This window comes from Rhodovulum sp. BSW8, from assembly GCF_003314725.1.
Lineage (GTDB): Bacteria > Pseudomonadota > Alphaproteobacteria > Rhodobacterales > Rhodobacteraceae > Rhodovulum > Rhodovulum visakhapatnamense.
In genome coordinates, this window is the sequence record NZ_QNVX01000003.1 from 1 (window position 1) to 112,539 (window position 112,539).

General features: G+C 68.1%; 103 protein-coding genes and 1 pseudogene (1 of these 104 only partly in view). 39 read left to right on the forward strand and 65 right to left on the reverse strand.

What is annotated here, in order from left to right; genetic code table 11:
- Positions 1–73: 73 nt before the first annotated feature.
- On the reverse strand, positions 74–1,384 hold the full coding sequence (locus DSD19_RS00550; RefSeq protein ID WP_113668162.1) for an ATPase: 1,311 nt from the start codon (positions 1,382–1,384) through the stop codon (positions 74–76).
- 157 nt (positions 1,385–1,541) lie between these two features.
- Here DSD19_RS00550 and DSD19_RS00555 point away from each other — a divergent pair, with 157 nt between their 5' ends.
- A complete protein-coding gene (locus DSD19_RS00555; RefSeq protein ID WP_113668163.1) occupies positions 1,542–3,149 on the forward strand; it encodes a hypothetical protein in 1,608 nt (535 codons plus the stop codon).
- Here the strand turns inward: DSD19_RS00555 and DSD19_RS00560 are convergent.
- The 11 genes from DSD19_RS00560 to DSD19_RS00610 all read right to left on the reverse strand — a co-directional run bounded on the left by DSD19_RS00560 (position 3,104) and on the right by DSD19_RS00610 (position 13,609).
- A complete protein-coding gene (locus DSD19_RS00560) occupies positions 3,104–3,598 on the reverse strand; it encodes a prepilin peptidase (protein ID WP_113668164.1) in 495 nt (164 codons plus the stop codon). The genes DSD19_RS00555 and DSD19_RS00560 overlap by 46 nt on opposite strands.
- 9 nt (positions 3,599–3,607) lie before the next feature.
- On the reverse strand, positions 3,608–4,459 hold the full coding sequence (locus DSD19_RS00565) for a lipopolysaccharide assembly protein LapB (protein ID WP_113668165.1): 852 nt from the start codon (positions 4,457–4,459) through the stop codon (positions 3,608–3,610).
- A 27-nt stretch (positions 4,460–4,486) separates the two neighbouring features.
- Positions 4,487–5,092, reverse strand: a complete 606-nt coding sequence (locus DSD19_RS00570) for a tetratricopeptide repeat protein (protein ID WP_113668166.1) — start codon at positions 5,090–5,092, stop codon at positions 4,487–4,489.
- Positions 5,055–6,044, reverse strand: a complete 990-nt coding sequence (locus DSD19_RS00575; RefSeq protein ID WP_113668167.1) for a type II secretion system F family protein — start codon at positions 6,042–6,044, stop codon at positions 5,055–5,057. Before DSD19_RS00575 ends, DSD19_RS00570 begins: the two co-directional genes overlap by 38 nt.
- 10 nt (positions 6,045–6,054) lie before the next feature.
- A complete protein-coding gene (locus DSD19_RS00580) occupies positions 6,055–7,023 on the reverse strand; it encodes a type II secretion system F family protein (RefSeq protein ID WP_075786244.1) in 969 nt (322 codons plus the stop codon).
- A 3-nt stretch (positions 7,024–7,026) separates the two neighbouring features.
- Positions 7,027–8,448 (reverse strand): CpaF family protein, encoded by a 1,422-nt coding sequence (locus tag DSD19_RS00585; protein ID WP_113668168.1) that lies wholly within the window; start codon positions 8,446–8,448, stop codon positions 7,027–7,029.
- Positions 8,449–8,459: 11 nt separating this feature from the next.
- Entirely contained in the window at positions 8,460–9,713 is a 1,254-nt protein-coding gene (locus DSD19_RS00590) for an AAA family ATPase (RefSeq protein ID WP_075786242.1), read from the reverse strand.
- Between the two features lie 240 nt (positions 9,714–9,953).
- Positions 9,954–10,604 carry an OmpA family protein gene (locus DSD19_RS00595; RefSeq protein WP_113668169.1) on the reverse strand — a complete coding sequence of 217 codons (651 nt, stop codon included), beginning with the start codon at positions 10,602–10,604 and terminating at the stop codon, positions 9,954–9,956.
- A 4-nt stretch (positions 10,605–10,608) separates the two neighbouring features.
- Positions 10,609–12,039, reverse strand: coding sequence for a type II and III secretion system protein family protein (locus DSD19_RS00600; protein WP_113668170.1), 1,431 nt, complete (start codon positions 12,037–12,039; stop codon positions 10,609–10,611).
- Positions 12,040–12,305: 266 nt separating this feature from the next.
- Positions 12,306–13,142 carry a Flp pilus assembly protein CpaB gene (gene cpaB, locus DSD19_RS00605; RefSeq protein ID WP_113668171.1) on the reverse strand — a complete coding sequence of 279 codons (837 nt, stop codon included), beginning with the start codon at positions 13,140–13,142 and terminating at the stop codon, positions 12,306–12,308.
- Positions 13,143–13,378: 236 nt separating this feature from the next.
- A complete protein-coding gene (locus tag DSD19_RS00610; RefSeq protein WP_113668172.1) occupies positions 13,379–13,609 on the reverse strand; it encodes a Flp family type IVb pilin in 231 nt (76 codons plus the stop codon).
- Positions 13,610–13,905: 296 nt separating this feature from the next.
- Here DSD19_RS00610 and DSD19_RS00615 point away from each other — a divergent pair, with 296 nt between their 5' ends.
- Together DSD19_RS00615 and DSD19_RS00620 are read left to right on the forward strand one after the other, a co-directional pair.
- Positions 13,906–14,766 carry a lytic transglycosylase domain-containing protein gene (locus DSD19_RS00615; RefSeq protein WP_113668173.1) on the forward strand — a complete coding sequence of 287 codons (861 nt, stop codon included), beginning with the start codon at positions 13,906–13,908 and terminating at the stop codon, positions 14,764–14,766.
- Between the two features lies 1 nt (position 14,767).
- Positions 14,768–16,204: a UbiA family prenyltransferase gene (locus DSD19_RS00620; RefSeq protein WP_113668174.1), complete on the forward strand. Its 1,437-nt coding sequence runs from the start codon at positions 14,768–14,770 to the stop codon at positions 16,202–16,204.
- Between the two features lie 43 nt (positions 16,205–16,247).
- Here DSD19_RS00620 and DSD19_RS00625 read toward each other — a convergent pair whose 3' ends face one another.
- From DSD19_RS00625 to DSD19_RS00635, 3 genes are read right to left on the reverse strand one after another with little or no spacing between them, the layout of a single operon-like run.
- Positions 16,248–16,985: an SDR family NAD(P)-dependent oxidoreductase gene (locus DSD19_RS00625; RefSeq protein WP_113668175.1), complete on the reverse strand. Its 738-nt coding sequence runs from the start codon at positions 16,983–16,985 to the stop codon at positions 16,248–16,250.
- Positions 16,985–18,295: an FAD-binding oxidoreductase gene (locus DSD19_RS00630; RefSeq protein WP_113668176.1), complete on the reverse strand. Its 1,311-nt coding sequence runs from the start codon at positions 18,293–18,295 to the stop codon at positions 16,985–16,987. The genes DSD19_RS00625 and DSD19_RS00630 overlap by 1 nt, the downstream gene beginning before the upstream one ends.
- On the reverse strand, positions 18,276–19,280 hold the full coding sequence (locus tag DSD19_RS00635) for a lysylphosphatidylglycerol synthase transmembrane domain-containing protein (protein ID WP_113668255.1): 1,005 nt from the start codon (positions 19,278–19,280) through the stop codon (positions 18,276–18,278). Before DSD19_RS00635 ends, DSD19_RS00630 begins: the two co-directional genes overlap by 20 nt.
- A gap of 241 nt (positions 19,281–19,521) precedes the next feature.
- Between DSD19_RS00635 and DSD19_RS00640 the strand changes: the two genes are divergently transcribed.
- The gene (locus DSD19_RS00640; protein ID WP_075786233.1) at positions 19,522–19,905 is read left to right on the forward strand and encodes a hypothetical protein; all 384 of its coding nucleotides are present in this window, start codon (positions 19,522–19,524) and stop codon (positions 19,903–19,905) included.
- Positions 19,906–20,049: 144 nt separating this feature from the next.
- Here the strand turns inward: DSD19_RS00640 and DSD19_RS00645 are convergent, their stop codons facing one another.
- From DSD19_RS00645 to tldD, 6 genes are all read right to left on the reverse strand, one after another.
- Entirely contained in the window at positions 20,050–20,679 is a 630-nt protein-coding gene (locus tag DSD19_RS00645; protein WP_075786232.1) for a 3-oxoacid CoA-transferase subunit B, read from the reverse strand.
- A 13-nt stretch (positions 20,680–20,692) separates the two neighbouring features.
- The gene (locus DSD19_RS00650) at positions 20,693–21,388 is read right to left on the reverse strand and encodes a CoA transferase subunit A (RefSeq protein WP_108024529.1); all 696 of its coding nucleotides are present in this window, start codon (positions 21,386–21,388) and stop codon (positions 20,693–20,695) included.
- Positions 21,389–21,476: 88 nt separating this feature from the next.
- The gene (locus DSD19_RS00655; RefSeq protein WP_108024531.1) at positions 21,477–22,034 is read right to left on the reverse strand and encodes a L,D-transpeptidase; all 558 of its coding nucleotides are present in this window, start codon (positions 22,032–22,034) and stop codon (positions 21,477–21,479) included.
- 138 nt (positions 22,035–22,172) lie between these two features.
- Positions 22,173–24,941 carry a type I DNA topoisomerase gene (topA, locus tag DSD19_RS00660; protein WP_113668177.1) on the reverse strand — a complete coding sequence of 923 codons (2,769 nt, stop codon included), beginning with the start codon at positions 24,939–24,941 and terminating at the stop codon, positions 22,173–22,175.
- A 152-nt stretch (positions 24,942–25,093) separates the two neighbouring features.
- Positions 25,094–26,260, reverse strand: coding sequence for a DNA-processing protein DprA (gene dprA, locus DSD19_RS00665; protein ID WP_243627600.1), 1,167 nt, complete (start codon positions 26,258–26,260; stop codon positions 25,094–25,096).
- A 171-nt stretch (positions 26,261–26,431) separates the two neighbouring features.
- Entirely contained in the window at positions 26,432–27,853 is a 1,422-nt protein-coding gene (tldD, locus tag DSD19_RS00670; RefSeq protein WP_113668178.1) for a metalloprotease TldD, read from the reverse strand.
- A gap of 477 nt (positions 27,854–28,330) precedes the next feature.
- Between tldD and thrC the strand changes: the two genes are divergently transcribed.
- From thrC to DSD19_RS00685, 3 genes are read left to right on the forward strand one after another with little or no spacing between them, the layout of a single operon-like run.
- A complete protein-coding gene (gene thrC / locus DSD19_RS00675) occupies positions 28,331–29,722 on the forward strand; it encodes a threonine synthase (protein WP_113668179.1) in 1,392 nt (463 codons plus the stop codon).
- The gene (locus DSD19_RS00680) at positions 29,719–30,981 is read left to right on the forward strand and encodes a pitrilysin family protein (protein WP_113668180.1); all 1,263 of its coding nucleotides are present in this window, start codon (positions 29,719–29,721) and stop codon (positions 30,979–30,981) included. Before thrC ends, DSD19_RS00680 begins: the two co-directional genes overlap by 4 nt.
- A complete protein-coding gene (locus DSD19_RS00685) occupies positions 30,981–31,571 on the forward strand; it encodes a GNAT family N-acetyltransferase (RefSeq protein WP_075786224.1) in 591 nt (196 codons plus the stop codon). The genes DSD19_RS00680 and DSD19_RS00685 overlap by 1 nt, the downstream gene beginning before the upstream one ends.
- A gap of 18 nt (positions 31,572–31,589) precedes the next feature.
- On the opposite strand, the gene DSD19_RS00690 is transcribed toward DSD19_RS00685, so the two are convergent.
- Entirely contained in the window at positions 31,590–32,378 is a 789-nt protein-coding gene (locus DSD19_RS00690; protein ID WP_075786223.1) for a TylF/MycF/NovP-related O-methyltransferase, read from the reverse strand.
- 141 nt (positions 32,379–32,519) lie between these two features.
- Between DSD19_RS00690 and DSD19_RS00695 the strand changes: the two genes are divergently transcribed.
- Positions 32,520–33,335, forward strand: coding sequence for an MBL fold metallo-hydrolase (locus DSD19_RS00695; RefSeq protein ID WP_113668181.1), 816 nt, complete (start codon positions 32,520–32,522; stop codon positions 33,333–33,335).
- Positions 33,336–33,398: 63 nt separating this feature from the next.
- A complete protein-coding gene (locus DSD19_RS00700) occupies positions 33,399–34,817 on the forward strand; it encodes an FAD-binding oxidoreductase (RefSeq protein WP_113668182.1) in 1,419 nt (472 codons plus the stop codon).
- A gap of 118 nt (positions 34,818–34,935) precedes the next feature.
- Here DSD19_RS00700 and DSD19_RS00705 read toward each other — a convergent pair whose 3' ends face one another.
- Positions 34,936–35,475: an adenine phosphoribosyltransferase gene (locus DSD19_RS00705; RefSeq protein ID WP_075786220.1), complete on the reverse strand. Its 540-nt coding sequence runs from the start codon at positions 35,473–35,475 to the stop codon at positions 34,936–34,938.
- A 330-nt stretch (positions 35,476–35,805) separates the two neighbouring features.
- Here DSD19_RS00705 and DSD19_RS21570 point away from each other — a divergent pair, with 330 nt between their 5' ends.
- Positions 35,806–35,976, forward strand: a complete 171-nt coding sequence (locus DSD19_RS21570) for a hypothetical protein (RefSeq protein ID WP_165828009.1) — start codon at positions 35,806–35,808, stop codon at positions 35,974–35,976.
- 122 nt (positions 35,977–36,098) lie between these two features.
- The gene (locus DSD19_RS00710; protein WP_113668183.1) at positions 36,099–37,055 is read left to right on the forward strand and encodes a calcium/sodium antiporter; all 957 of its coding nucleotides are present in this window, start codon (positions 36,099–36,101) and stop codon (positions 37,053–37,055) included.
- Between the two features lie 63 nt (positions 37,056–37,118).
- On the opposite strand, the gene DSD19_RS00715 is transcribed toward DSD19_RS00710, so the two are convergent.
- The gene (locus DSD19_RS00715) at positions 37,119–37,991 is read right to left on the reverse strand and encodes an S-methyl-5'-thioadenosine phosphorylase (RefSeq protein ID WP_113668184.1); all 873 of its coding nucleotides are present in this window, start codon (positions 37,989–37,991) and stop codon (positions 37,119–37,121) included.
- A 131-nt stretch (positions 37,992–38,122) separates the two neighbouring features.
- Positions 38,123–38,728: a flavin reductase family protein gene (locus DSD19_RS00720; protein ID WP_075786217.1), complete on the reverse strand. Its 606-nt coding sequence runs from the start codon at positions 38,726–38,728 to the stop codon at positions 38,123–38,125.
- A gap of 72 nt (positions 38,729–38,800) precedes the next feature.
- Here DSD19_RS00720 and DSD19_RS00725 point away from each other — a divergent pair, with 72 nt between their 5' ends.
- The 4 genes from DSD19_RS00725 (at position 38,801) to DSD19_RS00740 (ending at position 43,764) form a co-directional block, all read left to right on the forward strand.
- Positions 38,801–39,292 carry a GNAT family N-acetyltransferase gene (locus tag DSD19_RS00725; RefSeq protein WP_075786216.1) on the forward strand — a complete coding sequence of 164 codons (492 nt, stop codon included), beginning with the start codon at positions 38,801–38,803 and terminating at the stop codon, positions 39,290–39,292.
- Between the two features lie 206 nt (positions 39,293–39,498).
- The gene (gene ychF / locus DSD19_RS00730) at positions 39,499–40,596 is read left to right on the forward strand and encodes a redox-regulated ATPase YchF (protein ID WP_113668185.1); all 1,098 of its coding nucleotides are present in this window, start codon (positions 39,499–39,501) and stop codon (positions 40,594–40,596) included.
- A gap of 85 nt (positions 40,597–40,681) precedes the next feature.
- Positions 40,682–41,116, forward strand: coding sequence for a type II 3-dehydroquinate dehydratase (gene aroQ, locus DSD19_RS00735; RefSeq protein WP_113668186.1), 435 nt, complete (start codon positions 40,682–40,684; stop codon positions 41,114–41,116).
- Between the two features lie 134 nt (positions 41,117–41,250).
- A complete protein-coding gene (locus tag DSD19_RS00740) occupies positions 41,251–43,764 on the forward strand; it encodes a cation:proton antiporter (protein WP_113668187.1) in 2,514 nt (837 codons plus the stop codon).
- A 203-nt stretch (positions 43,765–43,967) separates the two neighbouring features.
- Here DSD19_RS00740 and DSD19_RS00745 read toward each other — a convergent pair whose 3' ends face one another.
- The 8 genes from DSD19_RS00745 to glpD form a co-directional block, all read right to left on the reverse strand.
- Entirely contained in the window at positions 43,968–45,695 is a 1,728-nt protein-coding gene (locus DSD19_RS00745; RefSeq protein WP_113668188.1) for an ABC transporter substrate-binding protein, read from the reverse strand.
- A 96-nt stretch (positions 45,696–45,791) separates the two neighbouring features.
- The gene (locus DSD19_RS00750) at positions 45,792–46,064 is read right to left on the reverse strand and encodes a DUF2160 domain-containing protein (protein WP_113668189.1); all 273 of its coding nucleotides are present in this window, start codon (positions 46,062–46,064) and stop codon (positions 45,792–45,794) included.
- A 4-nt stretch (positions 46,065–46,068) separates the two neighbouring features.
- Complete coding sequence (locus tag DSD19_RS00755; protein WP_075786210.1) at positions 46,069–46,296, reverse strand: DUF1413 domain-containing protein; 228 nt, start codon at positions 46,294–46,296, stop codon at positions 46,069–46,071.
- The gene (locus tag DSD19_RS00760; RefSeq protein ID WP_075786209.1) at positions 46,296–47,138 is read right to left on the reverse strand and encodes a carbohydrate ABC transporter permease; all 843 of its coding nucleotides are present in this window, start codon (positions 47,136–47,138) and stop codon (positions 46,296–46,298) included. The genes DSD19_RS00755 and DSD19_RS00760 overlap by 1 nt, the downstream gene beginning before the upstream one ends.
- Entirely contained in the window at positions 47,138–48,010 is an 873-nt protein-coding gene (locus tag DSD19_RS00765) for a carbohydrate ABC transporter permease (protein ID WP_075786208.1), read from the reverse strand. Before DSD19_RS00765 ends, DSD19_RS00760 begins: the two co-directional genes overlap by 1 nt.
- Positions 48,010–49,095, reverse strand: coding sequence for an ABC transporter ATP-binding protein (locus DSD19_RS00770; RefSeq protein ID WP_113668257.1), 1,086 nt, complete (start codon positions 49,093–49,095; stop codon positions 48,010–48,012). The genes DSD19_RS00765 and DSD19_RS00770 overlap by 1 nt, the downstream gene beginning before the upstream one ends.
- Before the next feature lie 10 nt (positions 49,096–49,105).
- Positions 49,106–50,194: an ABC transporter ATP-binding protein gene (locus DSD19_RS00775; protein ID WP_113668190.1), complete on the reverse strand. Its 1,089-nt coding sequence runs from the start codon at positions 50,192–50,194 to the stop codon at positions 49,106–49,108.
- Between the two features lie 46 nt (positions 50,195–50,240).
- Positions 50,241–51,851: a glycerol-3-phosphate dehydrogenase gene (gene glpD / locus DSD19_RS00780; protein ID WP_113668191.1), complete on the reverse strand. Its 1,611-nt coding sequence runs from the start codon at positions 51,849–51,851 to the stop codon at positions 50,241–50,243.
- 256 nt (positions 51,852–52,107) lie between these two features.
- On the opposite strand from glpD, the gene DSD19_RS00785 reads away from it, so the two are divergent.
- Positions 52,108–52,869, forward strand: coding sequence for a DeoR/GlpR family DNA-binding transcription regulator (locus DSD19_RS00785; protein ID WP_075786205.1), 762 nt, complete (start codon positions 52,108–52,110; stop codon positions 52,867–52,869).
- 34 nt (positions 52,870–52,903) lie between these two features.
- Here the strand turns inward: DSD19_RS00785 and DSD19_RS00790 are convergent, their stop codons facing one another.
- Positions 52,904–53,584: a TetR/AcrR family transcriptional regulator gene (locus DSD19_RS00790; RefSeq protein WP_075786204.1), complete on the reverse strand. Its 681-nt coding sequence runs from the start codon at positions 53,582–53,584 to the stop codon at positions 52,904–52,906.
- A 234-nt stretch (positions 53,585–53,818) separates the two neighbouring features.
- Here DSD19_RS00790 and DSD19_RS00795 point away from each other — a divergent pair, with 234 nt between their 5' ends.
- Both DSD19_RS00795 and DSD19_RS00800 read left to right on the forward strand, forming a co-directional pair.
- Positions 53,819–54,970 (forward strand): HlyD family secretion protein, encoded by a 1,152-nt coding sequence (locus tag DSD19_RS00795; protein WP_113668192.1) that lies wholly within the window; start codon positions 53,819–53,821, stop codon positions 54,968–54,970.
- Between the two features lie 27 nt (positions 54,971–54,997).
- On the forward strand, positions 54,998–56,542 hold the full coding sequence (locus DSD19_RS00800; RefSeq protein WP_113668193.1) for a DHA2 family efflux MFS transporter permease subunit: 1,545 nt from the start codon (positions 54,998–55,000) through the stop codon (positions 56,540–56,542).
- Positions 56,543–56,557: 15 nt separating this feature from the next.
- On the opposite strand, the gene DSD19_RS00805 is transcribed toward DSD19_RS00800, so the two are convergent.
- Both DSD19_RS00805 and DSD19_RS00810 read right to left on the reverse strand, forming a co-directional pair.
- Entirely contained in the window at positions 56,558–57,346 is a 789-nt protein-coding gene (locus tag DSD19_RS00805; protein WP_113668194.1) for a metallophosphoesterase, read from the reverse strand.
- A complete protein-coding gene (locus DSD19_RS00810; RefSeq protein ID WP_113668195.1) occupies positions 57,343–58,254 on the reverse strand; it encodes a diacylglycerol kinase family protein in 912 nt (303 codons plus the stop codon). Before DSD19_RS00810 ends, DSD19_RS00805 begins: the two co-directional genes overlap by 4 nt.
- Positions 58,255–58,514: 260 nt before the next feature.
- Between DSD19_RS00810 and DSD19_RS00815 the strand changes: the two genes are divergently transcribed.
- Positions 58,515–59,600 (forward strand): YihY/virulence factor BrkB family protein, encoded by a 1,086-nt coding sequence (locus DSD19_RS00815; RefSeq protein ID WP_113668196.1) that lies wholly within the window; start codon positions 58,515–58,517, stop codon positions 59,598–59,600.
- Here DSD19_RS00815 and DSD19_RS00820 read toward each other — a convergent pair.
- From DSD19_RS00820 to dgcN, 4 genes are all read right to left on the reverse strand, one after another.
- Positions 59,575–61,458, reverse strand: coding sequence for an extracellular solute-binding protein (locus DSD19_RS00820; protein WP_113668197.1), 1,884 nt, complete (start codon positions 61,456–61,458; stop codon positions 59,575–59,577). The two genes, DSD19_RS00815 and DSD19_RS00820, sit on opposite strands and share 26 nt — an antisense overlap.
- Positions 61,459–61,688: 230 nt before the next feature.
- A complete protein-coding gene (locus tag DSD19_RS00825) occupies positions 61,689–62,549 on the reverse strand; it encodes a D-amino-acid transaminase (RefSeq protein ID WP_113668198.1) in 861 nt (286 codons plus the stop codon).
- 58 nt (positions 62,550–62,607) lie between these two features.
- Entirely contained in the window at positions 62,608–63,573 is a 966-nt protein-coding gene (gene dgcA, locus DSD19_RS00830; RefSeq protein WP_113668199.1) for an N-acetyl-D-Glu racemase DgcA, read from the reverse strand.
- A gap of 9 nt (positions 63,574–63,582) precedes the next feature.
- Positions 63,583–64,584, reverse strand: a complete 1,002-nt coding sequence (gene dgcN / locus DSD19_RS00835) for an N-acetyltransferase DgcN (RefSeq protein WP_113668200.1) — start codon at positions 64,582–64,584, stop codon at positions 63,583–63,585.
- A gap of 284 nt (positions 64,585–64,868) precedes the next feature.
- Between dgcN and DSD19_RS00840 the strand changes: the two genes are divergently transcribed.
- The 3 genes from DSD19_RS00840 (at position 64,869) to cysK (ending at position 67,977) form a co-directional block, all read left to right on the forward strand.
- Positions 64,869–65,828, forward strand: a complete 960-nt coding sequence (locus DSD19_RS00840) for an L-malyl-CoA/beta-methylmalyl-CoA lyase (protein ID WP_113668201.1) — start codon at positions 64,869–64,871, stop codon at positions 65,826–65,828.
- A 234-nt stretch (positions 65,829–66,062) separates the two neighbouring features.
- A complete protein-coding gene (locus DSD19_RS00845) occupies positions 66,063–66,659 on the forward strand; it encodes a LysE family translocator (protein ID WP_113668202.1) in 597 nt (198 codons plus the stop codon).
- A gap of 238 nt (positions 66,660–66,897) precedes the next feature.
- Positions 66,898–67,977 (forward strand): cysteine synthase A, encoded by a 1,080-nt coding sequence (cysK, locus tag DSD19_RS00850; RefSeq protein ID WP_113668203.1) that lies wholly within the window; start codon positions 66,898–66,900, stop codon positions 67,975–67,977.
- A 42-nt stretch (positions 67,978–68,019) separates the two neighbouring features.
- Here cysK and DSD19_RS00855 read toward each other — a convergent pair whose 3' ends face one another.
- Complete coding sequence (locus DSD19_RS00855) at positions 68,020–68,484, reverse strand: GyrI-like domain-containing protein (protein ID WP_075786192.1); 465 nt, start codon at positions 68,482–68,484, stop codon at positions 68,020–68,022.
- 165 nt (positions 68,485–68,649) lie between these two features.
- Between DSD19_RS00855 and DSD19_RS00860 the strand changes: the two genes are divergently transcribed.
- Both DSD19_RS00860 and DSD19_RS00865 read left to right on the forward strand, forming a co-directional pair.
- On the forward strand, positions 68,650–69,609 hold the full coding sequence (locus tag DSD19_RS00860; RefSeq protein WP_075786191.1) for an acetyl-CoA carboxylase carboxyltransferase subunit alpha: 960 nt from the start codon (positions 68,650–68,652) through the stop codon (positions 69,607–69,609).
- 267 nt (positions 69,610–69,876) lie between these two features.
- On the forward strand, positions 69,877–70,197 hold the full coding sequence (locus tag DSD19_RS00865) for a hypothetical protein (protein ID WP_165828010.1): 321 nt from the start codon (positions 69,877–69,879) through the stop codon (positions 70,195–70,197).
- Positions 70,198–70,212: 15 nt separating this feature from the next.
- Here the strand turns inward: DSD19_RS00865 and DSD19_RS00870 are convergent, their stop codons facing one another.
- From DSD19_RS00870 to DSD19_RS00880, 3 genes are read right to left on the reverse strand one after another with little or no spacing between them, the layout of a single operon-like run.
- Positions 70,213–70,947: a 1-acyl-sn-glycerol-3-phosphate acyltransferase gene (locus DSD19_RS00870; RefSeq protein WP_113668206.1), complete on the reverse strand. Its 735-nt coding sequence runs from the start codon at positions 70,945–70,947 to the stop codon at positions 70,213–70,215.
- Positions 70,948–70,950: 3 nt separating this feature from the next.
- Positions 70,951–71,862: an ABC transporter permease gene (locus DSD19_RS00875; RefSeq protein WP_075786188.1), complete on the reverse strand. Its 912-nt coding sequence runs from the start codon at positions 71,860–71,862 to the stop codon at positions 70,951–70,953.
- Positions 71,859–72,536: a cell division ATP-binding protein FtsE gene (locus tag DSD19_RS00880; protein ID WP_113668207.1), complete on the reverse strand. Its 678-nt coding sequence runs from the start codon at positions 72,534–72,536 to the stop codon at positions 71,859–71,861. Before DSD19_RS00880 ends, DSD19_RS00875 begins: the two co-directional genes overlap by 4 nt.
- 177 nt (positions 72,537–72,713) lie before the next feature.
- Here DSD19_RS00880 and DSD19_RS00885 point away from each other — a divergent pair, with 177 nt between their 5' ends.
- Both DSD19_RS00885 and DSD19_RS00890 read left to right on the forward strand, forming a co-directional pair.
- Positions 72,714–73,523, forward strand: coding sequence for a zinc-ribbon domain-containing protein (locus DSD19_RS00885; protein WP_165828011.1), 810 nt, complete (start codon positions 72,714–72,716; stop codon positions 73,521–73,523).
- Positions 73,524–73,792: 269 nt separating this feature from the next.
- On the forward strand, positions 73,793–78,856 hold the full coding sequence (locus DSD19_RS00890; protein WP_165828014.1) for a RecQ family ATP-dependent DNA helicase: 5,064 nt from the start codon (positions 73,793–73,795) through the stop codon (positions 78,854–78,856).
- A gap of 16 nt (positions 78,857–78,872) precedes the next feature.
- Here DSD19_RS00890 and DSD19_RS00895 read toward each other — a convergent pair whose 3' ends face one another.
- From DSD19_RS00895 to DSD19_RS00910, 5 genes are all read right to left on the reverse strand, one after another.
- Positions 78,873–79,565: a hypothetical protein gene (locus tag DSD19_RS00895; RefSeq protein ID WP_113668210.1), complete on the reverse strand. Its 693-nt coding sequence runs from the start codon at positions 79,563–79,565 to the stop codon at positions 78,873–78,875.
- 399 nt (positions 79,566–79,964) lie between these two features.
- Positions 79,965–80,393: a hypothetical protein gene (locus DSD19_RS00900; protein WP_113668211.1), complete on the reverse strand. Its 429-nt coding sequence runs from the start codon at positions 80,391–80,393 to the stop codon at positions 79,965–79,967.
- Positions 80,278–80,652, reverse strand: coding sequence for a hypothetical protein (locus DSD19_RS21345; protein WP_133260338.1), 375 nt, complete (start codon positions 80,650–80,652; stop codon positions 80,278–80,280). Before DSD19_RS21345 ends, DSD19_RS00900 begins: the two co-directional genes overlap by 116 nt.
- A complete protein-coding gene (locus DSD19_RS00905; protein WP_113668212.1) occupies positions 80,649–81,554 on the reverse strand; it encodes a hypothetical protein in 906 nt (301 codons plus the stop codon). The genes DSD19_RS21345 and DSD19_RS00905 overlap by 4 nt, the downstream gene beginning before the upstream one ends.
- Before the next feature lie 127 nt (positions 81,555–81,681).
- Positions 81,682–81,879 carry a hypothetical protein gene (locus tag DSD19_RS00910; RefSeq protein ID WP_113668213.1) on the reverse strand — a complete coding sequence of 66 codons (198 nt, stop codon included), beginning with the start codon at positions 81,877–81,879 and terminating at the stop codon, positions 81,682–81,684.
- 431 nt (positions 81,880–82,310) lie between these two features.
- On the opposite strand from DSD19_RS00910, the gene DSD19_RS00915 reads away from it, so the two are divergent.
- Positions 82,311–82,730 (forward strand): universal stress protein, encoded by a 420-nt coding sequence (locus DSD19_RS00915; RefSeq protein ID WP_243627579.1) that lies wholly within the window; start codon positions 82,311–82,313, stop codon positions 82,728–82,730.
- A 65-nt stretch (positions 82,731–82,795) separates the two neighbouring features.
- Positions 82,796–83,463 (forward strand): annotated as a pseudogene (locus tag DSD19_RS00920) (alanine:cation symporter family protein); the annotation flags it as partial.
- A gap of 302 nt (positions 83,464–83,765) precedes the next feature.
- On the opposite strand, the gene DSD19_RS00925 reads toward DSD19_RS00920, so the two are convergent.
- Positions 83,766–85,727 carry a bifunctional diguanylate cyclase/phosphodiesterase gene (locus DSD19_RS00925; RefSeq protein ID WP_113668215.1) on the reverse strand — a complete coding sequence of 654 codons (1,962 nt, stop codon included), beginning with the start codon at positions 85,725–85,727 and terminating at the stop codon, positions 83,766–83,768.
- A gap of 221 nt (positions 85,728–85,948) precedes the next feature.
- On the opposite strand from DSD19_RS00925, the gene DSD19_RS00930 reads away from it, so the two are divergent.
- Together DSD19_RS00930 and DSD19_RS00935 are read left to right on the forward strand one after the other, a co-directional pair.
- Entirely contained in the window at positions 85,949–86,962 is a 1,014-nt protein-coding gene (locus DSD19_RS00930; RefSeq protein WP_243627580.1) for a murein L,D-transpeptidase catalytic domain family protein, read from the forward strand.
- 303 nt (positions 86,963–87,265) lie between these two features.
- Complete coding sequence (locus DSD19_RS00935; protein WP_243627582.1) at positions 87,266–89,212, forward strand: YgiQ family radical SAM protein; 1,947 nt, start codon at positions 87,266–87,268, stop codon at positions 89,210–89,212.
- A gap of 9 nt (positions 89,213–89,221) precedes the next feature.
- Here the strand turns inward: DSD19_RS00935 and DSD19_RS00940 are convergent, their stop codons facing one another.
- The 5 genes from DSD19_RS00940 to DSD19_RS00960 form a co-directional block, all read right to left on the reverse strand.
- Positions 89,222–90,577 carry an RsmB/NOP family class I SAM-dependent RNA methyltransferase gene (locus DSD19_RS00940; RefSeq protein ID WP_113668217.1) on the reverse strand — a complete coding sequence of 452 codons (1,356 nt, stop codon included), beginning with the start codon at positions 90,575–90,577 and terminating at the stop codon, positions 89,222–89,224.
- A 319-nt stretch (positions 90,578–90,896) separates the two neighbouring features.
- Positions 90,897–91,616, reverse strand: coding sequence for a sulfate/molybdate ABC transporter ATP-binding protein (locus DSD19_RS00945; RefSeq protein WP_075786178.1), 720 nt, complete (start codon positions 91,614–91,616; stop codon positions 90,897–90,899).
- 13 nt (positions 91,617–91,629) lie between these two features.
- The gene (cysW, locus tag DSD19_RS00950; protein WP_113668218.1) at positions 91,630–92,493 is read right to left on the reverse strand and encodes a sulfate ABC transporter permease subunit CysW; all 864 of its coding nucleotides are present in this window, start codon (positions 92,491–92,493) and stop codon (positions 91,630–91,632) included.
- A complete protein-coding gene (gene cysT / locus DSD19_RS00955; protein ID WP_113668219.1) occupies positions 92,486–93,325 on the reverse strand; it encodes a sulfate ABC transporter permease subunit CysT in 840 nt (279 codons plus the stop codon). The genes cysW and cysT overlap by 8 nt, the downstream gene beginning before the upstream one ends.
- Positions 93,326–93,328: 3 nt before the next feature.
- Positions 93,329–94,459: a sulfate ABC transporter substrate-binding protein gene (locus DSD19_RS00960; RefSeq protein ID WP_243627583.1), complete on the reverse strand. Its 1,131-nt coding sequence runs from the start codon at positions 94,457–94,459 to the stop codon at positions 93,329–93,331.
- Positions 94,460–95,180: 721 nt separating this feature from the next.
- On the opposite strand from DSD19_RS00960, the gene DSD19_RS00965 reads away from it, so the two are divergent.
- The gene (locus tag DSD19_RS00965; RefSeq protein WP_113668220.1) at positions 95,181–95,669 is read left to right on the forward strand and encodes an Lrp/AsnC family transcriptional regulator; all 489 of its coding nucleotides are present in this window, start codon (positions 95,181–95,183) and stop codon (positions 95,667–95,669) included.
- Positions 95,670–95,792: 123 nt separating this feature from the next.
- On the opposite strand, the gene rimO is transcribed toward DSD19_RS00965, so the two are convergent.
- Positions 95,793–97,181 carry a 30S ribosomal protein S12 methylthiotransferase RimO gene (gene rimO / locus DSD19_RS00970; protein ID WP_113668221.1) on the reverse strand — a complete coding sequence of 463 codons (1,389 nt, stop codon included), beginning with the start codon at positions 97,179–97,181 and terminating at the stop codon, positions 95,793–95,795.
- Positions 97,182–97,317: 136 nt separating this feature from the next.
- Between rimO and DSD19_RS00975 the strand changes: the two genes are divergently transcribed.
- A complete protein-coding gene (locus tag DSD19_RS00975) occupies positions 97,318–99,330 on the forward strand; it encodes an AsmA family protein (protein ID WP_165828012.1) in 2,013 nt (670 codons plus the stop codon).
- A 63-nt stretch (positions 99,331–99,393) separates the two neighbouring features.
- Here DSD19_RS00975 and DSD19_RS00980 read toward each other — a convergent pair whose 3' ends face one another.
- Complete coding sequence (locus tag DSD19_RS00980; RefSeq protein WP_113668223.1) at positions 99,394–100,023, reverse strand: GcrA family cell cycle regulator; 630 nt, start codon at positions 100,021–100,023, stop codon at positions 99,394–99,396.
- Between the two features lie 143 nt (positions 100,024–100,166).
- Between DSD19_RS00980 and DSD19_RS00985 the strand changes: the two genes are divergently transcribed.
- Positions 100,167–100,967 (forward strand): ABC transporter permease, encoded by an 801-nt coding sequence (locus DSD19_RS00985; protein ID WP_075785065.1) that lies wholly within the window; start codon positions 100,167–100,169, stop codon positions 100,965–100,967.
- A 63-nt stretch (positions 100,968–101,030) separates the two neighbouring features.
- On the opposite strand, the gene trpA is transcribed toward DSD19_RS00985, so the two are convergent.
- Both trpA and DSD19_RS00995 read right to left on the reverse strand, forming a co-directional pair.
- On the reverse strand, positions 101,031–101,822 hold the full coding sequence (trpA, locus tag DSD19_RS00990) for a tryptophan synthase subunit alpha (RefSeq protein WP_075785066.1): 792 nt from the start codon (positions 101,820–101,822) through the stop codon (positions 101,031–101,033).
- Between the two features lie 138 nt (positions 101,823–101,960).
- Positions 101,961–102,431 (reverse strand): TIGR01244 family sulfur transferase, encoded by a 471-nt coding sequence (locus DSD19_RS00995; RefSeq protein ID WP_243627585.1) that lies wholly within the window; start codon positions 102,429–102,431, stop codon positions 101,961–101,963.
- Positions 102,432–102,587: 156 nt separating this feature from the next.
- On the opposite strand from DSD19_RS00995, the gene DSD19_RS01000 reads away from it, so the two are divergent.
- The 3 genes from DSD19_RS01000 to DSD19_RS01010 all read left to right on the forward strand — a co-directional run bounded on the left by DSD19_RS01000 (position 102,588) and on the right by DSD19_RS01010 (position 105,650).
- Positions 102,588–102,905, forward strand: coding sequence for a TraR/DksA C4-type zinc finger protein (locus DSD19_RS01000; RefSeq protein WP_075787507.1), 318 nt, complete (start codon positions 102,588–102,590; stop codon positions 102,903–102,905).
- A gap of 278 nt (positions 102,906–103,183) precedes the next feature.
- Positions 103,184–103,396: a hypothetical protein gene (locus DSD19_RS01005; protein ID WP_075785068.1), complete on the forward strand. Its 213-nt coding sequence runs from the start codon at positions 103,184–103,186 to the stop codon at positions 103,394–103,396.
- 136 nt (positions 103,397–103,532) lie between these two features.
- The gene (locus tag DSD19_RS01010; RefSeq protein ID WP_113668224.1) at positions 103,533–105,650 is read left to right on the forward strand and encodes an enoyl-CoA hydratase/isomerase family protein; all 2,118 of its coding nucleotides are present in this window, start codon (positions 103,533–103,535) and stop codon (positions 105,648–105,650) included.
- Here DSD19_RS01010 and DSD19_RS01015 read toward each other — a convergent pair.
- Complete coding sequence (locus tag DSD19_RS01015) at positions 105,637–105,852, reverse strand: hypothetical protein (protein ID WP_075785070.1); 216 nt, start codon at positions 105,850–105,852, stop codon at positions 105,637–105,639. The genes DSD19_RS01010 and DSD19_RS01015 overlap by 14 nt on opposite strands.
- A gap of 152 nt (positions 105,853–106,004) precedes the next feature.
- Between DSD19_RS01015 and DSD19_RS01020 the strand changes: the two genes are divergently transcribed.
- Positions 106,005–106,286 (forward strand): DUF2312 domain-containing protein, encoded by a 282-nt coding sequence (locus tag DSD19_RS01020; protein WP_075785071.1) that lies wholly within the window; start codon positions 106,005–106,007, stop codon positions 106,284–106,286.
- Positions 106,287–106,322: 36 nt separating this feature from the next.
- Here DSD19_RS01020 and DSD19_RS01025 read toward each other — a convergent pair whose 3' ends face one another.
- The gene (locus tag DSD19_RS01025) at positions 106,323–106,625 is read right to left on the reverse strand and encodes a hypothetical protein (protein WP_113668225.1); all 303 of its coding nucleotides are present in this window, start codon (positions 106,623–106,625) and stop codon (positions 106,323–106,325) included.
- Positions 106,626–106,639: 14 nt separating this feature from the next.
- Positions 106,640–107,092 (reverse strand): hypothetical protein, encoded by a 453-nt coding sequence (locus DSD19_RS01030; RefSeq protein WP_113668226.1) that lies wholly within the window; start codon positions 107,090–107,092, stop codon positions 106,640–106,642.
- A 268-nt stretch (positions 107,093–107,360) separates the two neighbouring features.
- Here DSD19_RS01030 and DSD19_RS01035 point away from each other — a divergent pair, with 268 nt between their 5' ends.
- Complete coding sequence (locus DSD19_RS01035) at positions 107,361–109,019, forward strand: iron ABC transporter permease (RefSeq protein ID WP_113668227.1); 1,659 nt, start codon at positions 107,361–107,363, stop codon at positions 109,017–109,019.
- Between the two features lie 18 nt (positions 109,020–109,037).
- Here DSD19_RS01035 and DSD19_RS01040 read toward each other — a convergent pair whose 3' ends face one another.
- From DSD19_RS01040 to DSD19_RS01050, 3 genes are all read right to left on the reverse strand, one after another.
- Entirely contained in the window at positions 109,038–110,678 is a 1,641-nt protein-coding gene (locus DSD19_RS01040) for a SulP family inorganic anion transporter (RefSeq protein ID WP_113668228.1), read from the reverse strand.
- A gap of 210 nt (positions 110,679–110,888) precedes the next feature.
- Complete coding sequence (locus tag DSD19_RS01045) at positions 110,889–111,206, reverse strand: DUF1244 domain-containing protein (RefSeq protein WP_113668229.1); 318 nt, start codon at positions 111,204–111,206, stop codon at positions 110,889–110,891.
- A 33-nt stretch (positions 111,207–111,239) separates the two neighbouring features.
- Positions 111,240–111,980, reverse strand: a complete 741-nt coding sequence (locus tag DSD19_RS01050) for an N-formylglutamate amidohydrolase (protein WP_113668262.1) — start codon at positions 111,978–111,980, stop codon at positions 111,240–111,242.
- Positions 111,981–112,124: 144 nt separating this feature from the next.
- On the opposite strand from DSD19_RS01050, the gene pyk reads away from it, so the two are divergent.
- Positions 112,125–112,539 carry the start of a pyruvate kinase gene (gene pyk, locus DSD19_RS01055; RefSeq protein ID WP_113668230.1) on the forward strand. The gene runs 1,031 nt beyond the window's last position, so only the first 415 of its 1,446 coding nucleotides appear in the window; the start codon lies at positions 112,125–112,127; the stop codon falls past the right edge of the window.

Consider the following 112,539-nt stretch of genomic DNA (forward strand, 5'->3'; position numbering starts at 1 on the left):
AGCTGGTCTCCATCGCAGATGCCAGCTTGAATCATACCCTACGCACGAGCGGAATCCCTTTTGTCAACACGACCTAGTGCACGATGGTTTCTTCGCGGACAAACATGTTTGCCCAGGCGCGGTCGATGAGTTCCGGGCTCATCTGGCTGGGAATCCCCTCGAAGTCGCAGATCGCGATCATCTGGTCGATCAGGAAGACCGGCTGATAATTGGCATAGGCATTGTCGATGGTCGGATATTTTTCCCTGAGCAGGTAGATCAGCGTGTCTTCGTCGATGGGCATCTTCTTCTTGCGGGCGACCAGCGCGAAGATCTTCAGGAAATCCTCCTGGCAGGGCCCGTCGACCTTGATCTTGAAGAAGATCCGGCGCAGCGCGGCGCGGTCGAAGATCTCGTTCGGGTGGAAGTTGGTCGAGAAGATCACCAGCGTGTCGAAGGGCACCTCGAACTTCTCGCCCGATTGCAGCGCGAGAATGTCGCGGCTTTCCTCCAGCGGCACGATCCAGCGGTTGATCAGCGCCTGCGGGGGGTCTGCCTGGCGCCCGAGATCGTCGACGATGAAGACGCCGCCGGTGGCCTTCAGCTGCAGCGGCGCCTGATAGGTGCGCGCGGTCGGATTGTAGACGAGATCGAGCATCGACAACGACAGCTCGCCCCCGGTGATGACGGTGGGGCGGCGGCACAGCACATAGCGCGTGTCGGTGCGGCCTGCGGACCGGCGCAGCGCAGTCGGGTCGTCTTCCTGTTCCTCGGCGGCGGTATGCACGATGGGGTCGTAGACGGTGATCACTTGACCGGCATATTCGATGGCCCGGGGAATATAGATCCGGTCGCCAAGCGCATCGCGTATGCCGTTGGAGATAGAGGATTTCCCGTTGCCGGGCGGGCCATACATCAGGATCGAGCGACCGGCGCTGACCGCCGGACCCAGATGGTCGAGCAGCGAATCCGGCAGGATCAGATGGCCCATCGCCTCCGTCAGCTGGCTGCGGGTGATCTGGATGTTGCGGATCGACTGGCGCTTGACCTGTTCGGCATAGACCTCCAGCGGCACCGGCATCGCGCCGTAATACTCCGACTGGGTCAGCGCGTCGAGCGCGCGCGCCTTGCCCGCCTCGGTGAGCTGATAGCCCATCTCGCCGCCCGAATTGGCATGGAGCGTCCCGGTCGCCTCCAGCAGCTTCTGGCCGCGCGCGAGGTCGACAAGCTCTTGCGCGACCGGCACCGGCAGGCAGATCGCCCGGGCGATCTCGGTCACCACATCGACATTCTTGCGGAAGACCGTCTTCAGCAGGATGTCGCGCATCATCACCATCGGCAGCTGCATCTCGGCCAGCGCACGTGGGGCGGGCGGCCCGAAGACCGTCGAGGCTTGCATGTTCATCGCGGGTCCGGGGCTGACTGCGGTATCGGGGCCGAGACTGCCCCGTGTTTCGGGCAATTCTGGGGCAAAGAGCCGGGTTTTCGCGACAATTGCGGGGATCGCAACCTTTCGTTCAGCCGTCTCGGCCAGAAAGGGGCCGCAAGTCGGAGGGTGACAGATGAAAGGATCGTTCCCGGCGGTTCTGGCGGGGCTGATGGCGGCGATCCTTGCGCTGGCCACGGCGCTGGGGCTGGCCAAGGGCGGTCTGCATATCTCCAATCACGAGGGCGATCTGCTGCATCTGGCCGACATCGTCCGGCGCGAGGTCGACGGCGAATGGCCGCATCTCGATTTCGTCACGCCGCTGGGGGTCTTGGCCTATGCCCCCATCGCGGCGCTGGCCGCCCTGGGGCTGCCGCTCGGGCTCGCCGTGATCTGGGCGCAGGCGCTGGTTGGCGCGGTCCTGCTGCCCGGTGCGTTCTGGGTCGGACTCAGCCGGCTCGACCGCGGCTGGGCCTGCCTCTTCGGGGCGGGCGTCATGGGGCTGGCCGTGGCACTGGCCTCCGGGGGACCGGAGCCCTGGATCTCGCTCTCGATGCATTACAACCGCTGGGGCTGGGCCATCGCCTTCATCGTGCTCGCGATTGCCATCCTGCCGCCGCGCGGGTCCCGCCCGGGGCAGCAACTGGCCGATGGGCTTGCGCTGGGGCTGGGGCTTGCGGCGCTTGCGCTGATCAAGGCCACCTACCTGCTGGCCTGCGCACCGGTCGCCGTTCTGGCACTGGCGCTGCGCCGCGACGGCCGCGCATTGGCGACCGCGCTGGCGGCGGCGCTGGCGATCTGGGGTGGGCTCACGCTGGTCGCCGGGCCCGGGCTCTGGCCCGCCTATCTGACCGATCTTCTGGAAGTTGCCCGCACCGACATGCGCCCCTTTCCCAGCGATCCGTTTCTGACGGTGATCGGCGGGACACGGACCCTGGCGGGCACGCTGCTTTACCTGGCCGCGGTGATCCTGGCCCGGCGCGGCGGCTGGCGGCAGGAGGGGCTGCTGTTGCTTGCGGCGGGGCCGGGCCTTGCCTATGTGACCTACCAGAACCATGGCAACGCCCCGGTCTGGCTGTTTCTGCTGGGCATCCTGGCACTCGCGCTGCGGCGGCCCGGCACCCCGCAGCCCTCCGGTCTGATGGCCGTCGGCTGGTCGGCGCTGCTGCTGGCCGCTCCCATCTTCCTTGCCCTCTTCGAAAGCCCCATCCGCAATTTCTCTGCGGCCGAGGGCGAGGCTGTCGCGCTTTTGCCCGGCGATCAGGGCCTCTGGATGCCTGCCGCGCGCGCGCTCAGGGTCGAGACCCGAATTGAGCGCCCTCTCGATCTCGACCCGCCCGATTGGTTGGTCGATCCCGGCCCCGAGCCCACCGTCTTTCGTGGAACCGAGCTTGAGGGCTGTGTCGTCACCAACGGGCTTGTGGCCTGGTATCGCGCGATTTCGGAAGACCTCGCGGCGACGGGTTTCGCGGGCCATCCGGCCTTTGTCGCCGATGTGCTGAGCGCCTATTGGCTGTTTGGCGGGGTGGGGCGGCTCGACGGCGGGGCGCCCTGGTACTATGGCGGGTTGCCCGGGATCGAGGGAGCCGAGCTTTTGCTGGTGCCGCAATGCGTTGGCAATATCGACGCGCGGCGCGGCATCCTCGCGGCGGTCGAGGCGGGCGGTTACGAGCTGACCGAGCTGCGCCGGACCCGCGATTACATCGTGCTGGGCATCGCGCCGCCCGCCGCCAGCGCCAGATAAAGGATCAAGGCCGGGCCAAGCGCCAGCCCCATGGGAAAATCGCGCGCCTCCCACGAAGCCCAGCCGGGCAGGGCGCGTCGCAGCCCAGGGATCCGCCGGGCCAGACGATGCGCGGCGAAGGCCACCGGGATCGCGGCGGCCAGCAGAAAGAGAAAGGCGCCGATATCGCCCGGCGCAACGAGGGGGGCCATCGCGGCGGCGAACTTGGCATCGCCCGCGCCCACCGCGCCGATCTGGTTCAGCCCGAAACCGAGCGTCAGCACCACCGCCAGATGCAGCCAGCGCCAGGTCCAGGCGTCCAGCGGCAGCAGCGCGAGCCCGATCAGCGCATAGACCGCGACCAGCGCCAGCACCGCGCGGTTCGGAATGGTCATGGTCCGCAGGTCGCTGAGCGCGGCCCAAAGCGCGATCGGCGTCGCGACGGGCAGAAACCAGAGCGCCTCGGTCATCGGCCCGGCCTAGCCGTGCGCTTCGAGCGCGCGCAGGGCCTGGACCGCGGCCTCGAAATGCTGGGGATGGGTCTCGATGGCTTCTTCCAGCAGGCCCTTGCCGATGGCCACGTCGCCCTGCTTGATCGCGGTCAGGGCGAGCGTGTGGTAAAGCTGCGCCCGCTCGGTCTGGGTCATCTCGATCACCGGCAGGTCGTATTTGCGCTGCGCGCCCCGGGCGAGAACCAGATTGTTCTTGGCGGTAAACAACTTGGGGTCATAGGTCAGGGCATCGACGAAAAGCCGCTCTGCCCCCCGGTAATCGCCCCGCGTCAGCTTGGAATAACCCCAGTTGTTGTAGACCCCGGCGGGTTTGGTGGTCAGCCCGGCGGCGGTCTCGTAGAAACTGTCGGCCTTGGCCCATTCGCGGTTGCTGTCGGCCACCATCGCCTCGAGCCGGTAGCGCTGATAGGTCTCGAAGGTGGGCGGGATCCTGTCGAGTTCGGCCTCGGCCTTGCCCCAGTCGCCGACGCGGATCAGCGCATCGGCGTAATTCACCCGGTCCGCGTTTCCAGCCTCGGGATGGCGCACCACCTCGGCCCAGGCGGCGACGGCCTCGGCCGGGCGCTTGGCCCGGATCAGCGACTGCGCCAGCCCGCGCCTGGCGGCCAGCTTGTCGGGATCTTCGTCCAGAAGCCGCCGGAAATAGCGGATCGCCTCGTCGGGATCGGCCACCGTCATCATGATGTCGTTGAGGCTGCTTTCATCGCTCGCCAGCACGTCCTGCACCGCGCGGTCGACATCGGTATCGCCGGGTTTCTGGCAGGCCGCGACCGACAGCGCCAGGGCGGCGCAGATCGGGGCCAGAACGGGATGGCGCATCGCGGCGTCCTTTCGGCTGCTCTGTCCTCAGGGCGTGGCCAGAAGCAGGTATCTGCCCTCGCCGCGCCGCACCAGATCGAAGTTGTTCCCTTCGTTCAGGGCGGAATCATAGTCGCGATTTTCGGTTTTAGCGATAGCGAGCCGCAAATTGCGGCGAATGTCGTCAGAGCCGCCGCTGTCGAGCGCGAAGGCGGTCTCGAACACCCGACGCGCTTCGCCCACCTCGCCCTTTTCCATCAGCACGACGCCCAGATTGTTCCAGGCGGGCACGAAGCGTTCGTCCTCGGCAATGGCTTGGCGCAGCTGGGTTTCGGCCTGACCGAGCCGCCCAAGCCTCAGATTGGCCGACCCGATCGCCGACAGGACATCGGCGGTCAGTCCCTGCTTTGCCGCGGCGCGGTAATAGGCCTTCAGCGCCAGTTCGTATTCGCCCGCGGCCATCAGGCGGTGGCCGACGACAAGACCGTCGACCGCCTCGTCAAGATGCGGGGCACCGGGCGGGGCGGGCAGGCCCCGATAGGCGGGCGAGAGCCGGTCCGAGGGGGCGCAGCCCGCGCAGATCAGGGCGAGCGCCAGCCCGCAACAGCGCAGAAGGTCAGAACTTGGCGTTGTTGAGCGTGTCGTAGATCGCATAGACCGATGGGCCGATCAGGATGATGAGCAACGGCGGAACCGTGAACATCATCGTGCCCAAAGTCAGCTTGGTCGGCAACTTGTTCGCCTTTTCCTCGGCGCGCATGACGCGCTTGTCACGCATTTCGGCCGAGAAGACCCGCAGCGCCTCGGCGATCGAGGTGCCGAAAGTCGCCGACTGGATCAGCACCGTGACGAAGGATGAAATGTCGGTGACGCCGCAGCGTTCGGACATGTCGCGCAGCACCTGCACCCGGTCCTTGCCGGCCTTCATCTCGTTCGAGACGATTTCGTATTCCGAGGCCAGATCGGGAAAGCCCGCCCGCATCTCGCGCGCGACCCGGAGGATCGACTGGTCGAGCGATTGCCCGGCCTCGACGCAGACCAGCATCATGTCGAGACTGTCGGGGAAGCCGTTGACGATTTCTTCCTGGCGGGTCTGCACCCGGCGTTCGACCCAGTATTTCGGCAGGTAGTACCCGATGGCGCCCGGTACGATCACCGACAGGGCGATCTTTGTCGTATCGACCTCGCCGCCCGCGTTCAGCAGGACCGAATAGACCAGACCGCCTGCCAGAAAGAGAATCCCCAGCGTGAATTGCGCGAAGTGGAACACCCGCACCGCCGATTTCGACCGGTAGCCCGCGCGCAGCAGCTTCAGCCGCGCGGCCGAGAGTTCTTTTTCGTCCTGGGGTTCGAGGAAAGTCGAGAAGCGGTCGAGCTTGTCGGCGCGCGACACCTGGCGCAGGGGCGCCTGCTGGTCGCGGACGGTGGCGGCCTCGGCCTCGCGGACCTGACGCTTGAGCTTTTCGAGAGGGTCGACCCGGCGCTTGAGGAAGACCGGCAGCGACAGCGCGATCAGCCCCACGCCCAGCAGACCCACTGCGATCAGCGGCGCGAGCGGACCGAAGCGATCGGTGATCCAGCCGGTGACGTAAGCGACGAACTCCATGGCGCTGCCCTCAGACCTTGATGTTGACCATGATGCGCATGAAGATCACGTTCACGACGAGAAACACGGCGACGGCGATGGCGGCCGGGATGAAGGCGGCGGTTTCCTTGACATCGTCGTAATAGTCGGGCTTCAGCACCGAGATCATCAGGATCGCGGCGATCGGGAAGCCCGACAGGAACATGCCTGACCATTTCGCCTCGGCGGTGATCGCCTTGACGCGGCGGAAGAGCTTGAAGCGCGAGCGGATCACCGCGGCGAGACCCGCCAGCACCTCGGCCAGGTTGCCACCCGATTGCTGCTGGATCGTCACCGCGACCGCGAGAAAGCGCAAATCCTGCATGTCGACCCGTTCGGCCAGATCCTTCAGCGCCTCGCTGACATCGCGGCCATAGGCGGCTTCGTCCGCGATCACGCCGAATTCCGATCCCAGCGGGTCGGGCACCTCCTTGGCGACGATGTTGATGGCCGAGATGAAGGGATGGCCCACGCGCAGCGAGCGCACCATCAGCTCGACCGCGTCGGGCAGCTGTTCCTCGATCAGGCCGAGCCGCTTCTTGGCCTTGCCGTTGACCCAGGTATAGACCCCGCCGACGCCGATCCCGATCGAGGCCAGCACGCGCACCGGAAGCACGGCCCCGGTGCCCAGCGTCAGACCCAGAAAGGCCACGCCCGACAGCACCACCATGATCCCGATCAGCTGCACCGGCGTGAAGGCGATATTGGCCTTCTGCGCCCGCTCGGCCAGAATCGAGTAAAGCGGGATGCCGCGGGCCCGCATGTGCTGGGTCATCTCCTTGCGGAGCTGTTCCAGGACCTTTTCCCGGTCGACGCCCTTTTCCAGCATCTCGAGCCGCCGGTTGACCCGGGCGTTCAGGCTGATCGACTTGCCGAAGACGGTCAGATAAAGCCCCTCGACCAGCGCCAGCACCGAGAGGAAGATCAATCCGTAGATCAGGGGTTCCGCGCCGATTTGCATGGGCTATTTCCCCCGGGCAGGTTCGAAGATGCTGGCGGGCAGGTCGTAGCCCCACTGCCGGAACCGCTCCGAGAAGGCGCTGCGCACGCCCGTCGCGGTAAAGCGGCCGATGATCTTGCCGCTCGAATCGAGGCCCATCCGTTCGTAGCGGAACACCTCCTGCATCGAGATCACCTCGCCCTCCATCCCGGTCACCTCGGTGATCGAGACCATGCGGCGCGAGCCGTCCTGCAGGCGGCTGGCCTGCACGATCAGGTTGACGGCCGAGGCGATCTGGGCGCGCACCGCCTTCAGCGGCATCTCGATCCCGGCCATGGCGATCATGTTTTCCAGACGGCTGACCGCATCGCGGGCGTTGTTGGCGTGGATCGTGGTCATCGACCCGTCATGGCCGGTATTCATCGCCTGCAGCATGTCGATCACCTCGTCGCCGCGGGTCTCGCCGACGATGATGCGGTCAGGCCGCATCCGAAGCGCGTTCTTCAGACAGTCGCGCTGGCTGATCGCGCCCTTGCCCTCGACATTCGGGGGGCGGCTTTCCATCCGGCCGACATGGGTCTGCTGCAGCTGCAGCTCGGCGGTGTCCTCGATGGTCAGGATCCGTTCGGAATTGTCGATGAAGGATGACAGCGCGTTCAGCGTCGTGGTCTTGCCCGACCCGGTGCCGCCCGAGACGATGATATTCAGCCGGGTCGCGACCGCCGCCTGCAGATAGGCGGCCATCTCTTCGGTGAAGGCGCCGAACGTGACCAGATCGTCGATGCCAAGCTTGTCCTTCTTGAACTTCCGGATCGAGACCAGGCTGCCATCGACGGCGATGGGCGGCACCATAGCGTTGAAACGCGAGCCGTCGGCCAGACGCGCATCGACATAGGGGTTCGATTCATCGACCCGCCGCCCCACCGCCGAGACGATCTTGTCGATGATCCTGAGCAGGTGCTTTTCGTCGCGAAAGGCGATGTCGGTCAGTTGCAGCTTGCCCGCGCGTTCGACGAAGATCTGCTTGGGGCCGTTCACAAGGATGTCGTTGACGCTTTCGTCCTTCAAAAGCGGCTCCAGCGGGCCGAGCCCGGTCACCTCGTCGAACAACTCCTGATAGAGTTGGGTGCGGTCGTCCTTGTTCAGGACGACGCCCATTTCCTCGAGCGCCTCGGAGGCGATGGCCTGGATCTCGGCGCGCAGCTCCTTTTCCTCGGCATGTTCCAGCGCGGCGAGGTTCAGGCTTTCCAGAAGCTGTTTGTGCAGTTCGGATTTCAGCTCGCCCAGGCGTTCCTTGCGCTTGCGGTCCTTTTCGCTGGGCGCGGGCTGGGCGGGCAAGGCCGGAGGCAGGGACGCGGCGGGCGGCGGCGGCGCCTCGGGCCGGGGCTCGGGAGGCGTGGCGGGCTGGACGGTGCCGGGCTCGGGCTTTCTGTAGCGCGAGAACATTCGTAGCCCCTTTACTGTGCCGCAGTGGCCGCGGCCGTGCCGAGATCGTAAAGCGACGCCGCGAGCTTCTGGATTTCGCGGCGGAGCGGCGACTTGGCCGCGGTCTCGGCGAGGGTCAGGCCGTGATCGCCCGCCTCGGTGATCGCCTTGCCACCGTCGGGAAGCTGGATCTCGATGTCGATATCGAGGCTGTCGGCCAGTCTGCGGACCCGCCCGCGACCCGACAGGTCGGTGAATTTCGGCGCCCGGTTCAGCGCATAGCGCACCCGTTCGCGCGGAAGGCCTTCGGATTTCAGCACCCGGATCACGCGCAGCGCGTTCTGGGCCGAGCGCATGTCGAGTTCCAGCAGCGAGAAATAAAGATGCGACTGGGTGATCACCGTCTCGGTCCAGTTGACCAGGGTCTTCGGCATGTCGATGACCACGAATTCGAACTGCGAGCGTGCCATGTCGATCAGCGCGTTCACCTCGGGCGGCCCGATGATGTCGAGCGGCAGGATGTCGGAGGGCGCGGTCAGCACATGCAGATCGCTCCGGTAGCTTTGCAGCGCCTGGAGGAAACTGTCGCCGTCCATCGCGCCGATATCGGACAAGAGTTCGAAGACCGCGTCCTTGCGCGGAAGGTCCAGATAGGTCGCGGCCGAGCCGAATTGCAGATCGAGATCCAGCAGGCAGACCCGGCCGCCCGACTTGCGCGCCGCAAGCGCCAGTTCCCAGGCAAGGTTGACCGCGAAGGTCGAGGCCCCGACCCCGCCTGCCAGGCCCTGCACCGACAGCACCACGCCGTCCCGGTTCGAGCGCGACAGCTTGGGCGCGGCGGGATCCGCGGGGGCGGGGGGCGCGAAGGCCGCGGCGGGGGCCTGGCGCAACCGGACGATGGCCTCGTGCAGCGCCCCCTCGGGCAGCGGGTAGGGGACGAAATCGTCGGCCCCCATCCGCATCAGCTGGTGCAGTGCGATCGGGCTCAGCTCTTCGGCGATGACCAGCACGTTCAGCCCGCGCTGCTTGGCGGCGCGGACGATCTCGCCGATGGCCGCGATGTCGGCCTCGTCCGCGTCGTCGACCGCGACCGCGATGAACTCGATGTCCTGCGCCTCGGGCTGGTCGAAAAAGCCGCGCGCCTCGTCGAAGGCAATATCGCCCCAGCCGCCGCCAAGCTCGGCTTCCATGTCCTCGATCAGAAGATCGAAATTCTGGATGTCCCGAGACACCGTGCAGGCCCGGATCGGGGCCTGGTCGGGTATCGACGCTGGCATGCTCGTCATCGTTCCCAAATCCTTCCACGCAGACCGGACAGGGCGGGCGGCCGGCCGCGCCTGCCCCGTTCGCGCACGACTCACTTCGCGCCCGCACGTCGGTCCATGGGCCGAGCGTGAAGAACAACTTGGGCAACATTACGGCCCGAGGTGCGGAATTGTTCGAAAAACCTTCGATCCGCGTCCCAAGCGCGGCTGGTCACCGCGCGGGAGTTAGTGCGGGAGTTGGTCCGGGAATTAGTCCGGGAACTAGTCCGGCGCGGCGACGTCTGCGGGTTGAAGCGTGGGCTTGGGCTGCGCGCTGTCGAGATAGGCCCGGTAGCTGCGCGCCATGTACTTGCCATCGATCGTCATCGGGCGCGGGCGCAGGAAGGCCGCGACCTCGGTCACGGTGCGGCGGTTCTGCCGCTCGGGCCCCTCGGTATGGACCAGCGGCCGGGTCTCGCCATAGGAGACCACGGCCTGCAGCCGCGCGCGCGGGACGCCGCGCGCCACCATATAGGCCACCGCCGCCTGTGCCCGCCGCATCCCCAGCGCCTTGTTGTAAGGCGCGCTGCCGACCTTGTCGGCATGGCCGTAGACCCGGAAGACCACGAAGGGATAGCGCAGGATCCAGGCCGCCTGCCGGTCGAGCGCGGCCTGCGCAGTGGCGTCGAGCGCTGCGCTGTTGAAGGCGAAGGTGATGGTGCTGGGCACCTCGGCGGCGAAGCGGCGGGTCATGTCGATCGCCATCGCCCGGTCGGAGGTCATCACCATCTGGTTGGTCATCGTGGCGTTGCCAAAGCTGCCATCGTCCAGCGTATCGCCCGCGGGCCGGTTGAAATCGGCAATCTGGCGGGGGCTGCAGGCGGTCAGCGCCAGCGCGGCGCTCAGGGTCACGAAGGCAAGGCGGGCACGCATGGGCCTACTCCATCACATAGCCGTAGGAGCCGCCGAAATCCTGCCGTGCGACCTCGCCCGCGGCGCCCGAGCGCGGGGTGCGCGGTGAGGAAAGCCGACCGTGCAGAAAAAGGTCGCGCTCGCTTGGCGGGGCCACGCGGTCGGTCGGCAGGGCCAGCGCCTCGCCGCGCGTGGGCGAGACAAGATGCGCGGTGACGATGATCACCAGTTCGCTCTGGTCGCGCTGGTATTCGGAACTGCGGAAGAGCGCGCCCAGGATCGGCACGTCGCCGAGCCACGGCACCTGGCCCTTGAGGCTCGCGAAGTCGTCCTGCAAGAGGCCTGCGACCGCGAAGCTTTCGCCGTCATGCAACTCGACCGTGGTCGAGGTCGAGCGGGTCGAGAACCCGCTGATGATGATGCCGTTGTTGTTGAAGGTCACGGAGGGGTCGATACTGCTGACCTGGGCGTTCATCTCGAGGTTGATATTGTTGCCCACCACATTGGGGATGAAGTTCAGCGAAATCCCGAAGGGCTTGAACTCGACCGTCACGTCGCCATCGCCGCCGACCACCGGGATCGGATATTCCCCGCCCGCAAGAAAGCTGGCCGCCTGGCCCGACAGGGCGGTCAGGTTCGGTTCGGCCAGGGTTCGGACGAAGCCCTTGGTTTCAAGCGCTTCCAGCAGCACCGCGAATTGCAGATCGCCAGCGCCGATGCCGATCGAGAACACGCCATTGCTGCCGCGCGACCGGGCCGGCGTGGTCGACGGATCGCCGTCGAAAAGATCGCCGAGGTTGGTGCCCTCGGTAATGGTGTTGGTGCCGCCCGCAAAGCCCAGGTCGCCGCCATTGGTCAGGCCCGCGACCCCGAGGCTGGTGCCGAGGCTTTTCGACACGGACCGGTTCATTTCCGAGAACCGGACCTTCAGCATCACCTGCTGGGTGCCGCCGACATTCAGCAGGTTCGAGATCCGTTCCGGCGCATAGCGCGAGGCCAGATCGAGCGCCCGGTCGATCACCGTCTTCGAGCTGACCGTGCCCGACAGCACCAGCCCGTCATTGGCCGCGCGCACCTCGATGGGTTCGCCCGGCAGCACCTCGCGCAGCCGTTCCTTGAGTTCGCTCATGTCGGGGGTCACCTGGACCTCGACATTGGTGATCAGCGTGCCGTCGGGCCCCAGGAGCGTCAGCGTGGTGCGCCCGAGCGACTTGCCCAGCACATAGATTGTGCGGTCGGAGAGGGTCGAGATATCGGCGATCTGCGGGTTCGAAATCGACAATTCGGCAAAGACCTGATCGCTTTCGACCACCACCGCGCGGTTCATCGGGATCGTGAGCTTGCCGGTCGCCAGGCCCTCCAGCGTCCGCAGGGTCTGCGCTCCGGCCTCCGGCGGCAGGGCCGGAATCGCGGCAAGACCCAACAGTCCGGCCGCGAGGATCGTCCGAAATCTCATGTGACCCTGCCTTTCCGATCACGGCTTAGGAGGGGTCTTTCGCCCCTTTTGGCGGTCAGGATGCGGCAAGGCCCTTAAATTTGCAATCATTGCGCGTCGGCCTGGGGCGGCCTGTGGGTATCTCGCAACAATCGCCTCTGTTGGCTCGCTTCGGGGATGCAGTCCATGGTTGTATCCGGCCGCTTTGTCCTTGGCCCCGGCCTCCCGTTCCGATCATGTCGGCCGAAGGGCGGAACGGCTGTCTGCGGCCGGTTTGGCGAATGGGGTCAGTTCGTGCAGGGGATTTCGATCTCGACCACTTCCGACCCGCGGCGGGTTCGAATTGTGCAGATCCGCTTTTGTTCGGGGGCGACTTCGGGGGCGTCCTCGATGCCCAGCAACGCCTTTTGATCGACCTCGACCGCCTCGGCCACCACATCGTCGTTGGCGCCGACCAGCGACAGCGACAACCGCCCGCTCGACTGTGCCTGGGCCAGCGAGGCGACCTGTTGCGGCGAGGCTTCGACCGTGACGGTGCGCGCGATGACGGGCCGCGTGGTGTCCTCGTCGGCGATCTGGTCGATGGCGATCAGGCGGATGCCGGTGTCGATCAGCTTGGTCACCTGTTTCGACTGGCTTTCGCCGGTCCAGTAGACATCGACCCTGTCGCCCGGCCGCAGGAAGCCCGAGACGCCAGAACTGACATCCACCCGGATCGCGAAGGCCCGCATGCCTCTGGTCAGGCGCGAGGTGATGCCGGCATCGGCGCCGGGATCGGTGACCTTGACCCGCAGGAGCGGTTCGCCCGCCTCCATCGCGCGCAGGACGGTACGGAATTGCGGCTGGCCTTCGGGAAACAGCTCTTCCTTGGTCTGGAACACGCCTTCGGGCATCGAGTCCTTAGGCCAGAGCACCGGGCGCAGGTTGTCCAGCGTGACCTGCTGGCCATAACGCAGCGGTTCCTTGGCGACGACCACAGGTTCCAGCGCAACCTGCTGAGACTGGGCGGCGCGGGCCGCGGCCAGTTCGCGTTTGGTCTGGTCGAAATAGCCCTGAGCCATATAGACCGCGAACCCTGCCAGACCGAGCCCCAGCAGAAGGACCAGTCCGAAGATCAGGCGCATGGCATGTCCTTTCGTCGCCGCCCCGCGGACCGTGCGTTGGCCGCGGAATGCCCTTCGATTTGCCGGATTTGCCACGGGAATGCGGCCATCTCCGGGGGATCCTGACGGGGGCCGGTGGATATTCGGTTAAAGATCGAAGGGATCGCCCAGTGGTTCGCAAACGGCGCACGGCCGGCACAGCAGGAAAGGCCGCTCGCGGAGGAGCGGCCTTGCTGACGTGAGGTGCAGATTTCGCACTATTCGGACGTGGTGGTTTCGCTGCCCCAGCCGAGGTTCGACAGGTCCGCGACCGACCCGGCCGACAGCGAGGATGCAATCTCGGAGCCGAGGCCGTTCACGCCGCCGCGCACCGTGCCCAGAACGGCGATGCCGAGGCCGACGATGGCGGCGGTCAGCACGACCCAGTCGACGGTGACGGCGCCGGACTCGTCCTTGGCGAAGGTCTTGAAGAGTTTGAAGAGTTTCATGGGGGTCCCTCCAGTAGGATGCTCGCTCAGTTCAAATGCCCTTGGGTGAAGGGCCGGACCCCCACCAACGGGGCCGCAACCGCTTCGACCGCGCCATAGGGCCACCGGAATCGGGCAAGAGTTGGGCTGGGCCTTGGCAATTTCCGCCCAAGCGGAAAAAGACCATCGAAACCTTGGGAATTGATCGAAAATGCAATAACAATTGCCTCGAAAACTCTCCGCACGCCGGACGGGTCCGTCAGACCCCTGCCGCAAAGCGGAACCGCAAAGAACCGCAAGGTCGGGCAGGGCAGAACATGCGGCGTCATCTGGAAGGTCTGGTTCTGGCCGGGCTGGTTCTGACCAGCGCGGTGCCCGGACCGGTGCGGGCCGAGCCGCCGCCCTGGCCGGAGTTCACCTTTCGAAGGGTCAAACCGCCCGCCCCGGGTGCGTCAAGACGCATCACCGTTCAGATCGAGCCGCGCGCGACCGTGGTGCCGGCAGCACTGAGCCCGTCGGCCGCTCCGCTGGCCCGCAGCCCCGACGCTGCCGCCGAGCCGCCCGCCGGCAATGCAGCGGACCCGGGTCCGGCCTGGTTCTGGTCGCGGGTGTCGCCCGCGTTGAGCGACAGCCGGCCGGGGCGGCTGGCGCCCGCGCTGGTGGCACTGGGCGAGGCGCCGCCCGGCGAAGCGGCGCGCGCGCCCCGGCTGCAGCTTTTGCAGGACATCGCCGAGACCCATGGTCGCGCGATCCTGTCGGCCACGGTCGGCACCCGGGTCTCGCCCGCGCTGGCGCTGGCGGTGATCGGGGTCGAAAGCGGCGGGCGCGGCCGGGCGCTCAGCCCGAAAGGGGCGCTGGGTCTGATGCAGCTGATGCCCGCCACGGCCCGGCGCTTCGGCGTAGTCGATGCCGCCGATCCCGTCGCCAATATCCGCGGCGGCGTGGCCTATCTCGACTGGCTGATGGGCGAGTTCGGCGGCGATCCGGTGCTGGTGCTGGCCGCCTATAATGCCGGAGAGGGGGCGGTGCGCGCCCATGGCGGCGTTCCGCCCTATCCGGAAACGCGCGATTATGTGCCGAAAGTGCTGGCAGCCTGGGCGGTGGCCCGGGGGCTGTGCCGGACCCCGCCCGAGCTGATCAGCGACGGCTGCGTGTTCCGGGCCAAGGGCAGGGGATAGGATGCAACGCCAGAAACCGCTGGTCCTCGACGTCGACGGGACCTTTCTGAAGACCGATCTCGGGCTTGAATGCTTCTGGAACGGGCTCGGCCGGGCGCCGCTGAAGACGCTCAGGGCGACGGCCATGCATCTTCGCGACCGGGCCGGGCTTTGCCGCGAGCTGGCGCGGATCGCTCCGCCCCGGGTCGATCTCTTGCCGCTTCGCCCCGAGATGGCGACCCGCGCGCTTGAGGCCTGCGAGGCCGGGCGGCCGGTGGTGCTGGCAGGCGGGGCCGATCCGGGGCTCGTCGCGGCGCTGGCGGGGCATTACGGATTTGTCGAAGAGGGCGCCGGCGCAGAGGGGGCAGCCCCGCCCGAGGGGGCCGCCAAGGCGCGGGCGCTGGCCGAACGGTTCGGGCGTCGCGGTTTCGACTATGCCGGCGCCAGGGCCGCCGACCGCCCCGTCTGGCGCGAGGCCGACCGGGCGTTGCTGCTGGGGCGGCAGCACCGGCTGGCGGCCGAACTGTCGGCGGCGGGCCATCCGGTCGAAGAGATCCCGGCGGGCTGGAAGCTGCGCGACCTCGGCCGGGCGCTCCGGCCGCATCAATGGGTCAAGAACGTGCTGCTGCTGTTGCCCGCGCTGGCCGCGCATGATTTCCGGCCCGAAACGCTGGCGCTGGTGCTTCTGGGCATCCTGGCCTTCTCGGCTGCCGCGTCCTGCATCTATATCGTCAACGACCTGCTCGACCTCGAGGCCGACCGGCTGCACGAAACCAAATGCCGCCGCCCCTTTGCCTGCGGCAAGGTGCCCATCGGCGCGGGCATGGCGGCGGGCGCGGTACTGGCGCTGATGGCCCTCGGGGTCGGCGCGGCGCTGGGGCCGTCCTTCCTGGCCGTGGTTCTTCTCTATATGGCGCTGTCGCTGGCCTATTCGCTGCGGCTCAAGCGGATGCGCTGGGTCGATATCGCGACGCTGGCCGCGCTTTACACGATCCGCGTGGTGGCGGGGGCAACGGCCGGCGGAGGCGAGGCGTCCTTCCTGATGCTGGTCTTCGTCTTTCCGGTCTTCGTGACGCTGGGCTGCGTCAAGCGGATGACCGAACTGGCCCGGGCCGAGACCGACGAGCGCCTGCCCGGCCGGGGCTATGGCCGGGGCGACCGGGGCGATTTGCTGAACATGGCGGGGATCGGCGTGGTGGGGGCGCTGGTGGTCTTCGTCGCCTACAGCTTTTCTGCGCAGGCCGAGGCGCTTTATCAGACCCGCTGGCTGCTTTGGGCGGCGGCCCTTCCGCTGGCGGTCTGGCTGGTGCGGATGGTCTGGCTCGGCTATCGCGGACAGCAGGATTACGACCCCATCGTCTTTGCGCTCCGCGACCGGGCGGGGCTGGGGCTGATCTTCTTCGCGCTGTCCTTCATGTTCTACAGCGCCGGGCTCTGGCAGCGCTGGTTCGGCTTCTGAGCCGCCCGGCCCCGGCATCGGACAGGGCCGGACGGCGCCGGTCTCAGACCGAAAGCTTCTTGAAGACCCGTTCCGGGATCAGCCGGATGATGCCCATGATCCCCATCCAGAAAAACGGCGTGTAGATCACGTTGCGCTGCTTTTCGAGCGCGCTCAGGATGTCCGTGGCCACCTTGTCGGGCGAGGCCACGAGGAACATCCCCTCGATCCCCCAGGTCATCGCGGTATCGGTAAAGCCGGGCTTGACCGTCAGCACATGCCCGCCCGCGCGGCCCAGCCGGTTGCGCAGCCCCGACAGATAGGTGGCAAAGGCCGCCTTGGCCGCGCCGTAGACATAGTTGCCGATCCGCCCGCGGTCGCCCGCAACCGAGCCCACGCCGATGACGGTGCCAGCCCCCCGGGCCTCGATGATCGGGGCCAGCCCCTGCAACAGCCGGGCCGGGCCGGTGAAGCTGTCGGTGACGACGCCCTCGATCAGGCCGGGATCGGCGTCGATCTCGGCCTGGGGCGGCATCGAGCCGACGAAGACCGCGGCCGAGACCGTGCCCTCGCAGGCCTTGGCGCGGGCAAGGATCGGTGCCACGCAGGCGGGCTCGCGCGCGTCGAAGCGGACGACCTCGGCGAAGGCCGCGCCCCGGACGCGCGCGTCGGCCGCGTCGCGTTCGAGGTCCGCCAGGTCGCGCCCGGCAAGGATCAGCCCGTCGCCGCGCGCAGCCAACCGGCGCACCAGCGCCCGCGCCATCGAGGACGAGGCCCCGAGAACGATCCAGGTCTCTGCCATCACGCGCTCCTCAGTTTCAGCCGCCGCACCAGATCGGTGGCGAGACGCCGCTCGGGGTCGGCCTTTGCCGCCTCGGCGCGCCAGGCCTCCAGTTCGGGATACATCGCGGCCATGCTTTCGGGCCGCGCCAGGGCGTCCTTGGCCAGATAGATGCGGCCGCCCGCGGCAATCACCTGTTCCTCGAGCCGCGCGTAAAGCGCTGGCACCCTGGCGCGGGCGGGCAGGTCGACGGCCAGCGTGTAGCCGTCCATCGGGAAGGACAGATGCCCGGCGCGGCCCGGCCCCATCCGTTTCAGGACCGCCAGCGGCGAGGCGACGCCGCCCCGCGCGATGGTGGTCAGGATCTCCTTCAGCGCGGGCGCCCGGTCGGCAGGCACCACGCATTGGAACTGGTGAAAGCCGCGCTTGCCGTACAGCCGGTTCCAGTCGGTCAGCGCGTCGAGCGGGAAGAAGAATTCGTCCAGCGCCCGGGTCCGCTTGCGCCCGCTATCGGGCACGCCCGATCCGTACCAGCGGTTGAAGATCTTCACCACCGGCCAGGACAAAAGCGCCCGCGGCGCGTCGAAGGGCACGGGCTTCGGCCTGCGCTCGGGGCCGGGGCGGGTGCCCTCGACCAGCGTGCCCTCTTCGAGAATGCCGCGCCCAAGCCGCTTGCGTTTCGCCGTCGCGTCGATCCAGCCCACCGTGAAGTCGGCCTCGGACGCGTCGAGCGCGGCGATGAAGCTGTCGAAATCCCGCATCCGGGTTTCCACCACCTTCATCCGCTGGCCCGGGATCGCCATCAGTTTCAGCCGCGCCGAAAGGATGGCGCCGGTCTGGCCCTGACCGCCCATCGTGGCGCGGAACAGTGCGGGATCGGAGGCCGGGCTCACCTCGCGCGGGCCCGTCTGCGTCATCAGCGTCACCGCCAGCACATGTTGCCCGAAGCTGCCTGCCCCATGATGGTTCTTGCCGTGGACGTCATTGGCGATGCAGCCGCCGATGGTGGCCAGGCCGGTGCCGGGCATCACCGCGGGCATCCAGCCTTGCGGCGCCAGCAGCTTCAGCAGCGCGCCGATGGTGGCGCCGGCCTCGACCTCGATCACGCCCGTCTCGGGGGCGAAGGCCAGAATCCGGTCGATCCGCGTCATCTGCACCGCGGCGCCGTCGGCGTTCAGCGCGCCGTCGCCATAGGACCGGCGATTGCCGATCGCGGGACCGCCTTCGGCCAGCGCGTCCCTTAGGGCCGAAACCCGCTCTGGCCGGGCGATCCGCCCCCTGGCCCGAAGGGCCCGGCCCCATCCCGCATAGTCAGCGGTCTTCCACTGCATCAGCCGTCCTTTTCGACATCCGTTCCGCCACCGGAAAGACCAGTGCGCCGATCCCGATCGCAAACCACAGCGTGGTCACCCGGATCACCGCCGTGGCCGCGACCGAAGTCTCCAGCGGCAGTCCCTCGAGCGCAAGAAGCGCAATCATCGCAGCCTCGGCACCGCCCAGACCGCCCGGCGCGCCGGTCAACCCGCCCGCCAGCGTGGCAAAGACGAAGATCCCGACGGCCTTCCAGAGCCCGATATCGGCTCCGAGCCAGACCAGCAACAGGTGAAAGGCATAGCCCTCGGCCATCCAGCCAAGGGACCCCAGCAGGATCGAGGCCGCAAGGACCCGGGCGTCGGTGAACTGGCCCAGCGTCCGCGCCATGCCGCGCAGCCGCCCGAACAGCCGGGGCCAGCGGCCGACGATCCGGTAGCCGCGGGTCACCAGCGCCGCCATCAGCCGCCCGTGGGTCGCGGCCGCCGCCGCCCCCAGCGCCAGCGCGGCCACCGGAATCGCCCCGGCGATATGGCCCGAGGACAGCGCCAGTGCCGCGCAGAGGATCAGCGCCATCGCCACCAGATCGGCGGCCCGGTCCATCACGAAAAGAGGGGCCGAGCGGTCCAGCGGCAGCCCGGTCTCGCGCCGGATCCAGCGCATGCGCACCAGCTCGCCCAGCCGCCCGGGCGTCGCGATCATCAGAAACCCGCCCAGATAATGGCGGATGTCGCGCCAGAGTCCCGGCGGCAGGCCGACCCGGCGGCCGAACAGGTTCCAGCGCAGCGACCGCAGCAGGTAGTTGGCCAGCGACAGGGCCAGCAGGGCTGCCCCCTGCATCCAGCCAAGCCGTGCAAGCTGGCCCATGGTCTGGTCCCAGCCCGTGGCCGCAGCCAGACCGGCAAGGCTGGCCAGCACCAGACTCAGAAGGCCGCCCATCAGCAGGGCGTCGCGGAGGCGACGGGAGGCGGGCGCGGCGTCCGAGGCAGAGGGAATCTTTGTCATGGTCATCTCACCGGCCAGATAGCACGGCATTGCCGGAAGACTGCGAACCGTTTTCCCGGAAACTTAAGATTGTCCGGCACCTCGGTCCGGCTGGCTGATTTCTGACATTTGTATGTGCGATAACGCACCATCTACACGGAATACACAAGCTTTTGTGCTTTGAAATTGGGAAGGGCTCATGCCATTTATGCCTCATCGGACGGCAACAAGCCGTCATAACAAGCACACAAGGAACGAAACGATGAAAACTCTTGCTCTTACCGCCGCCGCTCTTGTCGCCCTCTCTGCGCCCGTCTTTGCCCAGTCGCAGCTGGAACAGGACCTGAGCGTCCAGCCCGGCGCCTACTCGCTCAACCAGCTGATCGAGCTGAAAGCGGCCGCCGAGAAAGACGGCGTGAATGGCTGGGTGCGCTTCGACACCGCCGCGCCGGCGACCAATGTCAGCATGTCGACCTCGGGCTATGCCGATGCGCGCGTCGCCCGGATCGTGGCCGCCCATGCGAAAGCCAGCGATAACGGCTACACCTCGGTTGTCGGCTACCGCGACAACGGCCCGGCGAACGAAAAAATCGCCAACGCCCGCGTTGCCGAAATCGCCGCCGAACTGGCTGCGAACGCTGACTGATCTGCAGAGGGCAGGGCTCTGACGAGTTCCGCCCGACCCGCACGGAAGGTGCCAGAGCGCACCGCCCGTGCCGGAGAGGTGAACTGCAAAAAGGCCGCACCGGGACACCGGCGCGGCCTTCTTCATGTCCGACAGGAGGACCGGTCAGTCGACGATGCGGGCCTCGGTCGCGGCGCGGATTTCGTCCTCGGTGACGCCGTCCGCACATTCGACGATCCTCAGCCCGCCCTCGACCACGTCGAGCACGCCGAGATTGGTGATGATCCGGTTCACGACCCCGGTCCCGGTCAGCGGCAGGGTGCAGGCCTTCAGGACCTTCGATTCGCCATGCTTGTTGGTGTGGTCCATCACCACCACCACCCGGCCGACGCCCGCGACCAGGTCCATCGCGCCGCCCATGCCCTTGACCAGCTTGCCGGGGATCATCCAGTTCGCCAGGTCGCCGTTTTCGGCCACTTCCATCGCGCCGAGGATCGCCATCGCGATCTTGCCGCCCCGGATCATGCCGAAGCTGGTGGCGCTGTCGAAATAGGCCGAATGCGGCAGCTCGGTGATGGTCTGCTTGCCGGCATTGATGAGGTCGGGGTCCTCCTCGCCCTCGACCGGGAAGGGGCCGATCCCCAGCATCCCGTTTTCCGATTGCAGCGTGACGTTCACGCCCTCGGGGATGTAATTGGCCACCAGCGTCGGAATGCCGATGCCCAGATTGACATACATCCCGTCCTTGAGTTCCTCGGCGGCGCGCGCCGCCATCCGGTTGCGGTCCCAGGCCATACCTATTCCCCCTTTACGCCGCGCGCGTGGTGCGCTGTTCGATCCGTTTTTCGTGGTCGCCCTGGATCAGGCGGTGCACGTAGATCCCCGGCAGGTGGATCTGGTCGGGCTCGAGACTGCCCACCGGCACGATCTCCTCGACCTCGCAGACGCAGACCTTGCCGCACATCGCGGCGGGCGGGTTGAAGTTGCGGGCGGTCTTGCGGAAGACGAGGTTGCCGGTCTCGTCGGCCTTCCAGGCCTTGACGATGGACAGGTCGGCCACGATCCCGCGTTCGAGGATATAGGTCTCGCCGTCGAAGTCTTTATGTTCCTTGCCCTCGGCGATGACGGTGCCGACGCCGGTCTTGGTGTAGAAGCCCGGAATCCCGGCGCCGCCCGCCCGCATCCGTTCGGCCAGCGTGCCCTGGGGGTTGAATTCCAGTTCCAGTTCGCCCGACAGGTATTGCCGCATGAATTCGGCATTCTCGCCGACATAGGACGAGATCATCTTCCTGACCTGGCGGGTCTGCAGCAGGAGGCCAATCCCGAAATCGTCGACGCCGGCATTGTTCGAGGCGAAGGTCAGATCCTTCGTGCCTGCCTCGCGGATCGCCTTGATCAGAAGCTCCGGTATGCCGCACAGCCCGAAACCGCCCGCGGCGATGAGCATGCCGTCGAACAAGAGCCCGTCCAGGGCCTCGGCGGCAGTGCCGTAGATCTTCTGCATGAAAGTCTCCCCTCTGCTCCTCTGGCTGAAGTTGTGACGAACGGTCACGGGGGAGTCAATCGACTGCGCTCTCGCGGCACGGTGCCAATCAGATGATCCGGACCCGGGTGCCTATGGGGGTGATGTCGTAAAGCTCGGCGATCATGTCGTTGTAAAGGCCGATGCAGCCGTCCGAGGAGGGCCGGCCGATCTTGCGTGTGTCATGCGTGCCGTGAATGAGATAGGCGGGCCAGGACAGATACATCGCATGCGTCCCAAGCGGGTTTCCGGGGCCGGGCGGCATGTAGCGCAGATCGGGATTGCGCTCGACCATCGAGGGGGTCGGGGTCCAGTCGGGGCCGACCTTCTTGCGCACGACTTCGGTATAGCCGCGTTTGGTCAGGTCCTCGCTGATCGGCACCGAGGTCGGGTAGATCCGGTAGTCTGTGCCGTCCCCGGACCAGAAATGCAGCGCGCGTGAGCTGGTATCGGCCACGATCACCGCCTTGCCGAGCCGGTCGAAATGGTCGCGCCAGTCCTGCCGCGCAAAGCTCGAGATATTGCGGCGGGCCATCGGCGCGGGCTCGGCCCTCAGAAGCGCGGGCGCCCCCAGTCCGGCGCCCAGCGTCACAAGCGCCGCGCGGCGCGAAAATGTCCGGTCTGTCATGGAATGCCCCCTGGCCTGCTCCGGGTTCTTATCCCGGGCAAACTGGGGCGCGGCGCGCGGACTTGCCAATCAACTCCGCTCACCGGATCGCGCGCTGACGTTGCGTAAGGGCGGGTGGCGCGCGTGGACGGTCGGCGGCTATTCCGCCGCCTTGGTCGATTTCGTGCGCGCAGTGGGCTTTGCGGTCTTGGCCGATGCGGTCTTGGCCGATGCGGTCTTGGCGGTCGCCTTCTTGGCTGTCTTGCCCGCAGCCTTGGGCGCCTTCGCCGTCTTGGCGGGGGCCGCCTTGGCCTTGGTCTTGCCGCCCTTGGCGGCCTTCGCGTCGATCAGCTCGACCGCCTGTTCCAGCGTCACATCGCCCGGTTCCACATCCTTGGGCAGGGTCGCGTTGACCTTTTCCCATTTGACATAAGGCCCGTACCGCCCGGCCATCACGTCGATGGCACCGCCTTTTTCCGGATGTTCGCCCAGCTGGCGCAGCGGTTTCGCGGCCGTGCCGCCGCCCCGGGTCTTCTTCTGGGCCAGTACCTCGACCGCGCGGTTCATGCCGATGGTGAAGACTTCCTCGACATCGGGCAGGTTGGCGTATTTCTTGCCATGCTTGACGAAGGGGCCATAGCGCCCGATCCCGGCCTCGACGGTCTCGCCATCCTCGGGGTGCGGCCCGATCTCGCGCGGCAGGCTCAACAGCATCAGCGCCTTGTCGAGGTCGATCTCTTCGGGTTTCCAGCCCTTGGGCAGGCTGGCGCGCGGCGGTTTCGGCACCTCTTCGGTGGCCTCGCCGCGCTGCACATAGGGGCCGAAACGGCCGATGCGCAGGCTGATCTCGTCCTCGCCGTCATGGCCCAGAACCTTGCCGTCAAGCTCGGACCCGTCATCGCCGTTCACCGCCGAAAGCGAGCGGGTATAGCGGCAGTCGGGATAGTTCGTGCAGCCGATGAAGGCGCCGCCCGACCGCGCGGTCTTGAGGTTCAGCCGCCCCGCCCCGCATTTGGGGCAGATGCGCGGATCGGACCCGTCCTCGCGCGGCGGGTAAAGATGCGGCGCCAGAACCTCGTCGATCTTTTCCAGAACCTCGGAAATGCGCAGGTCGGCGGTTTCAGCGATGGCGGCCGAGAAATCCTTCCAGAACCGGTCCAGCACCTCGTGATAGTCGCGCGCGCCGGCCGAGACGTCGTCGAGTTCATCCTCCAGATTGGCGGTGAATTCGTAACCCACGTAGCGGCTGAAATAATTCGACAGGAAGGCCGTCACCAGCCGCCCCTTGTCCTCGGGGATCAGCCGGTTCTTGTCCTTCAGCACATAGCCGCGGTCCTGGATCGTGGTGACGATCGAGGCATAGGTCGAGGGCCGCCCGATGCCGAGCTCTTCCATCCGCTTGACCAGCGTCGCCTCGGTGTAGCGCGGCGGCGGCTGGGTGAAGTGCTGCTGGGCGAGGATCGCTTTATCGCCATTGAGAATCGCACGATCACAACGAAGCAGCCATTCCTCTTCCTCGACCAGGGGCGGCTCGAAATCGACCCGGTCCGGTGCCGCCAGATTAGAGTATTCGACGGCGTAACGATCCGCCGGAGCCGGCTTGGCCTTCTCGCCCTGCATGATCTGCGGCAGGCGCTTGTCGTCGCCTTCCTCGACGTCGTCGCGGCCTTCCTCGTAGACCTTGAGGAAGCCGTCGAACATCACCACCTGGCCGGTGGCGCGCAGCGCGACCTGATGGTCGGCGCTTTCCACCTCGACGGTGGTGCGTTCCAGCCGCGCGGCCTCCATCTGGCTGGCGATGGTGCGCTTCCAGATCAGATCGTAAAGCTTGCGCTGGTCGTCATCCGTCACCTTCAGCTTGGACGGATCGCGGGTCATCTCGGTCGGCCGGATGCATTCATGCGCTTCCTGCGCGTTCTTGGCCTTGTTCTTGTACATCCGCGGCGATTTCGGCACGTAGTCCGCGCCGTAGCGGTCCTTGATCGCGTCGCGCGCAGCCATCACCGCCTCGGGCGCCATGTCGATCCCGTCGGTCCGCATGTAGGTGATGATGCCCGCCTCGTAAAGCCGCTGCGCCGCCTGCATCGTCTGGCGCGCGCCAAAGCCGAACTTGCGGCTGGCTTCCTGCTGCAGGGTCGAGGTCATGAAGGGCGGCGCGGGGTTCCGGGTGCCGGGCTTGGCCTCGACCGAGGCGACGGTGAAGTCGCGGCTGTCGATGGCCTTGACCGCCAGTTCGGCATCGGTCGCGGTGGTCAGGTCGAACTTGTCGAGCTTCTGGCCGCCCAGCGTGACCAGCCGCGCCTCGAAGCTCTGGCCGCGGGGCGTTTCCAGCACCGCCGCGACCGTCCAGTATTCGCGGGCACGGAAGGCCTCGATCTCCATCTCGCGCTCGACGATCAGCCGCAGGCAGACCGACTGGACCCGGCCCGCCGATTTCGCGCCCGGCAGCTTGCGCCACAGGACCGGCGACAGGTTGAAGCCCACAAGATAATCCAGCGCGCGGCGTGCCAGGTAGGCATGGACCAGCGGTTCATCGACGGTGCGCGGGTTCTTCATCGCCTCGGTCACCGCCGATTTGGTGATGGCGTTGAAGACGACGCGGCTGACCGGCGTGTCCTTCTTGATCGCCCGGCGGGCGCGCAGGGTCTCTTCTAGGTGCCAGGAAATCGCCTCGCCCTCGCGATCGGGGTCGGTGGCGAGGATCAGCGCATTGTCGTCCTTCAGCGCGTCGGCGATGGCCTTCACGTGCTTCTTGCTGTCCGAGGCGACCTCCCAGGTCATCTCGAAGCCGTGCTCGGGGTCGACCGATCCATCCTTGGGCGGCAGGTCGCGGACATGGCCATAGGACGCGAGAACCGTGTAATCGGAGCCCAGATACTTGTTGATTGTCTTGGCTTTGGCCGGGGACTCGACGACGACGACGGGCATGGATTTCTCTCGACTCGGGGGGCGGGTGCCTTGGCGGCGCAAGATGTGGGGGGGAGGCCGCGAATGTCAATGCACGGCTGGATGACGGGCGGGATTCGCCTCTGGGTTGAGGCTCCGCTGCGTCAGATCGGATCGGGGCTGTGACGGGCCGTTCAGCGGGTGCGCGACAGAAGCCCGCCGGGCGCGCGGGCGATCCGGCCGTCGAGTTCCAGCGTAACCAGTTCGGGGGTCACGGCGCCCGCAGGAAGGCCGAGATCGCGGATCAGCTGGTCTTCGGCCAAGGGCGAGGGGCCGAGCCGGTCGAGGATGCGGGCATGCAGCACGGCCGGGTCGGCCGGGACGCGATGGTGCGCGGCGGGGGTTTCGGGCACCTCGGTCACCCGTGGCCTTGCCCGCGGCGCGGGGGCCTCGGGTTGCCGTGCCTCGGTCAGGGAAGGGGCGGGGCCGAGCGCCTCGAGCACATCGTCGGGATGGCGCACCAGCACGGCGCCGTCCCGGATCAGCATGTTGCAGCCCGAGGCGCGGGCATCGAAGGGATGACCGGGCACCGCCAGCACATCGCGGCCCTGATCGAGCGCGGATCGGGCGGTGATCAGGCTGCCCGAGCGCGCGGCGGCCTCGACCACGACGACGGCGCGGGCGAGGCCCGAAATGATGCGGTTGCGCTGCGGGAAATGCCGCGCCTGCGGGTCGAGCCCGGGGGGCTGTTCGGACAGCCGCAGGCCCAGTTGCGCGATTTCATTGGCAAGCCCGGTATTTTCGACCGGGTAGGGCACGTCGATCCCGCCCGCCTGCACGGCGATGGTGCCGGTTTCCAGAGCCGCGATATGGGCGGCGCGGTCGATCCCGCGCGCAAGCCCCGAGACGATGACATAGCCCGCCCCGGCCAGTCCCTCGGCCAGCCGCCGGGCCATGCGCAGCCCCAGCGACGAGGCGTTGCGGGCGCCGACCAGCGCCACCATCGGCCGGTGCAGCAGATCGGTGTGACCCAGCGCCCACAGCACGGGCGGCGCGTCGGGCAGGTCCAGAAGGGCGGGGGGGTAGGCGGGGCTGCCATGCAGCACCGCGACGGCACCGGCCTTGCGGGCACGGGCGATCTCTGCCCGGGCGGTCTCTTGCGAGCAGGGCGCGTAGTCCTCGACGCCTGCTTCCTCGGCGATCCGCGGCAGGGCATCGAGCGCTGCCGCGGCACTGCCATGATCCTCGATCAGCCTGAAAAAAGTGGTCGCGCCGACACGGCGCGACCGGATGAGACGAAGCCACGTAACCAGGGAGTCTTCCCGGGTGGGTGGTGCGAGGGGGTGGTAGGAAGAAACAATCTCCACGTTTCGCAGCTCCGCTCATCCGTGAGGCCAATGTGCAGCGGAATGGGTTAATACAAGGTGAACGGAATCGAGAATTTCACCTTTTACGCGAAGTCTTCCTATCTGATGTCCGGCCCGCGCGCCCGACACGGCGTCAAGCCCTTAATGCACTGGGGAAATGCCGCCTCAGGCCCCGGCGCCGCCCACGGTCAGCCCGCCGATCAGCAGAGTCGGCTGGCCGACGCCCACCGGCACCCATTGTCCGGCCTTGCCGCAGTTGCCGATTCCCGGGTCCAGCGCCATGTCGTTGCCGATGGCGCGAATCTGCTTCATCGCGGCGGGGCCGTCGCCGATCAGCGTGGCGCCCTTGACCGGGGCGCCGAGCTTGCCGTTCTTCACCCGATAGGCCTCGGTGCAGCTGAAGACGAACTTGCCATTGGTAATGTCCACCTGCCCGCCGCCGAAGCCGACCGCATAGATCCCGTCCTTCAGATCGGCCAGGATGTCGGCGGGCGCGGCGTCGCCGCCCAGCATGCAGGTATTGGTCATCCGCGGCATCGGCGGATGGGCATAGCTTTCGCGCCGCCCGTTGCCGGTGGGCGCAACCCCCATCAGCCGGGCGTTCTGGCGGTCCTGCATGTAGCCCACCAGCACGCCGTCCTCGATCAGCACGGTGCGGTTCGAGGGCGTGCCCTCGTCGTCGAAGGTGATCGAGCCGCGCCGGTCGGGGATCGTGCCGTCGTCCAGAACGGTCACGCCCTTCGCCGCCACCTGCTGGCCCATCAGCCCGGCAAAGGCCGAACTGCCCTTGCGGTTGAAGTCGCCCTCGAGCCCGTGGCCCACCGCCTCGTGCAGCAGGATGCCGGGCCAGCCGGGGCCCAGCACCACATCCATGGTTCCGGCAGGGGAGGGCTCGGCGTCCAGATTGACCAGCGCGACGCGCAGCGCCTCGCGCGCCGAGGCCTCCCAGGAGGCGCGGTCGATCAGCCCGGCCAGCCCGGTGCGGCCGCCGCCGCCATGGCTGCCCGATTCGCGATGACCGTTCTCTTCGACGATCACCGAGACGTTCAGCCGGGTCATCGGCCGGATGTCGGACAGCAGCCTCCCGTCGGGCCGCAGGATCGCGACCTCCTGCAACGAGGCGGCAACCGAGGCGGTCACCTGCACCACGCGCGGGTCGAGCGCCCGGGCGAAGGCGTCGATCTCGCGAAGCGTGTCGATCTTCAGCGCGAAAGGGGCCTCGGCCAGCGGGTCGGCATCGGTGTAAAGCCGCCGGTTGGTCGGCTGCGGCCCCAGCGCCAGCGACGCGCCGCCATCGGCCACGGCCAGCCGCGCCGTCTCGACCGCGCGTTTCAGCGCGGCTTCGGAAATTTCGGTGGAATGGGCATAGCCCGCAGCCTCGCCCCGGACGGCGCGCAGGCCGAACCCCTCGGAGGCATCGTAGCTGGCCGTCCTGAGCCGCCCGTCGTCGAAGCTTAGAACCTCCGAACGGCGCCGTTCCAGAAACAGCTCGCCATCATCGGCCCCAAGCGTTGCCGCCTGCAAAAGCAACAGCGCCCGGTCGCGGTCCAGCGCGGTCTCGAAGGGGCGGAACGGGGGGTGTTGCATGGGATCTCCTGAACTGGCGCGGGGCGGGCTTTGGAAAAAGCGGCAGAATGTCGCAGGTTTCGCTTGTGCCGCCCCGCTCAATATGTTTCTCTGATCCCAAGATGCAACGGTGCGACGCGATCCAGTCGCGATCCACTGCAACGATGGCGCAAGGCGTCACGTCAGGGAACCGGGGAATAGGCCCATGTCGCTCCACATGGGCCTTTAGGGGACCGGCGATTGCCGGGCCAGACCCATCAAGAGTCCGGCGCTGCGCGCTCCCGCAGCGCCGGATTTCTTGTTTATCGGAAACCGCAATGCACCTGCAGACCTCAGTTTGCCGCAGTGTCGCCCGGCTGGCGGCCTCTGCGCGCTGTAGCGGTCGGTCGTGCACCCCTCGCCCTGCGTCGCTTCCCCGATCGTCGGTGGGCCGCGCCGCGGGGTGACATGGCCCGGCGTCTGGCGTATCACGCGTCAGGTTGAGGGAAAGAGCAGTCAATGCGTTATGTGTCGACCCGGGGGCAGGCCCCGGTCCTGAGTTTCGAAGAGGCAATGCTGACCGGGCTGGCCCGTGACGGCGGGCTGTACGTGCCCGAGACCGTGCCCACGATGACCCCCGAGGCCATCGCCGCGCTTGCCGGGCTTTCCTATGAAGAGGCCGCGTTCCGGGTGATGCGCCCCTTCGTGGGCGACACGTTCACCGACGCGGACTTCGAGGCGATCATCGCCCGCGCCTATGCGGGTTTTACCCACGCCGCCCGCGCGCCGCTGGCCCAGATCGGCCCGAACCAGTTCCTGCTGGAGCTGTTCCACGGGCCTACGCTGGCCTTCAAGGATTTCGCGATGCAGCTGATCGGCCAGCTGTTCCAGGCGGCGCTCGAACGCTCGGGCCAGCGGGTGACCATCGTCGGGGCAACCTCGGGCGATACCGGCTCGGCTGCCATCGAGGCCTTCCGCGGCCTGTCCAATGTCGATGTCTTCATCCTCTTCCCCGAGGGCCGGGTCTCGGAGGTGCAGCGGCGCCAGATGACCACCCCCGCCGAGGACAATGTCCATGCGCTGGCCTTGAAGGGCGACTTCGACGATTGCCAGGCGCGGCTGAAGGACATGTTCAACCATTTCGAGTTCCGCGACGCGGTCGGGCTTGCGGGCGTCAACTCGATCAACTGGGCGCGGGTGCTGGCCCAGGTCGTCTATTACTTCACCTCTGCCGTCAGCCTGGGCGCGCCGCACCGCCCGGTCCGCTTCACCGTGCCGACCGGCAATTTCGGCGACATCTTCGCGGGCTATATCGCACAGCGCATGGGCCTGCCCGTCGAGAAGCTGGTGATCGCCACCAACCAGAACGACATCCTGCACCGGGCGCTGACGGGTGGGGCCTATGAAACGAAGGGCGTCGCGCCCTCGATCAGCCCGTCGATGGACATTCAGGTGTCCTCGAACTTCGAGCGCGCCTTGTTCGAGGCCTATGGCCGCGACGGTGCCGCCGTGGCGGGCCAGATGGAGGATCTGAAGGCGAAGGGCGGGTTCGCCATCAGCCAGGGCGCGCTGGAATTCCTGCGCGAGACCTTTGCCTCGGGGCGTGCCTCCGAGGCCGAGACCACCGACACGATCCGCGCGACCTTCGCCGCGACCGGGCTGACGATCTGCCCGCATACGGCGGTCGGCGTGAAGGTGGCGGCCGACCAGCCCGCCTCGGCCGCGCCGATGGTGACGCTCGCGACGGCGCACCCCGCGAAATTCCCCGATGCGGTCGAGGCCGCCACCGGCGCGCGGCCCCCCCTTCCCAAGTCGATGGCCGATCTGTATGACCGGCCGGAACGGGTGAGCCCGGTCGAGAACGACCTTGCCGCCCTCGAAGCCCTCATCAATGAAAGGCGCAAGCGTTGAGCGTCGAGCTGCACAGGCTGCCAAACGGATTTCGTATCGTGACCGAACGGATGCCCGGTCTGAAATCCGCGGCCATCGGGATCTGGATCATGGCCGGCGGGCGCGACGAGCAGCCCGAGGAAAACGGCATCGCCCATTTCCTGGAACATATGGCCTTCAAGGGCACCGAAAAGCGCACGACGCTTCAGATCGCCGAGGCGATCGAGGATGTGGGCGGCTATATCAACGCCTATACCTCGCGCGAGATGACCGCCTATTACGCCCGGGTGCTGGAAGCCGACGTGCCGCTGGCGCTTGATGTGCTGGCCGACATTCTGGTGAACCCGCTTTTCGCCGAGGACGAAATCGAGGTCGAGCGCGGCGTGATCCTGCAGGAAATCGGGCAGGTGCTCGACACGCCCGACGACGTGATCTTCGACTGGCTGCAAGAGGTCGCCTATCCCGCTCAGGCTCTGGGCCGCTCGATCCTCGGCCCCGTCGAACGGGTGCGGGGCTTTACCCGCGAGGATCTTTTCCGTTTCATCGGCACCCATTACACGCCCGACCGGATGATCCTTGCTGCCGCGGGCGCTGTCGATCACGCCGAGATCGTGCGTCTGGCCGAGGCGTTGTTCGCGGGCCAGACACCGTCCGCGCGCGGCCTGCTGGAGCCCGCACGGTTCGCCGGAGGCGAGCGGCGCGAGATCAAGCCGCTGGAACAGGCGCATATGGCGCTGGCCTTCGAATGCCCCGGCTATCGCGATCCGGGCATCTATACCGCGCAGGTCTTCTCGACCGCGCTGGGGGGCGGCATGTCCTCGCGGCTGTTCCAGGAACTGCGCGAGAAACGCGGCCTGTGCTATACCGTCTTCGCCCAGACCGGCGCTTATGCCGATACCGGGATGCTGACGCTTTATGCGGGCACCAGCGCCGAACAGGTCGGGCCGATGGCCGAGCTGACCATGGCCGAACTGGCCCGCGCCGCCCAGGACATGACCCCCGCCGAGGTGGCGCGCGCCCGGGTGCAGATGAAGGCGGGGCTGCTGATGGGGCTGGAAAGCCCGTCCAACCGGGCCGAGCGGCTGGCGCGGCTGGTCTCGATCTGGGACCGCGTGCCCGGGGTCGAGGAGACGGTCGCCAATATCGACGCGGTCACCACCGGCGATGTGCGCGAATTCGCGGCCCGGCTGGCCGGATCCGCCCGTCCGGCGCTGGCCCTTTACGGCCCCGTCTCGGGGGCACCGGCGCTTGACGCGCTGCAAGGCAGGCTCGCCGCCTGATGCTGGGGTTCAGGCGCAAGGTCCGGATCGAGACCGAGCGCATGACCCTGCGCCCCCCGGTTCACGCCGATTTCCGGCCCTGGGCGATGCTGAGGGCCGAGAGCATGGGCTTTCTCACGCCCTGGGAGCCGACCTGGTCGCCCGACCATCTGTCGCGCAAGGCCTTCACCAACCGGGTCTACTGGGCGCAGCGGGCGCTGGGCACAGGGTCGGCGGTGCCGCTTTTCCTGTTTCGCCAGTCGGACGATGCGCTGCTGGGCGCGATCACGCTTGACAACATCCGGCGCGGCCCCTCGCAGTCGGGCACGCTCGGCTACTGGATCGGCGAATGCCATGCCCGCCACGGCTATATGCGCGAGGCGATCGAGGCTCTGGTGCAGTACGCCTTCACCCACAAGGATCTGAGCCGGATCGAGGCCGCCTGCCTGCCCGAGAACGCCGCCTCGCGCGGGGTGCTGGAAAAATGCGGCTTCAAATACGAAGGCGTCGCCCAGAGCTATCTGCAGATCAACGGGCGCTGGCGCAACCATGTGCTTTATTCGAACCTTCGCCGCGACCGGCGCGGCCGGACCGAGACCGGTCTGGCCTGAGGCCGTCCGGCACGGGGCCTAGCGTTTCAGGACCAGCCCCTGACCGGTCGGCAGCGGGAAGACCCGGTAGTTCCGCGCGTCGAACCACGGGTCCTCGGCCAGTTTCTGCGGACGGTAGCCCATCGACCATTCGTAATCGTCGAGAATGACGATGCCACCGGGCACCACCCGGTCGAACAGCATCTCCAGCGCGGCAAGTTCCGCTCCGACCTGGTTGAGGTCGAGATGCAGGTAGGAGATCTTCTGCGGCGCCTCGGCCCGCAGGACCTCGGGGATGCGGCCGCGCACGATCCGCACCGTCGGATAGCCCGCGAACCGTGCCTGTACCTGGGCGTGAAGGTCCGGCCCGTGTTCGGGCATCGCGTGATGCGGGTCGCTGTCGTCATGTTCGAAAAGGTCGTAAGCCCAGAACTGGCGCGGGAATTCCGGCCCGCCCAGGTAGTCGACCACGACCTTGACCGCGGTGCCGCGATAGCAGCCGCATTCGACGAAGTCGCCCTCGATCTGGACCGCGTGATAGCCCGCGCAGGCCAGGATATACCGCCGCCAGACCGTGGCCTGGTCGATCGCGTGATCGCCCAGATTGCCCTGCCAGGCGGTCATGAAGGGCTGGTCGTCGAACATCGAGTTGTTGCGCCCCCAGCTGAGGAAATTGTCGGCGAAATGGACGCCGCCCGCCATCCGCTTGGCCATCGCCCGGGCGAAGGCGGCGATCTCGTCGGCATCGGTGATGCCCCAGAAGACCGGAACGAAGAAATCCTGCACGACATGGGGGTCGGCTGGGGGTGTGAGTTTCGGCAGTTGCATGAGAACCCTCTGCGCCTGGCCGGACGTGCTGTCCGGGCCTCGGCGCAGATAGCCACGCTTGCATTGATGCTGCGTAAATCGGAATGCCCGGGCGTGACCGGCGCAGGCCGGGCGCTATTTTCCGGGCGGGAGGTGCATGCCATGCTGCGATCTTGCCTGATCCTGCTTGCGGTCCTGACCGCCTCGTCCGCCACTGCCGAGGGCCGGCGGCTCAGCCATTGCATCGCCATCGCCGATGCGGCCCCCGGCATCGCCTATCTGCACCGCGCGTCCTTCGGCACGCCGCTCGGCGAGAACACGGTGCGGCTGACCTTCGTCGATCACGCGACCTTTCTGCTCGAGACGCCGGGCGGTCTGGTGGCGGCGACCGATTATACCGGCTATCTCGGCCCGATGCAGGTCACCCCTGACGTTGTGACCATGAACAATGCCCACGAGACCCATTTCACCGCCTTCCCCGACCCGGCCATTTCCCATGTGCTTGAAGGCTGGGCCAGGGGCGGGGGCGCGGCCGATCATCACCTCGATCTGGGCGAGATGCTGGTGCGCAACGTGCCGACCGACATTCGCGGCCATGACAGCGGGGCGGTGCACCCGAACGGCAATTCGATCTTCGTCTTCGAGGTGGCGGGGCTTTGCATCGGGCATCTGGGGCACCTGCACCACATCCCGGACGAGGCGCAGTTCGCGGCGCTCGGGCGGCTCGACGTGGTGATGGCGCCGGTCGACGGGCGGCTGACGCTGGACCTGCCCTCGATGATCGCGGTGCTGACCCGGCTGAAAAGCTCGGTGGTGATCCCGATGCACTGGTTCGGTCCCCGGACGCTCGACCGCTTTCTGGCCGGAATGGCGGACGAGTTCGCGGTGACCCGGCCGGGCACCTCGTCGCTGGAGGTCTCGCTCCGCACGCTGCCCGCGCGTCCGACCGTCGCGGTATTGGAGCCGCTGTCGGACTGACGTCTCCGACCGACTTGCCAGCGGGCGTCCGGCCATGCTTCACCGGGGGGGAAAGGACCGCCCATGCTGAACCCCGTCACCGCCGCCTTTGCCGCCGATCTGCGCACCCGCCTGCCCGCCGCCGTCTTCCGAGAACTGACGCCCGCCTATCTCGAAGAGCCGCGCGGCCGGTTCCGGGGGCAGGGAGGGCTGTTGCTGGCGCCCGGCCGGGTCGAGGAGGCGGCCGAGATCGTGCGCGCCTGTGCCGCCGCGCGGGTCGGGATCGTGCCCTATGGCGGCGGGACCGGGCTTGTCGGCGGGCAGATCCTGGAAGAGGGTCCCGCGCCGGTCATCGTCACGCTGGACCGGATGCGGGCCATTCGCGCGGTCCATGCCGACGAGAATGTGCTGGTCGCCGAGGCGGGCTGCATCCTGACCGAAGTGCAGGACGCGGCCGAGGCGGCGGGGCGGCTGTTTCCGCTGTCGCTGGCCTCCGAGGGGTCGGCGCGCATCGGTGGGCTGCTGTCGACCAATGCCGGGGGTGTCAATGTCCTGCGCTACGGCAATGCGCGCGATCTCTGCCTCGGGATCGAGGCGGTGCTGCCCGACGGGTCGATCCTGAAGGGGCTCAAACGGCTCCGGAAGGATAATACCGGTTACGATCTGCGGCACCTTCTGATCGGGGCCGAGGGTACGCTGGGCCTGATCACCGCGGCAGCGCTGAAACTGGCGCCCCGGCCTGCGAGGACGGGCGCGGCGCTTCTGGCGGTGCGCGATCCGGCGGCGGCGCTGGCGCTTCTGGCCCTGGCGCGGGACCGTGTGGGCGAGGGGGTCTCGGCCTTCGAGCTGATCCACCGCGCCGGGTTCGACTTCCTCGCCGAGACCCTGCCCGACCTGCGCCGTCCCTTTGCCGATCCGCCGGACTGGACGGTGCTGATCGACCTCGGGCTCGGTGCCGGACAGGACCCGGGCGCGGCGCTCGAGGGCCTTTTCGCCGAGGCCTTCGAGGCGGGGCTGGTCTCGGACGGTCTGGTGGCGCAGTCCGAGGCGCAGCGGCACGATTTCTGGATGGTGCGCGAATCGATTCCGCAGGCCAATCGGCGGATCGGGGCGATCTCGTCCCACGACATCTCGGTGCCGCTTTCGGCGATCCCCGACTTCATCGCCGCGGCCGGACCCGCGCTGGCCCGGATCGGCCGCTTCCGGATCAACTGCTTCGGCCATCTGGGCGATGGCAACCTGCATTACAACGTCTTCCCGATGCCGGGCGAGACCCGGGCCGATCACGAGCCGCGCCGCGGCGCCATCAAGCGTTGCGTCCACGATCTGGTGGCCTCCTTCGACGGCTCGGTCAGCGCCGAACACGGGATCGGGCGGATGAAGGTCGAGGATCTGGAACGCTACGGCGATCCGGCGCGGCTGGCGGCGATGCGGGCGATCAAGGCCGCGCTCGATCCCGCCGGGATCATGAACCCGGGGGCGGTGCTGCGGGCCCTGTCCTGATCTCGCGCGCGGACGGCACGGTCGCGTCGTGGGTATTTTCGCCAAGAAGAAGCCGACGTTCTTTTCTTCTTGGCAGAAATACCCTGGGGGTCCGGGGGCAACGCCCCCGGCGCCGTCGTCAGGCGCCCTCGTAGGCGCAGAGCGTATGCACGTCCATCCCCATCTCTTCCAGCCGCTTGCGGCCGCCGAGATCGGGCAGGTCGACGATGAAGGCGCAGCCGATCACCTCGGCGCCAAGCCGTTCGCACAGCTTGATGCCTGCCTCGCAGGTGCCGCCGGTGGCCAGGAGATCGTCGACGATCAGCACCTTTTCTCCCGGAGCCAGCGCGTCGTCATGGATCTCGACCACCGCCTCGCCATATTCAAGCTTGTATTCCTCGGCGATGGTTGCGGCCGGAAGCTTGCCTTTCTTGCGGATCGGCACGAAGCCCTTGGAAAGCTGGTGGGCGATGGCGCCGCCAAGGATGAAGCCGCGCGCCTCGAGCCCCACGACCTTGTCGATCTGCGCCCCGGCATAGGGGTTCAGCAACTGGTCGATGGCCATCCGAAACCCGCGCGGATCGGCGAAAAGCGTGGTCACGTCGCGAAACATGATCCCCTCATGGGGGAAATCGACGATGGTACGGATATAGTCCTTGACGCTGCTGCTGGCGATCATCCCGGGGGCCCTCTGCTTCAGATCCTTCGGGCCCCGGTTCTGGCGCAAGGCTGTGCCCCCCGCAAGGGCGTGGTTTGACGCAAGCCCCGGGTCGGCTGCGACGGATCAGCTGCGCGAGGTCATGAAATAGCGGTAGAACCGGTCGGAAATCCAGTTGAGATGCGGTTTGCGCCAGTCCATCCGGTCCCGCGTCAACAGGGTCTGCGCGACATGAAGATTCATTTTTCCAATCCCTTCCCGTTTTTCTCTTGTGGATGCGTGCCCGCTTGAGGTTAATAGAAAATGTATATACATCGCCTAGGCAAAAATCAATGGCGGCGTGAGGTCCGGATGGGGAAGAAGGGCAGCAAGAAGGACAGTCAGCTGGTGTTGCGGCTCGACAAGGACGAGCGCGAGGAATTCGTCGCGCTCTGCAAGGCGCTCGATACCAGCGCGGCGCGCGAAATCCGGGCCTTTATCCGGAAATTCGTGCGCGAGAACGGTTCCGAGCCGCGAAAGTAGCGGCGCCGCGCCAAAGACCGCGCCTTGCGCCCCTTGAAGGGGACGCGGCGCCATCCTAGGTCGGCTGCGCTGCGCCCCGGGTCCGGGCGCGGTCGGCGGGGTCGGGGCCTTGGAGTTTTCCCTTGGATATCGTTCTGGTCCTGGCCGGGCTCGCGGCGCTGATCGCGGGCGGCGAGCTTCTGGTGCGCGGCGCGGTCGCGCTGGCCCGGCGCTTCGGCGTGTCGCCGATGATCATCGGGCTGACCTTCGTCGGGTTCGGCACCTCGACGCCCGAACTGGTGACGAGCCTGCAGGCGGCGCTGACCGGTGCGCCCGACATTGCCCTTGGCAATGTCGTCGGCAGCAATATCGGCAATATCCTTCTCATTCTGGGACTTGCGGCGCTGGTGCGGCCGATGCGGGTCTGTCCGGCCGCGCTGCGGCGCGACGGCGGCGCGCTGGCGCTTGCGACCGGCCTTGCCGTGCTGGCGATGCTGGGCGGCGCGCTGGGGCGCGGCGCCGGAGCGGCGGGGCTGGCGCTGCTGGTGGCCTATCTTGCTTACACGATCTGGCAGGAGCGGCGGGCCACGACCGCAGCCGGGGAGGTTTACGAGGCCGAGGCCGACACGCTCGGCCCGCTGGACCGGCCCTGGACAGCCCTGCCGGTGTTGGCGCTTGGGCTGGGGCTGACGCTGGCCGGGGCCAAGCTTCTGGTGGCGGGGGCTGTGGCGCTTGCGGCCGCGGCGGGCCTGTCCGAGGCGGCGATCGGGTTGACCGTGGTCGCCATCGGCACCTCGATGCCCGAGCTTGTCACCTCGCTGATGGCGGCCCGGCGGGGCGAAAGCGGTGTTGCCATCGGCAATGTCATCGGCAGCAACATCTTCAACCTTCTGGGCATTCTTGGCGTGACCGCGCTGGTGCAGCCGCTGGCTGTGGCCGAACGGATCGCCGGGTTCGATGTCTGGGTGATGCTGGCGGCCACGGTCGGGCTGATCCTCGTGGCCTGGACCGGCGGGCGGATCACGCGGGCCGAGGGGGCGGTGCTGGCGATCTGCTATGGCGTCTATATGACGACACTTCTGCTGACCGCGGCGGCCTGAGTGCACTGCAGTCAGGGGCGCGCATGCCCGGCCGCGCGGACCGGGCATGGCGTGACTGGCGTCTCAGTGGCCGAGCACGCGGCCCGCGACCGCATCCAGCCGGGCCAGCAGCGCCGGGTCGCGCTTTTCGGGGGCGGTGATCAGCGCATGGTCAAGCGCGGTGTCGCAGCCCTTTTCGCAGGGCTTGTGGGCGCCCAGCAGCCGGGGCAGGCGGCTGACCATGCCGCGCGCCTTTTCGGCATTGCCGATCAGCGTCTTGACGATATCGGCCACCTCGACCGCATCGTGATCGGGATGCCAGCAGTCGTAATCGGTGACCATCGCGATCGAGGCATAGCAAAGCTCGGCCTCGCGGGCGAGCTTGGCCTCGGGCATGTTGGTCATGCCGATCACGTCGCAGCCCCAGTTTTCGCGATAGAGCTTCGACTCGGCCAGCGTCGAGAATTGCGGACCTTCCATCGCCAGATAGGTCCCGCCGCTATGCACGGTGATGCCCTCGTCGCGCGCGGCCTGCAGGCAGGCGGCCGACAGCCGGGCGCAGGTCGGATGGGCCATGCTGACATGGGCCACGCAGCCCTCGCCGAAGAAGCTTTTCTCGCGGGCGATGGTGCGATCGACGAACTGGTCGACCACGACGAATTCGCCCGGCGCGAAATCCTCGCGGAAAGAGCCGCAGGCCGAGACCGAGACGACATCGGTGGCGCCGATCCGTTTCAGCGCGTCGATATTGGCGCGGTAGGGCACCGAGGTCGGCGAATGCACATGGCCGCGGCCATGGCGCGGCAGGAAGGCCATCTTAATTCCGTCGAGCGTGCCGGTCAGGATCTCGTCCGAGGGTTTGCCCCACGGGGTGTCCACCGCCTGCCAACGCGCGTCCTCAAGCCCGTCGATGTCGTAGACGCCCGAGCCGCCAATCACCGCGATCATTCGTTCCATGTCATCCGTCCCTCTTTTTTGGTTCTGGCATGCCGACGCCCTTTTAAGCGTCTCGTTCCGGAATGGAAACGGCGCCGAGGCCGCATGTCCGTCAATTCGACGGATGGCATGCCGGTTTATTTCGTCCGGTCTCAGTCGCCGGGACGCTTCAGTTCGAAGGTGTCGCGCACCACGGCATAATCGCGATAGCCGAGCCGGGCGAGCGGCCGGAACCGGGTGACCTCGAAGCGGCCGTCGACCAGGCAGTCGTCGCGCAGATGGATGCCGGTGACCTCGCCGAAGACGGCGAAATTGGCCGCCCCCGGCAAAGGCACGATCCGGGTCAGCCGGCATTCCAGCGCGGCCGGTGCTCCGGCCACCCGCGAACAGGCGATGGTCTCGCAAGGGGCGCGGGCGATCCCGGCGAGGGCGAATTCGTCGGTCTCGCGCGGGGCGGGGGCCGAGGTCGCGTTCATCGCATCGGTGGCGGCCTCCTCGACGATCATGACGCAGAAGACGCCGGTGTCGCGGATATTGGCCACGCTGTCCTTGGTGCCGTCGCGATCCGGCTTGGTCGAGGTCGAGGCGAACATCACCTGGGGCGGCTCGTAGGCCACGGCATTGAAGAAGGAATAGGGCGCGAGGTTGTCGCGGCCCGCGCCGTCGCGGGTCGAGATCCAGCCGATGGGCCGGGGGGCGACGATGGCGCCGAACGGGTTGTGCGGCAGGCCGTGGCCGGCTTCGGGGCGGTAGAACATGGCGGTCCTCTCGGGCATTTCCCCCGGCATAACCTCGTGCTAGGGCCGGTTCCAGCAACAAGGGAGAGCGCGGTGATCCGGGTGGCGGAAGAAACGGCCGAGGACTGGTGGGACGTCGAGGCGCTTTACGACCTCTGTTTCGCGCCGGGGCGCACGGCGCTGTCGTCCTACCGCCTGCGGGACGGGGTGCCGCCGGTCGCGGCGCTGTGCCTGACCGCGCGGGACGGGGTCGGCATTCTGGCGGCGGCGATCCGCTACTGGCCGATCCGGATCGGCGAGGTCGGGGCGCTGCTTCTGGGGCCGGTCGCGGTGCACCCGACGCGTCAGGGTGAGGGGCTCGGCGCGCTTCTGATCCGCGACTCGCTGGCGCGGGCCGAGGCGCTGGGGGTGGAACGGGTGATGCTGGTGGGCGACGCGCCCTATTATGCGCGGTTCGGGTTCACGAAGCTCGACGCGGTCGAGATGCCGCCGCCCACGAACCCCGAGCGGGTTCTCGGGATCGCGCTGTCTCCCGGCGCCTGGGACGGGGTGGCTGGCCTCGTGACGCGCGCGGCTTCGGACTGACTGCGATTGGGCGAGGGCCGGTTTGGGCGGGGCCCCAATTCTTCTGCGAAGAATTGCGCCCGGGTCCGGCCGTTGGCGACGGCTCCCGGCTGGCGATTGGGCCGGACTAACCGGTCGGTGGGAGGATCCGGCCCGACGGGGACGCTTGACGGGCGGGGTCCGCGCCCCCTACATGCGCGCGGACCCAAGCCAGGAGAGACGGGATCATGGGCTTCAAGACCGGCATCGTCGGCCTGCCGAACGTCGGCAAGTCGACCCTTTTCAACGCGCTGACCCGCACCGCGGCGGCGCAGGCGGCGAATTTCCCGTTCTGCACCATCGAGCCCAACGTGGGCGAGGTCGCCGTTCCCGACCCGCGTCTCGACAAGCTGGCGGCAATCGCGGGCTCGAAGCAGATCATCCCGACCCGCATGACCTTCGTCGACATCGCGGGGCTGGTGAAGGGCGCCTCGAAGGGCGAGGGGCTCGGCAACCAGTTCCTGGCCAATATCCGCGAATGCGATGCCATCGCCCATGTGCTGCGCTGCTTCGAGGATGGCGACGTCACCCATGTCGAGGGCCGGGTCGATCCGGTCGCCGATGCCGAGGTGATCGAGACCGAGCTGATGATCGCCGACATGGAATCGATCGAGAAGCGTCTGCAGGGGCTCGTCCGCAAGGTGCGTGGCGGCGACAAGGAGGCGGTCCAGCAGGAGCGCCTGCTGAAGGCCGCGCTCAATGCCCTGAACGCGGGCCGCCCCGCCCGGACCGTCGCGGTCGCCGAGGACGATGCCAGGGCCTGGGGCATGCTGCAGCTTCTGACCGCCAAGCCCGTGCTCTACGTCTGCAACGTCGCCGAGGACGAGGCCGCGTCCGGCAATGCCTTCTCGGCCGCCGTGGCGGCCATGGCCGAGGCGGAGGGCGCGGCCAGCGTCGTGATCTCGGCCAAGATCGAGGAAGAGATCAGCCAGCTCGATCCCGAGGAGGCCGAGGTCTTTCTGGAAGAGCTTGGGCTGGAGGAAGCCGGCCTCGACCGGCTGATCAAGGCGGGCTACGGGCTTCTGGGGCTCGAGACCTATTTCACCGTCGGCCCCAAGGAGGCCCGCGCCTGGACGATCCCCGTGGGCACCTCGGCGCCGAAGGCCGCGGGCGTCATTCATGGCGATTTCGAGCGCGGCTTCATCCGGGCCGAGACCATCGCCTTTGGCGATTTCATCGCCCATGGCGGCGAGCAGGGGGCGAAGGACGCGGGCAAGATGCGCTCGGAAGGCAAGGGCTATGTCGTCCAGGACGGCGACGTGATGCACTTCCTCTTTAATACCTGAGCCCTCAAGCCGGACCGGGCGGGGCGGCCTTTTCGGCCGCGCCCATCCGCGCTAGAGAGATGAGGCGCGGTTTCGGGAGCCTCCCATGAAGACGATCCACATCCTGAACGGTCCGAACCTGAACCTGCTGGGGCAGCGCGAGCCCGAGATCTACGGCCGCGAGACGCTGGCCGATGTCGAGAGCGCCTGCGCGCGGGTGGCCGGGGAGAAGGGATTTGCCGTCGCGCTGCGGCAGTCGAATCACGAAGGGCAGATCGTCGACTGGATTCACGAGGCGCGGCAGACCGCCTGCGCCATCGTCATCAACCCGGCGGCCTACACCCATACCTCGGTCGCGATCCTCGATGCGCTGAACGCCTTCGAGGGCCCGGTGATCGAGGTGCATATCTCGAACATCCACAAGCGCGAGGCCTTCCGCCACCGGTCCTATGTCTCGCTGCGCGCCGATGGGGTCATCGCGGGCTGCGGGATCGAGGGCTACGAACTGGCTGTGCGGCGGATCTGTTCGCTTCTGGCCTGAGCGCCCCGGGTGTCGCGGCCCCGGCACGACGCCGGAGCAGGGCTGCACCTGCCGCGGCGCCCTGACGCAGCGCGGACCACACGGGTTTTCCGGGCGGCGCTTCCCCCCCTGTCGCTTTCGCCTATCTCAGAGCCATGGACATTGTCGTTCTCACCACCATTACCGCCTGCCTTTTCGTGGTCATCGCCGCGGCCGAGCCGCTGGCCGCGCGGCTGAGGCTGCCCTATGCGGTGATCCTGGCGGGTCTGGGGATGATGATCGGCGCGGGCGCCATCTTCTTCCTGCGGACCGACCTGACCGATGCGCTCAATCCGGTGGCCGAGGCGATCCTCAACCTGCCGATCCGGTCCAACGTCTTTCTTTATGTCTTCCTGCCGATGCTGCTTTTTCAGGTCACGCTGGGGATGAACCTCCGCCGCATGCTGGACGACTGGGTGCCGATCCTGATGCTGGCGGTGGTCGCGGTCGTGGTCGCGACGCTGTCGGTGGGCTATGTGCTGGCTTGGGTCAGCCCCTGGCCGATCACCGTCTGCCTGCTGATCGGCGCCATCGTTTCCACCACCGACCCCTCGGCCGTGGTCGGCATCTTCCGGTCGATCTCGGCGCCGCGGCGGCTGGCCCGCATCATCGAAGGCGAAAGCCTCCTGAATGACGCCGCCGCCATCGCGCTGTTCGGCCTGTTCATGAGCTTTGTCATGGACAACGTGCCCGACCCCGCCTTTTCCTCGGCGCTGGGGCGCTTTCCGATGCTGATCGCGGGCGGGGCCGTCACCGGCTGGGTCTGCGCGCGGGTGGCGATCTGGGCGATGACGCTGTTCCAGCGGTTCGAGCTGGCGCAGATCTCGCTGTCGGTGGCGCTGCCCTATCTGGCCTATATCCTCGCCGAGCGCAGCGTCGGCGCCTCGGGCGTGATCGCCGTGGTGGCGGCGGGCCTGACGCTGAACCTGATGGGGCCGGGGCGGCTGGCGCCCTCGGCGATGACGAACCTGCGCGAGGTCTGGGACCTGCTGGCGCATTGGGCCGGGGCGCTGATCTTCGTGCTGGCCGCGCTGCTGATCCCGCGCCTGATGGAAGAGGTGCGGCTGGACGATCTGGGCCTTGTCGCCGCTGTGGCCCTGGCGGCCATCGCGGCGCGGGTGGTGATCCTGTTCGGGCTCTTGCCGCTTCTGACCCTGCTGCGACTGTCGCCCATGGTCGAGCGGCCCTATCGCGTGGCGATCCTCTGGGGCGGTTTGCGCGGCGCGGTCACGCTCGCGCTGGCGCTGGCGGTGACCGAAAGCGTGCATGTCCCGGTCGAGGTCAAGCGCGTGGTCGGTATCCTCGCCACGGGGTTCACGCTGTTCACCCTGCTCGTGCAGGGGACGACGCTGCGGGCGGTGATCCGGCTTCTGGGGCTTGACCGGCTGTCGCCCATCGACCGGGCGCTGTCCAACCAGGTGGTGGCGGTGGCGTTGCAAACGGTGCGCGAGGACGTGGCCCGCACCACCGAAACCTATGACCTGTCGCACGATATCGTCCGGTCCGAGGCCAAGCGCTTCGGCGAGCGGTTGGACGAGGCGGTGAAGGCGGCCGATGCGGATGCCGAGATCCTGGATCGGGACCGCGTGACGCTGGGGCTGGTGGCGCTGGCCGGGGCCGAGCGGGATGGCATACTGAACCGCATCCGCGACCGCACCATCCCGCTTGGACTTGCCGAACGGATGCTGTCGAATGCCGACCGGCTGATCGAGGGCGCGCGCACCGGCGGGCGGTCAGGCTACCGGACCGCGTCGAAAGCCAGCACCGCCTATAACAGCGCGTTCCGGCTGGCGGTGGTGCTGAACAACCGGTTGCGGATCGGCGGGCCGCTGGCGCGGCTGACCGCGGACCGGTTCGAGGATCTGCTGATCCAGCGGCTGGTGCTGCACGATCTGGGCGGGTTCATCGAGGCGCGCATCCGGCGCATCCACGGACGTCGGGTGGCCGACCTGCTGCAGGAATTGCTGGAACGGCGCGACGAGGCGCTGGAAACCGCGCTGGACGGGCTGAGGCTGCAATTCCCGGGCTATGCCGAGGAACTGGAACGCCGCTTCATCCGTCGCACCGCGTTGCGGCTGGAAGAGCGCGAATACCGGTCGCTGCGCGAGGACGGGCTGATCGGAGCCGAGCTTTTCGCCGTGCTGATGCAGGAAATCGCCCGCCGCCGCGCCGCCGCCGAAGAGCGCCCGCGTCTGGATCTTGCGATGAGCAAGGCCGATCTGGTCCGGCGCTTCCCGCTTTTCGCGGGGCTCGACGAGCCCGTGCTGCGGCGGCTGGTGCGCGCGCTGGTAACCCGCCATGCCGATCCGGGCGAGGTGATCTTCCGCAAGGAGATGCCCGCGCGTTCGGTCTTCTTCATCGCCAGCGGCGCGGTCGAGATGGAGATGGCGGGCCAGATCGCGCGGCTTGGCCGGGGCGAGATGTTCGGGCAGATGGCGATCCTGACCCGCCGGCCGCGCCGGGCCGAGGTGCGGGCGATTGCCCCCTCGACGCTTCTGGTCCTCGACGAGGCGCGGTTCCGCAAGCTGCTGTCGAGCAGCCCCGCGATGCGCGAAGCGGTTCTTGAAAGCGCGGCCAGGCGCGGCATGGCCCCCGAAAAGATCCTGCCCGCCGAAGCGCCCGCCGCATAAGCACTGGCAGGGCCGCCCCCCGGAGACGGGCGGCGTTTTCGGACCGGGCTCGTTGGGCGGCCTGCAATCCCTCTGCATGGATCGGACCGGCGTCAGACGCCGGCGCGCGGCGCTGTCCGCCCCGGCCGGGGCCGGGATCTTCCCCCGCCAAACGAAAAACGCCCGGCCAGGGAAGGCCGGACGTCACGGTTATGCAAAAGGCCTCAGTTACTCCAGGATTGGATCAGATCGTCATAGGCGACGGTCTTGGGCTCTTCTTCCTCGTCGGCGAGCTTCGGCTTCGGCGCGCCGGGCTGTTCCAGCCAGTATTCCGCGTCGCGTTCTTCGTTCAGCTTCGGCCCCAGATCGCCCTGCACGCCCGCGCGTTCGAGACGGCTCAGGACCTTTTCCTGATCGGCGCAAAGCGCGTCCAGAGCCTCTTGCGGGGTCTTCGCGCCCGACATCGCATCGCCGATATTCTGCCACCAGAGCTGGGCCAGCTTCGGATAGTCGGGGATGTTGGTGCCCGTCGGCGACCACTGCACCCGGGCGGGCGAGCGGTAGAACTCGACGAGCCCGCCCAGCATGGGCGCGCGGTCGGTGAAGTGCTGCGAGTTGATGGTGGAGTCGCGGATGAAGGTCAGACCCACGTCCGATTTCTTCACATCGACCGTCTTCGAGGTGACGAACTGGGCATAAAGCCAGGCCGCCTTGGCGCGATCGACGGGCGTCGATTCCATCAGCGTCCAGGATCCGGCATCCTGATAGCCGATCTTCATGCCCTCTTCCCAATAGGCGCCATGCGGGCTGGGGGCCATCCGCCATTTCGGCGTGCCGTCCTCGTTCAGCACCGCGCCCGCGCCGTCGCCCACCATGTCGGCGGTGAAGGCCGTGTACCAGAACATCTGCTGGGCGATCTGGCCCTGGGCGGGCACCGGACCGGCCTCCGAGAAGGTCATGCCGGCAGCGGTGGGGGGCGAATATTTCTGCAGCCACTCGATGGCCTTCGTCACCGCATAGACCGCCGCGGGCGAATTGGTGGCGCCGCCGCGGGCCATGCAGGACCCCACGGGCTGGCTGTTCTCGTTCACCCGGATGCCCCATTCGTCGATCGGCAGGCCATTGGGTTCGCCCTTGTCGCCCATGCCCGCCATCGACATCCAGGCATCGGTATAGCGCCAGCCGAGCGAGGGATCCTTCTTGCCGTAATCCATGTTGCCGTAGATCTCGCCCTCGGCGCCCATGTAGGACATGTCGCGGCCGGTGAAGAACTCGGCGATGTCCTCATAGGCCGACCAGTTGACCGGGACGCCCAGATCGTAGCCGTATTTGGCCTTGAAATCCTCCATCGTCTTCGGGTCGGTGAACCAGTCGTAGCGGAACCAGTAGAGGTTCGCGAATTGCTGGTCGGGCAGCTGATACAGCTTGCCGTCCGGGCCGGTGGTGAAGCTGGTGCCGATGAAGTCGTCCAGATCGAGGCCGGGGTTCGTCACGTCGGCGCCTTCGCCCGCCATCCAGTCGGTCAGGTTGCGGGCCTGCTGATAGCGCCAATGGGTGCCGATCAGGTCGCTGTCGTTGATATAGGCATCATAGATGTTCTCGCCCGACTGCATCTGGGTCTGCAGCTTTTCGACCACGTCGCCCTCGCCGATCAGGTCATGGGTGACCTTGATGCCGGTGATCGCGCTGAAGGCCGGGGCCAGCACCTTGGATTCGTATTCATGGGTGGTGATGGTTTCCGAAACGACCTTGATCTCCATCCCCGCGAAGGGTTGGGCGGCGTCGACGAACCATTGCATCTCGGCCTCCTGATCGGCGCGCGACAGCACCGACATGTCGCCGATCTCGGCATCGAGGAAGCTGCGCGCCTCGTCCATCCCGGCCCAGGCGGGCAGCGCCAGAAGCGATAGCCCCAGCCCCAGCGCGGTTGTGCTTCGGTATCCGTGGGTCATGGTTTCCTCCCTATTGAACCCAGTATTCTTCGTGTCGTCGGGCCGTGCGTCAGCGCGGCGGGCCTCCAATCCCGCCGCCCGACCGTCCTGCGCGGGTCACACCCAGCGGAAGACGGCCGCGGCCCAGCCCGCACACAGGATCAGCGCGCCCCATTGCGGCCAGGGCGCAAGCCCCAGCCAGGCCAGATTGAGAAAGGCCGAGCCCAGCAGCGTGATGAAGAGCCGGTCGCCCCGGGTCGTCTCGATCCTGAGAACGCCCACGCGCGGGGTTTCCGGAAACCGGATCGCCAGCATGGTGAACAGCACCAGAAGCGCCGCGATCGTGGCGAAGAAGGCCGCCGTGGGCCAGGTCCAGGCCATCCAGTCCATGTGGCTACCCCGTCTTCACGTAGACATGCAGGCCGTGTTCCTTGCGGCCGGTATCCTCGATCCCGGCATAGCGGCCCTCGCGCACCGCCTGCAGGAAATCGTTGCCGATCCCCACCTTCTCGCCGATCCAGAGCGTGTCCCACCGGGCGCCTATCGCGTCGGGCAGGTGGAACTCGCCGGGCGCCAGCGCGTCGAGCGCATCCCGGATCATGGCTTCCTGATCTGCTGTCATCAAACCCTCCCGAGGGCAAAGCCCTTGGCGATGTAATTGCGCACGAAGTAGATCACGAGCGCGCCGGGCACGATGGTCAGCACACCCGCGGCGGCCAGCACGCCCCAGTCCAGTCCCGAGGCGCTGACCGTGCGTGTCATGGTAGCGGCGATGGGCTTGGCGTCCACGCTGGTCAGCGTCCGCGACAGCAGAAGCTCGACCCAGGAGAACATGAAGCAGAAGAAGGCCGCGACACCGATTCCGCTTGCGATCAGCGGCATGAAGATCTTCACGAAGAAGCGCGGGAAGGAATAGCCGTCGATATAGGCGGTCTCGTCGATCTCGCGGGGCACGCCGCGCATGAAGCCTTCGAGGATCCAGACCGCCAGCGGCACGTTGAAGAGGCAATGCGCCAGCGCCACCGCGATATGGGTGTCGAAAAGCCCGACCGAGGAATAAAGCTGGAAGAAGGGCAGGGCAAAGACCGCGGGCGGCGCCATCCGGTTCGTCAGCAGCCAGAAGAACAGGTGCTTGTCGCCGAGGAAGGTGTAGCGGCTGAAGGCATAGGCCGCGGGCAGCGCCACGGTGATCGAGATCGCCGTGTTCATCACCACGTAGATCATCGAATTGACATAGCCCATGTACCAGGACGGATCGGTCAGAATGGTCGCGTAGTTCCGGAAGGTCAGATCGCGCGGCCAGAGGCTGAAGCTGCCGAGGATCTCGGCATTGGTCTTCAGGCTCATGTTCACCAGCCAGTAGATCGGCAAGAGCAGGAACAGAAGGTAGGCCACCATCACCACGGCGCGGACATTCACCCGGGGCAGGACGCGCGAGGCGGGCAGGGCGGGGGCGTCGGCCATCACTTGCCCTCCCGTTTTTCCATGTTCACCATCACGGTGTAGAACACGTAGGACACCAGCAGGATCACCAGGAAATACATCAGCGAGAAGGCGGCGGCGGGCCCTAGGTCGAACTGCCCCAGCGCCATCTTCACCAGATCGATCGACAGGAAGGTGGTGGCATTGCCGGGGCCGCCGCCTGTCACGACGAAGGGCTCGGTGTAGATCATGAAGCTGTCCATGAACCTCAGCAGTACCGCGATCATCAGCACGCCCTGCATCTTCGGCAGCTCGATATGGCGAAAGACGGCCCAGCGGCTGGCCTGGTCGATCCGCGCCGCCTGATAATAGGCGTTCGGGATCGATTGCAGCCCCGCATAGGCCAGAAGCGCCACCAGCGAGGTCCAGTGCCAGACATCCATCACGATGACCGTGGTCCAGGCGGCGAAGAAGCCTTGCGTGTAGTTGTAATCGACCCCCAGCGCGTTCAGCGTATAGCCCAGCAGCCCGATATCCTCGCGCCCGAAGATCTGCCAGATGGTGCCGACCACGTTCCACGGGATCAGAAGCGGCAGCGCCATCAGCACCAGGCAGACCGAGGCCCAGACGCCCTTCCTGGGCATCGAGAGCGCGACGAGGATGCCCAGCGGCACCTCGATCGCGAGGATGATCCCCGAAAAGACAAGCTGACGCCCCAGCGCGTCCCACATCCGTTCGGATTCAAGCGTCTCGCGGAACCATTCGAGCCCGGCCCAGAAGAACTGGTTCTGCCCGAACGTGTCCTGCACCGAGTAGTTCACGACCGTCATCAGCGGGATCACCGCCGAGAAGGCCACCAGCACCAGCACCGGCAACACCAGGAACCAGGCCTTGTGATTGACTGTCTTTTCCATCAGGCGGCACTCCCCTGCGCCGGAGCGACCAGCCAGTCGTCGGCATAGACGTTGACGTTGGCCGGGTCGAAGACCACGCGCGCGGCATCGGCCGGAATGGCCTCGCCCTCGCTGGCGAGAATGTTGATCTCGGTCCCGAAACAGGTCGCGCGCAGGATCTTGTGGCGGCCCACATCCTCGATGCGGCTGATCCGGACCGGCAGCCCCTCATCCCTGGACAGCCGGGCGAATTCGGGTCGCACCCCGATCCGGGTGCTGCCCGCCAGCGCTCCGTAGCGGCCTCCCAGGGGCACATGGGTGCCGTTCACATAGGCCCGGTCGCCCTCGATCGTCGCGGGCAGCAGGTTCATCCCCGGCGAGCCGATGAAATAGCCCACGAAGGTATGGGCGGGCCGCTCGAACAGCTCCTGCGGCGTACCCACCTGCACCACGCGGCCGTCATGCATCACCACGACCTTGTCGGCGAAGGTCAGCGCCTCGGTCTGGTCATGGGTGACGTAGATCATCGTGTGGCCGAATTCGTGATGCAGCGATTTCAGCTGGGTCCGAAGCTCCCATTTCATATGCGGGTCGATCACCGTCAGCGGCTCGTCGAACAGAAGCGCGTTGACCTCGCGGCGCACCATTCCACGACCCAGACTGATCTTCTGCTTGGCGTCCGCCGTCAGCCCGCGCGCCTTGCGGCCCAGCTGATCCTCCATGCCGATCATCCTGGCCACCGCCTGCACCCGTTCGGCGATATAGGCCGGGTCGCGGCCCCGGTTGCGCAACGGGAAGGCCAGGTTCTCGCGCACGGTCATGGTGTCGTAGACCACGGGAAACTGGAACACCTGCGCGATGTTGCGCTGGGCGGTGGGGGCGGCGGTCATGTCGACCCCGTCGAAGAGGATGCGCCCCCGGCTGGGATGCACGAGCCCCGAGATGATGTTCAGAAGGGTGGACTTGCCGCAGCCCGAGGCGCCCAGCAGGGCATAGGCCGCCCCGTCCTCCCAGTCGAGGTTCAGCTCTTTCAGGGCATAGTCCTCGGGCGATTGCGGGGCGGGCAGGTAGGAATGGGCGAGGTGTTCCAGCGTGATCCGGGCCATGGTCTTCTCCTCAGGCCGCCAGGGCATAGGCGGCGGGGGCCACAAGCGCGCCGTCCTCGCCGAAGATGTAGACATGGGACGGGTCCAGATAGACCGGCAGCGCCGCCCCGATCTGAAGATCCCGGATACCGTGGATCACGCCCACCCAGCGCTCGCCGTGATGGTCGAGGTGGATGAAGGTTTCGGACCCGGTGATCTCGAAGACCGCAAGCCCGGTGTGAAAGACCATGGCATCGGCGCTGTGGCGCTCGATCTCGACATGGTTGGGCCGGAAACCGGCAGTGTAGCGCCCGTCGGACAGTGCCGCGAGCGCACCTTTCGCCTCGACCCATTGGCCGTCGCCGAACATCAGCCGCCCGCCGGTCTTCGAGATCCTGAGGAAGTTCATCGGCGGGTCCGAATAGACGCGCGCCGTGATCGCGTCCGCCGGTTGCCGATAGACCTTCGGCGCAGGCCCGAACTGGGTGATCCGGCCCTCCCACAGCGTCGCGGTGTTGCCGCCCAGCAAAAGCGCCTCTTCGGGTTCGGTGGTGGCATAGACGAAGATCGCACCGGACTCGGCGAAGATCCGCGGGATCTCGGCCCGAAGCTCCTCGCGCAGCTTGTAGTCGAGATTGGCCAGCGGCTCGTCCAGCAGCACGAGGCCCGCGTCCTTCACCAGCGCGCGGGCCAGCGCGCAGCGTTGCTGCTGGCCGCCCGAAAGCTCCAGCGGCTTGCGGTCGAGCAGAGGGGACAGCCGCATCAGATCGGCCGTCTTCTTCACCGCGCGGTCGATTTCGTCGCGGCTGCGGCCCTCAAGCCGCAGGGGCGAGGCGATGTTGTCGTAGACCGTCATCGAGGGGTAGTTGATGAATTGCTGATAGACCATCGCGACGCGGCGGTCCTGCACCCGCTTGCCGGTGACGTCCTCGCCCCGCCACAGGATGCGGCCCGTCGAGGGCCGGTCGAGCCCGGCCATCAGCCGCATCAGCGTGGTCTTTCCCGACAGCGTCGGTCCCAGCAGCACGTTCATCGTGCCGGGGTCCAGCGTCAGATCGGTCGCATGGATATGCGTCCGGCCGTTCACGACCTTCGACAGGCCGTCAAGCGTCAGCGCCATCGCGGCACTCCTCCCTTTGTCGCGCCCCTGGCCCCGTCTCGACCGCCTATTCGGCGGCGGCTGGCATGTCCTCCAGGCGTCTTTCCGTCATCCAGGCGTCAAGCCCGGCAATCTGATCCCGGCTCAGTCTGAGCCCAAGCTTGCTGCGGCGCCAGACCACATCGGCGGCCTCGCGCGCGAATTCGCGGTCCATCAGCCAGCGCACCTCGGCTTCGGTCAAGGTCGCGCCGAAGTCGCGGCCCAGATCCTCGGGGCTGCGCGCGCCGTCCAGCAGGTCTGCCGCCTGGGTGCCATAGGCGCGCACCAGACGGTGCGCCCAGCAATCGGTCAGGAACGGGTGCGCCGCCCTGAGCCGCGCGATCAGATCCTCGACGCCGTCGACCGGAAAATCCCCGCCCGGCAGCGGCACGCCCGCGGTCCAGCGGCCCGGCAGGCCCTTCTGCACCTCGGCGATCTTCTCCAGCGCGGATTCCGCGAGGCGGCGATAGGTCGTGATCTTGCCGCCGAAGATGTTCAGCAGCGGCGCGCCGGCGCGGTCGAGCTTGACCACATAATCGCGCGAGGCGGCGGTGGCCGAGCCCTCGCCCTCGTCATGCAGCGGCCGCACGCCGGAATAGGTCCAGACGATATCCTCGACGGTGACGTCCTGCCGGAAATAGCGGTTCACGAAGGCCAGCAGGTAATCGCGCTCGGCCTCGGTGCAGACGGGGGGCGTGTCGGGGTCGGCATGTTCGGCATCGGTCGTGCCGATCAGGGTGAAATCGGTCTCGTAGGGGATGGCAAAGACGATCCGGCCGTCCTGCCCCTGAAAGAAATAGCACCGGTCGTGATCGAAGAGCTTTCGCGTCACGATATGGCTGCCGCGCACCAGCCGCACCCGGTCGGACGAGGTTTCGTGCAGGGTCTCGCCGATCACCTCTCCGGCCCAGGGACCGGCGGCATTGACCAGCATCCGGGCGCGGCGGGTGAAGACCTCGCCGGTCTGCTGGTCGCGCAGCGTGACCGTCCAGACGTCCGGGCCGCGCGCGGCCCCGATGACACGGGTGCGAACCAGGATCTCGGCGCCGCGCTCGGCGGCATCGCGGGCGTTCAGCGCGACCAGGCGCGCGTCCTCGATCCAGCAGTCGGAATATTCATAGGCCCGCTGGAAGCTGTCCTTCAGCGGCTGGCCTGCCGGGTCTGTCGCCAGATCCAGCGTGCGGGTCGCGGGCAGGATCTTGCGGCCCCCGAGGCTGTCGTAAAGAAAAAGCCCCAGACGGATCATCCAGGCCGGGCGCCGTCCCTTCATCCAGGGCAGCACCGAGGTCAGCAGTTTCGACGCGGGCGTGCTGGCATCGAACCGCATCCGCGTGTCGAGTGGCAGCACGAAGCGCATCGGCCAGCTGATATGGGGCATCGCGCGCAGCAGCGTCTCGCGCTCGATCAGCGCCTCGCGGACCAGTCGGAACTCGAAATACTCGAGATAGCGCAGCCCGCCATGAAAGAGCTTGGTCGAAGCCGAGGAGGTCGCCGAGGCCAGATCGCCCATTTCGGCCAGCGTCACCGTCAGGCCGCGCCCGGCGGCGTCGCGGGCGATCCCGCAGCCATTGATGCCGCCGCCCACGATCAGCAGGTCGGTCGGATCGGGCCGGGGCGGTGACGCAAGGGGCGCGGGCATGAATCGGTCCTTTCGGTAGACTCAACGAACCACGCTGCGACAAGTTGCGTCAATCGGAATCTTCGTTTTTATTCCCTTTCTGTTCGCTATGATCTGAAGCGCGCAGCCTTATGCGCGATTGGCCGAACATGCCTTTCGCATTTGCAGCATGCGCGCGTCTTCGCCGCGGAACGCAGGCGATCTGTGCCGCCAATCCGGGCCGCGCCGCTTGCGGGGCGTCGGCAAATCGAACAATTTGGAGCGGAAAGGAAAGCCGATGTCCCAGACCCTGCGCGCCCCCGACATCCTCGACATCGCCCGCCGCGATGGCCGTGTCACCGTCGAGGCGCTGGCCGAACATTTCGGGGTGACGGTCCAGACCATCCGCCGCGACCTCGCCGATCTGGCCGAGGCGGGCAAGCTCGAGCGGGTGCATGGCGGGGCGATCCTGCCCTCGGGCGTGACCAATATCGGCTACGAACACCGGCGCGACCTGAACCCCGAGGCCAAGGCCGCCATTGCCCGGCGCTGTGCCCGGGCGATCCCCGACGAGGCGTCGGTCTTTCTCAATATCGGGACCTCGACCGAGGCGGTCGCGCGCGAGCTCTCGCATCACCGCAACCTTCTGGTCGTGACCAACAACATGAACGTGGCCAATATTCTGGTCGAGAATCCCGATTGCGAGATCGTGGTGGCGGGCGGCACGCTTCGGCGGTCGGATGCGGGGCTGGTCGGTACGCTGACCATGCGGGCGATCCAGGCCTTCAAGGTCGATTACGCGGTGATCGGCTGTTCGGCGCTGGACGAGGATGGCGATCTGCTGGATTTCGACATCCGCGAGGTCGGCGTCAGCCAGACCGTGATTTCGCAGGCCCGGCGCACTTTTCTGGTCGCCGACGCCACCAAGTTCGAACGGACCGCGCCGGTGCGGATCGCCTCGCTGGGCGATCTCGATGCGCTGTTCACCGACCGCCCCTTGCCCGGGATGCTGGCCGAGCGGTGCCGGGCCTGGAACACCCGGGTCGAGATCGCAGATTGAGGCTGCCCCTCGGGCCCGGCGCAACAGGCGCCTGTCAGCCGCTGGTCCGGCCGTAGGCCGCCATGAAGACCTGAACGGCCGAGGCGACCGAGGCCTCGATCTCGTCGGGCTCGGGGTCGGTCCGGCGTTTGCCGAAGAGCCGGGCGCGCCAGATGCCGGCCACGGTCAGTTCGATGAACTGGGCACTGGCCCGCTCGGGGTCGGGGACGTCCAGCCGCCCGGCGGCGCGTTCGCGGCGCAAAAGCGCGTTCAGGTCGTCATGGGTCCGCTGGGCGGCCGCCTCGTAGAACCGCGCCCCAAGTTCGGGCATGCGGTCGACGATGCCCGCGATGGTGCGCTGCCACTGGATCACATGATCGGTGCAGATCGTCGAGGCGAGGCGCTGGCCGAACCGGGTCAGCTTGTCCTCGAGCGGCAGATCGCCTTTCAAAAGCGCGTCGAAGCCCGCGAAGATCGCCTCGCGCTCGCGCGCCACAAGGGCCACGAAAAGATCGAGCTTATCCTCGAAATAGACGTAAAGCGTACCCTTCGAGACCCCGGCGGCCCGGCAGATCTCGTTCATGCTGGCGCCGTCGAAGCCCTTTTCCAGGAACTCCTTCATCGCGCCCTGCAGGATCTGGTCGCGCTTGGCGGGGTCCTCGCCCGCCGCATGGCGCCGGCAGACGCGGCCGCCGGGGCAGGTGTCGCTGTCGGTTCGGCTGTCGCCTTGCGGCATCTGGGCCGGTCCTTTCTTGGTCCCGAGGGCATGATCCTGGCGGCCTGACGGGAGTCGACAGGCCCGTCGCCGTCAGACCATTTAATCGAACCGACCGGTTCGATAAAGCCTTGATCGACTCGCGGCGATGCCCTAGACGGGAATCGAACCGCGCGGTTCGATCCGGCCCTGTGCCGGTCCCGCCAGACTTTCTCACGTCCCGCCGCTCCTGTGCCTTCTCCGAAAGCTGTCCCGATGTCGAAGCCGGAAACCCTGATGCGCGAGCCCCCTGCCGATGCCGGTGCCGTGCCGCCGACCGGCGACGGTCCCGCCGCGCCGAAACGGTCGCGCCGCAAGCCGGTGCTGGCGGTTCTGGCGGTGCTGGCGCTGGGCGGGGCGGGCTATGCCGGCTGGGGTTACTGGACCCATGGCCGGTTCGTCGAGCATACCGACGATGCCTATGTCCAGGCCGATATCGCCATGATTTCCAGCCGGGTGCAGGGCTATGTCAAAAGCCTGCCGGTCGAGGAGAACGCCCATGTCCATGCGGGCGACGTGCTGGTGCGGCTGGAGGATGACGATTATCGCATCGCGCTGGCCACCGCCGAAAGCCGCGCCGCCACGGCCGATCGCACGCTTGGCCGGATCGACGCCCAGATCGCTGCCGCGCGCGCCGCCGTCGTGCAGGCCGAGGCCGACCGCGACGCCGCCGAGGCCCAGCTTCGCACCGCGACCAACGCGCTTGAGCGGGTCAAGGGGCTGGCCGAGCGCAATTTTGCGGCGGTGGCCCAGCTCGATACCGCGACCGAGGATCACGACACCGCGCGGGCGACGCTGGCCAAGACCACCGCCGCCGTGGCCAGCGCCCGGGCCGAGGTCAATGTGCTGATCGCCCAGCGGGCCGAGGCCGAGGGCGACAAGCACCAGCTCGAACTCGCTGTGGATCAGGCCCGCCGCGACCTCGACCGCACGGTGCTGCGTGCGCCGACCGACGGCACGCTGGCCAATCTGGGGCTCGAGCCCGGCGATCTGGTGACCGCAGGCACCCGGCTGGCCGCGCTGGTCCCTGACGATGCGCTCTATGTCGAGGCGAACTTCAAGGAAACCCAGATGCAGGGCATCGCCCCCGGCGCCACGGTCGAGGTCACGCTGGACGCGCTGCCCGGCCGGCGCTTCGAGGGCAAGGTCACCTCGGCCGCACCCGCGACCGGGGCGGTCTTTTCGTTGCTTCCGGCCGAGAACGCGACCGGCAACTTCACCAAGGTCGTGCAGCGGGTGCCGGTGCGCATCCAGCTGCCGCCCGAGGCGCTGGCGACCGGACAGCTGCGCGCCGGGCTGTCGGCGGTGGTGTCGGTCGACACGCGCACCGGCGACGCGGCCGCGTCGCGCCTGGCCAGCGTGCACTAGGCGCCGCGCTCCGGGGCCCGCCAGATCATGTCCGCCGACGAGCCGCATCTGACGCCGCGCCGCGCCATCGCCTTCGTGGTCATGGTGTTCGGCATGTTCATGGCGATCCTGGACATCCAGATCGTCTCGGCCTCGCTGTCCGAGATCCAGGCCGGGCTTGCCGCCAGCCCCGACGAGATCAGCTGGGTCCAGACCAGCTATCTGATCGCCGAGGTGGTGATGATCCCGCTGTCGGGCTTTCTCGCCCGGATGATGTCGACGCGCTATCTGTTCGCGCTGTCGGCGGCGGGCTTCACCATTTCAAGCTTTCTTTGCGCCACCTCGACCAGCATCGAAGAGATGATCCTGTGGCGCGCGCTGCAGGGGTTCCTGGGCGGCGGCATGATCCCCTCGGTCTTCGCGGCGGCCTTCACCATCTTTCCGCCCTCGAAACGCAACGTGGTCTCGCCGATCATCGGTCTGATCGCCACGCTGGCGCCGACCGTCGGGCCGACGGTCGGCGGCTATCTCAGCTACACGCTGTCCTGGCACTGGCTCTTTCTGGTCAACGTGCTGCCCGGCATCGGCGTCACGCTGGGGGCCTTCTTCCTGATCGATTTCGACCGGCCCAACTGGAGCCTCTTCGAGCGGTTCGACTGGTGGGGGCTGCTGTCGCTGGCGGCGTTTCTGGGCGGGCTCGAATACGTGCTGGAAGAGGGGCCGGGCAATGACTGGCTGGCCGATGAGACGGTCGCGGTCTTCGTCGTCGTGACGCTGGTCGGCGGCATCGTCACCTTCTACAGGGTGCTGACCCGCGACGAGCCCATCGTCGATCTGTCGGCCTTCGGCAATGTCAATTTCGCGGTCGGGTCGGCCTTCAGCTTCGTGATGGGGATCGGGCTTTACGGGCTGACCTATCTTTACCCGCTCTATCTGGCCTCGATCCGCGGCTATGACAGCCTGATGATCGGCGAGACGGTCTTCGTTTCGGGGCTGGCGATGTTCGTCACAGCACCGATTGCGGGCTTTCTGGCGGGCCGGGTCGATCTGCGACTGATGCTGCTTGTAGGCTTCGTCGGCTTCGCGATCTCGACCTGGATGCTGACCGGCATGACCGCCGAGTGGGATTTCCAGGAACTGCTGGTGCCGCAGATCCTGCGCGGCATGTCGCTGATGCTGAGCATGGTGCCGATCAACAACCTCGCGCTCGGCACGCTGTCGCGCGACAAGATGAAGGGCGGCTCGGGGCTGTTCAACCTGATGCGCAACCTTGGCGGTGCGGTCGGGCTGGCGGTCATCAACACCCAGCTTTCCGACCGGGGTGCGCTCCATTACGACCGCCTGCGCGAGGCCATCACCTGGACCAATGACGAGGCGATGCGGCAGCTTTCGCTGATGGCCGGGAACCTCTCGTCGCGCGGTCTCGACGGGCAGACCGGGGCGCTGGCGCAGATGGCCGCGCGGGTGCGCCAGCAGGCAACGGTGATGTCCTTCATCGACGTCTTCCTGATGCTGGCGGTGCTGTTCGCGGGGCTTGCGGTGACCGCTTTCCTGATGCGGGCACCGCAGCGGGCGGGCGGGGGCGGCCACTAGCGCGGGCGATCCGGCTCAGACCCCGGTCCAGCCCGACAGCCCCTTGCGGAAGACCGTGACGCTTTCGGGCCGGAACGCACCCTCGCGCGCCACCATCCGGGTCAGCTCGATCTGGTCGCCCTCGATGGCCAGCCGGGCGAAGTCGTTTTCCTGCCCGCGCAGCCGGGTCGAGAGCCCGGTGCCCACATGCACCTGCAAGACCCGACGTCCAGCCTCGCGGGTCAGGAACGGCTCGGCCCGCCAGCGGTGCAGATGGCCCGACAGCACGATGTCGGCGCCGCAGCGCGCCAGCGCCTCGAGCGAGGGCGCGGCATGTTTCATCAGACGTTTCGGCGTGCCGGGGGCCTGTTCGAACGGGTGATGTGCCATGGCAAGACGCGGGCCCGGCGCGCCCTCGAAGGCCGCGCAGGCCGCGTCGAGATCGCGCCGCCTGACCTTGCCGCGCTGCCAGCGCAGCGGATCAACGGTGTTGAAGCCCTGCACCGTCAGCGTGCCGATTTGGGTCCGGGGCGCCAGATCGGCCGAGATATGGCGGCGATAGCGGGCGTAAGGGCGCAGCAGCCGCAGCCAGGGATTGTCGAGCGGTACGTCGTGATTGCCGGGCACCGCCAGCCAGGGGGCCTCGATCCGGTCGAGAAAGCCGCGCGCGGCGCGGAACTGGCCGGTCCGGGCGCGCTGGGTCAGATCGCCGGTGACCGCCACCAGATCGGTCTTGTCCCCGTTCAGCGCGTCAAGCAGCGGGTCCAGCAGTTCGGGCGCGGTGCGGCCGAAATGCAGGTCCGAGATATGCGCGATCCGGATCACGCGGCCGCGCCCGGCACCAGCACGCGCAGCGGCCGGTCGCGGCGGCGGATCGTCAGCGGCGCCTGCATCATCTGCCGTTCGCCGTCGCGCGCGACCAGAACCCTGGGCCGCCCCGGGTCGATCACGATCCGCGACGCGCGGTGCAGTTCGAAATCCTGACCCTCCTGCGCCGCGCGCAGCGCAAGCCCCAGCGTCGCCCGGGCGATCTCGGCCCGGCTGGCGGCGGGGGCGGTGAACAGCGGGAAGGCGCCCGTCTCGAGCGCATCGATGCCGCCGAGATTGAACTGCCGCAGCTGGTAGGCGCTGTTGGCAACGAAAGCCAGCGGTGTGCGCAGGGTCAGGGTCTGGCCGTCAAGGTCGATCCGCAGCCGCATCGCCCGGCGCATGCCGACCAGCGTCTGGGCCACCGACCAGTAGGCGGCGGCGCGGCTCCGGCCCCAGCGGCGATAGGTGGTCTCGCGCCGTTCGAGGATCGCGGGATAAAGCCCGAGGCTTGCATTGTTGAGAAAGACCGCGCCGTTGACCTCGCCAAGGCGCAGCTCGGCGGTGGTTCCTCCGGCCAGTGCTGCGACCGCCGCCTCGGGGTCCAGCGGGATGCCCAGCCCGCGCGCGAAATAGTTGAACGTGCCTTGCGGGATCACGCCAAGCGTCGCGTCGCGGTCATGGCAGGCCTCGGCCACGGCGCAGATCGTGCCGTCGCCGCCCGCTGCAACCAGCGTGCCGCAACCCTGGTCCAGCGCCTCATGGGCCAGCGCCGTCAGGCTCTGGCCGGGGCGGGGGCGGAAGATCTCGGCCTCGAGCCCGGTTCGGTCGAGAAGATCGCGCAGCATCTCGCTGCGCGAGGCCGGGCCGGAATGGTCTCCGGCGCGGTCGTTGACGATGAGGCAGACGGCGGCGGGGCGGGTCATCGGTGGCGGGTGTCCTTTGAAGCGCCCGGTCCCGGGCAGGGCAGAGCCGCAACGCCCCGGGTTGCCTGACGTTCCATGCCGCAACCCGTCAACGCTTGCCTGCGAGGCCAGGTTCGCCAATGGCGGGAACCGCGCGCGGTCTCGCGCGTTGAATGCCACGATCTTGCAGCCCCGGAGGAGATGCCCTTGAACCTTTCGTTCCCGTCTGCCCGCCCGGGCCCCCGGTCCGGCACAGCCTGTTTCCGGTCGGAGGGCATGGCATGAGCCCCGCCGAAGCCGGAACCGAAACCCGATCCGCCCCGCGCCGCCGCGAGGCAGTGATCCGTCCCGCGCAATACAGCGCCCGCGACTGGCGGGTGGCCGTCTTTCGCGTCTGGCAGGGCATGGATGAACGCAATGTCGCGCTGATCGCGGCGGGCGTCGCCTTTTACAGCTTTCTGTCGATCTTTCCCGCGCTGGCTGCGCTGATCGCGATCTGGGGCTTTCTGGCTGATCCGGCGATGGTGCAGGAACAGGTTTCGATGGCAGCCGAGGTGTTGCCGGCCGGTGCCTACGAGATCCTGCAACGCCAGGTGACTGTGCTGGTCAGCGCCAGTTCCTCGGCGCTGGGCTGGACCAGCGTGATCTCGGTCCTTCTGGCGATCTGGAGTGCGCGGGCCGCGGTCGCGGGGCTGATCCGCGGCCTGAACGCGATCTACGGCGAAAGGAACCGTGGCAATCCTATCCTGCGCATCGCGGTGGCGGTCGGGCTGACAGGGGTGTTGATCGTCGTGGCGCTGCTGGCCTTCTCGGCGGTGGTTCTGATCCCGGCAGTCCTGGCCTTCGTCAAGCTGCCGGTGGCCATCGAGTTGCCGATCATCCTGCTGAAATGGCTCTTGATGCTGGGCGTCGTGTTCATCGCCATCGCGCTGGTCTACCGCTACGGCCCGAACCGGCGCGCCGCGCGTCTGCAATGGGTGACGCCGGGGGCAATCTTCGCGGTGATCGCCTGGGCGCTGGGGTCGGTGGCGCTGGCCGCCTATGTGCGCAGCTTCGACCGGCTGAACGAGGTTTATGGATCGCTCGGGGCGGTGGTGGCGCTGCTGTTCTGGCTCTATCTCAGCGCGGCCGTGACGCTGATCGGCGCGGCACTGAATGCGGAACTCGAACTTCTGACCCGGCGCGACAGCACCACCGGACCCGAGCGCGCCGAAGGCCATCGGGGCGCCCACGTGGCCGATCATGTGCGCGACGAGACCGGGGCGCTGAACGGCGCCGAAGCGGAGGACGTCGCCCCGGAGCCCGCGCGCAACGGCGCCGGGACCCGGGACGAGGGGCGCGCTAACGGAGCGCCCCGGCCGACCTGAGCGCCTCGTAGCGGGCCTGGTCCCACCACCAGAAATCGACCCCGCGGTCGTAGGGCGGTTTGCTTGCAGGCCGCCCGAACACGTCCCAATAGGCGATCCGGTGCTTGCCGCTGTACCAGTTCGGGACCCAGATGTGCCGCGCCCGCAGCACCCGGTCGAGCGCCCGCACCCTAACGTCGAGCGCGTCGCGATCGGGGGCCGCGATCACCTCTTCGATCAGCGCATCGACCACCGGGTCCTTCAGACCCGAGAGGTTGTAGCTTCCTTTGGCATCGGCGGCCTCGCTGCCGAAGAGGCTACGCAGCTCGATCGAGGGGCTCAGCGACAGCACGAAACGGGTGCTGGTGATGTCATAGTCGAACTCCTCCAGCCGCTGCTGCATCTGGGCGGCATCGACGGTGGTGTTGACCGCCTCGATCCCGAGCTGTTGCAGATTGGCCAGATAGGGCAGCACGACCCGTTCGAATACCGGGCTGTCCGAGACGAACTCGACCCGCAGCGCCTGACCCGAGGTGTCGCGCCGCTGGCCCCGGGCGTCGACCGTCCAGCCGGCCTCGTCCAGGAGCCGCCCGGCCGCGCGCAGCGTGCGGCGGTCGAGATTGCGCGCGGCATCATGGTCCGGGGGGCTGACCGCGGGCTCGGTGAAGACGGTCTCGGGCAGCCGGTCGCGGTATTTCTCCAGCACGGCCAGTTCGTCGCCCTCGGGCAGGCCCTGGGCCTGCAGATCGGTGTTTTCCCAGAAACTGTCGGTCCGCTGGTATATCCCGTAGAACAGCGTCGCATTGGCCCATTCGAAGTTGAACATCATCGCGATGGCCTCGCGCACGCGCGGATCGGCGAATTGCGCACGGCGCAGATTGAACCAGAAGCCCTGCGCGCCCGAGGGCCGGGCATCGGGCAACTCGTCGCGTTTGACCCAGCCGCGCGCCACCGCCGGGTAATCGTAGGCCGTGGCCCAGATCGCCGAGCTGAACTCTTCCTGGAAAAGGTAGCCGCCGCTTTTGAACGCCTCGAAGGCGCCGGTCTCGTCGGCGTAGTATTCATAGCGGTAGCAGTCGAAATTGTCCTTGCCGACATTCACCGGCAGATCGGCCGCCCAGTAGGCGGGATTGCGGCAATAGGCGATCGCCTTGCCGGGCTCGACCCTGGAGACGACATAGGGGCCCGAACCCAGCGGCGGTTCCAGCGAACTGCGCTCGAAGGGGACGGCATCGTAGAAATGCGCGGGCAGGATCGGCAGCTGGCCCAGCTGGCCGATCAGGTCCCGCGTCGGCGCCCCCTCGGCGAAGGCGATCCGGATCTCGGTCGGCGACAGGGCCTCGGCCGAAGCAAGATCGCGCAGCGCCATCCGGTAAAGCGGCGCGCCCTTCTGCTGCAGTGTGAGGAAGGTGAAGACCACATCCTCGGCGGTGACCGGGCTGCCATCGGCAAAGCGCGCCTCGGGGCGCAGCCGGAACACCGCCCAGGACCGGTCGGGCGGGTAGGTGACGCTTTCGGCCAGCAGCCCGTAGGCCGCGTCGGGTTCGTCGAAAGAGGGGGCAAGCAGGCTGTCATAGATCAACTCCATCCCCTGGGCGGGCTCTCCGGCGAGGAGGAACATGTTGAGACTGTCGAAGGTGCGCGAGGCCCCGGTGCCGCGAAAGCTCATCGTGCCGCCCTTGGGGGCGTCGGGGACCACATAGTCGAAATGAGCGAAATCGGCGGGGTATTTCAGTTCGCCGAAGGTCGAGATGCCGTGGCTGGTGACCACGCCTTCGGCGGTGGATGCGGGGGCGGCAGGCGGGGCGGTCTGGGCGTGCAGCGCGAGCGGAAGGCCAAGAGCGGCGGTGAGGGCGAGGGCGGCGAGAGGGCGGATCATGCGGGGCTCCGGCAGGGCGTTTGGCGAAGGCTAGCACGGGGCCGGGCCGGGCACAGCCCGCAGTTGCGCAGCGGCGGCAGCGGGGCCTTTGTGCCGGGGGCGTGCTTGGGCGAGGCCAACCGCACCGCAGGCGGGCGACGATGGATCGTGCGGCCGATCCGGGAGGCCGCAAAGGAAACGGCCCGGGCGGCGGGCCCGGGCCGAATGAGGCGATTGAGGTGCCCGAAGGCTCAGATCGCGGTCTTGACCGCCTCGTCGAGATAGATCTCGCGCAGGCGGCGCGAGACCGGGCCGGGCAGGCCGTCGCCGAGGCTGACGCCATCGACCGACACCACCGGCATCACGAAGGCCGAGGCCGAGGTGTAGAAGGCCTCGTCGGCCTGTTTGGCTTCCTCGACGGTGAAGGCGCGTTCCTCGATTTCCATCTGCGCCTCGGCGGCGAATTTCAGCACCGCGGCGCGGGTGATGCCCGGCAGGATCTCGGTGCCAAGCTGACGGGTGATGATCTTGCCGTTCTTGACGATATAGGCGTTGTTCGAGCTGCCTTCGGTCACGAAGCCGTCCTCGACCATCCAGGCATCGTCGGCCCCGGCCTTTTCGGCCGCCATCTTGGCCATCGACGCGTAGAGAAGCTGCACCGTCTTGATGTCGCGCCGCGCCCAGCGCAGGTCGTCGATCGAGATGACCTTGATGCCGGTCTCGGCAGTCTTGCTCGCGACGATCTGTTTCGACTGGGTGAACATCACCAGGGTCGGCGGCACCTGTTCGGGGTCCGGGAAGTGGAAGTCGCGATCGCTGGGCGCGCCGCGGGTGATCTGCATGTAGACCATGCCCTCGTCGACCGCGTTGCGGGCGATCAGTTCGCGATGGATCGCCAGCAGCTCGTCCATGTCGACCGGGCTGGTCAGCTCCAGCTCCTTCAGCGAGCGTTGCAGGCGGGCGGTGTGCCCGTGGAAGTCCAGAAGCTTGCCGCCCACGACGCTCGCCACCTCGTAGACGCCGTCGGCAAACAGAAAGCCGCGGTCGAAGATCGAGACGCGGGCTTCGGTCTCGGGCAGGTAGTCGCCGTTCACATAGACGGTTCGGGTCATCGAGAGGTCCTTTCGTTCGGGCCGGGGCTGGGCGTCTCCGGTCTCCGGGGTCCGGTGGTCATCCCCAGAGCGCGGCGGCGGGGGCATGCACGCCCGCCTCGTCGAAGCAGAGGGGTTCGGGCCGGTCTTCGGCCAGAAGCAGCGGCCCGTCAAGATCCGTCACCGCCGCGCCCTGTGCCAGCAGCACGGCAGGTGCCATCGCGAGGCTCGAGCCGACCATGCAGCCGACCATGATGCCATAGCCCTCGGCCAGCGCCTGTTTCTTGAGGGCCAGCGCCTCGGTCAGCCCGCCGGTCTTGTCGAGCTTGATGTTCACCAGATCGTACTTGCCTTTCAGTCCGGGCAGGCTGGCGCGGTCATGGCAGCTTTCGTCCGCGCAGACCGGCAGCGGGCGCGCGATCTCGGCCAGCATGTCGTCCTGACCGGCGGGCAGGGGCTGTTCGACCAGCGCCACGCCCAGCCGGACCAGATGCGGCGCGAGATCGGCATAGACCTCGGCGGTCCAGCCCTCGTTCGCATCGACGATGATCCGGGCCTTGGGCGCGCCCGCGCGCACCGCTTCCAGCCGGGGCATGTCGGCATCGGTGCCGAGCTTGATCTTGAGAAGCGGCCGGTGGGCGTTCCTGGCCGCCGCCGCGCGCATGTTCTCGGGCGTGTCGAGCGACAGCGTGAAGGCGGTGATCTCGGGCCCCGGCGCGGGCAGGCGGGCCAGATCCCAGACCCGGGCGCGGGCCGTCTTGGCCTCCCAGTCCCAAAGCGCGCAGTCGACGGCGTTGCGCGCGGCCCCGGGGGGCAGCAGATCCTGCAGCCCGTGACGGGTCAGCGTGCGGGGCAGGGACCCGATCTGGGCGGTGACGCTTTCGAGCGACTCGTCATAGCGGGCATAGGGCACGCATTCGCCCCAGCCGGTGGCGCCGCCCGACGCGATCCGGACGGTCAGCACGCGCGCCTCGGTGCGCGAGCCGCGCGAGATGGTGAAGGCCTCCTTCAGGCGGAAGCTTTCGGGAGTGACCGAAATCTGCATCCGCCCGCCTCAGATCGCGTCGAGCGCGTCGACCAGACGGCCCGCGCCCTGGCGGAACGGGTCGACCGTCGGCAGGCCCATGCGCTTTTCGATGCCCTCGAGACAGCTCAGCGCCTCGTCCTCGCCCATGGCGGCAGTATTGACCGAAACGCCGACCACCTGGGCCTTCGGGTTGGCCACGCGGGCGAGCGTCAGGGCGACGTCGCGCAGGTCTTCGAGGCTCGGCAGCTGATAGTCGGGCAGGCCGCGCATGTGCGGGCGGGTCGGTTCGTGGCTGAGGACCAGCGCATCGGGCTGGCCGCCATGCACAAGGGCCATGGTCACGCCGGAATAGGACACGTGAAAGAGGCTGCCTTGCCCCTCGATCATGTCCCAGTGATCGTCGTCATTGTCGGGCGTCAGCCATTCGACGGCGCCGGCCATGAAATCGGCGATCACGGCATCGAGCGGCACGCCCTCGCCGGTGATCAGGATGCCGGTCTGGCCGGTCGCGCGGAACGAGGATTTCAGCCCGCGCGCCTTCATCTCGCGGTCCATGGCGAGCGAAGTATACATCTTGCCGACCGAGCAGTCGGTGCCGACCGCGAGGCAGCGCTTGCCCGAGCGTTTCTTGCCGGTGGCGATGGGGTAGGCGACGGTCGGAATGCGCACGTCATGCAGGGTGCGACCGGTGGCTTCGGCGACGGCGGCAAGATCGGGTTCGTTCCGAAGGAGGTTGTGCAGCCCCGAGGCCAGGTCGAAGCCTTCCTCGAGCGCGGCGACCAGAACCTTCTTCCAGGCGGGAGAGATCACGCCGCCGCGGTTGGCCACGCCCACCACCAGCGTCTTCGCGCCCCGCGCCTTGGCATCGACGAGGTCGAGATCGGGCAGCTTCAGATCGGCCTTGCAGCCCTCCATCCGGAACTGGCCGATGGCGTTTTCCGGGCGCCAGTCGCGGATGCCCTGGGCCACCTTGGCGGCCAGCGAGTCGGGCGCGTCGCCCAGAAACAGAAGATAGGGGGTTTCGATCATCGTGGCGTTTCCTTCATAGTCGCGCAGACCCTATCACCCGGCGGCGGAAGAGGTTGCGCATCTGAGGCGCAGACCGCGCCCCTTGACGAAGATCGTACGAAAAGGCGGCGCTTATGTCGAAGAAACATGCGTGCGGACAGGGAACGTTCGCGGTTCGTCCTGTGGACCTGCCGGCGCCCCGCCTTGGGAGCGCTGCAGCGCGGCAAAATGGCTTGCGCGCTGCGGCGCAACATTATATCAACCTGACCGACGTTGACGACACATCCTTACCGAGAGATCCGATCATGAGCTTCCGTATCCAGCCCACGCCCGTCTCCCGCCCGAACCGCTGCCAGTTGTTCGGCCCGGGCTCGCGCCCCGCGATCTTCGAGAAAATGGCGGCCAGTGCGGCGGACGTGATCAACCTCGATCTCGAGGATTCGGTGGCACCCGACGACAAGGCCGCCGCGCGGGCGAACGTGATCCAGGCCATCGGCGATCTCGACTGGGGGACGAAGACGCTGAGCGTGCGGATCAACGGGCTGGACACGCCCTACTGGTACCGCGATGTGGTCGAGTTGCTGGAAAAGGCGTCCGACCGGCTTGACCTGATCATGATCCCGAAAGTGGGCTGCGGCGCCGATCTTTACGCGGTCGATGCGCTGGTGACGGCGGTCGAGCGGGCGACGGGGCGCGGCAAGCGGCTGGGCTTCGAGGTGATCATCGAATCGGCCGCGGGCATCGCTCATGTCGAGGAGATCGCGGCGGCCAGCCCGCGGCTGCAGGCGATGAGCCTTGGCGCGGCCGACTTCGCGGCCTCGATGGGGATGCAGACCACGGGCATCGGCGGCACCCAGGAGAATTACTACATGATCCGGGAGGGCGCGAAATACTGGTCGGACCCGTGGCACTGGGCGCAGACCGTGATCGTGGCCGCCTGCCGGACCCATGGCGTGCTGCCCGTGGACGGGCCGTTCGGCGACTTTTCGGACGAGGAGGGGTTCCGCGCCCAGGCGCTGCGGTCGGCGACGCTGGGGATGGTGGGCAAATGGGCGATCCATCCCAAACAGGTGGCACTGGCCAACGAGGTCTTCACGCCCTCCGAGGCAGCGGTGAGCGAGGCCCGCGAGATCCTGGCCGCGATGGAGAAGGCCAAGGCCGAAGGGGCGGGCGCCACGGTCTACAAGGGGCGGCTGGTGGACATCGCCTCGATCAAGCAGGCCGAGGTGATCGTGCGCCAGGCCGAGATGATCGCGGCCGGCTGAAGCCGCGAACCAGGGTGTCCGGTTTCGGATCGCTGACGCGATCCGACCCGCCGGGGGCTCTGCCCCCGGACCCCCGGGCATGAGGCCCGAAAAGGTGGCCGGGGTGCTCTCCGTGCCTGACAGCCCGGTTTCGAGGCGCTGACGCGCCCCGACCCGCCGGGGGCTCCGCCCCCGGACCCCCAAGGGGCGGGGAAAGCGCGGACAATCGGGGCGGGACATGCAATAGTTCAGACCATGGACGATTTCGACCTTCTGCTGGCGCTTGGCGCCTTCGCCCTTGTCGCCTCGATCACGCCGGGGCCGAACAACCTGATGCTGATGGCCTCGGCGGCCAATTTCGGGCTCAGGCGGAGCCTGCCGCATATTCTTGGGGTGGCGCTTGGCTTTGTCGCGATGATCGTGCTGGTCGGCCTTGGGGCGATGCGGGCCTTCGAGGCCTGGCCCGGGCTGCGGGTCGCGCTGACCTGGGTCGGCACGGCCTATCTGGTCTGGCTGGCCTGGAAGATCGCCCGGGCCGCGCCGCCCGCGCCCGACGCGGCCCCGGGCCGCCCGATGACGTTCTGGCAGGCCGCGGCTTTCCAGTGGGTCAATCCCAAGGGCTGGACCATGTCGCTGGCCGCGTTGACGCTGTATGCGCCGGGGCAGGAGATTGCGGGGGTCCTCTTGGTGGCGGCGGCCTTCGCGGCGGTGAGCCTGCCCGCGACCGGTCTCTGGACCGTGCTTGGCACCCGGATCCGCCGCGTGCTGACGCGGCCCGAGCGGCTGCGGCTTTTCAACCGGACCATGGCCGTTCTGCTGCTGGGATCGCTGGTGCCGGTCTTCTTGCACTGAGGCGGCGCGCGCAGGAAATCTTTCCGTCTTGGGTCGCCTTTCGGGGCGAAATTTCCGTGACGGAGAGCCTTTGATCCCGTTTGTTCCGATCCATCGCGAAACGCGCCGCCATCCTCCCTATCCGCCGCGCCCCGGCCGCGCCCCCCGTGCCCTTTCCGGCGGGCGTGCTATGGTTCGGGGCATGTTCAGGGCGGCCGCCCGCAAGGAGCGGCCGGGCACCGAAGGAAGGGGTAAGGTCATGGCAGAGGACGAAATCCGCAAAACCAGTGGACGGGGGCGGCGCTACGACAGCGTGCTTGACACGATCGGCGACACGCCCGTGATCCGGATCAACAATCTCGGCCCGAACCATGTCACGCTGTACGTGAAGGCCGAATTCTTCAACCCCGGCGCCTCGGTCAAGGATCGGCTGGCGCTGAACATCATCGAGGCGGCCGAGCGGTCGGGCGCGCTGAAGCCGGGGCAGACGGTGGTCGAGGCGACCTCGGGCAATACCGGGATCGGGCTGGCGCTGGTTTGTGCGCAGAAGGGCTATCCGCTGGTCATCACCATGGCCGAGAGCTTTTCGGTCGAGCGCCGCCGCCTGATGCGGATGCTGGGCGCCAAGGTCGTGCTGACGCCCAAGGCCGACAAGGCGATGGGGATGTATCGCAAGGCCCAGGAACTGGCCGAGAAAAACGGCTGGTTCCTGGCCCATCAGTTCGAGACAGGCGCCAATGCCGATATCCACGAGGCCACCACGGCCCGCGAGATCCTGGCCGATTTCGAGGGCGAGCGGCTCGACTATGTCGTGTCGGGCTATGGCACCGGCGGCACCGTCACGGGCATCGCGCGGGTCCTGCGCAAGGAACGCCCCGGCACCAGGATCATCCTCAGCGAACCGGCCGATGCCGCGCTGATCGCGTCGGGCCGGGCGCAAAAGCGCAATGCCGAGGGCGAGGCGGATGAAAGCCACCCGGCCTTCCATCCGCACCCGATCCAGGGCTGGACGCCCGATTTCATTCCGCTGGTGCTGCAGGAGGCGCTCGACAACGGCTTTTATGACGAGCTCATTCCGGTCGAGGGCCCCGAGGCGCTGAAACAGGCGCGGGCGCTGGCGGCGAAAGAGGGCATCCTGACCGGGGTGTCGGGCGGCGCGACCTTCGCGGTGGCGCTGCAGGTGGCCGAAACCGCCGAGCCGGGCTCGGTCATCCTTGCGATGCTGCCCGATACCGGCGAGCGGTATCTTTCGACCCCGCTGTTCGAGGCGGTGGGCGAAGAAATGAACGACGAGGAAGAGGCGATCTCGGCCTCGACCCCGGGCTTTCAGATCGGCTGAGTCGCCCGGCCGCGCGCCCTCCCTTGCGGGCGCGCGCCGGCGTCATGAGGTCAGCGGCACCACGACTTCGGTCAGCTGCCTCTCGACCGGCACGGCCGGGTACAGGCTTCGGTAGATTTCGTAAGGCGGGGCCGCAGCCGGGCTTTCGCCCGAGGGAAGACCTTCGGCATAAAGCCAGGCCCAGGCCGCCGCGAGGCGGGAATAGGGACCGGAACAGGTCATGACCGCCGACCGGCCGCCCTCGATGACGATCCGGTCGAAGGCGAGCGGCACCCATATCTCGGCCCCGAAGCCGCAGCAGGCATGGCTGCGCAGCCTGTCCGGCGCGACCCGTGCCGGGTCGTCGTGATAGACCCCGGCGCGCAGCACGACCTGCCCGCTCAGCCCGCTTGCGTCGAGCAGGTGGCCGAGCTTGAGGAAGGTGGCGCCGATCCCGGGATAGGGCCCCCGGTGCGGGAGGCCGAACAGCGTCAGCGGCGGCATCTTGCGGATCTCGACCGGATACATCTTCGTCCCGACGGCGGCAGGTCGGCCGACGATACCCCGGGATCCGCAGCCGTCAACCGCCCGTGGTTCCGTGGCAGGCCGGGCGCGGCATCGTCGACGCGCGGCGGCGTTGCAAATCGCCGCGCCGGGCGTCATATACCCCGCCAGCATCAAGGAGCCGCGTCGATGAACTATCTCGAATTCGAAAAGCCCCTGGCAGAGATCGAAGGCAAGGCCGAAGAGCTTCGGGCGCTGGCCCGCGCCAATGCCGAGATGGACGTGGTGCAGGAGGCGTCGGCGCTCGACCGCAAGGCCGCGGACCTGTTGAGGGAACTCTACAAGAACCTCACCCCCTGGCGGAAATGCCAGGTCGCGCGCCATCCCGACCGCCCGCATTGCAAGGACTATATCGAGGCGCTGTTCCAGGAATACACGCCGCTCGCGGGCGACCGGAACTTCGCCGAGGACACGGCCGTGATGGGCGGGCTGGCGCGCTTCAACGACCAGCCGCTGGTGGTGATCGGCCATGAGAAGGGCTTCGACACCAAGACCCGGCTCGAACGCAATTTCGGCATGGCCCGCCCCGAGGGCTATCGCAAGGCGGTGCGGCTGATGGACATGGCCGACCGGTTCGGCCTGCCGGTCGTCACCCTGGTCGACACGCCCGGCGCCTATCCCGGCAAGGGCGCCGAAGAGCGCGGCCAGTCCGAAGCCATCGCACGCTCGACCGAGAAATGCCTGCAGATCGGTGTGCCGCTGATCTCGATCGTGATCGGCGAGGGCGGGTCCGGCGGCGCGGTGGCCTTCGCGACGGCGAACAAGGTCGCGATGCTGGAACATTCGGTCTATTCGGTGATCTCGCCCGAGGGCTGCGCCTCGATCCTGTGGAAGGATGCCGAGAAGATGCGCGAGGCGGCCGAGGCGCTGCGGCTGACCGCGCAGGATCTGCTCAAGCTCGGGGTGATCGACCGGATCATCGCCGAACCCATCGGCGGCGCCCAGCGCGGCCGCGAGGAGACCATCGAGCGCGTCGGCCGCAACCTCGCGGGGATGTTGGGCGAACTGGCGGGCAAGGACCGCGCCGCGCTGATCGCCGAGCGGCGCCGGAAGTTCCTCGACATGGGCTCAAAAGGGCTGGCTGCGTAAGGTATCTCCCTGAGCACTGGAGGGCGCGTCGGCTGCCGGTCGGGCCTGTTGCCATATTGTGGACACGGTTTTGCCCCGGATCGGGCGCCGCCGCGCTTGTTGCGGGTCCATGGCTTCCTGTCCGTAATTCCAGGGCAGGGCCTTTCATGCAGTGTTACGAGTTCACCGTTCTTCCCGCCCCGCCCCGCCCCGGCGCGCCTGCGCCGTAATTCTGCTGCCGGGGCAGAGGCAGGTTTTTCGCTGGCGCTGGGCGAGATCATGAACGAGATGGGTCAGTCTGGCCGAGACTTCGCCGGGGCCGAGCGGCTGTCCTGCCGGGTCGGGCTCTGGCCGTTCGCATGGCGCCGGGCGCGCCATGTGCTGGTGTTTCGTCGGCCGCGCAAGGCCCATGCCGACGGGACGGCCGGACAGCCCGGCCCTCAGCCTTCGGCCACTTGTCCTGATGGCGATCTGGTCGAGGGCGTTGCGGTCGATCTTGCCGTGCCGCCGGTCCGGCCGCGCCGCGTGGCGGCGGCGACCGGCCCCCGCCCGGAGCGGCGGCTGCGATTGACGCTTGTGGGGAACGAGGACGGTGACGGGCGCGGCTGACCGCGCCCGGCGGCCTCAGGCCTCTGCCACGAAGCCCGCCTCGGCCATCAGCCGGTTCGAGGCGGTCTCGACGGTCTCTTCCAGATCGGCCATGAACAGGGCAAGGGGCTTTTGCGCCGCGATGGGCGGAAGGTATTCCAGCACCGCCAGCCCGGGCTTGCGATAGATCCCGGTGCGCGGCCAGAACACACCCACATTGGTGGCGGCGGGAACGCAGGGCTGGCCGAACTGCTGGTACAGCACGCCCGCGCCGATCTTGTAGGGCCGCGACACGCCCGGCGCGACCCGGGTGCCCTGCGGATAGATGATCAGCTGTCCCGGCGCCTGCCGCCCCTCGGCCACCTGCTGGCTCATGGCCAGGATCGCCTGCCCGCGCTTGCCGCGGTCGACCGGCACGCAGCCGATCCTCAGCGCATACCAGCCCAGCACCGGCGCCCAGGTCAGCGACTTCTTCATGATGAACCGCGGCCGGGGCAGCGAGCCCGCCAGCAGGATGATGTCGAAGAACGACTGGTGCTTGGCGGCGATCAGCACCTCGCCCTCGGGCGGCGTGCCGCGCACCTCGGATCTCAGCCCGATCATCCAGTGCGCGGTCCAGCGCACCCAGTGGCAATAATGCCGCGCCGCCAGCGTGGCGCCGCGCGGCGAGGCCAGCGCAAGGGGCAGGTACAACAGGCCGATGACCGGCATCGCCAGGTACATCTGGCCGACGAAGACCAGCGAGCGCAGGTATTGCAGGGGAGAGCGCATCGGTCAGGTGATCCTTCTCAGCATCCGCATCGCGGTCCAGCGGGTGGCGGCAAAGCCGATGGCCCCGGCCAGCACCGGCAAAAGCAGCGGCACGATCCATTGCGCGCCGGAAAAGCCGAGCCCGGTCAGGAACCCGTCGGGCCCGTCGCCCGGCAAAAGCGCGACCACGCCCATGCCCGCCAGGGTGCCGATCGCCGCGCCTTCCAGCGTCCGCCGTGTAAAGCGCCGCACGAAGGCGCGCGCAATGAAAATATCGCGCGCCCCCACCAGCCGCAGCACGCCTATCACCTGGGCATTGGCGGCGAGCGCCGCATTCGAGGCCAGCGCGATCATCGCCGCCATGCTGGCCCCGATCAACAGAACCGCCGTCCAGCCCAGAAGCCGCAGCCGCCCTGCCGCGCGCACCAGAGGCTGGCGCCAGCGGGTATGGTCGTCGAAGACCGCGCCCGGGGCCTCGACCGCAAGGCGCAGCCGCAGCGCCTCGGCATCGGTGCCCGCGCGGGTCTCGGTCACTTCGATCAGCCGGGGCAGGGGCAGGGTCTCGACCGGCAGGTCGGGGCTGAACCAGGGCTCGAGCAGGCGGCGCTGTTCGATGTCGCTCATCGCCCGGGCCGAGGCGATGCCGGGTGTCGTGCGCAGGATCCGCAGCACCGCCTCGGTCTGGGTGCCCATCTGCCCGGGCGGGGCCGAGATCCGCACCGTGGCGGTGCGCGCCAGCGCATCGGCCCATCGGTCGGCAAGTCGCCCGGAAGCGAGCGCCAGCGCCAGCGCGAAGACCGCCAGAAACGCCATGGTCGCGGCGGTGAACAGCGTCAGCCGCGCGGCAAAGCCGGTCGGCGGCACGACCCGGCTGGCTTCGGGGTCCGAGGCCAGCAGCGCGGCGATCCGGCCCAGAGGGGTCAGGAGCGCCTTCACAGATCCGCCCCCGCCAGATACAGCCGCCGGTCCTGGATCCGCAGCACGCGGGCCGCGACCTGGGTCTTGGCCGCCCGGATCAGGTTCATGTCATGGGTGGCAATCACGATCGCCTTGCCCATCCGGTTCAGCTCGATCAGCAGTTGCAGGATACGCAAGGACATCTCCCAGTCGACATTGCCGGTGGGTTCGTCGGCCAGGATCACGTCGGGCGACAGGATCACCGCCCGGGCCAGCGCCGCGCGCTGACGCTCGCCGCCCGACAGCTGGGGCGGCAGCGCATCGGCCCTCTGGGTCAGCCCGACCCAGTTCAGCAGCTCGGCCATGTTGCGGTCCTCGGCGGCGACATCACGTCCCGCGGCCAGCAGCGGCAGGGTGATGTTCTCGCGCAGCGGCAGATGGTCGAGAAACCCGCAATCCTGATGCACCACGCCGATCCGGCGTCGCATCCGCGCCACTCCGTCGCGGTCGAGCCCGGCCAGATCGGCGCCGAAAAGCCGTACCGCGCCGTGGCTCGGATGCAGCTCGGCATAGCAGATCTTGAGAAAAGTCGTCTTTCCGGCGCCCGAGGGGCCGGTCAGGAAATGGAACGAGGCTGGCGCCAGATTCAGCGACATGTCGCATAAAAGCTCGCTTCCGCCATAGCTGTGCGAGACGTTTTCGAGCTCGATCAAGGTCCGCTCCGTCGGCCGGTGTCCGGGTCCGTTTGCCCAAGGTATTGCGCAGGGTTGCGCGGGTTGCAATCGTGGCGGGACGCAAAGGCTTTGAATTTCCGCAGGCGGTGATACAACATGGCGCGGAAACGGCAGGCAGGTCCGGCGGGCCGATGCGCCCCGGGGGGGTTAAGCGGAATGCGATTGACGTGCCCGAAATGCGGCGCCCAATACGAGGTCGACGAGGCGGTGATCCCCGAAGAGGGCCGCGACGTCCAGTGCTCGAACTGCAATCATATCTGGTTCCAGGACTCGCCCGCGCTGGCGGCCCGCGACCCGCTGGCGGCCTTCGCCATGCCGCGCGCGGCCGGGCGGGCCTCTGCGCCGTCCGCGTCGAAGCCCGAGGGCGAGTCGGAGGCCGACGCGCCCCGCTCCGGGACGGCCGACCCCGAGATGGCGGCAGGGACAGCACCCGAGCCGCAACGCCGCAGCCTTGACGACGATGTGCTGAGCATCCTGCGCGAGGAGGCCGAGCGCGAGCAGCGCGCCCGCGAGGAAGAGGCCACCGTCGAGACCTTTTCCGAACAGGCCGATCTGGGGCTCGCGAGCCCGCCGCGCCCCCGCCGCCCCGATCCCGAGCCGGACCCGGCGCGCGCCACGGCCCCGCCCGAACCGACCCGCAGCCCCCCCGCCCGACGCGATCTGCTGCCGGATGTCGAGGAAATCACCTCGACCCTGTCGGCCAGTTCCGACCGGGGCGCGCACAGCATCCCGCCCGCACCCGAACCCGAGGGGAGCCGCCGCCGCGCCTTTCTGGGCGGCTTCCTGCTGGCGGTTCTGGTGGCGGCCGGGGCACTCGCGGCCTATGTCTACGCGCCCGTGCTGGCCGGGCTCGACCCCGCCCTGGAACCGCAGGTCGCGGCCTATGTCGGCGCGGTGGACGCGGCCCGGGACTGGATCGCCGGGGTGGTGCCGCCAGACCTTCTGGACCGGGCGCTCGGCCGCTAGGCCGCAGCGCCTTTTCGGGACGGATTTCGCGTGTCCCGGACCGGCGTCGCAGTGACGGTTCGGCCGCAGCAATGCCTCGCTCCGGGCTGACCTGTCCTATTGCGGTGCAAAGGGGCGCCGTCTAACTTTATTTCATAGCGTGTTATTTTTCGGGCCCGATGGCGTTTCTGAGTTTCAAAAGATCGCGAACCGAGGACAAGACGCCCCTGCTGGAGCGGTGTCTGTCGGTCGATCTGGAAGTCGATCCCAAGACGGCCCGGATCTTCGATCTGGCCGCGGTCCGGTTTGGCGGCGGACCCGCGGTCGTGGCGCCCAAAGGGCCGGTCGCCCGGGGGCTCGACCAGCTTGAAAAGGCGCTGGGCAAATCCGCGCATGTCATCGGCCATAACATCCTGCGCCACGATATCGAACACCTGCTGGCGGTCCGGCCGAGGCTGGCCGCGAAACTGGCCGCGCCGATCGATACGCTCTGGCTCAATCCGCTGGCCTTTCCGCGCAATCCCTACCACCATCTTGTCAAGCATTACCGCGACGGGCGCCTGCAGGCGGGGCATGTGAACGATCCCGAACTGGATGCGCGGCTGGTCTTCGAGGTGCTGCAAAACCAGATCGAGGCGCTGACCGGGATCGGGACGACATCGCCCGAAAGCCTGATTGCCTATCATTACCTCGCCACGCTCATGGACCGGTCCGAGGGGTTTGACGCCGTCTTCAGCGATGTCCGCAAGGCGCCCCGGCCGGATCGCGCCGCTGCCTTCGCCGCCATCGAGACCCTGTTGGCCGGACAGGTCTGCGGCGCGCGGGTCGGGCCGGTGCTGGACTCGCTTTCCGACCCGAACGCGGGCTGGCCGATGGCCTATGCGCTGGCCTGGATTTCGGTCGCGGGCGGAGAGTCGGTGATGCCGCCCTGGGTGCGGGCCAGCTTTCCGCAGGCGGGACTCATCGTGCGCGACCTGCGCGACACAAGCTGCGGCGACGATGCCTGCGCCTGGTGCGCCACGAAGAACGACCCGGTCGCGGCGCTGAGGTCGTGGTTCGGCTTTGACGGCTTTCGGCCCCAGCCGGTGGACCGCGACGGCATACCCCTGCAACAGGTCATCGTGGCCGAGGTGATGCGGCATGCGAATGTCCTTGGCATCCTGCCCACCGGCACGGGGAAATCGGTCTGCTATCAGGTTCCGGCGCTCAGCCTTTACGAGAAGACCGGCGCGCTGACGGTGGTGATCTCGCCTCTGGTGGCGCTGATGGCCGACCAGGTGCAGGGGATGGAACGGGCCGGGATCTCGTCCGCGGTGACCGTCAACGGGATGCTGTCGATGCCCGAACGGCAGGACGCGCTGGACCGGGTGCGGCTGGGGCAGGCGGCGATCCTTCTGATTTCGCCCGAGCAACTGCGCAGCGTCTCGGTCCGGTCGGTGCTGGCGCAGCGCGAGGTCGGGCTCTGGGTGCTGGACGAGGCGCATTGCGTTTCGAAATGGGGGCACGATTTCCGGCCGGACTACCGCTATGTCGGGCGCTTCGTCCGCGAGTTTTCGAGCGATGCCGCACCCGCGCCGGTGCTGTGCCTGACGGCCACCGCGAAACCCGAGGTGGTGCGCGACATCACCGACCATTTCCGCGACCGGCTGGGCGTCGAGCTGCGGCTGTTCGATGGCGGGGCCACGCGGACCAACCTGACCTTCTCGGTGCTGCCGACCGGCAAGGAAAGCAAGCTGAGTGACATCCTGACGGTCCTGTCCGACCGATTGCCCAAGGGCGACACGTCGGGCGCGGTGGTCTATTGCGCCACCCGAAACGAAACCGAACGCGTGGCGCAGTTTCTCAAGGATCAGGGGCTTGCCGCCGCGCATTTTCACGCCGGTCTGACCGCCGACGACAAGCTGGCGGTGCAGGACCGGTTTCGCCGGGGCGCGTTGCGGGTGATCGCGGCGACCAACGCTTTCGGCATGGGCATCGACAAGCCCGACATTCGCCTGGTGGTCCATGCCGACATTCCCGGATCGCTGGAGAACTACCTGCAGGAGGCCGGGCGGGCGGGGCGCGACCGCGATCCGGCCGATTGTGTGTTGCTGTACCTGTCGGACGATGTCGAACGGCAGTTCACGCTGACCGCGCGCTCGCGCCTCACGCAGCGGGAAATCGGCGCCATTCTCAGGGCCCTGCGCCGGATCGACGAACATACCCGCAACAGCGGCAGGGTGGTCGCGACCCCGGGCGAAATCATGCGCGAGGAAAAGGAGCGCGACTTCGTGCGCGACAGCGCGACCGATGACACCCGCATCAAGACGGCCGTCTCGTGGCTGGAAGAGGCGGCTCTGGTCTCGCGCGAGGAAAACCGGGTGCAGGTGTTTCCCTCGTCGCTCCTGGTGCGCACCCTGGCCGAGGCCGAAACCCGCCTGACCCGGGACGACATCAGCACGACGCGGCGCGACCAGCTTCTGAGCATCGTGCGCCATGTGATGGCGACGCCGCCCGACCGGGGGATTACCACCGACGAGCTGACCGGGATCAGCGGGCTGACGCACCGGGCGCTGAGCAAGGCGATGGCGGATCTCGAAACGCTGGGGATTGCGCGCAACGACATCGCCATCACCGTTTCGGTGCATGTCGGCGTCGAGAACCAGTCGCGCCAGCGCATGAGGCGCGCGATGCGGCTGGAAGAGGCGCTGGTCGCCCGGATGCGCGAGCTTGCGCCCGACACCGGAGTGGGCGATGGCGCGCCGCTCGATCTGGCGGCGGCCAGCCAGTGTCTGCGCGGCGAAGGCCATGAGGAGGCAAGCCCCCATGTTCTGGAAAGGCTCTTGCGCAGCATCGAACGGGACGGGCGCGACAGCGACGGGGGCTTCGGCAATATCCGGCTGCGCAAGCTGTCCGCCAAGACGCTGGAGGTGGTGCTTCAGCGAACGTGGCGGGCCGTGGAACAGACGGCTTCGGTGCGCTGGATGGCGGCCGAAAAGCTTCTGGATCTGCTGATCGCCAAGGTGCCGCCCGGCACGAAAGGCAAGGATATTCAGGTCGAGACGACCGCGGGCGCGCTGCTGGGGGCGCTGACCGGCGACGCGCTGATCCGGGACACGGGCGTGAAGGACATGACCAAGCTCATGGAACGCGCGCTGTTGTGGCTGCACGAACAGCAGGCGGTGGTGCTGGGCAAGGGTCTGACGGTGTTCCGGTCGGCCATGACCATCGAGCTCAAGCCCGGGCGGGCGGGCTTCACCAGGAAGGACTTCCTGCCGCTGGAGGAACATTACCGCGAACAGACGCTTCAGACCCATGTGATGGCGGCCTATGCCGACAGGGGGCTGGACCGCATCGACGAGGCGGTGCGCCTGTCGGAAGACTATTTCGCGCTGGACCAGGACCGCTTTCTGCAACGCTGGATGCCCGGCCGCGGCATCGAGATCCGCCGTCAGACCACCGGCAAGGCCTGGAAGCAGATCGTCGAGGATCTGGGCAATCCGGTCCAGCAAGAGATCGTGGCCGACGACCGCGAAGAGACCAATGTGCTGGTGCTGGCCGGGCCCGGCTCGGGCAAGACGCGGGTTCTGGTGCATCGCATCGCCTATCTGCTGCGCGTCAAGCGCGAGGATCCGCGCGGGATCCTTGTGCTGACCTATAACCGCCATGCCGCGGCCGAGATCCGCACCCGTCTGCGCGGTCTGGTCGGCGAGGATGCGGCGCGGGTCACCGTGTCGACCTGTCATGCGCTGGCGATGCGGCTGGTCGGGGCCAGTTTCGCCGACAGCGCGGCCGAGACGCGCGATTTCGACGGGATCCTGCTGGAGGCGGTGCGCCAGATCACCGGCGAGGGCCTCAGCCGGTCCGAGGCCGAGGCGCAGCGCGAGGCGCTGATCCAGGGCTACCGCTGGATCCTCGTTGACGAATACCAGGATATCGGCCCAGAGGAATATGCGCTGATCGCCGCCGTCGCCGGTCGCTCGCTCGAGGACCCCGACCAGCGCCTGAGCCTTTTTGCCGTGGGCGATGACGACCAGAACATCTATGCCTTTGCCGGGGCCTCGATTTCCTACATCCGCCAGTTCGAGGAAGACTACCGCGCGAAGCCGAAGTTCCTGACCGAGAATTACCGCTCGACCCGTTACATCATCGACGCGGCCAATCAGGTGATCGAACCCGCGCGGGGCCGGATGAAGGCCGGGCACGAGATCACCGTGGACACCGCCCGCCGTCTCGACCCCGGCGGCGGCGCAATGGTGGGCCACGACCCGGTGGGTCGGGGGCGGGTGCAGTTCCTCGACGTGGCCGAGGACGACCGGGCCCAGGCGGTGGCGGCGGTCGACGAACTGGTCCGGATCTCGCGGCTCGACCCCGATTTCAGCTGGGGCCGCTGCGCCATCGTCTCGCGGGACTGGCGGCGGCTTGGCCCGGTGCGCGCCTATGCCGAAAGGCTTGGGGTGCCGGTCGAGATGGCCAACGAAAAACTGCCAAGCGTCTGGCGCTTGCGCGAGATGCAGCGCCTCGTGGCGGGGTTGCGCGCCCGCCCGACGGCGATGCTGTCGATCCAGGACATCCTCGATCTGCTGAACGCCGAGGCGCCGAACCGTTGGGTCGATCTGCTGGCCGAAGGCATCGGCGGCCTCGCGCGCGAGCTGGGCGGCAAGACCATCCCGGTTCCCGACGCCATCGAATGGCTGGCCGAATGGGCGCGGGATATCCGCGAGGCGCAACAAGGCCTTTTGCTGCTGACCGCGCATCGGTCCAAGGGGCTGGAATTCGACCATGTGGTGATCCTGAACGGCGGCTGGAAGGCGCTGTCGCGCGGCGAGGACGGCGAGGCGCCACGCCGCCTTTTCTACGTCGCCATGACCCGCGCGCGCCGAAGCCTCGCGGTGGTGACCAGCGGGGCGCATGCCTTCGTGATCGCGGATTCCGAAAGCGAGGTGCTGCGCAAGGTCGAGATGCCGCGCAGGCTCGATCTGCCCGAGCCCGACCAGTATCAGGTGCCGGACCTGGCCTCGGTCGATCTGTCCTATGCCGGGCGTCTGCGCGACGGGAACGCGACCCTTGGCGCCATCGCCGCGGCCAAGGTCGGCGACCCGGTCACGATGGACCTGCAAGGCGGAAAATGGAGGATCCTCGACGGGCAGGGCCGGGTGCTGGGCTGCATGGCCAGGACCTGGGCGCCGCCCGAGGGCACCGGTCTGGTCTCGGGAAGGGTCGGGGCGGTCATACGCTGGCGCAAAACCGACAACGACGAGGCCTTCCAGACCTATATCCGCCGCGACGAATGGGAGACGATCCTGCCCGAACTGGTATTCCGCAGGCAGGACCTGCTGGCATCGGGCGCACCCGCAAGGCCCGGGCCGCCTTGAGGCGGGCCCGGATGGGTCAGCCGGACACGACCAGCGTCAGCCCGCCCATCGGTCCGTCGCCCGCGACCTGATCGATCCCGATCCCCTCGACGCCGATGGCCTGGCCCTTCGGGATGCCCAGCCGCGGGGTCCGCAGCGAGAGCCCGGTTTGCCTGGCCTCGCGCGTCATCTCGCGGAACCGCGCGAAGAGATCGCGATGGGCCAAGGCCTGGGTCTTGCCCGCGCCGATCGCCTTCAGCGCCGCGCGCATCGCTGCGCCCAGTTGCTTCTGGTCGTCAAGCGATATGCCGCGCCCGGTGATCGACAGCCGCAGGCCCTCGGGCATGGGTTCGGCCTTGACCTCGCCCCCGCCCTTGCGAAGCCTCAGCTCGGCCCATCCGCGTTTGGGAATGTCCGGGAAGGGCGCGATCCCGGCCAGCGCCGGATGCCGCAGGGCCATCAACTCGGTCGGTTGCAAGGCGCGGATCGCCAGGTCGATCCGGGCATTGGCCCGGTGCACGAGGTTGAAATTGACCGCCTGCGCCTGCCCGAGGATGTCGAGGTTCAGCTGGGCGACATGGCGGTCGAGCCGGGGATCGAGCGCGACATCGTCGACCGGCAGATCCAGCGGCGAGAACGAGAAGACCTGCGCGAACAGGCATTTATGGCCTGACTGGCTGGGCGGAACGGTCCAGACGAACCGGGTTTCGGCAGCCCCCAGCGCCGGCACGAAGGCCTGGGGTACCCCCCCCCAAGCGTCAGGTTCTCGGCGAACTGGGTGGAAAAGCAGATGGTCGGATCGACAAGGAAATGCTCGACCTTCGCGGTGCCGAGATTGGTGACCGGCGACAGCGTCAGGTCGGGCGAATGCCAGAAGGTGATCCCCGAGAACGGCCGCACACCGGTGGCGCGGTCGAACGAGCGGATGACAAGAGACGAGCTGTCATGGAACACGCCGGGTGGCATGCGCTTTTTGCGGCGAAACTCGTCCTGCAGCTTCCTGACGGTGTCGGGGGCATAGGCCTCGCGCCGCTTCCGCAGTTCGGCCAGGTCGTCGCGGGCAATCTTCAGGGTCTCGCTCATGGGTCGGGCTCCGCCCTGGGGCGCTCTCGCGCGCACGGAAAAAGGGTCAGGGCAGGGTCGTCAGGCTCACCGTTCGCAGGTCGGCCTGGTCGAGATTGGTGATCAGCCGGGTCGGCTCGTTCGGGCTGTCGCCCTTCTGGCGCCAGCAGAGGAAGCCGTAGCCGCGGTCGCTGTCGAGGTTGAAATCCGGGATCCGCAACTCGCGGAACCAGCGCGCGTACAGATGGCCGCTGAAGTCGAGCCCGTTGCCAAGCGTGCGCTGGCCCAGCAGCGCCAGCAGCGCGGCCTCGTCGGGATCGCCGCCGGCCTCCTGCATCGCGGCAAGCTGGATGACCAGATCGTCGTCGAGCGGGATCCGTTCAAAGGCGTAATGCGTGGCGAATTGCGTGAAACAGCTGCCGGGTGCGGGCCGCACGGCGGATTTCTCGCCATCGGTCAGCGGATGGATCAGGTGACGTTCCTGGTTGAAGATCACCGCAAGCGGGTCGCTGAGGAAATCGGCCGAGAAACGCAGCAGCGGCTCGCGCCCCGCGACGTTGGCCGCGACTGGTGCCGGTCGGGTCCGGCATCGAGGGCGTCACGAACTGGCGCAGCCGCGGGGCGGTCAGATCCTCGATCATCGGGAAGCCGAGACCGTTCAGCGCCAGCGACAGGCGGAATATCATGAAGGCGTTGTAGACCTGCTCGTAGATCAGGCAGGCGGCATAGCGGATCGTCGCGGTGGCCAGCGTCACGACGGCCCTGCGATGGCGTCGGCCAGTGCCGCCGCCGCCATCACCGCCGCGATCACCAACGCGGCCAGCAGGATGAAGATCGAGAGGATCCCGAAATCCGACGCGGTATCGGTGGCGTCCTCGAGAAAACCGCCGACCTCGTCGAGATTGTCCGTCGTCTTTTCCCAGACCTCGCGCAGCCCGGCGGTCAGCGAACAGGGAACCGGCGCGGGCAGGGGACCGGTATCGGTGAAGGTCTTCATGAACCGGTACCGGAGCCGATAGGTATCATCGACACCCGAGGCGGTGATCCGGCTGACATAATCCGGGTCGGGGTTGCCATCCTCCTGATAGACCTTGTTCATCGCCCCGGCGAGAAAGGCCGCGAAATCGGGCGGCAGCTTCGGGTCGCCCTCGGGCTCTTCGTCCGAGATCGTGCCGGTGAAGTTGAAATTGCACAGTGCGTGGATCTTCGAGCGGTTCCAGTCCTGCCCGGTGACATTCAGCAGGTTGAAGACATCCTGGAAATTCTCGCCCGTCTTGTGGCGCTGGGACTGGCTGCGGCAGGGGCCGCCGGACCAGAGGTTGACATAGGCATGGCCGACCGTGTCGGCGCCCACATGGGGCAGGTAGCCCAGCGCATAGAGGTGATGCGGCGAGGACATGTCGCGGGTCGAGGTCAGCAGCCCTTCGGCCATGCGCCCGGTCTTGCGGTAATGCATCGCGTCAAACCACCGCCGCCCGCCCTCTGCGGCGCCGTCGCGACAGGGGGGCGAGATCCGGTCGAAGAGGTTGAAGTCGGACACGAAGGCCTTCAGCGCCTCGGCCAGCGTCGCCTGCAACCCGACCAGCACGTTGTTGATGTCATTGAAGGTCTGCTCCCGCTCGCTCAGCAGCGCGGAATCCTCGATCGCCTCGTCCACGGCCTCGTCGAAGGCCTGAGCGCGTCCGGAACCCGCTGCGGCACCACCGACAGCAGCGCCTCCTTGAAGTCGTCGATGACGTCGCCGACGTCGTTACAGATCTCGACCAGCTTGCCGACCGACGGGTTCAGGTCCCTGGTGTTGAAGAAGAACGGGTCCGGCCGGTGGCAGCCGAAAACAGGTAGGGCAGGTTCTTCGGGTCGGCCAGAAGGGCCTGCAGTTTCTGGAACTCGTCCGGTCCCGGACCCTCGCCGAGCCCGCGCCCGCTTTGGATGGCGGCCTTCAGGCGGTCGGCGATCATGCGATGCATTGCGGGGCCGGGCATCGGCGCCTCCCGGGGAAAGAGGATTTGGGTCAGAAGGGCCTCGGACGGCGAGGCATACTTGAACGCACTGAAAAGAAACGCGGCCGCGAAATACCCGAATGACGCGCCGAAGGTGACCTAAGGTCAATTGTGATGCGCCAGGCGGCGCCGCGGTTCGAATGGGCGTCCCGTTCCCGGCGGCATCGCCTGCCGTCAGTCCGCGCCTTGCACCCGACGAAACCCTCGCTGTGTTTCGCCCTCCGCCTTGGCGGCGACAGGGCCGACGCCTGCACGGTTTGACCGCATTTTCCCGCAGGTCGCGGGCGAGCCATCAGGGGTCGTTATCAAGTAGTTTCGTTTTTGTGATGATCCGGCCTGCCGTTTCGGGACATGCGCGACCCAAAACGACCAGGAGAAACCGACAGCGGAGGGATGACCCAAAGAAGGCTCTCGTGGGATCAGATGGGCATGAGACGGGCGGATGGGCGCTCGATCATGCAAAGCGACTGGCCGCGGCGATGGAGGACGCCGTCCTGCTTGTCGTCTATGTCATCGAATGGTCGCCCCATTCCTTTCAGACGGAAGCGGAAAACGCGGAGCGGCACAAGCGGCGGCTGGAAGAGGTCGTGGCGGCGCAGGACCGCATCGTCGATCCGGCCGTGGCGGCGCTCGCAAAGGCCGGGGTCACGGCCTCGGGGTTCGTCCATCACGGCGATGTCGCGGACAAGCTGCACCGGCTGGCCGAGGAAAACGGCGCCGACCTGATCGCGATCGGCCGCGCCTCGAAAGGCGGGTTAAGCCAGCGGCTTTTCGGCTCGTCCGGCGTGAACCTCGCGATGTATTCGACCATCCCCGTCACCGTCGTCGGCTGAGGAGATCCGCGATGCCCAGATCGACAATCATCCCCGCCCTCGCAGCCGCGACGACGATCCCGGCGATGTCCTTTGCCCATAAGGCCGCAACCGCCGACGCCAGGGTGAACGAGGCCTTTGCCGCGGTCACCGGCCCCTTCGTGGCGCTGATCTTCGCGCCGATCCCGTTCGTCGGCTTTCCATGGATCGTGCTCTGGCTGGTGGTGGCCGCCTCGGTCTTCACCTGGTATTTCCGGCTGATCCAGGTGCGCGCCTTCTTTCACGCCATTGCGCTGGTCCGGGGCGATTATTCCGATCCGAACGATGCCGGGGAGGTCAGCCATTTCCAGGCGCTCGACACGGCGCTGTCGGGCTGGCAATATCGCGGGCGTGGCGGTTGCCGTCGGCATCGACGGGTCCGGGGCCGCGTTCTGGATGTTCCTTGCCGGTCTTCCGGGAATGGCGTCGAAGTTTCACAGAATGCACGCTGGGGGTCAAATACCGCAACGAATACCCCGACGGGACCGTCTCGGGCGGGCCGATGTACTCCACGAAAAAGGGCTTTGTCGAACGCGGCAAGAAGGGCGGCCGCAGTCTCGCGGAGCTGTTCTCGGTCTTTTGCATTCTCGGGGCGCTTGGCGGCGGCAACATGGTCCAGGCCAATCGGGCCCATGCGCAAATCTCTGGCCTTGTCGGCGATGATCCGGGCTGGATCACCGGCATCGTCTTTGCGGCCGCCTGCCTTTTCGGCGGGGGCAGGCTGCAGGAGCGGATCTTCAAGGTCACCCTCTGCATCTTCGTCGTGATCGGGGCTCGGCCAGCCCTGGTCCGGTGATCGGCTTTTCGGACGCGGCGGTTTTCTCGATGGCGGCGGTGAACAACGCGGCGCCTTGCGTGTTGGTGCCGATCGTGCGCAGGGAGGTGACTTCCTGTTTCGCCCGGCTGAAAACCGGCGAGACCCGGAAATTCAGCGGCGCCCCGGCCGGATGGAGGCCCGCCCATGGGGGCGGCGTTCCGGCGCCGGACCCACCCGACCGTCACGGCGGCGAGAGAGGCTCACGCGCGGCGTTTAACCCCGCCCTTGCCCAGAAAGCTTGCGTATTGCTCGGCGGCGATGGGCCTCGACCACAGATGGCCCTGACCGAGGTCGATGCCCATCTCTGTCAGGATCGCGCGCTGGGTGTCGTCCTCGACCCCTTCGGCGACCGAGCGGATCCCCATGCCCTTGGCGATCTCGGCAATCGCCGCAACGATGGCCCGGTCGTCGCGCCGAACACCAAGACCCGCGACGAAGCTGCGGTCGATCTTGACCTCGCTGACCGGGATCTTCTTCAGATGCGACAGCGAGGCGTGCCCGGTGCCGAAATCGTCAAGCGACAGCTCGTAGCCCCGATCTGCCAGCGACTCCAGCACCATGGCCGCCATGTCGGTGCCGCGGCCGATGAAACAGCCCTCGGTGATCTCCAGCAGAAGGTCCTTGCCGTCGATCCCCTGCGCCTCGAACATCGCGATGGTGGCCATGAGGAATTCGGGCGATTTCAGGTCGTCGGGATGGATGTTCAGGGCGACCTTGCCCGGTCTCAGCGCGGCCCGGCGCCAGGTCAGGATATGCCCGGCGATCATCCCGGCGATATGGCGCGAAAGATCGGGCAGCACGCCGCGTTCGGCGGCGATGGACAGAAAACGGTCGGGCGGAATGTTCTCGCCCTCGGCGGTCTTCCAGCGGACCAGCGCCTCGGCACCGACGGCCCGTCCGTCGTGCAGCGAGATCTTGGGCTGATAGGCAATGCTCAGCCGGTCTTCCTTGAGCGCGATGCGCAGGCCCGCCTCGATCTCGTCGCTGGCGATCAGCTGCTGACGGAGCTGGTCGTTGAAGGTGACGCACTGGCCGCGCCCGGTTTCCTTCGCGTGGTTGAGGGCAAGGTCGGCCCGAAGAAGCAGGTCGACCGGATCGGCGGCATCGTCGGGACAGATCGCTGCGCCGAAGGATGCCCCGGGATAGACAACGCCTCCGGTGAGCCGGGCCGGACCATTCAGAACCCTGAGCAGACGTCCCGCAATTGACTGGATCGCGGCCTCGTCCGTGGCGCCTGGCAGCAGGACGCAGAATTCGTCGCCCCCCAGTCGGCCGATCAGATCCCCTTCGGACAGGTTGGCCCGCAGCCGTCGCGACACCTCGGCCAGAAGCTCGTCGCCCACGCCATGCCCGAAAAGGTCGTTCACGTTCTTGAAGCGGTCGAGATCCATCAGAAGCAGCGAGAAACTGCATCCGCCCGCCTGCTGCCTGTCGACGGCCTGACGCAGCCGGTCGTTGAAGGCCTTGCGGTTGAGAAGCCCGGTCACGTCGTCGACATTGGCCAGCAGGAAATTCTCGTCATGCACCCTTTTCAGGCGCGCCACGGCATCCGACAGGGCCGCGACCGAGTCGTCGCGCTGACGCGCGGTTTCGCCTGCCGTGAAGGCGAAATAGGCCAGGAAGCCGCCATATGCCGTGGCGAAGGCGGTCACTGACCAGGCCTGAGCCCAGCCGCCGAAATGGACGGAAAAGATCACTGGCACGAGAATTGTCAGCATATAGGTCAGCGCCGCGACGAAGGCCCGGTGCAGCATGAAAGCCCCGCCCGACAGCATGCCGACGCAGACCAGCAGGACGATCATCGGCTCGCCCGGCCCGTGGGCGGCGAAGACATAGACCACCAGCGCGGCCCAGGGCAGGGCAAGCGAGGCGGATGCGCGGGTCAGGATGCGGGCCGCCCGTCGAGAAACCCGCGACACCCTGCGCCTGGCGGCTTTGCGCGACTTCCGGATCATGGTCAGGCACAGCGCCAGCACCGCGGGCAGCCAGAAAGCCAGGAAGACCGCGTTGCCGTCCTGAAAGGAACTGGCGGCAAAGGCGATTGCGTTGAATGCGGTGACCAGGGCGCCGACCGGCGTTCCGTGGACCACGCTTGCGGCATCCTCGGGGCTTGGATGTTTGGTCAATGCCGACCGGATCGGCGCCAGAACGGAGACCGCCATTTGGCGCATTGCTCCTCAATTCATCGTTCCCCCTTCATTCCCATGGCACGACAGTCGTAAACTCGGTCCCAACTGCGAAAAAAAGAACCGATTCAATCTTATCGGATTGGTCCCATGCCGCGCGATCGGACCGGATGGTTCTGCGGGGGGCAAGGCCGGGGGCGGGCGACGGCTTATCTGCAGGTGCGGAGCCCGATCCCCGCCGGGGACGAAGCTGTGCTATGCTCGCGACGACGACGGTCGAGAAGGAGAGGTTCACATTGCGGTTCAGGTCGCTCTGCGTCGCCCTTGCGGCCGGTGTGGTGGCCGTGCAGGGCGGCCCGTCCCCCTCGCGCGCCGAGACCCCGGAGGTTCCGGCCTGGCTGCAGGCGCATCTGGGCACCGGCGAGGGCCAGATCGCCCCGGTGGTTCTGGACAGGGCGCGCGCGCTCTACCTGGAGAAACTGCGGCAGGGCACGGTGCGCAATCCCTGCTACCTGGCCATGGACGCAACGCGCCCAAGCACCGCGCGCGACGGCACGCCGGGCCGCCGGTTCTATGTCATCTGCGAAGCCCAGAAGTCCTTTCGCGCGGTGTCGTCGGGTCATGGCAACGGGCGCAAGCTGCAGCGCGCGGATTTCTCGAACGACCGCGACTGCGCACGGCATTTCAGCAATGCCGAAGGGTCCAAGCTGACCGCGGGCGGCCCCTATGTGACCGCCGAAACCCGGACCTCCTTCAAGGGCTATGTCGGTGCGGCGAACCGGCGCGTCCCCTTCTACCGCACGTTTCTGCTGTATGACGGCGAAGGCGAGACGGCGAATGCCCGGGAACGGGCCATTGGCGGACATCCGGCCGTTCTGGTGAGATGGCAGTGCCGGTTCCAGAACCCGGAAAGCCCCCATGCCGACGCGGAGGGCTTTGTCCCCTATGGACGACTGGTCAACTATACCGGCGGCCGCAGCAATGGCTGCACCACCTGGTCGGAGACCGCGGCCGAGGAAATTCTCGCGCTGGTCGAGGACGACCCGACCACGCTTTATATCTATCCGGACTCGGGCGATATCGACGCCGTTGCGGCCGCAGTGACGGCCGGCAGATCCTTGTCGCGCGCCGGTCTTTACTGGAATGACACCTGCCTGCGGACCATCCGCGCGCCCCGGTTCTGGCCGAAAGAGACGCTCCGGCCGATCATCGATGACTGGCGCGCGTCCCTGCCGAAACTCGCGCCGCAGGAGCTGCCGATCTGCAAGTGAGGCATTTGCAGGTCCCGCGCCGCCCGGGGTCCGCGGTGCTGGCCGCGTCTCTTCAGGCAAGGCGGGTCAGGCAAGGCGGGTCAGGCAAGGCGGGTCAGGCAAGGCGGACGCGTCGCGAGACGGGCAGGGCGGTTCCGGGGCGTGCCAGCATCGAGGCATGACCGGACCGGCCGCCAAAGCGAGTTGATTTGAATTTGTACGGCACCCGGACTATAGGCGAAGATCATGCGCAGCTCTGTTCCTCCCCTTTTTTCGCCATCGCGCCGACCCTCTTCCGGCCGGCCTGCCGCGCCGTTCCTGCCCATGAGCAGGGCCGAGATGGCGGCGCTTGGCTGGGACGAATGCGATGTCATTGTCGTGACCGGCGACGCCTATGTGGATCATCCGAGCTTTGGCATGGCGATCATCGGCCGCCTGCTCGAGGCCCAGGGATACCGCGTCGGCATCATCTCGCAGCCCGACTGGCAATCGGCCGAGCCGTTCAGGGCGCTGGGGCGCCCGCGGCTGTTCTTCGGCGTGACCGGCGGCAATCTCGATTCGATGGTCAACCGCTATACTTCGGACCGCAGGCTGCGCCATGACGACGCCTATACCGCGGGCGGCGAGGGCGGCAAGCGGCCGGACCGCTGCACCATAGTCTACACGCAGCGCTGCCGCGAAGCCTACAAGGACGTGCCGGTGGTGCTGGGCGGCATCGAGGCCTCGTTGCGGCGCATCGCGCATTACGATTACTGGTCCGACAAGGTGCGCCGGTCGATCCTGGCCGATGCCAAGGCCGACCTGCTGCTTTACGGCAATGCCGAGCGCGCCGTCGTCGAGGTCGCGCACCGGCTGGCGGCCGGCGAGGCGGCCCGAGATCTTGACACGATCCGGGGCGTCGCGCTGTTCCGCCCGGTGCCCGCCGAGTGCCAGGAATTGCGGGCCGACGATCTTGCCTCTGCCGATGAGGGCGCCAGCCGCAAGTCCGGCGACACCGTCATCCGGCTGCCATCCTTCGAGGAGGTCGCAAGCGACCGCGAGGCCTATGCGCGGGCGTCGCGCGTGCTGCACCGCGAGGCCAATCCGGGCAATGCCCGCCCGCTTGTCCAGCGCCATGGCGACCGCGACCTCTGGCTCAATCCGCCGCCTGTCCCGCTGACCAGTACCGAAATGGATGCGGTCTACGACCTGCCTTACGCACGCGCGCCGCATCCGTCCTATGGCGATGCCAAGATCCCCGCCTGGGACATGATCAAGTTCTCGGTCACGGTGATGCGCGGCTGCTTCGGCGGCTGCACCTTCTGCTCGATCACCGAACATGAAGGCCGCAAGATCCAGAGCCGGTCCGAGGCCTCGATCCTGCGCGAAATCGAGCATATCCGCGACAAGACCCCGGGCTTTTCCGGCGTGATCTCGGATATCGGCGGGCCGACTGCCAACATGTACCGGATGGCCTGCAAGGACCCGAAGGTCGAGGCCGCCTGCCGCCTGCCGTCCTGCGTCTTTCCGGAGATCTGCCCCAATCTCGATACCTCGCATGACGACCTGATCCGGCTGTACCGCAAGGTCCGCGAGGTCGAGGGCGTCAAGAAGGTGATGGTCGCCTCCGGCGTGCGCTACGACCTGGCCGTCCGGAGCCCTGACTATATCAGGGAACTCGTCACCCACCATGTGGGCGGCTATCTCAAGATTGCGCCCGAACATACCGAGCGCGGGCCGCTCGAACTGATGATGAAGCCCGGCATCGGCACCTATGACCGCTTCAAGGAGATGTTCGATGCCGCCGCAAGGGAAGCGGGCAAGAAATATTACCTCATTCCCTATTTCATCGCCGCCCATCCCGGCACCACCGACGAGGACATGCTGAACCTCGCGCTCTGGCTGAAGAAGAACCGCTATCGCGCGGATCAGGTGCAGACCTTCCTGCCGTCGCCCATGGCCACGGCCTCGGCCATGTACCACACCGGCATCAACACGCTGAAAGCCGTGCGCCGGGGCGCCTCCGAACCGGTCGAGACCGTGCGCGGCGGGCGGCAGCGCCGCCTGCACAAGGCCTTTTTGCGCTATCACGACCCCGAAAACTGGCCGCTTCTGCGCGAGGCTCTGAGATCCATGGGGCGTGCGGACCTCATCGGCCCGCGCCCCGATCAGCTTGTGCCCGCGTCTCAGCCGCCCGGAACCGCAAAGACTGCCGCCAAGAAACGTCCCGCGCGCGGCGGATTCAGGGGGCAGACCTTCACCACCAAGGGCGTGCCGCTGCCCCGGAAATAGGCCGCGCGCTCAGGTGCCGTGGGGCGGGCGGTTCTCGCCCTCCGCGGCTGGCGCCGGATCCTCGCGCTGAAGGACGGCGGCAAAGAAGCCGTCGGTATCGTGGCGCGCGGGGGTCAGCGACAGGTACGCGCCCCCGGCCACAGTCGCCAGCCCGGGCGCCCGCCCGGGCGCGGCCTCGCGCGGCGGCACGACGCGAAACCCGGGATACGCCGAGAGGAAGGCGGCCACCTGGTCCTCGTTCTCCTCGATCAGCATCGAGCAGGTCGCATAGACCAGCCGGCCGCCGGGTTTCACCAGCCGCGCGGCACTCGCGAGGATCCGGCCCTGCAGCGCCACCAGACCGTCCAGCCCGCGTTCTTCCGGCGCGCGCCAGCGGGCATCGGGATTGCGCCGCCAGGTGCCCGTGCCGCTGCAGGGCGCGTCGACCAGGACGCGATCGAAGCTGCCCTTCTGGCGCTTGACCCAGCGGTCGGTTTCGCTGGTCAGCAGACGGGTTTCGGTATTCTGCACGCCCGCGCGCCGGAGGCGCTCGGCACAGCGTTTCAGGCGGCCTTCGCTGACATCGCAGGCGACAAGGCGGCCCTTGTTGGCCATCTGGGCCGCGATCGCCAGGGTCTTGCCACCGGCCCCGGCGCAGAAATCGGCCACGCGCTCTCCGGGCCGGGCATCGACCAGCAGGGCGACCAGCTGCGAGCCCTCGTCCTGGATCTCGATCTCGCCGGTCCTGAGCCCTTCGAGGCGGGCAAGCGACAGGCGTTCCGGCACCCGGATGCCGTGGGGCGCAAGCCTTGAGGCCTCCGCGTGAAGGCCAAGATCCTTCAGCCCGCCAAGCACGGCCGCGCGCGACGATCTTAGCGGATTGACCCGCAGATCGAGCGGGGGCGGGGTCAGAAGGGCCGCCATCTCGGCCTCGAAGGTCGCCCCGAAGCGCCGCCGAAGGGGGGCTGCCGCCCAGGCCGGGCATTCAAGGCGCACCTCGTCGGGCATGGCCGGATGAACAAGGGTGCAGCCCCGCAATCTGGTCAGAAGCGCGTGCTCTGGCTCGGTCAGCGCGGCGGGCGCGGCCTTCGCCCCATTGAAAAGACGCCTGATCTGGTCGGGCGTCCTGCCCTCGGCGAGCGCGAGCCAGACCAGCATCCGGTCGCGGGGCGTATCGTTGCGCCCGTGCTTGGTCAGCCACCACCCAAGCCGCGCCTGATGACGCAGCAGCGCCTGCATCAGATCGAGGATCGCCCCCCGGTCCCTGTCGCCGATATGGCGCCGGGGGCGCAGCCAGGCCGCGACGACGGCATCGGCGGGACGCATGGCGCTGTCGATGTCACACAGAAGATCGAGGGCGGCTTGCAGGCGAGCGGCAGGGGTCACGGTCGGACGGTCGGGTTCTAAACGCTAGAGGACGGGTGCGAGAGACGTCTCCGGTCACCGGTCGCACCTCTGGCCAGCCCCGGTGGCCTTGCGGCCCCTACGCAAGCTCTTACCGGGAAGATCCGGCCTTGGAAACCGCCCTTCGCGCCGCGCCGAAACCGCGGCACGGGCCGTCCTGCAAGACCCGCCTTCGGCCTCCGGGCCCCGGGTCCCGGCGACAGGAGGCCCGTCGCAGGCCCGGCCGGACCCGATCCCGTCTACCCGGGGACACGACAGGAACAGCCGGGAAGGGGGCGGCCTGTCCGGGCCGCGGGCTCGGTCATGCTGCGGTGAAGGTCCGCACGAACTCGGTCGCGGGCTTCGCGCGGATCTCGGCCGGTTTGCCCACCTGTTCGATCCGCCCCATCGACATGACGACCACAAGGTCGGCCAGTTCCATCGCCTCTTCCTGATCATGGGTCACGAAGACGGTGGTCAGGCCGGTCGTGTCATGGATTTCGCGCAGGCCCTGGCGCAACTCCTTGCGCACCTTGGCATCGAGCGCGCCGAAGGGCTCGTCCAGCAGCAGCATCCGCGGCTCGATTGCCAGCGCGCGGGCCAGTGCCACGCGTTGCCGCTGGCCGCCCGAAAGTTGGTTGGGATAGCGCGCGCCGATGTCGGGCAACTGGATCAGGTCGAGAAGCCGGGTCACGCGTCGGCCGATCTCGGCCTCGGTGGGACGTTCTGTCCGCCGCCGCGCGCGCAGGCCATAGGCCACGTTCTCGAACACGGTCATGTGCCGGAAAAGCGCGTAGTGCTGGAAGACGAAGCCCGCACGGCGATCCTGCACCGAAAGCCCGGTCGCGTCGCCCCCGTCGAACCGCACCCGCCCCGAGGTGGGAAATTCAAGCCCCGCGAGGATGCGCAGAAGCGTCGTCTTGCCCGATCCGGAGGGTCCCAGCAGCGCGACGAGCGCGCCCGAGGGAATGAACAGCGACACCGGATGCAGCGCCCGTTCGGTGCCGAATTCCTTCGCGAGTTCCTCGAGTTCGATATTCATGGGCCGTCCTTTCTCAATGACGCCGCGTGGCTGCCAGCAGATCCGCATGGCGCCATTCGAGCAGGGATTTGAGCAGCAGGGTCAGAAGCGCCAGCATCGCCAGCACCGCGGCCAGCGTGAAGGCCGCGACAGAGAGGTATTCGTTGAAGAACATCTCGACCATGGTCGGCATCGTCGCCGTTTCGCCCCGGATCTTGCCGGACACGACGGCGACCGCGCCGAACTCGCCCATGGCGCGGGCATTGCACAGCAGCACGCCGTACAGCAGCGCCCAGCGGATGTTGGGCAGCGTCACAGTGAAGAAGGTGCGCCAGCCCGACGCGCCCAGCGTCAGCGCGGCTTCCTCCTCGGTGCGGCCCTGTTCGATCATCGCCGGGATCAGTTCGCGCGCGACGAAGGGGAAGGTCACGAAAAGCGTGGCCAGCACGATCCCCGGGAAGGCGAAGACGATGCGGATGTCATGGGCCATCAGCCAGGCGCCGAACGACGAGTTCGCCCCGAAAAGCAGCACCAGCATCAGGCCCGCCACGACCGGAGAGACCGAGAACGGAAGATCGATCAGGGTGATCAGGAAAGCCTTGCCGCGGAAGTCGAACTTGGCGATGGCCCAGGCAGCCGCGATGCCGAAGACGGCGTTGAGCGGCACCGCTATGGCGGCGATGCTCAGGGTCATGCGGATCGCCGCCCGGGCATCGGGCAAGGAAAGCGCGGCGATGGCGCCCTGCCAGCCCTCGGCCAGCGCTTCGGCGAAGACCGTCGCAAGCGGCGCGAAGAGAAAGAGCGCCGCGAAGAGGACGGCGAGACCCACCAGAAGCGCCCGGGCAAGCTGCGGTTCGGTCGTTACCGGGACGGGTCGCGAAAGGACGATGTCAGACAAGGCCGATCCTCCGTCTGCTCCAGATCTGGATTGCGTTGATGGCCAGCAGCATGGCGAACGAGATCAGCAGCATGGCGATCCCGATGGCCGCGGCGGCGTCGGAATTGTATTCCTCGAGCCGGATCACGATCAGCAGCGGCGCGATTTCGGTCAGGCCGGGGATGTTGCCCGCGATGAAGATGACCGAGCCGTATTCGCCCACCGACCGCGCCAGCGCGAGGGCGAAGCCGGTCAGCAGCGCGGGCGTCAGCGTCGGCAGGATCACCCGGCGCAGGGTGTGGAACCGGCGGGCGCCCAGCGTGGCGCTGGCCTCCTCGATATCGGGGTCCAGTTCCTCGATCACCGGCTGGACGGTGCGCACCACGAAGGGCAGGCCGATGAAGACAAGCGCCAGCCAGATGCCGGCCTCGGTATAGGCGATCCGCAGGCCGAACGGCGCCAGCGCCTGTCCGAAGGGGCCGTTCGGAGCATAAAGCGCGGTCAGCGCGATGCCCGCGACCGCAGTCGGCAGCGCGAAGGGCAGATCCACCGCGGCGTCGATGAGGCGGCGGCCCCAGAAACGGTAACGCACCAGCACCCAGGCCAGCACCAGCCCGAAGACGAGGTTGAAAAGCGACGCGATCAGCGCCGCGCGAAACGACAGCGCCAGGGCCGACCAGACCCGGCGCGTGTTCACCATCCCCCACAGCTCTGCCGGGCCGATCATGAGGCCCCGGCCCAGCAGTGCGCCGATGGGAAGCAGGACCACGATGGACAGCATCGCAAGCGCGATCCCGAAGCTCGGCCCAAACCCCGGAAGGGGAGAGGGCGCGCGGAGAAGGGGCGCCTTCATGGCTCAGTCCTCGTAGATCTGGTCGAAGATGCCGCCTTCGCCGAAATATTTCGGCTGCACCACGGGCCAGCCGCCAAAATCGGCGATGGTGACAAGATCGAGATCGGGGAAGCGCGCGACATCTTCGGGCGCGGCTTGCGACGGGTCCCAGGCGCGGTAGTAGTGGTGCAGCGCCAGCGCCTGTGCCTCGGGGCTGTAGAGATGGTCGAGATAGGCCTCCGCCACCTCGCGCTGGGCGTCCGACGCGATATTTCCGTCGACGAGCGTCACCGGCGGCTCGGCGAGGATCGAGACCGACGGCACCACGATGTCGAAGGCATCGTCGCCGAGGCTTTCAAGGGCGAGGAAGGCCTCGTTCTCCCAGGCCAGCAGCACGTCGCCGATGCCGCGCTGGGTAAAGGTCGTGGTCGATCCGCGCGCGCCGGTATCCAGCACCGGCACGTTGCGATAAAGCGCGCCGACGAAGTCGCGCGGATCGAGGCCGTTGCGCTCGGCATAGGCCCAGGCCGCGAGGAAGTTCCAGCGCGCGCCGCCCGAAGTCTTGGGGTTGGGGGTGATGACCTGCACCCCGTCGGCGACGAGGTCGTCCCAGTCCTTGATGCCGCGCGGATTGCCCTCGCGCACGAGGAACACGATGGTCGAGGTATAGGGCGAGGAGTTGTGCGGCAGGCGCGATTGCCAGTCGGCCGGGATGCGGCCCGTGCGCTCGGCGATCCGGTCGATATCCGCGGACAGCGCCAGCGTCACCACCGTTGCCCCGAGCCCGTCGATCACGGCCCGGGCCTGCGCGCCCGCACCCCCGTGCGACTGCCGGAGGGTGACCGGCGCGTGGCCCTGCGCGATCCACCAGGCGCTGAAAAGCTCGTTGTAGGCGCGGTAGAATTCCCGCGTCGGGTCGTAGGACACGTTGAGGATCTCGACAGTCTCCTGTGCGGCGGCCGGAAGCGGCCCGCCGACGGCCAGACCGATGGCGGCGGCCCGCAGGATGCCTGTCAGACGGCTGGTGCGCGGCTCGGCCTGAAGGCTTGCGACTTGCGCAGGACCCGCATCGCGTTCGGTCGGGCCGTCGCCGGACCGTCGGCGGAAAGCGCCCTGGGCACACCTGCTTGTGTCGATTTCTATGGGTCGAAACATGTCCGGTCCTCTGCTGGTCCCCGTTGAATTCTGGTGTCAGGCCAGCGGGGCAGAGCGCCTGTCGCGGGGGGTGAAACCGCGCGGTCGCGCCGCCGGTGCCGCCTGACCCCATAATAACGACAGGAATAATCGTGAATAACAAGGAAAGAAGCTCGCTCTTTTCTGTCGTGATTTTGGAAGATCCTTCTCCCGGGAAGGACTGCGGACAGGCGAGGCCCGCGCCGGACCGGGCGCCTTGCCTCGGAGCGGCAGGGGGCGGCGATTCGATCTCATGGTCCGGGCCGGGCGGGCGGTGGGCTCGGCAGAGCGAAGGGATGTGCGGCTTGACGAGTCTCCGAGGGCTCAAGCGGCCGATGGCCGTTTCGAAACTCGGCCGACCTTGCGGACGGGTTTGCGCGCAGGGCGGCGGCAGGCTTCGGGGCTTCTCGGCAGCCACCCGGACGCATCCTCCCCGTTGGCGGGAATCCATGCCCCGGCGCCATGCCCCGGCGTCGACGGCGGCCTTGCAAGAGAACCCCGTCAGCGCCCGGATCGCCGATCCGGTCCGGCAGCGGATCGTTCGTCCCTAGGCATGACCAACCGTGCGACGGACCGACCGGACGTCACAGGCATCGCGGCGTTCTTCGATAAAAGACGATAAACCAAATGGACATTAGGTATAAATTTGGCATGCTCGCATCGACTCGTCAGCTATGGCCGTCCCAGGCCGGAAGGAGGCGCGATGACGTTCGACCGGATCGACCTGAAGATCCTCGATATCCTCCAGCGCGATGCGACCGTGCCGGTTGCCCGTATCGCCGATCAGGTCGGGCTCTCGCAGACCCCCTGCTGGAAGCGCATCCAGAAACACGAGGAGGCTGGCGTGATCCGCGCCCGTGTGGCGCTGCTCGATCCCGACGCGCTTGGGCTGTCGATGACCGTCTTCGTCCTGGTGGAGGCGGTCGAACATACGCCCGACTGGCGCGCGGGCTTTCTGGCCGTCATCGAGAGACTGGAGGCGGTCCGCGATGTGTACCGGCTTGCCGGGACCTACGATTTCCTGCTGCGGGTCGTCGTGGCGGACATGCCCGCGTTCGACCGGTTCTATGAGGAGCTGACGGCCGGGGTGCGATTGCGCAGCGTGAACTCGATCTTTGCGCTGGAATGCCTGAGGGCCGAGACGGCCCTGCCGCTGTCCGCCTGCGGGGCGGGGATCGAGGCCCGGTCATAGCCCGAGGGGCACGCTGCCGATCGGTCGCAGCGTCCCGCCAAAAGCGCCTCGGGCCTGGGCATGTCCGAAGGCAGATCCGGTGCCTTCACCGGGACAGGCGCGGAAGACAGGCGCGCGAGGGGCTCAGGCCGCCGGACGACCCCAGAGGTCGTATTCGCCCGCCTCTTCGACCTCCACCGTTACCAGATCGCCCGGCGCGAGCCCCCCGGTGCCCTCGTCGATGAAAAGACTGCCGTCGATTTCGGGGGCATCGGCCTTCGTGCGGCAGGTGGCGATGCCGTCGGCGTCGATCTCGTCGACGATGACCTCGATGCGCTGGCCGACCTTGGCCGCCAGCTTCGCCTCGGAAATGGCCTGGGCCTTTTCCATGAACCGCTCCCAGCGGTCCTGCTTGACCTCGGCGGGCACATGATCGGGCAGGTCGTTGGCCGCCGCCCCTGCGACGTTTTCGTATTGAAAGCAGCCGACCCGGTCCAGTTGCGCCTCGTCGAGCCAGTCCAGCAGGGTCTGGAACTCGGCCTCGGTCTCGCCGGGATAGCCGACGATGAAGGTCGAGCGCAGCGCCAGATCGGGACAGACCGCGCGCCAGGCGGCGATCTCGTCCAGCGTCTTCGCGGCCGCCGCGGGCCGGGCCATGCGTCTCAGCGTGTCCGGGTGGGCGTGCTGGAACGGGATGTCCAGATAGGGCAGGATCAGCCCCTCGGCCATCAGCGGGATCAGCTCGCGCACATGCGGGTAGGGATAGACGTAATGCAGCCGCACCCAGATCCCGAGCGATCCCAGATCGCGCGCCAGATCGGTGATATGCGCCCGGTGGCCCTTTTCGGTCGCGTGTTTCAGGTCCACCCCGTAGGCCGAGGTGTCCTGGCTGATGACCAGAAGCTCCTTCACCCCGGCTTCGGCCAGCTTCCCGGCCTCGCGGAGGACCGCATGGGCCGGGCGGGACGCCAGTCGGCCGCGCATGTCGGGGATGATGCAGAAGCGGCAGTGGTGGTTGCAGCCCTCGGAAATCTTCAGATAGCTGTAATGGCGCGGGGTCAGGCTGACGCCCGAGGCGGGCAACAGGTCCACGAACGGATCGGGTGACGGCGGCACCGCGCCATGGACCGCGTCCAGCACCTGTTCGTATTGGTGCGGCCCCGTGACGGCCAGCACCGTCGGATGCGCGCCCGTGATATAGCCCGGCTCGGCGCCCAGACAGCCGGTGACGATCACCCGGCCGTTCTCCTTCAGCGCCTCGCCGATGGCCTCGAGGCTTTCGGCCTTGGCGCTGTCAAGAAAGCCGCAGGTGTTCACGATCACCGCATCGGCGCCCGCGTAATCGGGCGAGATCGCATAGCCCTCGGCCCGAAGCCGGGTCAGGATGCGTTCGCTGTCGACCAGCGCCTTGGGACAGCCGAGCGACACCATGCCGATGGTCGGCTGGCCGGGGCGGGCAGGCGTCTCGATCCGGGCGCGGGGCGCCAGGTCGGGACGCAGGTCGGGCGGGTTCGGCGATCTGGGCTGGGACATGGGCGAGCCTATACGCCAGAGCGCCCAATCTGGGAAGCGGTCGCGAAAGCCACCGCCCGATGCCGGAGCGGGTTGTTGCGGGCGTCCGGGCGGCCTAGGCTCGGGTCATGGGTTTCATCGTCGGGCGGGGGATATGATGCGCTGGGTGATCCGGGGTCTTCTGGGGGTGGCGGTTCTCATCGGGCTGGCGGTGGCGGCGGTGCTGCTGATGCCCGCGGACCGGGTGGCGCGGCTGGCCGCCGATCAGGTGCAGAAAGCCACCGGGCGCAGCCTGACGGTCGCGGGCGGGGTCCGGCCCTCGCTCTGGCCCGAGATCGGGGTCGAGACCGGCGCCGTCACGCTGGCCAATGCCGACTGGTCCGAGGCCGGGCCGATGCTGTCGGCCGAGGGCCTTGCGGTGGGCATCGATCTGTCAGCACTTCTGCGGGGCGAAATCGCGGTGCGCGAGGTCACGGTGCTGGCGCCGCGCATCTTGCTGGAACGGGCCGCCGACGGGCGGGTCAACTGGGACTTTTCCGCTGGAACGCTGGCGGCGGCCGACCCGGCCGTACCCGACGCCGTGTCCGACGCCGCCCCGGATGCGACCGGGCCGGATGCGGACCAGGGCCCCGGCGCGCTGGCCGGGCTGACCCTTGACCGGGGCGAGATCTCGGATGGCGATCTTGTCTATCTCGATCACGCCAGCGGCGCGCGGACCGAGCTTTCGGGCGTCGATGCCACCATCGCGCTGCCCGACCGGGACGGCCCCGCCGATCTCAAGCTGACGGCGGTGCTGAACGGGCAGGAGATCGGGCTGTCGGCGCGGCTGGGCCATGCCGCCGCGCTGGCGGCGGGGGACCCGACGCGGCTGACGCTCGAAAGTGCGCTGGGCCGGGCCAGCCTTGCCTTCGACGGTCAACTGGACCTTGCGCCCCTTTCGGCCGAGGGCAAGCTTTACGCCGACCTGTCGGATCTGCGGGCGATCTTCGCCGCCGCGGGGGCCACGCCGCCCGATCTGCCGCCCGGTGTCGGCCAGCGGCTGGTGCTGGAGGGGCAGGCGGCCTACACGCCCGAAGGCGCGATCCGTCTCGACCGCGCGAGCCTTCGGCAGGACGGCAATACCCTGACCGGCAACCTGGCCTTCGCGCCCGCCGACCCCCGGCCGCATCTGGAGGCGCGGCTTTCGGCCGGAACGCTGGACCTCACGGCTTTCTCGGGGGGCGGCAGCGGGTCGGCCGCCGCCACGGGCGGGGGCGGTTCATCGGGCAAGGCCAGCGGCGGGGGCTGGTCGACGGCCCCGATCGATGCGGGCTGGCTCGGTGCGCTCGATGCCGAAATCGGGTTCAAGGCGGACGCCATAAATGCCGGCAAGGTGCGGCTGGGGCCGGTGCGGCTTGACGCGCGGCTGGAAGACCGGCGGCTGGCGGTCGATCTGCACGAGCTGCAGGCCTATGCGGGCAATGTCACCGGCAGTGTGGTGGCAAATGGCCGGACCGGCCTGTCGCTGGCGGGCGATCTCGATATTGCGGGGGTGTCGGCCCAAACGTTGCTGAGCGATTTTGCCGGGTTCGACCGGCTGGTGACCTCGGCCGATCTGCAGCTCGACCTGCAGGCCTCGGGCAATTCCGTGGCGGCGCTGATGGGGTCGCTGTCGGGGGGCGGGGCGCTTGGCTTCGGGCAGGGCGAGTTTCGCGGGCTCGATCTGGCGGGGATGCTGGTAAATCTCGACCCGTCCTATATGGGCGCGGGGGCGCGGACGATCTTCGACTCGATTTCGGCGAGCTTCACCATCGACCGGGGCGTTCTGTCGAATTCCGATCTCAGCATCTCGGCGCCGCTGCTGACCGCCAGGGGCAGCGGTCATGTGGGCCTTGCGGCGCGGACGCTTGACTATACCATCGTGCCGACCGCCTTGCCGGGGGCCGAGAGCGGCGGCGTCAGCGTGCCGCTGAGGATCACCGGCCCCTGGGCCGCGCCGAATGTCCGGCTCGATGTCGAGGCCCTGGCCGAGGCACGGCTGAAGCAGGAGCGCGAGGCGCTGGAACAGAAGGCGCGCGAGCGCGCCGCCGAGGAGCTGGGCGCGGGAAGCGACGAAAGCCTCGAGGATGCGGCCCGGCGCCGGTTGGGCGAAGAGGCGTCCAAGGGGTTGCGGAAGCTTTTCGGGGATTGATCGGGGATTGATCGGCCGGACCGCGCGGCGCCCCCGGACCCCGGGGGCGCGCGCGGGCGGCGCCTAGCGCTTGCGGTCGCGCCGGGCGCTCATCGGCTGGAAGGCGACGCCCACATGGGCCTCGCAATAGGGTTTGCCCTGCTGGACCGGCAGCCCGCAGAACCAGAAATCGTCGGTCGCGGGATCGCCGATGGGCCATTTGCAGGTGCGCTCGGTCAGCTCCATCAGGGTCAGCCGCTTGGCGGTCTTTTCCACCTCGCGCACCGAGGCCAGCGCCTCGGGGCTGATTTCATTGGCCGAGGGTTGCGGCGGCAGCGGCTGGCCCGCGGGCACGATGGCCTTGCGCGGCGCAGGCGGCGGCGGGGCCGCGCTTTGCGCCTCCGGGGCAGGGCTTGCGGCGGCCGGGCGGCTTGCGGGGGCCGGTTCGGGTTGCGGGGCCGGTGCGGCGGCGGCCGCGGGCTGTTCGGCCTCGGGTTTGGGCGCAGGCTTGTCCTTGGCGGCCGGAGCCGCCGCGGCCGCCGGGGCCGGGCGTGCGGGCGCCGCGCCCGCGCGGTTCGACAGGCCCAGCCGGTGCACCTTGCCGATCACCGCGTTGCGGGTCACGCCGCCCAGCTCCTTGGCGATCTGGCTCGCCGACTGGCCTTCGGCCCACATGCGTTTCAGCGTTTCGACACGTTCATCCGTCCAGGACATGACATTCCCTTGGCTCGCGGCAGTACAGGCGTAAGGCCCCTTGGCCCCGGCGCCCGACGCCTTGGAGAAATCCGACAAGGCCCTATTCTAATCCGGGCGGCTTCGGGGATACAAGCGCAAGGCAGATCAAGGAGGCAGGACGTATGAACGCAACCGGTATGGGCGTGCGCCGTTTCGGGCAGGTCAACTGGCTGGGGCTCTATACCCTGAGCGCGCGAGAGATCCAGCGGTTCCTGGCGGTCTGGACCCAGACGCTGGCAGCACCCCTGGCCACGGCAGGGCTTTTCCTCGGCGTCTTTTCGCTGGCCATCGGCCCGTCGCGGGGCGAGGTGATGGGGGTGCCCTTCGTGCATTTCCTGGCGCCCGGCATCCTGATGATGACGGTGATCCAGAACGCCTTTGCCAATACCTCGTCGTCGATCCTGATCTCGAAGGTGCAGGGCAATATCGTCGACACGCTGATGCCGCCCCTGTCGCCGACCGAGCTTTTGCTGGGCTATACAGCCGGCGGCGTCGCGCGCGGGCTGCTGGTGGCGGTGGCCGTGGGGCTCTTGATGCTGACCGTGCTGGGCATGGGCATCGCCCATCCGCTCTGGGCGCTGGTCTTCGTGCTGCTGGGCTCGGCCTTCCTGTCGGCGCTGGGGATCATGGCGGCGATCCTGTCGAACAAGTTCGACCAGATGGCGGCGATCACCAATTTCATCATCACGCCGCTGAGTTTCCTGTCGGGCACCTTCTACTCGATCGAGCGGCTGCCGCTGGGGATGCAGATCGCGACCCATGTGAACCCCGTCTTCTACCTGATCGACGGGGTGCGCTACGGCGTCATCGGCCAGTCCGACAGCTCGCCCTGGCTCGGGCTCGGGGTCTGTACGCTCGCGACCCTGCTGGTCATGGCGCTGTGCTGGCACTGGTTCCGGACCGGCTACCGGATGAAGGCCTGAGCCTTCCGCGCAGCGGCCTTGCCGGACTGGTTCCGGGCGAGGGGAGCCTCTGGACGAGGGGCTTCAGGCGCTGTGCGCACCCTCGGCGAGGCCTTTGACATAGGCCAGGATCTCGGCCACGGGCTTTTTCTCCTCGACCTGCTTGACGATGGCCGAGCCGACCACCGCGCCATCGGCGACCGAGGCGATGGACCGCGCGGTTTCGGGCGTACGGATGCCGAAGCCCACGATCACCGGCAGGTCGGTCTTGGCCTTGATGCGCGCGACCTCGGGGGCGACATCGCTGGCCTCGGCCGAGGCGGCGCCGGTGATCCCGGTGATCGAGACATAATAGACGAACCCGCTGGTATTCTGCAGCACCTTCGGCAGGCGCTTGTCATCGGTGGTCGGCGTCGCGAGGCGGATGAAGTTGAGACCCGCCGCCTGCGCGGGCAGGCAGAGCTCGCTGTCTTCTTCGGGGGGCAGGTCCACGACGATCAGCCCGTCGATCCCGGCGGCCTTCGCATCGGTCAGGAAAGCCTCGACCCCGTGCGAATAGATCGGGTTGAAATAGCCCATCATCACGATCGGGGTGGTGTCGTCGGTCTCGCGGAAGGCCCGGGCCAGATCCAGCGTCTTCTGCAGCGTCTGGCCGCCATCGAGCGCGCGCTGCCCGGCCAGCTGGATCGTCGGGCCATCGGCCATCGGGTCGGTGAAGGGCAGGCCCAGCTCGATGATGTCGACGCCCGCGCCCGGCAGGCCCGTCACGATCTCCAGCGAGGTGGCGAAATCGGGGTCGCCCGCCATCACATAGGCCACGAAAGCCTTGCGGTTCTCCGCCTTCAGCGCGGCGAATTTGGCGTCGATGCGGGTCATGGGCGTCCTCCGGGTTTTGCCCGAGCGGTTTGGGCCAGGCCGTGGCGAAAATCAATGGGCCGTTTGGTGGCGCGCACAGGCAGGGCGCCGGCCGCGCCGCGGCGGGAGGACGGGCGCGTCCGGCCCGAGGGCCGCGGCTCAGCGGCCGGCGGCAAGCGCCTCGATCTGCGCGCGCAGGCCGGGCAGGGCAAAGCCCGCCCGTTCCAGGGCCCCCACGATTTCCGAAGTCGGGCGGCGCCCGGCCTGGGTCAGCGCCCAGATGACCGAGGACCGGAACCCTGCCCGGCAATAGGCGAAATAGGGGCCGGGCAGATCGTCCATCGCGCGGGCCTGGGCCGCGATCATCGCAGGCGTGATCGGGGCATGGCCGACGGGAATCGCCGCGAACCCCAGCCCGACCGCCTCGGCCGCCGCGGCCATTGCAGCCGAGTTCTCGGACGGGGCCACCTCCTCGTCCGGCCGGTTGCAGAGGATCGAGCGAAACCCTGCCTCGGCCAGTTCCGCGAGCGATTCAATCCCGGGTTGTGGCGCCGCCGCGAAATCGTCGGAGAGCCAAACCATGGGCGGCAGGTCCAGTCCCTGGGCGATGCCTTTGAAAGTCTTTGCCATCGCTGGACTTCTCCTTCCTGGGGGAATCGTTCGTCCCCCACATTCGCGGCTTTCCGGGTGAGGATCAATGCGCGTTCAGGTCGATTTGATATGTGTCAATGCCCGAATTCTGCCATAATGCCACAGTCATGGGATTGGCCATCCTGGGGGGGGACCATGGCAACGCTTCAGGACAGAAAGCGCCAGTTGCTGAAACGGCTGGCCGAACTCGACGGTCGGCTGCAGGACATCGAGGCCGAACTCGACACCCATCAGTCGAAAGATTGGGGGGAGCTTGCGGTCGAGCGCGAGGAAGACGAGGTGTTGCAGGGCATGGGCAGTTCGGGTCTGGCCGAGGTCCGGCAGATCCGCGCAGCCCTCGCGCGACTCGAAGATGGCAGCTACGGTTTCTGTGTGCGCTGCGGCGACGAGATCTCCGCAGAGCGGCTGGATCTCGTGCCCGCGACGCCATTTTGTCGCATCTGCGCCCGGTAACGGCCGCTGTATAGGACCCGCCCCATGAGCCAAGCGAGCCGAACCAGCCGTATGCCAGGATTTTCCAACAGCGCCGTTCCCGAGGAAACCCGCGCCCTGATCCGGGCCCGGATCGAGAACCTTCTGACCAGCGGAGCGGTGGCCAGCCAGGTCAACCGTCAGCTCAGGACCAAGGGCTGCCACAGTCCGTGGGCCCTTGCCTCGGCCTCGGCGGGCGAGGATGATCGGGCGGCCTGCGAGACCGCGCAGACCTGCAGAACCATGACAGGGAGACACGGATGGCGTTCGAACAACTCAAGGCAGGGATCGCTCTGATCCTCGAAGAGATCGAGAAACGGCCCGAGGACCGTCACGTCCTGCAGGAAGAACTGCGCGGCAAGATCGCCGAGATGCATGCGCTGGGCCTGCCGGTTCCCGAGGACATCCTGCGGCTCGAGCAGGAACTCGAGGACGACGATTCCGACGATCTCTACGACGACATGCCGGTCTGAGGCCCGGGCCCGGACAAGGGCGCGCGTCTTCCGGATATTGCGTTTCGGCTCACGCTTGTCCCAAATGGCCCCGGGATGATCCCGGGTCCTTGCGCGCTGCCGTCGCGCCGGGTCCGGCCGGACGGGGGACCGAGCGATGACGCGCCCTGTGACAGCAGAACATCCGGCTCCGGGCGTGGTGCGCCTGGTGCTGGACGCACCGCCCGACAACGCCCTGACCGCACCGCTGCGCGACGCGCTGGAGGCCGCGCTGACCGCGGCGCTTGCGGCCCGCAACACCCGCGCGGTCCTGATCGCGGCGCGCGGGGCGGTGTTTTCCATGGGCCTTCCCGATGCGGAGGACGAGGGTGGCCCCGCAGTTCCGCTGGGCGCGATCGCGGAACTCATCGACACGGCCGCGGTGCCGGTGGTGGCGCTTTTGCCGGGGCCGGCCTCGGGCGGGGGCTGCGAACTGGCGCTGGCCTGCCATTACCGCGTCGCCGCGCGCGAGGCCGAGCTGTGGCTGCCCGACATCGCGCTGGAGCTGCCGCCGCAGGCGGGCACGACGCTGCGCCTGCCGCGTCTGACCGATCCGGCGACCGCGCTCGAGATGATGCTGTCGGGCCGGGCGGTGCCGTCGGCCCGCGCACGTCAGGCCGGGCTTTTCGATGCGGTGGTCGATGGCGATGTCGATGCGGCGGGCCTGCGCTTCGCGCTGGGGCTTCTGGCCGAACATGCGGGGCCGCGGCCCGCGCCGTCGCGGCCGCTGCCCGATTTCCGGTCCCTGCAGGCTGCGGTGCAACGTCTGAAGGGGGCGCTCGACCCCGGCGGGCCGCTGCGCGCACGGGGGGCCATTCTCGATTGCGTCGAGGCGGCGGCTTTGTTGCCCTTCGAGGCGGCGCTGGCCTATGAGGCGGCGGCGGTCGAGGATTGCCGCGACAGTGCCGCGCATCGCGCGCTCTGCCATCTGGCGCGGGCCGAGCGGCGCGTGCGGGACGAAATGCGGGCGGTGGCCGATCCCGCCATCCTGCCCCGGCGGATCGGGCTTTGGGGCTGGGGGCCGGGGGCGGCGGCGCTGGGGGCAGCGCTTCTGGCGACCGGGCCGGCGGTGCGGCTGGGGGCCCCCGACGCCGCCGCGCTGGACCGCGTCATCGCCGAGGCCGAGGCGCTTCTGGATGGGGCCCGGACAGAGGCCGGGTGGGACGAGGCGACGCGGGTCCGCTACCGGTCGCGGCTGTCGGGCGGGGTCGGCCCCGCCGTACTGTCGGGCTGCGAGCTTTTGATCGAGGCCGGGGGCGGGCGGATGAGCGATCGGCAGGCGCGCTTCCCCGATCTTGCGCGCACGGCCGCACCGGGGGCGGTGCTGGCCGCGACCGGGGTGCTGGCGAGCCCCTCGGCCCTGGGGGCTCCGGCGGGGCGCGAGGCTGACACGCTCTGGTTTCATCTGCCCGACGCGGTGCCGGGCACCCGCCTGGCCGAGATCGTGCGCTCGCCCCGCACCGGCCCGCGCGCGACAGCCGTGCTGTGCGACCTGGCGCGGCGGCTGGAACGGCTGGTTCTGGTCTCCGAGACCGAAAGCCCGACGCTGGGGCTTTTGCTGGGGGCGCTCGACGCGGCCGATGCGACGGTCGAGGCCGGGGCCGCCCCGGCCGAGGTCGATGCGGCGATGCAGGCCTGGGGCATGGCCCATGGGCCTTACCGCATGGCCGACCGCGTCGGTCTGCCGATGCTGCTGGCGCTGCGTCGGCGCCAGCCCGGCGGCGACGATCCCGAGGCGCGGCCGACGCTGATTCTGGGCCAGCTGGTGCGCGAGGGGCGCGACGGCTATCTCGCCGGGCGCGGGTATTATCGGTACGGCCCCGGAGGCGCGGCCGACCCCGATCCGCAGGTGGCCGAGATCGCCGCTGCGGCCCGCGAGGTGCTGGGCGCGGTCCCGCCGCGCAGCTTTTCCCGGGCCGCGATCCAGGCGCGCGTTCTGGCCGGGATGGTGCAGGCCGGGGCGGCGATGCTGGGGCGCGGGGTGGTGCGCCGGGCCGCCGATCTGGACCTTGCGGCGGTCCATGGGCTGGGCGTCGCGCGCTGGCGCGGCGGGCCGATGCGGGCAGCCGACGAGGCTGGGTTGTTGTCGATCCGCAAGACCCTGCGCGACATGGCGGCCGGGCGGCCGCAGGGCGGGCTTTGGGACCTCGATCCGCTGATCGCCGAGGCGATCAAGACCGGGCGCGCGCTGTCGCGGATCGAGGCGCCGGGCCGGGGCGCGCTCAGCCCAGCATGATGCCGATGACGACCATCATCAGCCCCACCGCCGACAAAGCGAGCGCGGCCATGTTCTGGGCCACCGCCTTTTGCAGCCGGGCGCGCATCTCGGGCTCGGGCAGGTTGGCGCCACGCGCGCTCAGCATGTTGCGGATGCACCAGACGATACCGGCCAGCCCCATCACCGACACGGCCGCTCCGGCCCAGATCAACGCGTCCATCGCATCCTCCTCCTTGGCTTGGCGCACCCGCGCCTAGTCCAACCTCTTCCGGCGCGCAAGGGTCTTGCGGCAGAGGGGGCGCTTCGCTACGTCAGGACCCCGGGCAGACAGCCGGGGCAGACAGCCCGAGCAGACAGAAGGACAAGGACCCGATGGAGATCGAGGACGAGCAGGACGACACCCGCTCTGCCGACAGCACGTACCGCGTCACCGCCGGCGAGCTGCGGCAGTTCATCGAACGGTTCGAGCGGCTCGAGGCCGAGAAGAAGGACCTCGCGGACCAGCAGAAAGAGGTGATGGCCGAAGCCAAGGCGCGCGGCTACGACACCAAGGTGATGCGCAAGGTGATTTCTCTGCGCAAGCGCGACAAGGACGACATCGCCGAGGAAGAGGCGATCCTCGAACTTTACAAGGAAGCGCTGGGCATGGCCTGACCGCGCGCCGCCCCTTTTGGGGCGGGCGTCCCGGGATCAGGCGGCGAGAAAGCGGATGCCGGGCATCGCGGCAATGGCGGCGATGTCTTCGGCATGGCGGTCGGTTCTCGTCTCGATCTGCCCGCCGGCCCAGCCCGGCAGGTCGGTCTCTTCCTCCACCGCCTCGGGGATCGCGTATTTGTCGAGAAAGGCCGCCCGCCGCCGCGCCGCCGGGTCGAGCGCCGGACTGTCGGCCAGGAACCCGTTGAGCCGGGCAAGACCGCCCGGGGTGATGACCTTGGCAAGAACCGCGTCGCCCCCGGCAAGGTCCGTGGCCCCGCCGCTTGCCGCGACCCGCATCACATCGGGCCGGATCAGCGGCGTATCCTCGTTGCACAGACCGTCAGCTCGGCCCCGGGCAGGGCATTGCGGATGCGCTGGACGGGATCCTTCCACGAGGGCCGCACCGGGTCCGCGCCTGCGATGAAGGCCGCGAGGTCGCGCTCTCTCGGCAGGGCGAACAGCGCCGGAACGAAGATCGCCGGATTGCGCAGCCCGGACAGGAAGCACTGGCGGGCGCCGGGAAAGAGCTGGGCCAGCCAATGCGCCTTTTCCCCCGCCATCGGATACAGCATGTGCTGGGCCAGCGCCTTCTGCGGCATGCACAGGAACGAGGGGTTGGTCAGCACCAGCCGTTCGGCCGTCGCGCCGTCCAGCGCGGCCTGCAGCATGGCCGTTTGCATCTTGTCGGTGGCGGGCGCGCCGCGCAGCGCCACCGGCATCTCGCGCAGCACCGGGCGATAGCTTCGCGGATCGGGTCCCGCCACGCCATGCGCGGCCGGGGTCCCGCGGTTGCGGATCAGGCTGCGGACCAGCAGGCCGTCATCCGTGCGATGCGTCCCGATAGGAAAGACGGCATCCTTCCTGCCCCTGCCTTCTCGTTCCTGCCTTCTGGCCTGCCTTCCGGCCTGCCTTCTGGCGGTTTTTCCCCGGGCGATGCCGGGGCCAGGGCGGGCCTTTCGAGGCCTGACCCTTCCGGCAGACCCGCGCGGCATATTCTGGACAGAAATTTCGCTTTGCGCTACCCACGGCGTCATGGCTGACCAAATTGCTCAAGTTAACCGGCGGCGGCCGCTTAGGCTGCGGCCCGATCCCTGGTCGGCCGGAGCGCTGGCGATCGCGGCGCTGGTGCTGCTGCCGATCCTGTCGGTGGTCGTTCTGGCGCTGACCCCCGAAGAGAACATCTGGCCGCATCTGATCGCGACCACGCTGCCGCGCTATCTGACCAATACGCTGGCGATGATGGGCGGGGTGGCGGTGCTGGCCTCGGCGGTGGGGGCGGGCGCGGCCTGGCTGGTGTCGATGTACCGCTTTCCGGGCGCGCGCTGGCTGGAATGGCTGCTGCTGCTGCCACTGGCGATCCCTGCCTATGTCGGCGCCTATGCGCTGGTCGATTTCCTGGAATATGCGGGGCCGGTGCAGACCGTGCTGCGGTCACTGTTCGGCTGGCAGAACGCGCGGGACTACTGGTTCCCCGAGATCCGGTCGCGCGGCGCGGCGGTGCTGGTGCTGTCTGCCGCGCTTTACCCTTACGTCTATCTGCTGGCGCGGGCGGCGTTTCGCGAACAGTCGGGCGCGGCCTATGAGGTGGCGCGGGCGCTGGGGGCGGGGCCGGTCGGGCTGTTCTGGCGGGTCGGTCTGCCGCTGGCGCGGCCCGCCATCGCCGCGGGCGCGGCCATCGCGATGATGGAGACCGTGAACGATTTCGGCGTGGTCGAATATTTCGCGGTGCAGACCCTGACCGCCGGGATCTTCTCGGTCTGGCTGGAGGGCGGCAATGCGGGCGGCGCCGCGCAGATCGCGGGGGTGATCCTGGCGGTGATCCTGGCGCTGGTCGCGCTGGAGAAGGTCAGCCGCCGGAACCTGCGCTTTCATGCGCTCGGCCGGCATCACCGCCCGCTGGTCCCGGTGCAGCTTGAGGGTATCGCCGGATGGGTCGCGACGCTGGCCTGCGCGCTGCCGGTCGCGGTCGGTTTCGCGCTGCCGGTGGGGGTGATCCTCAGCCACGCGCTGGCCAATCCCGAGGGCTGGGCCGATCCGGGGCTGATCCGGGCGCTGCTGCACACCCTGACGGTGGGCGGCATCGCCGCCGTGCTGACCGTCGCGGCAGGGCTTTTCCTGGTCTATGGCGTGCGGCTGACCGGCCGGACGCTGCCCCGGATTCTGTTACCGGTCACCACCATCGGCTATGCGGCGCCCGGCGCGGTGCTCGGGGTCGGGCTTCTGATCCCGATGGCCGCAGCCGACAATGCGCTGGCCGATGCCTGGGTCTGGCTCTTCGGCGCCGATCCGGGGCTGTTGATGACCGGGTCGGCCTTTGCCATCGTCTATGCCTATGGGGTGCGCTTCTTCGCCATCGCGCAAGGCGCGGCCGATGCCGCGATGGGGCGGATCGCGCCCAGCCTGCCGATGGCGGCGCGGTCGCTGGGCCGGACCGCGCGGGGCACGCTGACATCGGTGTACCTGCCGCTGATCCGCACCTCGATCGGTACCGCGCTGCTCTTGGTGTTCGTCGATTGCGTCAAGGAGCTTCCGGCGACGCTGCTGCTGCGGCCGTTCAACTACAACACGCTGGCGACGCGGGTCTATGACAAGGCGAGCTTAGAGAACCTCGGCGATGCCTCGCCCGCGGCGCTTCTGGTCTGTCTGGTGGGGCTCGTCGCGGTCGGCCTGTTGGCGCGCGCCAACCGCTGAGCGTTTGGCCCCGAGGGGTCAGGCCGCAGCCCGGGCGGCCGACACATCGGGCGCGCTCCGGGCCTCCGCGGGCAGGCCTGCCGCCTGCAGCATCGTCATATGCGGCGGCCTCGTGCCCGCCAGCGTCACCGCCATCCCCTGATCGAGCGCCTTGCGCACGAAGCCCGTCAGGCTGTGCGCGCCGGTCATGTCCAGCAGCGGCACATCGGCCATGTCGAGGATCAGGTGGCGCGGCCGCGCCGCGATCCGGTCGAGCACGCTTTCGATCACCGGCGCCGAGCCGAAGAAATAGGCCCCGGTCAGGCGCAGAACGACGGTCTGGCGGCTCTGGCCGCGGTCCTCGGGGCGGCTTTCGGTGTCGCTCTCGTCCAGCATCGCGTCGACCCCGCTCATCTGGGCCAGCCGGTGCAGGAAGACCAGCGCGCCCAGCGCAAGGCCGGTCACGATGGCCTCGGTCAGATCGCGCAGCACGGTCATCGCCAGCGTGGCCAGCAGCACCACGACCTCGGCCCGGGCGGTGCGCGCCAGCGTCCGGATCGCGCGGAGGTCGATCATGTGCAGCGAGACCGACACAAGCACCCCCGCCAACGCCGCCAGCGGAATGGCCGAGGCCAGAGGCGCCAACAGCAGCACCATGCCCAGCAGCGCCAGCGCATGGATCATGCCCGCGACCGGGCCATGGGCGCCCGCGCGCACGTTGGTGGCGGTCCGGGCGATGGTGCCGGTCACGCAGAAGCCGCCGAAACAGGCCGAGGCCATGTTGGCCGCCCCCTGTCCGATCAGTTCGGCGTTCGACCGGTGCCGCCGCCCGGTCATCGAATCCGCGACAACGGCCGACAGCAGCGACTCGATGGCGCCCAGAAGGGTGAAGGCCAGCGCGTCGGGCAGGACCGCGCGGATTTTCTCGAGCCCGAGCGGCGGAAGATGCGGCGCGGGCAGGCTGGAGGCGATGCCGCCATAGGCGCTGCCGATGGTGGGCACCGGTAGCTTGAAAAGCCACACCGTCAGCCCCGCGAGCGCGATCGCCATCAGCATGCCCGGAAAGCGCGGCGCGTAGCGGCGCTGGGCGAGGATGAAGCCGAAGGTGCCGATGCCCATCGCCAGATCGAGCAGGCTCAGCGTCGGCAGCGCGGCCCAGAGCGCGGGGATCTTCTCGAGGAAGGGGCCGGGTTCGGGGCCGTCGAGGGTCAGCCCCAGAAACGGCCGCATCTGGCTTGCCAGGATGATGACGCCGATCCCGGCGGTGAAACCGACGGTGACGGGGTAGGGGATGAACTTGACGAAACTGCCCAAGCGGAGCACCCCGGCCAGGGCCAGGAAGATCCCCGACAGGAAGGTCGCAAGCGCCAGCCCGTCCAACCCGTGGCGCTGGACCGTGGCCATGACCAGCACGATGAAGGCGCCCGCCGGGCCGCCGATCTGGAACCGGCTGCCGCCCAGCGCCGAGACCAGAAAGCCGCCGACGATGGCGGTGATCAGCCCCCGGTCCGGCGGCACGCCCGAGGCGATGGCGATGGCCAGCGACAAGGGCAGTGCGACCACCGCCACGGTCAGCCCGGCCACCAGGTCGGCGCGGAAGGCGCGCAGCCCGTAGCCCTCGGCCATCACGGTCACGAGCTTCGGCAGGAACTGCACCGAGTGTCCAGTGGCTGGGGTCATCGTCTGTCTCCGTCGGTTTCCGGTCGCGGCACCAACGGACCGCCCGCGCCCCGAACAGGCGCGGCCGGCAAAGCGGTGTCATGAGTCGCGGCGCAGTCTACTCCCGATCCGGGGGGCGGATGCGACCGCTTTCTTGCGATTTTCCTGATATCGGCACCGGAAAATCTGCGGTATCGGGCCAATGGCCCTGTGCGCCCGGCGCAGAAAGGTTCAGTCCTTGCGCGGGCCGACATTCGCGGCAAAGGCGGCGTCGAAGGCCGCCTTCTGCTCGGGGCTCGCCTCGGTCTGATGCGCGGCCTTCCAGTCGGCATAGGGCATGCCGTAGAAGGCCTCGCGCGCCTCGGCCTCGGTCAATGGGACGCCGCGCTCGGCGGCGGCCTCGGCCATCCAGCGCGACAGGCAGTTGCGGCAGAACCCGGCCAGAGTCATCAGGTCGATGTTCTGGACCTCGGGCCGATCCTCCATCAGGTGGCGCTGCAGGCGCCGGAAGGCGGCGGCCTCGATCTCGGTGCGGGTGGCGTCGTCCATGGCGGGTCTCCCTTCGCGGTGGGCGGGCGGCGCTCAGGCGCCGGTCTCGGCCAGTGCGGCCGTCAGGATCGGGGCCAGCCGCGCGCCCCAGGCGGCCTGATCGGCGGGCGAGGCGATGACGTCGTTGCGCAGCTCGATCAGCACGTTCGGTCGGCCGAAGGCCTCGGCATGGCGGTCGACGGAATCGCCCGGCAGATGGCCGCCATAGGGCTCGTTCTCGCCGACGCAAAGATCGGGCTCGGCGCGCAGCCGCGCGATCAGCGGCCGCGCCAGCCGGTCGTCGGCGGCATGCAGGATGCCGATCTGCCAGGGCCGGGGCGGGCGCCCTTTCAGTTGCGGCGTGAAGCTGTGGATGGCCAGCAGGACCGTATCGGGCCGCCGCGCCGCAAGCCGGGCGACCTCGGTGTGATAGGGCCGCCAGAAGGTCCGGATGCGGCGGTCGATCTCGGCCTCGGCAATGGCGCGGTTCGCGGGGATCACGGTGCCGTCATAGACCCGCATCACCAGGGTCGGATCGTCCTCGCCCCGGTTCGGGTCGATCACCAGCCGCGAGAAGCGGCTGAGCACCAGCGGCGCATCGAGCGCCTCGGCCACCGCCAGGGCCACGCCGGCGGCGCCCGGGTCCCAGGCGATGTGGCGGACCATGTCGGCCGGCGAGATCCCGAGGCTGCCGCCGTTCACGCAGGGCGGCACGATGTTGGTGGCATGATCGCAGGTGACCAGCCAGCGTCCCCCGCGCGCCTCGCCCACGGTCTCGAATGGCCGGTCGTTCATCGACATGTCACCTTTTCGCGTCACATCCTTTTGCGCAGACCCTTACACAGGTGCCAGTTGTCTCGCCGAGGGCTTCGGCCTAGAAGGAGAGATTGTACACCGGCGCATACTGCGCATGGGTCATCTGAAGACAGATAGGGCAGGATGAGACGTCTACGCAACCTCAAGATCGTGGCCACGCTGGGGCCGTCCTCGAACGACTACCCGACGATCCGGGCGCTGTTCGAGGCCGGGGCCGATGTGTTCCGGCTGAACATGAGCCATGGGAGCCACGAGGAAATCGCGCAGCGCCACGCGACGATCCGCCAGATCGAGGCGGATACCGGCCGCCCGATCGCGATCCTCGCCGACCTGCAGGGGCCCAAGCTGCGCTGCGGACAGTTCGCCAATGGCGCGGCCGAACTGGAAGACGGGCAGATCTTTCGCTTCGACCTCGATCCGACCCCGGGCGAGGCGCATCGGGTGCAACTGCCCCATAAGGAAATCTTCGACGCGCTGGAACCCGGCGCGACGCTTCTGGTCAATGACGGCAAGCTGCGGCTGAAGGTCAAGGACCATG

Coding starts and splice junctions, on each gene's coding strand:
- DSD19_RS00925 (WP_113668215.1), bottom strand. CDS start 85,727: ATGGCGGTCTCCGTTCTGGCGCCGATCCGGTCGGCATTGACCAAACAT.
- DSD19_RS01035 (WP_113668227.1), top strand. CDS start 107,361: ATGGCTGACCAAATTGCTCAAGTTAACCGGCGGCGGCCGCTTAGGCTG.
- DSD19_RS00910 (WP_113668213.1), bottom strand. CDS start 81,879: ATGCCCGGCCCCGCAATGCATCGCATGATCGCCGACCGCCTGAAGGCC.
- DSD19_RS00930 (WP_243627580.1), top strand. CDS start 85,949: ATGCTCGCGACGACGACGGTCGAGAAGGAGAGGTTCACATTGCGGTTC.
- DSD19_RS00720 (WP_075786217.1), bottom strand. CDS start 38,728: ATGTTCTACCGCCCCGAAGCCGGCCACGGCCTGCCGCACAACCCGTTC.
- DSD19_RS00690 (WP_075786223.1), bottom strand. CDS start 32,378: ATGCAACTGCCGAAACTCACACCCCCAGCCGACCCCCATGTCGTGCAG.
- DSD19_RS00740 (WP_113668187.1), top strand. CDS start 41,251: ATGGACATTGTCGTTCTCACCACCATTACCGCCTGCCTTTTCGTGGTC.
- DSD19_RS00635 (WP_113668255.1), bottom strand. CDS start 19,280: ATGACAAAGATTCCCTCTGCCTCGGACGCCGCGCCCGCCTCCCGTCGC.
- DSD19_RS00760 (WP_075786209.1), bottom strand. CDS start 47,138: ATGGCCGACGCCCCCGCCCTGCCCGCCTCGCGCGTCCTGCCCCGGGTG.
- DSD19_RS00625 (WP_113668175.1), bottom strand. CDS start 16,985: ATGGCAGAGACCTGGATCGTTCTCGGGGCCTCGTCCTCGATGGCGCGG.
- DSD19_RS00945 (WP_075786178.1), bottom strand. CDS start 91,616: ATGAATATCGAACTCGAGGAACTCGCGAAGGAATTCGGCACCGAACGG.
- DSD19_RS01010 (WP_113668224.1), top strand. CDS start 103,533: ATGACGCGCCCTGTGACAGCAGAACATCCGGCTCCGGGCGTGGTGCGC.
- DSD19_RS00870 (WP_113668206.1), bottom strand. CDS start 70,947: ATGCGCTCTCCCCTGCAATACCTGCGCTCGCTGGTCTTCGTCGGCCAG.
- DSD19_RS01040 (WP_113668228.1), bottom strand. CDS start 110,678: ATGACCCCAGCCACTGGACACTCGGTGCAGTTCCTGCCGAAGCTCGTG.
- DSD19_RS00570 (WP_113668166.1), bottom strand. CDS start 5,092: ATGCGATCTACGACACGCTCAACAACGCCAAGTTCTGACCTTCTGCGC.
- DSD19_RS00655 (WP_108024531.1), bottom strand. CDS start 22,034: ATGACAGACCGGACATTTTCGCGCCGCGCGGCGCTTGTGACGCTGGGC.
- DSD19_RS00560 (WP_113668164.1), bottom strand. CDS start 3,598: ATGACCGAGGCGCTCTGGTTTCTGCCCGTCGCGACGCCGATCGCGCTT.
- DSD19_RS00815 (WP_113668196.1), top strand. CDS start 58,515: ATGAGCCCCGCCGAAGCCGGAACCGAAACCCGATCCGCCCCGCGCCGC.
- DSD19_RS00855 (WP_075786192.1), bottom strand. CDS start 68,484: ATGTATCCGGTCGAGATCCGCAAGATGCCGCCGCTGACGCTGTTCGGC.
- DSD19_RS00790 (WP_075786204.1), bottom strand. CDS start 53,584: ATGCCGCAAGGCGACAGCCGAACCGACAGCGACACCTGCCCCGGCGGC.
- DSD19_RS00705 (WP_075786220.1), bottom strand. CDS start 35,475: ATGATCGCCAGCAGCAGCGTCAAGGACTATATCCGTACCATCGTCGAT.
- glpD (WP_113668191.1), bottom strand. CDS start 51,851: ATGCCCGCGCCCCTTGCGTCACCGCCCCGGCCCGATCCGACCGACCTG.
- tldD (WP_113668178.1), bottom strand. CDS start 27,853: ATGCAACACCCCCCGTTCCGCCCCTTCGAGACCGCGCTGGACCGCGAC.
- DSD19_RS01050 (WP_113668262.1), bottom strand. CDS start 111,980: ATGAACGACCGGCCATTCGAGACCGTGGGCGAGGCGCGCGGGGGACGC.
- DSD19_RS00580 (WP_075786244.1), bottom strand. CDS start 7,023: ATGCAAATCGGCGCGGAACCCCTGATCTACGGATTGATCTTCCTCTCG.
- DSD19_RS00575 (WP_113668167.1), bottom strand. CDS start 6,044: ATGGAGTTCGTCGCTTACGTCACCGGCTGGATCACCGATCGCTTCGGT.
- DSD19_RS00765 (WP_075786208.1), bottom strand. CDS start 48,010: ATGGAAAAGACAGTCAATCACAAGGCCTGGTTCCTGGTGTTGCCGGTG.
- dgcA (WP_113668199.1), bottom strand. CDS start 63,573: ATGCAGATTTCGGTCACTCCCGAAAGCTTCCGCCTGAAGGAGGCCTTC.
- DSD19_RS00755 (WP_075786210.1), bottom strand. CDS start 46,296: ATGACAGCAGATCAGGAAGCCATGATCCGGGATGCGCTCGACGCGCTG.
- cysK (WP_113668203.1), top strand. CDS start 66,898: ATGGCAGAGGACGAAATCCGCAAAACCAGTGGACGGGGGCGGCGCTAC.
- DSD19_RS00975 (WP_165828012.1), top strand. CDS start 97,318: ATGCGCTGGGTGATCCGGGGTCTTCTGGGGGTGGCGGTTCTCATCGGG.
- DSD19_RS00620 (WP_113668174.1), top strand. CDS start 14,768: ATGCAACGCCAGAAACCGCTGGTCCTCGACGTCGACGGGACCTTTCTG.
- DSD19_RS00595 (WP_113668169.1), bottom strand. CDS start 10,604: ATGCGTGCCCGCCTTGCCTTCGTGACCCTGAGCGCCGCGCTGGCGCTG.
- aroQ (WP_113668186.1), top strand. CDS start 40,682: ATGAAGACGATCCACATCCTGAACGGTCCGAACCTGAACCTGCTGGGG.
- DSD19_RS00960 (WP_243627583.1), bottom strand. CDS start 94,459: ATGTTTCGACCCATAGAAATCGACACAAGCAGGTGTGCCCAGGGCGCT.
- DSD19_RS00935 (WP_243627582.1), top strand. CDS start 87,266: ATGAGCAGGGCCGAGATGGCGGCGCTTGGCTGGGACGAATGCGATGTC.
- DSD19_RS00610 (WP_113668172.1), bottom strand. CDS start 13,609: ATGAAACTCTTCAAACTCTTCAAGACCTTCGCCAAGGACGAGTCCGGC.
- DSD19_RS00685 (WP_075786224.1), top strand. CDS start 30,981: ATGCTGGGGTTCAGGCGCAAGGTCCGGATCGAGACCGAGCGCATGACC.
- DSD19_RS00885 (WP_165828011.1), top strand. CDS start 72,714: ATGCGATTGACGTGCCCGAAATGCGGCGCCCAATACGAGGTCGACGAG.
- DSD19_RS01015 (WP_075785070.1), bottom strand. CDS start 105,852: ATGGACGCGTTGATCTGGGCCGGAGCGGCCGTGTCGGTGATGGGGCTG.
- DSD19_RS00810 (WP_113668195.1), bottom strand. CDS start 58,254: ATGACCCGCCCCGCCGCCGTCTGCCTCATCGTCAACGACCGCGCCGGA.
- DSD19_RS00700 (WP_113668182.1), top strand. CDS start 33,399: ATGCTGAACCCCGTCACCGCCGCCTTTGCCGCCGATCTGCGCACCCGC.
- DSD19_RS00565 (WP_113668165.1), bottom strand. CDS start 4,459: ATGCGCCATCCCGTTCTGGCCCCGATCTGCGCCGCCCTGGCGCTGTCG.
- DSD19_RS00585 (WP_113668168.1), bottom strand. CDS start 8,448: ATGTTCTCGCGCTACAGAAAGCCCGAGCCCGGCACCGTCCAGCCCGCC.
- DSD19_RS00750 (WP_113668189.1), bottom strand. CDS start 46,064: ATGGACTGGATGGCCTGGACCTGGCCCACGGCGGCCTTCTTCGCCACG.
- dgcN (WP_113668200.1), bottom strand. CDS start 64,584: ATGATCGAAACCCCCTATCTTCTGTTTCTGGGCGACGCGCCCGACTCG.
- DSD19_RS00785 (WP_075786205.1), top strand. CDS start 52,108: ATGTCCCAGACCCTGCGCGCCCCCGACATCCTCGACATCGCCCGCCGC.
- DSD19_RS01005 (WP_075785068.1), top strand. CDS start 103,184: ATGGCGTTCGAACAACTCAAGGCAGGGATCGCTCTGATCCTCGAAGAG.
- DSD19_RS00550 (WP_113668162.1), bottom strand. CDS start 1,384: ATGAACATGCAAGCCTCGACGGTCTTCGGGCCGCCCGCCCCACGTGCG.
- DSD19_RS01045 (WP_113668229.1), bottom strand. CDS start 111,206: ATGGACGACGCCACCCGCACCGAGATCGAGGCCGCCGCCTTCCGGCGC.
- DSD19_RS00965 (WP_113668220.1), top strand. CDS start 95,181: ATGACGTTCGACCGGATCGACCTGAAGATCCTCGATATCCTCCAGCGC.
- DSD19_RS00650 (WP_108024529.1), bottom strand. CDS start 21,388: ATGCAGAAGATCTACGGCACTGCCGCCGAGGCCCTGGACGGGCTCTTG.
- DSD19_RS01020 (WP_075785071.1), top strand. CDS start 106,005: ATGGAGATCGAGGACGAGCAGGACGACACCCGCTCTGCCGACAGCACG.
- DSD19_RS00695 (WP_113668181.1), top strand. CDS start 32,520: ATGCTGCGATCTTGCCTGATCCTGCTTGCGGTCCTGACCGCCTCGTCC.
- DSD19_RS00845 (WP_113668202.1), top strand. CDS start 66,063: ATGGACGATTTCGACCTTCTGCTGGCGCTTGGCGCCTTCGCCCTTGTC.
- DSD19_RS00980 (WP_113668223.1), bottom strand. CDS start 100,023: ATGTCCTGGACGGATGAACGTGTCGAAACGCTGAAACGCATGTGGGCC.
- DSD19_RS00770 (WP_113668257.1), bottom strand. CDS start 49,095: ATGGCCCGGATCACGCTGGAACACCTCGCCCATTCCTACCTGCCCGCC.
- thrC (WP_113668179.1), top strand. CDS start 28,331: ATGCGTTATGTGTCGACCCGGGGGCAGGCCCCGGTCCTGAGTTTCGAA.
- DSD19_RS00745 (WP_113668188.1), bottom strand. CDS start 45,695: ATGACCCACGGATACCGAAGCACAACCGCGCTGGGGCTGGGGCTATCG.
- DSD19_RS00860 (WP_075786191.1), top strand. CDS start 68,650: ATGAACTATCTCGAATTCGAAAAGCCCCTGGCAGAGATCGAAGGCAAG.
- DSD19_RS00795 (WP_113668192.1), top strand. CDS start 53,819: ATGTCGAAGCCGGAAACCCTGATGCGCGAGCCCCCTGCCGATGCCGGT.
- DSD19_RS00640 (WP_075786233.1), top strand. CDS start 19,522: ATGAAAACTCTTGCTCTTACCGCCGCCGCTCTTGTCGCCCTCTCTGCG.
- DSD19_RS00995 (WP_243627585.1), bottom strand. CDS start 102,431: ATGGCAAAGACTTTCAAAGGCATCGCCCAGGGACTGGACCTGCCGCCC.
- DSD19_RS00645 (WP_075786232.1), bottom strand. CDS start 20,679: ATGGCCTGGGACCGCAACCGGATGGCGGCGCGCGCCGCCGAGGAACTC.
- DSD19_RS00615 (WP_113668173.1), top strand. CDS start 13,906: ATGCGGCGTCATCTGGAAGGTCTGGTTCTGGCCGGGCTGGTTCTGACC.
- DSD19_RS00555 (WP_113668163.1), top strand. CDS start 1,542: ATGAAAGGATCGTTCCCGGCGGTTCTGGCGGGGCTGATGGCGGCGATC.
- topA (WP_113668177.1), bottom strand. CDS start 24,941: ATGCCCGTCGTCGTCGTCGAGTCCCCGGCCAAAGCCAAGACAATCAAC.
- DSD19_RS00985 (WP_075785065.1), top strand. CDS start 100,167: ATGAACGCAACCGGTATGGGCGTGCGCCGTTTCGGGCAGGTCAACTGG.
- DSD19_RS00775 (WP_113668190.1), bottom strand. CDS start 50,194: ATGGCGCTGACGCTTGACGGCCTGTCGAAGGTCGTGAACGGCCGGACG.
- cpaB (WP_113668171.1), bottom strand. CDS start 13,142: ATGCGCCTGATCTTCGGACTGGTCCTTCTGCTGGGGCTCGGTCTGGCA.
- rimO (WP_113668221.1), bottom strand. CDS start 97,181: ATGTCCCAGCCCAGATCGCCGAACCCGCCCGACCTGCGTCCCGACCTG.
- DSD19_RS00840 (WP_113668201.1), top strand. CDS start 64,869: ATGAGCTTCCGTATCCAGCCCACGCCCGTCTCCCGCCCGAACCGCTGC.
- DSD19_RS00590 (WP_075786242.1), bottom strand. CDS start 9,713: ATGACGAGCATGCCAGCGTCGATACCCGACCAGGCCCCGATCCGGGCC.
- DSD19_RS21570 (WP_165828009.1), top strand. CDS start 35,806: ATGGGGAAGAAGGGCAGCAAGAAGGACAGTCAGCTGGTGTTGCGGCTC.
- DSD19_RS00865 (WP_165828010.1), top strand. CDS start 69,877: ATGGGTCAGTCTGGCCGAGACTTCGCCGGGGCCGAGCGGCTGTCCTGC.
- ychF (WP_113668185.1), top strand. CDS start 39,499: ATGGGCTTCAAGACCGGCATCGTCGGCCTGCCGAACGTCGGCAAGTCG.
- cysT (WP_113668219.1), bottom strand. CDS start 93,325: ATGAAGGCGCCCCTTCTCCGCGCGCCCTCTCCCCTTCCGGGGTTTGGG.
- DSD19_RS01000 (WP_075787507.1), top strand. CDS start 102,588: ATGGCAACGCTTCAGGACAGAAAGCGCCAGTTGCTGAAACGGCTGGCC.
- trpA (WP_075785066.1), bottom strand. CDS start 101,822: ATGACCCGCATCGACGCCAAATTCGCCGCGCTGAAGGCGGAGAACCGC.
- DSD19_RS01025 (WP_113668225.1), bottom strand. CDS start 106,625: ATGCGGGTCGCGGCAAGCGGCGGGGCCACGGACCTTGCCGGGGGCGAC.
- DSD19_RS00715 (WP_113668184.1), bottom strand. CDS start 37,991: ATGGAACGAATGATCGCGGTGATTGGCGGCTCGGGCGTCTACGACATC.
- DSD19_RS00800 (WP_113668193.1), top strand. CDS start 54,998: ATGTCCGCCGACGAGCCGCATCTGACGCCGCGCCGCGCCATCGCCTTC.
- DSD19_RS00600 (WP_113668170.1), bottom strand. CDS start 12,039: ATGAGATTTCGGACGATCCTCGCGGCCGGACTGTTGGGTCTTGCCGCG.
- DSD19_RS00630 (WP_113668176.1), bottom strand. CDS start 18,295: ATGCAGTGGAAGACCGCTGACTATGCGGGATGGGGCCGGGCCCTTCGG.
- DSD19_RS00825 (WP_113668198.1), bottom strand. CDS start 62,549: ATGACCCGAACCGTCTATGTGAACGGCGACTACCTGCCCGAGACCGAA.
- DSD19_RS00820 (WP_113668197.1), bottom strand. CDS start 61,458: ATGATCCGCCCTCTCGCCGCCCTCGCCCTCACCGCCGCTCTTGGCCTT.